Source organism: Guptibacillus hwajinpoensis, from assembly GCF_005144865.1.
GTDB classification, from domain to species: domain Bacteria; phylum Bacillota; class Bacilli; order Bacillales; family Guptibacillaceae; genus Guptibacillus; species Guptibacillus hwajinpoensis_A.
Genome location: NZ_SWFM01000006.1, coordinates 1 through 115,343 on the forward strand (window position 1 = coordinate 1; position 115,343 = coordinate 115,343).

Annotated in this window: 101 protein-coding genes, 1 rRNA gene, 1 pseudogene and 2 riboswitches (1 of these 105 running past the window's edge); of the genes and pseudogenes, 71 read left to right on the top strand and 32 right to left on the bottom strand. The window is 39.9% G+C overall.

Annotated elements, in window-relative coordinates; all coding sequences use genetic code 11:
* Window positions 1-105, top strand: a 5S ribosomal RNA gene (gene rrf, locus FBF83_RS16770); the annotation flags it as partial.
* 543 nt (window positions 106-648) lie between these two features.
* Window positions 649-1,296 (top strand): nitroreductase family protein, encoded by a 648-nt coding sequence (locus FBF83_RS16775; protein WP_136948307.1) that lies wholly within the window; start codon window positions 649-651, stop codon window positions 1,294-1,296.
* A gap of 176 nt (window positions 1,297-1,472) precedes the next feature.
* Here the strand turns inward: FBF83_RS16775 and FBF83_RS16780 are convergent, their stop codons facing one another.
* The gene (locus FBF83_RS16780) at window positions 1,473-1,913 is read right to left on the bottom strand and encodes an Hsp20/alpha crystallin family protein (RefSeq protein WP_136948308.1); all 441 of its coding nucleotides are present in this window, start codon (window positions 1,911-1,913) and stop codon (window positions 1,473-1,475) included.
* A gap of 234 nt (window positions 1,914-2,147) precedes the next feature.
* Between FBF83_RS16780 and FBF83_RS16785 the strand changes: the two genes are divergently transcribed.
* The 14 genes from FBF83_RS16785 to purD all read left to right on the top strand — a co-directional run bounded on the left by FBF83_RS16785 (window position 2,148) and on the right by purD (window position 15,836).
* Complete coding sequence (locus tag FBF83_RS16785; protein ID WP_136948309.1) at window positions 2,148-2,675, top strand: DUF2179 domain-containing protein; 528 nt, start codon at window positions 2,148-2,150, stop codon at window positions 2,673-2,675.
* A gap of 3 nt (window positions 2,676-2,678) precedes the next feature.
* On the top strand, window positions 2,679-2,873 hold the full coding sequence (locus FBF83_RS16790) for an NETI motif-containing protein (protein WP_048313445.1): 195 nt from the start codon (window positions 2,679-2,681) through the stop codon (window positions 2,871-2,873).
* A gap of 79 nt (window positions 2,874-2,952) precedes the next feature.
* A riboswitch (purine riboswitch) is annotated at window positions 2,953-3,054 on the top strand.
* Window positions 3,055-3,194: 140 nt separating this feature from the next.
* Window positions 3,195-3,680 (top strand): 5-(carboxyamino)imidazole ribonucleotide mutase, encoded by a 486-nt coding sequence (gene purE / locus FBF83_RS16795; protein WP_136948310.1) that lies wholly within the window; start codon window positions 3,195-3,197, stop codon window positions 3,678-3,680.
* Window positions 3,677-4,789: a 5-(carboxyamino)imidazole ribonucleotide synthase gene (gene purK, locus FBF83_RS16800; protein WP_136948311.1), complete on the top strand. Its 1,113-nt coding sequence runs from the start codon at window positions 3,677-3,679 to the stop codon at window positions 4,787-4,789. Before purE ends, purK begins: the two co-directional genes overlap by 4 nt.
* A 25-nt stretch (window positions 4,790-4,814) precedes the next feature.
* Window positions 4,815-6,107 (top strand): adenylosuccinate lyase, encoded by a 1,293-nt coding sequence (gene purB, locus FBF83_RS16805; RefSeq protein WP_136948312.1) that lies wholly within the window; start codon window positions 4,815-4,817, stop codon window positions 6,105-6,107.
* A gap of 22 nt (window positions 6,108-6,129) precedes the next feature.
* Window positions 6,130-6,855 (top strand): phosphoribosylaminoimidazolesuccinocarboxamide synthase, encoded by a 726-nt coding sequence (gene purC, locus FBF83_RS16810; protein WP_136948313.1) that lies wholly within the window; start codon window positions 6,130-6,132, stop codon window positions 6,853-6,855.
* On the top strand, window positions 6,843-7,094 hold the full coding sequence (gene purS, locus FBF83_RS16815) for a phosphoribosylformylglycinamidine synthase subunit PurS (RefSeq protein WP_136948314.1): 252 nt from the start codon (window positions 6,843-6,845) through the stop codon (window positions 7,092-7,094). The genes purC and purS overlap by 13 nt, the downstream gene beginning before the upstream one ends.
* On the top strand, window positions 7,091-7,774 hold the full coding sequence (gene purQ / locus FBF83_RS16820) for a phosphoribosylformylglycinamidine synthase subunit PurQ (protein WP_136948315.1): 684 nt from the start codon (window positions 7,091-7,093) through the stop codon (window positions 7,772-7,774). The genes purS and purQ overlap by 4 nt, the downstream gene beginning before the upstream one ends.
* Window positions 7,758-9,983: a phosphoribosylformylglycinamidine synthase subunit PurL gene (gene purL / locus FBF83_RS16825; protein WP_136948316.1), complete on the top strand. Its 2,226-nt coding sequence runs from the start codon at window positions 7,758-7,760 to the stop codon at window positions 9,981-9,983. Before purQ ends, purL begins: the two co-directional genes overlap by 17 nt.
* Window positions 9,959-11,371: an amidophosphoribosyltransferase gene (gene purF, locus FBF83_RS16830; protein ID WP_136948317.1), complete on the top strand. Its 1,413-nt coding sequence runs from the start codon at window positions 9,959-9,961 to the stop codon at window positions 11,369-11,371. Before purL ends, purF begins: the two co-directional genes overlap by 25 nt.
* Window positions 11,372-11,386: 15 nt before the next feature.
* Window positions 11,387-12,427 carry a phosphoribosylformylglycinamidine cyclo-ligase gene (purM, locus tag FBF83_RS16835; RefSeq protein WP_136948318.1) on the top strand — a complete coding sequence of 347 codons (1,041 nt, stop codon included), beginning with the start codon at window positions 11,387-11,389 and terminating at the stop codon, window positions 12,425-12,427.
* Entirely contained in the window at window positions 12,424-13,002 is a 579-nt protein-coding gene (gene purN, locus FBF83_RS16840) for a phosphoribosylglycinamide formyltransferase (RefSeq protein WP_136948319.1), read from the top strand. Before purM ends, purN begins: the two co-directional genes overlap by 4 nt.
* Window positions 13,003-13,016: 14 nt before the next feature.
* On the top strand, window positions 13,017-14,555 hold the full coding sequence (gene purH, locus FBF83_RS16845; protein WP_136948320.1) for a bifunctional phosphoribosylaminoimidazolecarboxamide formyltransferase/IMP cyclohydrolase: 1,539 nt from the start codon (window positions 13,017-13,019) through the stop codon (window positions 14,553-14,555).
* A 15-nt stretch (window positions 14,556-14,570) separates the two neighbouring features.
* Window positions 14,571-15,836: a phosphoribosylamine--glycine ligase gene (gene purD / locus FBF83_RS16850; RefSeq protein WP_136948321.1), complete on the top strand. Its 1,266-nt coding sequence runs from the start codon at window positions 14,571-14,573 to the stop codon at window positions 15,834-15,836.
* On the opposite strand, the gene FBF83_RS21375 is transcribed toward purD, so the two are convergent.
* Window positions 15,814-15,915, bottom strand: coding sequence for an EYxxD motif small membrane protein (locus tag FBF83_RS21375; protein WP_330218555.1), 102 nt, complete (start codon window positions 15,913-15,915; stop codon window positions 15,814-15,816). The two genes, purD and FBF83_RS21375, sit on opposite strands and share 23 nt — an antisense overlap.
* A 70-nt stretch (window positions 15,916-15,985) precedes the next feature.
* Complete coding sequence (locus FBF83_RS16855) at window positions 15,986-16,234, bottom strand: YgaP family membrane protein (protein WP_169525589.1); 249 nt, start codon at window positions 16,232-16,234, stop codon at window positions 15,986-15,988.
* A 93-nt stretch (window positions 16,235-16,327) separates the two neighbouring features.
* Here FBF83_RS16855 and FBF83_RS16860 point away from each other — a divergent pair, with 93 nt between their 5' ends.
* From FBF83_RS16860 to FBF83_RS16885, 6 genes are all read left to right on the top strand, one after another.
* On the top strand, window positions 16,328-18,067 hold the full coding sequence (locus FBF83_RS16860; RefSeq protein ID WP_136948323.1) for an adenine deaminase C-terminal domain-containing protein: 1,740 nt from the start codon (window positions 16,328-16,330) through the stop codon (window positions 18,065-18,067).
* Window positions 18,068-18,225: 158 nt separating this feature from the next.
* Complete coding sequence (locus tag FBF83_RS16865; protein WP_136948324.1) at window positions 18,226-18,522, top strand: YerC/YecD family TrpR-related protein; 297 nt, start codon at window positions 18,226-18,228, stop codon at window positions 18,520-18,522.
* A gap of 496 nt (window positions 18,523-19,018) precedes the next feature.
* Window positions 19,019-19,708: a heptaprenylglyceryl phosphate synthase gene (locus FBF83_RS16870; RefSeq protein WP_136948325.1), complete on the top strand. Its 690-nt coding sequence runs from the start codon at window positions 19,019-19,021 to the stop codon at window positions 19,706-19,708.
* A 63-nt stretch (window positions 19,709-19,771) separates the two neighbouring features.
* Window positions 19,772-21,994 carry a DNA helicase PcrA gene (pcrA, locus tag FBF83_RS16875; RefSeq protein WP_136948326.1) on the top strand — a complete coding sequence of 741 codons (2,223 nt, stop codon included), beginning with the start codon at window positions 19,772-19,774 and terminating at the stop codon, window positions 21,992-21,994.
* 25 nt (window positions 21,995-22,019) lie between these two features.
* Window positions 22,020-24,020 (top strand): NAD-dependent DNA ligase LigA, encoded by a 2,001-nt coding sequence (gene ligA, locus FBF83_RS16880; RefSeq protein WP_136948327.1) that lies wholly within the window; start codon window positions 22,020-22,022, stop codon window positions 24,018-24,020.
* A gap of 13 nt (window positions 24,021-24,033) precedes the next feature.
* Window positions 24,034-25,278 carry a CamS family sex pheromone protein gene (locus FBF83_RS16885; protein ID WP_136948328.1) on the top strand — a complete coding sequence of 415 codons (1,245 nt, stop codon included), beginning with the start codon at window positions 24,034-24,036 and terminating at the stop codon, window positions 25,276-25,278.
* A gap of 57 nt (window positions 25,279-25,335) precedes the next feature.
* Here the strand turns inward: FBF83_RS16885 and FBF83_RS16890 are convergent, their stop codons facing one another.
* Complete coding sequence (locus FBF83_RS16890; RefSeq protein WP_136948329.1) at window positions 25,336-26,289, bottom strand: metal ABC transporter solute-binding protein, Zn/Mn family; 954 nt, start codon at window positions 26,287-26,289, stop codon at window positions 25,336-25,338.
* Between the two features lie 635 nt (window positions 26,290-26,924).
* Here FBF83_RS16890 and putP point away from each other — a divergent pair.
* From putP to rlmD, 6 genes are all read left to right on the top strand, one after another.
* Window positions 26,925-28,388 (top strand): sodium/proline symporter PutP, encoded by a 1,464-nt coding sequence (gene putP / locus FBF83_RS16895; RefSeq protein ID WP_136948330.1) that lies wholly within the window; start codon window positions 26,925-26,927, stop codon window positions 28,386-28,388.
* Between the two features lie 201 nt (window positions 28,389-28,589).
* Window positions 28,590-28,880: an Asp-tRNA(Asn)/Glu-tRNA(Gln) amidotransferase subunit GatC gene (gene gatC / locus FBF83_RS16900; protein ID WP_136948331.1), complete on the top strand. Its 291-nt coding sequence runs from the start codon at window positions 28,590-28,592 to the stop codon at window positions 28,878-28,880.
* A gap of 14 nt (window positions 28,881-28,894) precedes the next feature.
* Entirely contained in the window at window positions 28,895-30,343 is a 1,449-nt protein-coding gene (gatA, locus tag FBF83_RS16905) for an Asp-tRNA(Asn)/Glu-tRNA(Gln) amidotransferase subunit GatA (protein ID WP_136948332.1), read from the top strand.
* Window positions 30,344-30,359: 16 nt separating this feature from the next.
* A complete protein-coding gene (gene gatB / locus FBF83_RS16910) occupies window positions 30,360-31,793 on the top strand; it encodes an Asp-tRNA(Asn)/Glu-tRNA(Gln) amidotransferase subunit GatB (protein WP_136948333.1) in 1,434 nt (477 codons plus the stop codon).
* A 281-nt stretch (window positions 31,794-32,074) separates the two neighbouring features.
* Window positions 32,075-33,022 carry a diacylglycerol kinase gene (locus tag FBF83_RS16915; protein ID WP_136948334.1) on the top strand — a complete coding sequence of 316 codons (948 nt, stop codon included), beginning with the start codon at window positions 32,075-32,077 and terminating at the stop codon, window positions 33,020-33,022.
* A gap of 267 nt (window positions 33,023-33,289) precedes the next feature.
* Window positions 33,290-34,660: a 23S rRNA (uracil(1939)-C(5))-methyltransferase RlmD gene (gene rlmD, locus FBF83_RS16920; protein ID WP_136948335.1), complete on the top strand. Its 1,371-nt coding sequence runs from the start codon at window positions 33,290-33,292 to the stop codon at window positions 34,658-34,660.
* Window positions 34,661-34,733: 73 nt separating this feature from the next.
* On the opposite strand, the gene katG is transcribed toward rlmD, so the two are convergent.
* On the bottom strand, window positions 34,734-36,971 hold the full coding sequence (gene katG, locus FBF83_RS16925) for a catalase/peroxidase HPI (RefSeq protein ID WP_136948336.1): 2,238 nt from the start codon (window positions 36,969-36,971) through the stop codon (window positions 34,734-34,736).
* 474 nt (window positions 36,972-37,445) lie between these two features.
* Window positions 37,446-38,270, bottom strand: coding sequence for a Cof-type HAD-IIB family hydrolase (locus tag FBF83_RS16930; RefSeq protein ID WP_136948337.1), 825 nt, complete (start codon window positions 38,268-38,270; stop codon window positions 37,446-37,448).
* Between the two features lie 344 nt (window positions 38,271-38,614).
* On the opposite strand from FBF83_RS16930, the gene FBF83_RS16935 reads away from it, so the two are divergent.
* Window positions 38,615-39,919 carry an aldehyde dehydrogenase gene (locus tag FBF83_RS16935; RefSeq protein ID WP_136948338.1) on the top strand — a complete coding sequence of 435 codons (1,305 nt, stop codon included), beginning with the start codon at window positions 38,615-38,617 and terminating at the stop codon, window positions 39,917-39,919.
* A 140-nt stretch (window positions 39,920-40,059) separates the two neighbouring features.
* A complete protein-coding gene (locus FBF83_RS16940) occupies window positions 40,060-40,710 on the top strand; it encodes an SDR family oxidoreductase (protein ID WP_136948339.1) in 651 nt (216 codons plus the stop codon).
* Window positions 40,711-40,808: 98 nt separating this feature from the next.
* On the opposite strand, the gene FBF83_RS16945 is transcribed toward FBF83_RS16940, so the two are convergent.
* The gene (locus tag FBF83_RS16945; RefSeq protein WP_136948340.1) at window positions 40,809-41,303 is read right to left on the bottom strand and encodes a hypothetical protein; all 495 of its coding nucleotides are present in this window, start codon (window positions 41,301-41,303) and stop codon (window positions 40,809-40,811) included.
* Between the two features lie 95 nt (window positions 41,304-41,398).
* On the opposite strand from FBF83_RS16945, the gene FBF83_RS16950 reads away from it, so the two are divergent.
* A complete protein-coding gene (locus FBF83_RS16950) occupies window positions 41,399-41,977 on the top strand; it encodes a vWA domain-containing protein (protein ID WP_136948341.1) in 579 nt (192 codons plus the stop codon).
* 225 nt (window positions 41,978-42,202) lie between these two features.
* On the opposite strand, the gene FBF83_RS16955 is transcribed toward FBF83_RS16950, so the two are convergent.
* From FBF83_RS16955 to FBF83_RS16980, 6 genes are all read right to left on the bottom strand, one after another.
* A complete protein-coding gene (locus tag FBF83_RS16955) occupies window positions 42,203-43,210 on the bottom strand; it encodes a DUF3231 family protein (protein WP_169525591.1) in 1,008 nt (335 codons plus the stop codon).
* A 149-nt stretch (window positions 43,211-43,359) separates the two neighbouring features.
* The gene (locus FBF83_RS16960) at window positions 43,360-43,851 is read right to left on the bottom strand and encodes a phosphatase PAP2 family protein (protein ID WP_169525593.1); all 492 of its coding nucleotides are present in this window, start codon (window positions 43,849-43,851) and stop codon (window positions 43,360-43,362) included.
* Window positions 43,852-44,170: 319 nt separating this feature from the next.
* A complete protein-coding gene (locus FBF83_RS16965; protein WP_136948344.1) occupies window positions 44,171-44,329 on the bottom strand; it encodes a YjcZ family sporulation protein in 159 nt (52 codons plus the stop codon).
* A gap of 163 nt (window positions 44,330-44,492) precedes the next feature.
* The gene (locus FBF83_RS16970; RefSeq protein WP_136948345.1) at window positions 44,493-45,092 is read right to left on the bottom strand and encodes a response regulator transcription factor; all 600 of its coding nucleotides are present in this window, start codon (window positions 45,090-45,092) and stop codon (window positions 44,493-44,495) included.
* Window positions 45,089-46,225: a sensor histidine kinase gene (locus FBF83_RS16975; protein WP_136948346.1), complete on the bottom strand. Its 1,137-nt coding sequence runs from the start codon at window positions 46,223-46,225 to the stop codon at window positions 45,089-45,091. Before FBF83_RS16975 ends, FBF83_RS16970 begins: the two co-directional genes overlap by 4 nt.
* Window positions 46,226-46,363: 138 nt before the next feature.
* A complete protein-coding gene (locus FBF83_RS16980) occupies window positions 46,364-47,419 on the bottom strand; it encodes a fatty acid desaturase (RefSeq protein WP_136948347.1) in 1,056 nt (351 codons plus the stop codon).
* A gap of 425 nt (window positions 47,420-47,844) precedes the next feature.
* A riboswitch (cyclic di-GMP riboswitch) is annotated at window positions 47,845-47,932 on the top strand.
* A 188-nt stretch (window positions 47,933-48,120) separates the two neighbouring features.
* Here FBF83_RS16980 and FBF83_RS16985 point away from each other — a divergent pair.
* The 3 genes from FBF83_RS16985 (at window position 48,121) to FBF83_RS16995 (ending at window position 51,855) form a co-directional block, all read left to right on the top strand.
* Entirely contained in the window at window positions 48,121-48,819 is a 699-nt protein-coding gene (locus tag FBF83_RS16985) for a hypothetical protein (RefSeq protein ID WP_136948348.1), read from the top strand.
* Window positions 48,820-49,053: 234 nt separating this feature from the next.
* Window positions 49,054-49,962: an HD domain-containing phosphohydrolase gene (locus FBF83_RS16990; RefSeq protein ID WP_136948349.1), complete on the top strand. Its 909-nt coding sequence runs from the start codon at window positions 49,054-49,056 to the stop codon at window positions 49,960-49,962.
* Window positions 49,963-50,007: 45 nt separating this feature from the next.
* Window positions 50,008-51,855 (top strand): diguanylate cyclase, encoded by a 1,848-nt coding sequence (locus tag FBF83_RS16995; protein ID WP_205665332.1) that lies wholly within the window; start codon window positions 50,008-50,010, stop codon window positions 51,853-51,855.
* Between the two features lie 83 nt (window positions 51,856-51,938).
* On the opposite strand, the gene hxlB is transcribed toward FBF83_RS16995, so the two are convergent.
* Window positions 51,939-52,493 (bottom strand): 6-phospho-3-hexuloisomerase, encoded by a 555-nt coding sequence (hxlB, locus tag FBF83_RS17000; protein ID WP_136948351.1) that lies wholly within the window; start codon window positions 52,491-52,493, stop codon window positions 51,939-51,941.
* A 6-nt stretch (window positions 52,494-52,499) separates the two neighbouring features.
* On the bottom strand, window positions 52,500-53,129 hold the full coding sequence (gene hxlA, locus FBF83_RS17005) for a 3-hexulose-6-phosphate synthase (protein WP_136948352.1): 630 nt from the start codon (window positions 53,127-53,129) through the stop codon (window positions 52,500-52,502).
* Window positions 53,130-53,316: 187 nt separating this feature from the next.
* On the opposite strand from hxlA, the gene FBF83_RS17010 reads away from it, so the two are divergent.
* Window positions 53,317-53,679 carry a winged helix-turn-helix transcriptional regulator gene (locus FBF83_RS17010; protein ID WP_136948353.1) on the top strand — a complete coding sequence of 121 codons (363 nt, stop codon included), beginning with the start codon at window positions 53,317-53,319 and terminating at the stop codon, window positions 53,677-53,679.
* Between the two features lie 66 nt (window positions 53,680-53,745).
* On the opposite strand, the gene FBF83_RS17015 is transcribed toward FBF83_RS17010, so the two are convergent.
* From FBF83_RS17015 to FBF83_RS17045, 7 genes are all read right to left on the bottom strand, one after another.
* The gene (locus FBF83_RS17015; protein ID WP_136948354.1) at window positions 53,746-54,546 is read right to left on the bottom strand and encodes an alpha/beta hydrolase family protein; all 801 of its coding nucleotides are present in this window, start codon (window positions 54,544-54,546) and stop codon (window positions 53,746-53,748) included.
* A 107-nt stretch (window positions 54,547-54,653) separates the two neighbouring features.
* A complete protein-coding gene (locus FBF83_RS17020; protein ID WP_169525587.1) occupies window positions 54,654-54,842 on the bottom strand; it encodes a spore germination protein in 189 nt (62 codons plus the stop codon).
* Window positions 54,843-54,972: 130 nt separating this feature from the next.
* A complete protein-coding gene (locus FBF83_RS17025) occupies window positions 54,973-55,215 on the bottom strand; it encodes a hypothetical protein (RefSeq protein WP_136948355.1) in 243 nt (80 codons plus the stop codon).
* Window positions 55,216-55,664: 449 nt separating this feature from the next.
* Window positions 55,665-57,122, bottom strand: coding sequence for a carbon starvation protein A (locus FBF83_RS17030; protein WP_136948356.1), 1,458 nt, complete (start codon window positions 57,120-57,122; stop codon window positions 55,665-55,667).
* 137 nt (window positions 57,123-57,259) lie between these two features.
* Window positions 57,260-57,991 carry a LytR/AlgR family response regulator transcription factor gene (locus FBF83_RS17035; protein WP_136948357.1) on the bottom strand — a complete coding sequence of 244 codons (732 nt, stop codon included), beginning with the start codon at window positions 57,989-57,991 and terminating at the stop codon, window positions 57,260-57,262.
* 3 nt (window positions 57,992-57,994) lie between these two features.
* Window positions 57,995-59,728: a sensor histidine kinase gene (locus FBF83_RS17040; protein WP_136948358.1), complete on the bottom strand. Its 1,734-nt coding sequence runs from the start codon at window positions 59,726-59,728 to the stop codon at window positions 57,995-57,997.
* A 291-nt stretch (window positions 59,729-60,019) separates the two neighbouring features.
* The gene (locus FBF83_RS17045; protein WP_136948359.1) at window positions 60,020-60,397 is read right to left on the bottom strand and encodes a PH domain-containing protein; all 378 of its coding nucleotides are present in this window, start codon (window positions 60,395-60,397) and stop codon (window positions 60,020-60,022) included.
* A gap of 215 nt (window positions 60,398-60,612) precedes the next feature.
* Here FBF83_RS17045 and FBF83_RS17050 point away from each other — a divergent pair, with 215 nt between their 5' ends.
* The 20 genes and pseudogenes from FBF83_RS17050 (at window position 60,613) to FBF83_RS17145 (ending at window position 83,976) form a co-directional block, all read left to right on the top strand.
* Window positions 60,613-61,422 (top strand): alpha/beta fold hydrolase, encoded by an 810-nt coding sequence (locus FBF83_RS17050; protein WP_136948360.1) that lies wholly within the window; start codon window positions 60,613-60,615, stop codon window positions 61,420-61,422.
* Window positions 61,423-61,578: 156 nt separating this feature from the next.
* Entirely contained in the window at window positions 61,579-62,592 is a 1,014-nt protein-coding gene (locus FBF83_RS17055; protein ID WP_136948361.1) for a LacI family DNA-binding transcriptional regulator, read from the top strand.
* Window positions 62,593-62,744: 152 nt separating this feature from the next.
* Entirely contained in the window at window positions 62,745-64,064 is a 1,320-nt protein-coding gene (locus FBF83_RS17060; RefSeq protein WP_136948362.1) for an ABC transporter substrate-binding protein, read from the top strand.
* A gap of 60 nt (window positions 64,065-64,124) precedes the next feature.
* Complete coding sequence (locus tag FBF83_RS17065; protein ID WP_136948363.1) at window positions 64,125-65,024, top strand: carbohydrate ABC transporter permease; 900 nt, start codon at window positions 64,125-64,127, stop codon at window positions 65,022-65,024.
* Between the two features lie 6 nt (window positions 65,025-65,030).
* Entirely contained in the window at window positions 65,031-65,939 is a 909-nt protein-coding gene (locus FBF83_RS17070; protein WP_136948470.1) for a carbohydrate ABC transporter permease, read from the top strand.
* 14 nt (window positions 65,940-65,953) lie between these two features.
* A complete protein-coding gene (locus FBF83_RS17075) occupies window positions 65,954-67,300 on the top strand; it encodes a GH1 family beta-glucosidase (protein WP_136948364.1) in 1,347 nt (448 codons plus the stop codon).
* 16 nt (window positions 67,301-67,316) lie between these two features.
* Window positions 67,317-68,657, top strand: coding sequence for a glycoside hydrolase family 30 protein (locus FBF83_RS17080; protein ID WP_136948365.1), 1,341 nt, complete (start codon window positions 67,317-67,319; stop codon window positions 68,655-68,657).
* A gap of 28 nt (window positions 68,658-68,685) precedes the next feature.
* The gene (locus FBF83_RS17085; RefSeq protein ID WP_136948366.1) at window positions 68,686-71,742 is read left to right on the top strand and encodes a carbohydrate binding domain-containing protein; all 3,057 of its coding nucleotides are present in this window, start codon (window positions 68,686-68,688) and stop codon (window positions 71,740-71,742) included.
* A 230-nt stretch (window positions 71,743-71,972) separates the two neighbouring features.
* Window positions 71,973-72,575, top strand: a pseudogene (locus FBF83_RS17090) (TerD family protein); the annotation flags it as partial.
* Between the two features lie 25 nt (window positions 72,576-72,600).
* A complete protein-coding gene (locus FBF83_RS17095) occupies window positions 72,601-73,635 on the top strand; it encodes an ATP-grasp domain-containing protein (protein WP_136948368.1) in 1,035 nt (344 codons plus the stop codon).
* Window positions 73,636-73,927: 292 nt separating this feature from the next.
* Window positions 73,928-74,536 (top strand): TerD family protein, encoded by a 609-nt coding sequence (locus FBF83_RS17100; protein ID WP_136948369.1) that lies wholly within the window; start codon window positions 73,928-73,930, stop codon window positions 74,534-74,536.
* 32 nt (window positions 74,537-74,568) lie between these two features.
* The gene (locus FBF83_RS17105) at window positions 74,569-75,150 is read left to right on the top strand and encodes a TerD family protein (RefSeq protein WP_136948370.1); all 582 of its coding nucleotides are present in this window, start codon (window positions 74,569-74,571) and stop codon (window positions 75,148-75,150) included.
* A gap of 69 nt (window positions 75,151-75,219) precedes the next feature.
* Window positions 75,220-75,798, top strand: coding sequence for a TerD family protein (locus FBF83_RS17110; protein ID WP_136948371.1), 579 nt, complete (start codon window positions 75,220-75,222; stop codon window positions 75,796-75,798).
* Between the two features lie 39 nt (window positions 75,799-75,837).
* The gene (locus FBF83_RS17115) at window positions 75,838-76,617 is read left to right on the top strand and encodes a TerC family protein (protein ID WP_136948372.1); all 780 of its coding nucleotides are present in this window, start codon (window positions 75,838-75,840) and stop codon (window positions 76,615-76,617) included.
* 91 nt (window positions 76,618-76,708) lie between these two features.
* Window positions 76,709-77,899, top strand: a complete 1,191-nt coding sequence (locus FBF83_RS17120; RefSeq protein ID WP_136948373.1) for an HpcH/HpaI aldolase/citrate lyase family protein — start codon at window positions 76,709-76,711, stop codon at window positions 77,897-77,899.
* Entirely contained in the window at window positions 77,850-79,130 is a 1,281-nt protein-coding gene (locus FBF83_RS17125) for a phosphoribosyltransferase family protein (RefSeq protein WP_136948472.1), read from the top strand. Before FBF83_RS17120 ends, FBF83_RS17125 begins: the two co-directional genes overlap by 50 nt.
* 38 nt (window positions 79,131-79,168) lie before the next feature.
* The gene (locus FBF83_RS17130) at window positions 79,169-80,254 is read left to right on the top strand and encodes a cysteine protease StiP family protein (RefSeq protein ID WP_136948471.1); all 1,086 of its coding nucleotides are present in this window, start codon (window positions 79,169-79,171) and stop codon (window positions 80,252-80,254) included.
* Window positions 80,254-81,051 carry an HAD family hydrolase gene (locus FBF83_RS17135; RefSeq protein ID WP_136948374.1) on the top strand — a complete coding sequence of 266 codons (798 nt, stop codon included), beginning with the start codon at window positions 80,254-80,256 and terminating at the stop codon, window positions 81,049-81,051. The genes FBF83_RS17130 and FBF83_RS17135 overlap by 1 nt, the downstream gene beginning before the upstream one ends.
* A gap of 201 nt (window positions 81,052-81,252) precedes the next feature.
* Complete coding sequence (locus tag FBF83_RS17140; RefSeq protein ID WP_136948375.1) at window positions 81,253-82,866, top strand: YceG family protein; 1,614 nt, start codon at window positions 81,253-81,255, stop codon at window positions 82,864-82,866.
* Between the two features lie 18 nt (window positions 82,867-82,884).
* The gene (locus tag FBF83_RS17145) at window positions 82,885-83,976 is read left to right on the top strand and encodes a toxic anion resistance protein (protein ID WP_136948376.1); all 1,092 of its coding nucleotides are present in this window, start codon (window positions 82,885-82,887) and stop codon (window positions 83,974-83,976) included.
* Window positions 83,977-84,028: 52 nt separating this feature from the next.
* Here FBF83_RS17145 and FBF83_RS17150 read toward each other — a convergent pair whose 3' ends face one another.
* Window positions 84,029-84,208 (bottom strand): CsbD family protein, encoded by a 180-nt coding sequence (locus FBF83_RS17150; RefSeq protein WP_136948377.1) that lies wholly within the window; start codon window positions 84,206-84,208, stop codon window positions 84,029-84,031.
* Between the two features lie 96 nt (window positions 84,209-84,304).
* Window positions 84,305-85,723: an alanine/glycine:cation symporter family protein gene (locus tag FBF83_RS17155; RefSeq protein WP_136948378.1), complete on the bottom strand. Its 1,419-nt coding sequence runs from the start codon at window positions 85,721-85,723 to the stop codon at window positions 84,305-84,307.
* A 404-nt stretch (window positions 85,724-86,127) separates the two neighbouring features.
* Between FBF83_RS17155 and FBF83_RS17160 the strand changes: the two genes are divergently transcribed.
* From FBF83_RS17160 to FBF83_RS17185, 6 genes are all read left to right on the top strand, one after another.
* Complete coding sequence (locus tag FBF83_RS17160) at window positions 86,128-87,510, top strand: tetratricopeptide repeat protein (protein WP_136948379.1); 1,383 nt, start codon at window positions 86,128-86,130, stop codon at window positions 87,508-87,510.
* Between the two features lie 253 nt (window positions 87,511-87,763).
* Entirely contained in the window at window positions 87,764-88,525 is a 762-nt protein-coding gene (locus FBF83_RS17165) for a threonine/serine exporter family protein (RefSeq protein WP_136948380.1), read from the top strand.
* A 15-nt stretch (window positions 88,526-88,540) separates the two neighbouring features.
* The gene (locus tag FBF83_RS17170) at window positions 88,541-88,990 is read left to right on the top strand and encodes a threonine/serine exporter family protein (protein WP_136948381.1); all 450 of its coding nucleotides are present in this window, start codon (window positions 88,541-88,543) and stop codon (window positions 88,988-88,990) included.
* A gap of 110 nt (window positions 88,991-89,100) precedes the next feature.
* Window positions 89,101-89,529, top strand: coding sequence for a DoxX family protein (locus FBF83_RS17175; RefSeq protein WP_136948382.1), 429 nt, complete (start codon window positions 89,101-89,103; stop codon window positions 89,527-89,529).
* 12 nt (window positions 89,530-89,541) lie between these two features.
* The gene (locus tag FBF83_RS17180) at window positions 89,542-90,198 is read left to right on the top strand and encodes a DsbA family protein (RefSeq protein ID WP_136948383.1); all 657 of its coding nucleotides are present in this window, start codon (window positions 89,542-89,544) and stop codon (window positions 90,196-90,198) included.
* A 200-nt stretch (window positions 90,199-90,398) separates the two neighbouring features.
* Window positions 90,399-91,469, top strand: coding sequence for an AI-2E family transporter (locus FBF83_RS17185; RefSeq protein WP_136948384.1), 1,071 nt, complete (start codon window positions 90,399-90,401; stop codon window positions 91,467-91,469).
* A gap of 57 nt (window positions 91,470-91,526) precedes the next feature.
* On the opposite strand, the gene FBF83_RS17190 is transcribed toward FBF83_RS17185, so the two are convergent.
* Window positions 91,527-92,522, bottom strand: coding sequence for an LLM class flavin-dependent oxidoreductase (locus tag FBF83_RS17190; protein WP_136948385.1), 996 nt, complete (start codon window positions 92,520-92,522; stop codon window positions 91,527-91,529).
* Between the two features lie 251 nt (window positions 92,523-92,773).
* Between FBF83_RS17190 and FBF83_RS17195 the strand changes: the two genes are divergently transcribed.
* Complete coding sequence (locus FBF83_RS17195; RefSeq protein ID WP_136948386.1) at window positions 92,774-94,099, top strand: CoA-disulfide reductase; 1,326 nt, start codon at window positions 92,774-92,776, stop codon at window positions 94,097-94,099.
* A 153-nt stretch (window positions 94,100-94,252) separates the two neighbouring features.
* The gene (locus FBF83_RS17200; RefSeq protein ID WP_136948387.1) at window positions 94,253-94,864 is read left to right on the top strand and encodes a histidine phosphatase family protein; all 612 of its coding nucleotides are present in this window, start codon (window positions 94,253-94,255) and stop codon (window positions 94,862-94,864) included.
* Window positions 94,865-94,903: 39 nt separating this feature from the next.
* On the opposite strand, the gene FBF83_RS17205 is transcribed toward FBF83_RS17200, so the two are convergent.
* The 3 genes from FBF83_RS17205 to FBF83_RS17215 form a co-directional block, all read right to left on the bottom strand.
* A complete protein-coding gene (locus FBF83_RS17205) occupies window positions 94,904-96,217 on the bottom strand; it encodes an alanine/glycine:cation symporter family protein (RefSeq protein ID WP_240688144.1) in 1,314 nt (437 codons plus the stop codon).
* A 97-nt stretch (window positions 96,218-96,314) separates the two neighbouring features.
* On the bottom strand, window positions 96,315-97,505 hold the full coding sequence (locus FBF83_RS17210; RefSeq protein WP_136948388.1) for an MFS transporter: 1,191 nt from the start codon (window positions 97,503-97,505) through the stop codon (window positions 96,315-96,317).
* Entirely contained in the window at window positions 97,495-97,926 is a 432-nt protein-coding gene (locus FBF83_RS17215) for a MarR family winged helix-turn-helix transcriptional regulator (protein ID WP_136948389.1), read from the bottom strand. The genes FBF83_RS17210 and FBF83_RS17215 overlap by 11 nt, the downstream gene beginning before the upstream one ends.
* Before the next feature lie 292 nt (window positions 97,927-98,218).
* On the opposite strand from FBF83_RS17215, the gene FBF83_RS17220 reads away from it, so the two are divergent.
* The 6 genes from FBF83_RS17220 to FBF83_RS17245 are packed head-to-tail and all read left to right on the top strand — an operon-like array spanning window position 98,219 to window position 108,873.
* On the top strand, window positions 98,219-99,814 hold the full coding sequence (locus FBF83_RS17220; RefSeq protein ID WP_136948390.1) for a diguanylate cyclase: 1,596 nt from the start codon (window positions 98,219-98,221) through the stop codon (window positions 99,812-99,814).
* Window positions 99,815-99,835: 21 nt separating this feature from the next.
* Complete coding sequence (locus tag FBF83_RS17225) at window positions 99,836-100,882, top strand: HEAT repeat domain-containing protein (protein ID WP_136948391.1); 1,047 nt, start codon at window positions 99,836-99,838, stop codon at window positions 100,880-100,882.
* Window positions 100,883-100,931: 49 nt separating this feature from the next.
* Entirely contained in the window at window positions 100,932-102,284 is a 1,353-nt protein-coding gene (locus FBF83_RS17230; RefSeq protein ID WP_136948474.1) for a glycosyltransferase family 2 protein, read from the top strand.
* On the top strand, window positions 102,285-105,572 hold the full coding sequence (locus FBF83_RS17235; RefSeq protein ID WP_169525597.1) for a hypothetical protein: 3,288 nt from the start codon (window positions 102,285-102,287) through the stop codon (window positions 105,570-105,572).
* A gap of 54 nt (window positions 105,573-105,626) precedes the next feature.
* Window positions 105,627-105,992, top strand: a complete 366-nt coding sequence (locus FBF83_RS17240) for a response regulator transcription factor (RefSeq protein ID WP_136948392.1) — start codon at window positions 105,627-105,629, stop codon at window positions 105,990-105,992.
* Entirely contained in the window at window positions 105,985-108,873 is a 2,889-nt protein-coding gene (locus tag FBF83_RS17245; protein WP_136948393.1) for an ATP-binding protein, read from the top strand. The genes FBF83_RS17240 and FBF83_RS17245 overlap by 8 nt, the downstream gene beginning before the upstream one ends.
* Before the next feature lie 51 nt (window positions 108,874-108,924).
* Here the strand turns inward: FBF83_RS17245 and FBF83_RS17250 are convergent, their stop codons facing one another.
* On the bottom strand, window positions 108,925-110,481 hold the full coding sequence (locus tag FBF83_RS17250; protein ID WP_136948394.1) for an ABC-F family ATP-binding cassette domain-containing protein: 1,557 nt from the start codon (window positions 110,479-110,481) through the stop codon (window positions 108,925-108,927).
* A 313-nt stretch (window positions 110,482-110,794) separates the two neighbouring features.
* Between FBF83_RS17250 and FBF83_RS17255 the strand changes: the two genes are divergently transcribed.
* Entirely contained in the window at window positions 110,795-111,922 is a 1,128-nt protein-coding gene (locus FBF83_RS17255; RefSeq protein WP_420875144.1) for an endonuclease, read from the top strand.
* Between the two features lie 38 nt (window positions 111,923-111,960).
* Here the strand turns inward: FBF83_RS17255 and FBF83_RS17260 are convergent, their stop codons facing one another.
* From FBF83_RS17260 to FBF83_RS17270, 3 genes are all read right to left on the bottom strand, one after another.
* Window positions 111,961-112,851: a manganese catalase family protein gene (locus FBF83_RS17260; RefSeq protein ID WP_136948395.1), complete on the bottom strand. Its 891-nt coding sequence runs from the start codon at window positions 112,849-112,851 to the stop codon at window positions 111,961-111,963.
* A gap of 19 nt (window positions 112,852-112,870) precedes the next feature.
* A complete protein-coding gene (locus tag FBF83_RS17265; RefSeq protein ID WP_136948396.1) occupies window positions 112,871-113,086 on the bottom strand; it encodes a YuzF family protein in 216 nt (71 codons plus the stop codon).
* A 369-nt stretch (window positions 113,087-113,455) separates the two neighbouring features.
* On the bottom strand, window positions 113,456-114,172 hold the full coding sequence (locus tag FBF83_RS17270) for a 3-ketoacyl-ACP reductase (RefSeq protein WP_136948397.1): 717 nt from the start codon (window positions 114,170-114,172) through the stop codon (window positions 113,456-113,458).
* Window positions 114,173-114,386: 214 nt separating this feature from the next.
* On the opposite strand from FBF83_RS17270, the gene FBF83_RS17275 reads away from it, so the two are divergent.
* Window positions 114,387-115,343: the 5' portion of a sigma-54 interaction domain-containing protein gene (locus tag FBF83_RS17275; protein ID WP_136948398.1), read on the top strand. 405 nt of this gene lie beyond the right edge of the window; only the first 957 of its 1,362 coding nucleotides appear in the window; its start codon is at window positions 114,387-114,389; its stop codon lies off the right edge, out of view.

The following is a 115,343-nucleotide window of genomic DNA, read 5'->3' on the forward strand; positions in this document are numbered from 1 at the left end:
GGCGAAGAGGTCACACCCGTTCCCATGCCGAACACGGAAGTTAAGCTCTTCAGCGCCGATGGTAGTTGGGGGATCTCCCCCTGCAAGAGTAGGACGTCGCTGGGCAATTAAGGAAGTCAGAGATCAATCGTCTCTGGCTTTTTTGTATGGTTTAAAGTTCTTCCGCTTCAAGAATAAACAAGAAAAACATCTTCGAAACCTACGTAGGGGTGGGAGAAGCAAGAAATTCGAGGAAGCAAGTGATGTCAGACCGGAGTGGATATTCGGGAGAACCATGAGGATCTGGCATCGCGCAGCTGACGAAGAAGTTCGCCGCTTATCGCGCCACGTGTGAGAACACAGAAGTTAAGCTCTCGCGCCGATGGTAGTTGAGGAATCTGCCCCTGCAAGAGTAGGACGTCGTCGCTGGGCAACTTAAGAAAAGCGAGAAACCAATTGGTTTCTCGCTTTTTGCATGGTCTAAACCAGTTGCTCTTAGCTAATTACCACTGCTTACAAATAGAGTCGTGGATAAATGGCGCATTATCACTAAAGATCTTTATCACACCGCCAATTGATCATAAATAATCAGTAAATAATAATAAAACATCCTTCAGGGGATACTAACCTCCTTAATTACAAAAAATATTGAAAAAGGTGATTACATTTATGGGAATGAAGGAAAAGATTTTTGGAAATGTTTCAACGAAAAATGAAGGTAGCAAGGCTTTCTTCGAAGCAGTGAAAGAAAGAAGGTCTATCTATGGTATTGGAAAAGAGCGAACAATCTCAGATGAGAATCTACAAGAAGTGATTCAATATGCTGTTCTCCATACACCGTCAGCATTTAATTCACAGAGCGCGAGAGTGGTAGTGCTGCTTGACTATAGTCACACTAAGCTATGGAATGAGATTACGAAAGAAACCCTTCGTGGCATTGTTCCGGCAGATCAATTTAGTTCTACAGAAGAGAAAATGAATAGCTTTGCAAATGGATATGGCACCGTGCTCTTTTTTGAAGATCAAGATGTAATAAAAGGGCTTCAAGAAAAACTTCCTACGTTTGCAGATAACTTCCCGAAATGGTCACAGCATTCTTCAGGTATGCTTCAATTTGTCATCTGGACTGCTCTTAAGAAGGAGGGTCTAGGCGCTTCCCTTCAGCATTATAACCCGCTTATTGATGCACAAGTAAAAGAAGAGTGGGATATTCCTCATAGCTGGGAGTTAATTGCCCAAATGCCTTTTGGTAATCAAACTGCTCCTCCTGGAGATAAAGAGTTTCAACCTGTTGAGGGACGAGTGAAATTTTACTAGTAAGTTACCTGAGGAAGTATGATGCTGCTTCTTTTTTTGTTTAATTTATTATATTTTTTCGTGAGAAATGAGGAGTCATGATAGTGCTATCCGTGCTTATATAAAAATGTAAAGACTACTAATTCTTAATAATAAACAAAGAAGCGATTGAATATTATCAATCACTTCTTATTCAATTATTCTCCTGATTCATCATCTTTAATCTTCAAACGCTTCCGTTCTTCCTTCGATTCGATCAGTCGATGGAGATGGATCAACAGTATACCCCGCTTGTAGCTAGCATCAATTGGTTTTTCGCGTACTGGAAATGGAAGTTCCACAATTCGTTCAAAAGGACCATGCTTGTATTCTTCCTGAACATTTCGATAGCCTTTAAGAGATAAATTTGTCTGACCTTTTACTTTGAGCGTACGATAATGAATATAGACATCCACATCATCCACTTTTTTTATACCAGGGAGATAGACGGTGCAGATCAATTCATTGCCAGCTTCGTAGAGATTGACGAGAGGGCCATTTGATACGAACATATCCTGAAAATCCGTCCAGAAATCATCTCCCATGAATTTGTTCATTTTATTTCGCCAGTCATACATTTGACTCCAGTAATCTCCCATGACTTCTCCTCCTGGGCTTTTTTCCAGTATATGCTCACAGTATATCTTTGTTAAAAAGATAAAATGCAGTTTAAAACCCTCGGTAAAGTGAATGGTATAAAAGAAGGTTCTGATTGAAATAGACTATTGAAACTTTTTAGTTAGAATCAGTAAATAACGCATGCGGTACGATGTTTGATCGTGTTATGCTAGGGAAAGTTCGAGTTTTAGCGATAAGGAAGAAGGAGGATGGACATGCTTGATAGTGGTCTTGGCATGGTTGCTACCATTTTTGCTATTAATATCGTATATGTATCATTTCTTACGATGCGTACGATTCTAACGCTTAAAGGGCAGCGATACCTTGCAGCAATTACTGGGACAATTGAAATTGCGATTTATGTTATTGGACTTGGTCTCGTCCTCGATAATCTTGGGCAGATACAGAACGTTATTGCTTATGCCCTAGGTTTTGGTGTGGGTATTATAGTAGGAATGAAGATTGAAGAGTACCTTGCACTTGGTTATATTACAGTAAATGCGATTACTACGAAGCTTGAAGATGATATTCCCAATAAATTAAGAGACGTTGGCTATGGTGTAACACATTATCTTGCCCATGGACGTCAGGGAGAACGCCTTGTGATGCAGGTTCTAACTTCACGCAAGTCTGAACGTAAGCTCTATCAGGCAATTGAAGAGCTCGATCCGAAGGCATTCGTCATCTCCTATGAACCCCGTACCTTCCAGGGAGGATTCTGGGTTAGAAAAATCCGGAGGTAATGTATGGAAAAGAAGCCTAAGAAAAAGAAGTTTGAAGTTCAAGAAAATGAATCTCTCTCAGACTGCTTAAAGCGAATGGATGATGAAGGCTATATGCCAGTCAGACGCCGTGAAGAGCCAGTGTTTAAAGAACGTAAAGGATCTAAAGAACCCGAGCATTGCGGACAGAGAATTGTTTTTGAAGGAAAGTTGAAGTAAAAACCGAACATTATCCATAATATAAAACACATCGTTCGATTTTACGTTGACAGTTGAACGTGGCTCTTGTTACTATGTAAGAAGAGTTAAAAGGATACCTCATATAATCTTGGGAATAAGGCCCATAAGTTTCTACCTGACGACCATTAATCGTCGGACTATGAGGGGGAAAGTCGTGTTTTGCATAGTGCAGGACAGGATGGATGTGTTTTCGCCCGAGGTAGAAGCTTCTTCTAGTTAATAGAAGAATTCTATCTCGGGCTTTTCTTTTATTATCGAACTATTTAGATTAATCAGCACCTTCACTGAAGGAGGAATAGCATGATAGCGGAAATTGGCATCATAATGGGTAGCACATCAGATTGGGAAACGATGAAGCATGCCTGTGACATACTAGAAGAACTTAATATATCATTTGAGAAAAAGGTTGTTTCAGCTCACAGAACACCTGAGTTAATGTTTGAGTACGCAGAGTCAGCAAGAGAGCGCGGACTTAAAGTGATTATTGCAGGTGCTGGTGGCGCCGCACATTTGCCAGGTATGGTTGCTGCTAAGACAACACTTCCAGTAATAGGGGTGCCTGTTCAATCGCGAACATTGAATGGTCTTGATTCATTGCTTTCCATTGTTCAGATGCCAGGAGGAATACCAGTCGCAACAGTGGCGATTGGAAAAGCAGGAGCGAAGAACGCAGGGCTTCTAGCAGCACAAATTCTAAGCACGAACGATAAAGGAATTGAACAGAAGCTTAGCGATTATCGAACACAGATGAAAGAAGCGGTACTCGAAAGTAGTGATACTTTATGAATAGAACCATTTTACCCGGAAGCACAATAGGAATTCTAGGTGGCGGTCAGCTTGGTAGAATGATGGCCTTGAAGGCAAGAGAGATGGGCTATCGTATCGCTGTACTTGAACCTAAGAGCGGTTCACCATGTGGTCAAGTAGCGGATCATGAAGTTGTAAGTGGGTATGATGATCTGGATGGAGCTAGAGAGCTTCGAGATGTTAGTGACGTGATTACTTTTGAATTTGAGAATATCACTCATGAAACAGCCCAATGGCTTACGGAGAATGCTTATATGCCACAGGGTGGCGAGTTACTTCGCATCACACAGGATCGTTACATTGAGAAGACAACCATTCAGAAATCAGGCCTTCAAGTTGCACCTTTTGAAGCAGTGGATTCTAAACAAGACCTTGAGAATGCTATAAAGAAGATCGGCTTACCTTCCGTACTTAAAACACGGACTGGCGGTTACGATGGAAAAGGTCAGTGGGTTTTAAGAAAGCAAGAAGACATTGAATCTCTTTCGTTTCCAAATGTACCTTGTATACTTGAAAGCTGGGTGCCGTTTCAAAAAGAACTGTCTGTTATTGTCACACGAAGCGTAACAGGAGAGACAACAACGTTCCCTGTAGGAGAGAACATTCACGTTAACAATATTCTTCATCAAACGATTGTTCCAGCGCGAGTAGACGAGACAATGAAGAACGAGGCGAGTGAGGTTGGAAAACAACTTGCCAATAATCTGAACCTTGTTGGAACACTTGCAGTTGAACTTTTCTTAAAAGATAATGAGCTATATGTAAATGAACTTGCACCAAGACCTCACAATTCAGGACATTATACGATGGAAGCATGCGAGACTTCTCAATTTGAACAACATATCCGAGCGATATGTGGCTTGCCACTTGGAAGCACGAAGCAGTTAAAGCCCGTTGTAATGGGGAATTTACTCGGTCAGCATGTATCACCTCTTATGAAAAGTGTATCGGAACTTGGTAGCGCAAAGCTTCATTTATATGGAAAAGACGAAGCGAAGCATAATCGCAAAATGGGTCATGTTAATTTTCTTGCATCATCAACTGAAGATGCGATTGAGCGGATGACGCAATGGAAATTATGGCAGTAAAGATAATAGACCAGGAGGACTTAATATGATTGAACGTTATACACGCCCAGAGATGGGAGCTATTTGGACAGAGGAAAATCGCTACAATGCGTGGCTCGAGGTAGAAATTCTTGCATGTGAAGCATGGGCAGAGTTGGGAATTATTCCTAAAGAGGACGTACAAAAAATCCGTGAGAACGCAGGATTTAACGTGGAACGCATACATGCGATTGAAGAGGAAACGCGCCATGACGTCGTTGCTTTTACTAGAGCTGTTTCAGAAACGCTAGGAGAAGAGCGTAAGTGGGTGCATTATGGTTTAACGTCAACAGATGTGGTCGACACAGCTTTGTCTTACCAGCTTAAGCAAGCGAACGATCTTTTGATTAAGGATATTGAAAAATTCATTGAGGTCCTAAAAGCAAAAGCACAGGAACATAAATACACAGTTATGATGGGTAGAACGCATGGTGTTCATGCAGAACCAACAACTTTTGGTCTTAAAATGGCTCTTTGGTATGAAGAAATGAAGCGTAACCTTGATCGCTTCAAAACAGCTTCTGAAAATGTTCGATTCGGTAAGCTATCTGGAGCCGTTGGAACATATGCGAACATTGATCCGTTTATTGAGCAGTATGTGTGTGAAAAGATTGGTCTTCAACCAGCACCAATTTCGACACAAACACTTCAGCGCGATCGTCATGCACACTATATGTCATCACTTGCGCTTGTTGCGACGTCTATCGAGAAGTTTGCAGTTGAAATCCGTGGACTACAGAAAAGTGAAACGCGTGAGGTGGAAGAATTCTTTGCGAAAGGCCAAAAAGGCTCATCCGCAATGCCGCATAAACGTAACCCAATCGGCTCTGAAAACATGACGGGTATGGCACGCGTGATTCGCGGCTACATGACAACAGCATACGAGAATGTAGCACTTTGGCACGAGCGCGATATCTCTCATTCTTCTGCAGAACGTGTGATTTTGCCAGATGCAACGATAGCACTTAATTATATGCTGAATCGTTTTGCAGGGATCGTTTCAAAGCTAACGGTTTTCCCAGAAAACATGAAGCGTAATATGACGAGAACATACGGATTAATCTACAGCCAGCGCGTTCTTCTATCTCTTATTGATAAAGGGATGTCACGAGAAGAAGCATATGATCTTGTTCAACCGAAAACAATGGATGCTTGGGAGCGCGGAATTCAATTTAGAGAGCTAGTAGAAGCCGATCCTAAAATTACCGATCAACTGAGTGAATCAGAAATTGAAGATTGCTTTGACTACAACTACCACCTGAAGCCGGTGGATATGATATTTGAACGTCTCGGACTTTAATTAAGCATCGGAGGGGATCACCATGGAAAAGCAAGGATTGTTGTACGAAGGAAAAGCGAAGAGAATTTATGCAACAAACGAAGCAGAGGTTGTTTGGGTCGAGTATAAAGACTCAGCAACAGCTTATAACGGTGAGAAGAAAGCAACAATCACAGGTAAAGGAAGACTGAACAATGAAATTACGAGTTTGCTCTTTAATTATCTGAAGAGTGCGGGTATCGAGAGTCATTTTATTGAAAAGTTGTCTTCTACAGAGCAGCTTGTGAAGCGGGTATCGATCGTGCCACTTGAAGTAGTTGTTCGGAACATCGCTGCTGGGAGCTTTTCCAAACGAACCGGTGTTGAAGAAGGTAAACTTCTAAAACAGCCGATTGTTGAATTCTATTACAAGAATGATGACCTTGGTGATCCTCTTCTTACGCTTGATCATGTGCTCGAACTTGAGCTTGCAACAGAAGATACGGTTAACGATTTGAAAGAACGGGCGTTAAGAATAAATACGCTATTACGAGAGTATTTTCTTGAGCGTGATGTGAAACTAGTGGACTTTAAGCTTGAATTCGGTATAACAGCAGATGGAATGATAATGCTTGCTGATGAAATATCGCCGGATACATGTAGATTATGGGACAGCAATACAAATGAAAAACTGGATAAAGACGTGTTTCGAAGAGATATTGGTAATCTAACAGAAGCGTACGAACAAATTCTAGCTCGTTTAGGGGGATCCGAATCATGTATAAAGTAAAAGTCTATGTAACGTTAAAAGAAAGTGTACTAGATCCACAAGGGAGTGCTGTTAAGAATTCACTCCACAGTCTTTCTTATAATGAAGTAGAAGATGTACGAATCGGGAAATACATGGAGCTTACCGTTAGGGATACGGAAAACCTTGATCAGCGTATTCAAGAAATTTGCGAGAAGCTTCTTGCTAATACAGTGATTGAAGATTACACCTATGAAATCGAGGAGGGAGTCGCACAGTGAAATTTGCAGTGATTGTGTTCCCGGGTTCTAACTGCGATGTGGATATGTATCACGCCATCAAAGATGAGCTTGGAGAAGAAGCGGTTTATGTCCGGTACGATGAGCAGAATCTAGCAAACTACGATGCGATTCTTCTACCAGGTGGGTTTTCATATGGAGATTATTTACGAAGTGGTGCGATTGCTCGCTTTGCACCAATCATGCCTGAAGTGATTAAGGCAGCTGAAGCTGGTAAGCCAGTATTAGGTGTTTGCAACGGATTCCAAATTCTCTTGGAAGCAGGTCTATTGCCAGGGGCAATGAAACGAAACAAGAACTTGAAATTTATGTGCCGTCCTGTGACATTACGAGTTCAAAACAATGAAACAATGTTTACTTCAGCATATGAGAACGGTGAAGAAATTACAGTGCCGATTGCTCATGGTGAAGGAAATTACTATTGCGATGAAGAAACGCTAGCACAGCTTAAGAAAGACAATCGTATTGCATTCAGCTATGCAGATAATCCGAATGGTTCGGTTGAAGATATTGCAGGAATCGTGAATGAAGAAGGCAATGTGCTTGGCATGATGCCACACCCTGAACGAGCAGTGGATGAGTTATTAGGAAGCGCGGATGGATTGAAGCTATTTAAATCGATACTACGCAACTGGAGGGAATCCAATGTCACACATGCATGAACCTACACCTGAGATGATCAAAGGTCAAAAGATCTATAGCCAAATGGGCTTAACAGATGACGAGTTCGGTATGGTAGAAAAGATTCTTGGCCGAACACCTAACTATACAGAGACAGGGCTTTTCTCGGTGATGTGGTCAGAGCACTGTAGCTACAAGAATTCTAAGCCTGTACTGAAGAAGTTTCCGATTACAGGTGAACGTGTTCTTCAGGGACCTGGTGAAGGAGCGGGCATCGTTGATATTGGAGATGAGCAGGCTGTTGTTTTTAAGATTGAAAGTCACAATCACCCTTCAGCTATTGAGCCCTATCAAGGCGCAGCTACTGGAGTTGGTGGCATTATCCGTGACGTTTTCTCTATGGGTGCTCGACCAATTGCGCTTCTTAATTCTCTTCGTTTCGGTGAACTTAGCAACCCGAAAGTGAAGTACCTTTTTGAAGAAGTAGTTGCAGGGATTGCTGGCTACGGTAATTGTATCGGAATTCCAACAGTGGGAGGAGAGGTACAGTTTGATGCTTCTTACGACGGTAATCCACTTGTTAATGCTATGTGTGTTGGTTTAATTGATCATAAAGATATTCAAAAGGGGATTGCATCCGGAGCTGGTAACACGGTGATGTACGTTGGTGCAAGCACAGGACGTGACGGAATTCACGGTGCAACCTTCGCATCAGAAGAATTGACAGATGCTTCTGACGAAAAGCGCCCTGCTGTTCAAGTTGGCGATCCGTTCATGGAGAAACTTCTTCTTGAAGCGTGTCTCGAGCTTGTTCACTGTGATGCACTTGTTGGTATTCAGGATATGGGAGCAGCTGGATTAACATCATCCGCTTCAGAAATGGCAAGTAAAGCTGGTATGGGAATTGAGATGAATCTTGATGAAGTTCCTCAGCGCGAAAAAGGCATGACACCTTATGAAATGATGCTTTCTGAATCACAGGAGCGAATGCTTGTGGTTGTTAAAAGGGGTCATGAAGCAGAGATCAAAGAAATTACGGATCGCTGGGGTCTCTTGTGTAAAGAAATTGGCGTAGTGACAGAAGATAAGAGGTTCAAACTTCTTCATAAAGGCGAAGTTGTAGCAGATGTACCAGTTGATGCACTCGCTGAGGAAGCACCTGTTTACCATAAACCATCCCGCATTCCAGATTACTATATTGAAAATCAGCAGATTCATAAACCGATTCCAGTTGTGGAAGATGCGAAGGAGATGCTTTATACCCTTCTTAGTCAGCCAACTATTTCAAGTAAGGAATGGGTTTTTGATCAGTATGATTACATGGTTCGTACGAATACAGTTGTTGCACCTGGATCTGACGCAGCCGTTGTTCGCGTCCGCGGTACAAGAAAAGCCCTAGCGATGACAACGGACTGTAACTCTCGCTATTTGTATCTTGATCCTGAAGTTGGCGGACAAATTGCTGTTGCAGAAGCTGCGCGTAATATTGTTTGTTCTGGTGGAGAGCCACTAGCGATTACAGATTGCTTAAACTTCGGAAACCCTGAGAAGCCTGAAATCTTCTGGCAGATTGAAAAAGCCACAGATGGTATGAGTGAAGCGTGTCGTATGCTGAACGCCCCAGTAATCGGTGGAAATGTATCTCTTTATAATGAAACGAACGGCGTCGCAGTCTATCCAACGCCGGTTGTCGGTATGGTAGGACTTGTTCATGACCTCGATCATGTAACAACACAAGCCTTCAAAGAAGAAGGAAACTTGATTTATATGCTAGGAGAAACTGGTGAGGATTTCGGTGGGAGTGAGCTTCAAAAGTATCTAGACGGGAAAATTTCTGGTCAGGCTCCTACTTTAAATCTTGAAGTGGAGAAAGAGCTTCAGAACCAATTGTTAACAGCGATTCAGGATGGATTTGTAGAATCAGCACATGACCTTGCAGAAGGTGGACTTAGTGTCGCTCTTGCAGAATCATTAATTGGAACAGATTTTGGTGCCAATGTACGCATCGATGGAGAAGTAACAACAGATCTATTTAGTGAAACACAATCTCGTTTTCTTGTAACCATCAAGGGGGAACATCAGCGGGCATTTGAGCTACGAACTGGAGCGAAACTAATCGGCGAGGTTACTGGTACTGGTATTTTAACGATTATGCATGAAGATGAAACGCATATCTTCGATGCTCCTGTTCAAGAACTTGAAGCAGCCTGGAAGGGAGCTATTCCATGTTTGGTGAAATCAAAGGCTTAAATGAAGAGTGTGGCGTATTCGGCATCTGGGGTCACCCGGATGCTGCTTCGCTTACGTATTATGGACTTCACAGTTTGCAACATCGTGGGCAAGAAGGAGCAGGTATTGTTTCGACAGATGGTGATCGTCTCTATAATCATAAGGGGCTTGGCCTAGTGAATGACGTGTTTGGACCAGGTGATCTTGATCAGCTTGAAGGCAACGGTGCTATTGGTCATGTTAGATACTCGACAGCTGGTGGCGGTGGATATGAGAATGTCCAACCGCTCGTTTTCCGCTCTCAGAACGGCGGTCTTGCACTTGCGCATAACGGAAACCTTGTGAACGCTAATGCGCTCAAGCATCAACTTGAAGGCCAGGGAAGTATTTTTCAAACGACTTCAGACACAGAAGTGCTTGCACATTTAATTAAGAGAAGCGGTTATTTAAGTCAGCGTGAAAAGGTCAAAAATGCTCTTACAATGGTTAAGGGTGCGTATGCCTTTATTATGATGACAGAAAAAGAAATGATGGTTGCTCTTGACCCACACGGTTTAAGACCTTTGTCGCTCGGAATCCTTGAAGGTGCGTACGTTGTCGCATCCGAAACATGTGCATTTGACCTTATCGGAGCTGAATATATTCGGGATGTACAGCCTGGAGAGCTTCTCATTATTAGCGAGAATGGCTTGGAGTCTGAACGCTTCTCATCATCGGTTTCTCGTGCCATTTGTTCAATGGAATATATCTATTTCTCAAGACCTGACAGTAATATTGAGAACATTAATGTGCATACAGCTCGAAAGAAGCTTGGTAAACAGCTTGCGAAAGAGGCACCAATTGAAGCGGATATCGTAACAGGTGTACCTGATTCAAGTATCTCCGCTGCGATTGGATATGCTGAAGAATCTGGCATTCCCTATGAGATGGGGCTAATCAAAAACCGCTATGTTGGAAGAACGTTTATTCAACCTTCACAGGAGCTGAGAGAACGTGGAGTGAAAATGAAGCTTTCCCCTGTTCGTGGTGTTGTTGAAGGAAAGCGAGTCGTGATTGTTGATGATTCGATTGTGCGTGGAACAACGAGTAGGAGAATTGTCACTATGCTCAGGGAAGCTGGTGCAAAGGAAGTGCACGTTCGTATCAGTGCTCCTCCAATTATTAGCCCATGTTATTACGGAATCGATACATCTAATTCAGGAGAATTGATAGCAGCGAAGATGAGTGTCGATGAAATGTGTGACGAGATCGGTGCAGACTCACTTACATTTCTCTCAACAGCAGGTATGACGACAGCAATCGGTAGAGAAGACGAAGGCTCCAATTGCGGACAGTGTCTTGGTTGCTTTACTGGAAACTATCCTACTGAAATATATCCTGATACGGTTCATCCTTACGAAAAAGTCTAACCGAAGGAGGCCATTATGGCAGAAGCATACAGGCAGGCAGGCGTAAATATTGAAGCAGGTTATGAAGCAGTAGACCGGATTAAGCCTCATGTGAAGAAGACGATGCGTCCAGGCGTTTTAGGAGGACTCGGCGGTTTTGGTGGAATGTTTGATTTATCAGAACTACCTTATGAAAAACCAGTCCTTGTTTCTGGAACAGATGGCGTAGGCACGAAGCTGATGCTTGCGATTCAAATGGATCAGCATGATACAATCGGGATTGATTGCGTAGCAATGTGTGTAAATGATGTTGTAGCACAGGGAGCAGAACCACTTTATTTTCTAGATTATATTGCAACAGGCAAGCTAGCCCCAGAGCGAATTGAAGCTATCGTTAAAGGTGTTGCTGAAGGCTGTTCACAAGCAGGATGCGCACTCATTGGTGGAGAAACAGCGGAAATGCCTGACATGTATAAAGAAAATGATTATGATCTTGCTGGATTTACGGTTGGTGCGGTCGAAAAGTCACAGTTGATTACAACTGACAATGTGAAGGAAGGCGACGTACTTGTTGGCCTTGCTTCAAATGGCATTCATAGTAATGGCTTCTCACTTGTTCGAAAAGTATTGTTAAAGGATAACGCCTTGGATCTAGAATCCTCATATGAAGCTCTTGGAACGACGCTTGGCGAAGCCTTGCTTGCTCCAACTCGCATCTATGTTAAACCTGTTCTTAACGTTCTTAAGACGCACACGGTTCATGGGATTGCACACATTACGGGTGGAGGATTTGAAGAAAACATTCCGCGTATGCTTCCTGAAGGGCTTGCGGCTCAGATTGATTATGGTTCATGGCCAATTCCGGGAATCTTTGATCTAATTGAGTCAAAAGGAAGCCTTGCTCGAAAAGAAATGTTCACAACATTTAATATGGGCATCGGTATGGTGCTAGCGGTTCCTGGGGATGAGGCTGTCAGTGTGATGAAACAGCTTGAAGCAGATGGCGAGAGAGCCTTTATGATCGGTCGTGTTATTAAAGGTGAAGGAATTGAATTCGGTGGCGGTGACTTGTCATGAAAAAGATAGCCATATTCGCATCTGGAAGCGGCTCGAACTTTGAAGCGATTGCCGCAGCAATCGAGAACGGTGAACTTGATGCGGAGATTTCGCTTGTCGTTTGTGACCGTCCTGGTGCCAAAGTAGAAAAAAGGGCAGAAGCATTCGGCATTCCTGTCCTTTCTTTCTATCCAAAATCTTATGAATCAAAAGCTGATTTCGAAACATTTATTCTTCAACAGTTGAATGAAGCAGGTATTGAGTGGATTATTCTTGCAGGCTATATGAGATTAATCGGACCGATACTCCTTCAAGGATTCGAAGGGAGAATTATAAATATTCATCCGTCACTCCTTCCGTCTTTTCCTGGAAAAGACGCGATCGGACAGGCTTTTGAAGCAGGAGTTAAACTAACGGGAGTAACCGTTCATTTCGTGGATGAGGGAATGGATACCGGACAAATCATTGAACAGGATTATGTTCGAATTGATGAGAATGACACCAAAGAGGATTTAGGACGAAAAATTCAGGCAGTTGAGCACCTCTTGTACCCTGCCGTCATTCGTTCCCTTCTTGAGGAGAAAATTAAAAGGTAATGGGAGGAAGTAGTATGGCTATTAAACGAGCATTAATTAGTGTTTCTGATAAAACGGATATTACAGCATTTGCAAAAGGACTTGCCGACAAAGGTGTAGAGGTTATCTCTACTGGCGGAACCAAGCGTGCCCTCGAAGAAGCAGGTGTGAACGTAATAGGTATTTCTGACGTAACAGGATTCCCTGAAATCCTTGATGGACGAGTAAAGACACTTCATCCGAATGTACATAGTGGTTTGCTTGCTGTTCGAGACAATGAAGATCATCAGAAGCAGCTAGATGAATTAAACATTCAGCCAATCGACCTCGTAGTCGTGAACCTTTACCCATTCCAAGAGACAATTGTTAAACCTGATGTAACGTATGAAGATGCAATTGAGAACATTGATATCGGTGGACCGACAATGCTTCGCTCTGCAGCGAAAAACCATCGTGATGTAACAGTTGTTGTTGACCCTTCAGACTACAATCGTGTGCTTCGCCAGGTTGAAGAGAACGGAGGCACCACCCAAATACTTCGTAGAGAGCTTGCAGCAAAGGTATTCCGCCATACTGCTTCATACGATGCTGTCATCTCTGAATACTTAACAGCACAATCAGGTGAAGAAGCGCCTGAATCGTTAACAGTTACGTTTGAACGAAAACAAACATTGCGATATGGTGAGAATCCTCATCAGAAAGCCGTATTCTATCGTAAGCCACTCTACAAAGGAGCGTCTCTTGCTTCAGCTGAACAATTAAATGGTAAAGAGCTTTCTTACAATAATATTAATGATGCGAATGCTGCACTGAACATTGTGAAAGAATTCGATCAGCCAGCGGTCGTTGCTGTTAAACATATGAACCCTTGTGGTGTTGGTACAGGGGAGACAATTGTTGAGGCATACCAGAAAGCATATGAAGCAGATTCGACTTCTATTTTCGGTGGAATTGTTGCAATTAATCGTGAAGTAGATGAAGCCACAGCAATGAAACTAAAAGAAATTTTCCTGGAGATTATTATGGCGCCTGCGTTCTCGGAAGAAGCTCTTACTGTCCTTACAAAGAAAAAGAATCTCCGCTTACTGAAGCTTGATGTCTCTGCCTCACCTGCTATTGAACATCAGCTTACATCAGTAAATGGTGGACTACTTCTTCAAGAACGTGATCGTTATGGATTTGAAGAAGCTGATATTTCAGTACCTACTGACCGTGAACCGACGGATGAAGAGTGGGAAGCACTGAAGCTTGCGTGGAAAGTTGTAAAGCATGTTAAATCCAATGCCATTGTTCTTACGAAAGATGATCAAACAATTGGGATTGGAGCAGGGCAAATGAACCGAGTGGGTGCTGCGAATATTGCTATTGAGCAAGCAGGTGAGAAAAGCAAGGGATCTGTAATGGGCTCCGATGCTTTCTTCCCAATGGATGACACTGTTGAAGCAGCTGGACGTGCTGGTGTTACGGCTATTATTCAGCCTGGTGGGTCAATTCGTGATGAAGATTCAATTAAGAAAGCCAACGAATATGGAATTACAATGGTCTTTACTGGTGTTCGTCATTTTAAACATTAAGAGGAGGTTTTACCTGTGAAGGTTTTGGTGATTGGGCGCGGTGGTCGGGAACATGTGATGGCTTGGAAGGCGGCACAGAGTAGTCTTGTTGATCAAGTATACGTAGCCCCAGGTAACGCAGGGATGAAAGAGGCTCAACTAGTACCGATTGAAGAGAACGACCATGAAGGACTCGTAGCCTTTGCGAAAAAGGAAAACATCGAGTTAACACTCGTTGGGCCAGAACAACCTTTACTCGATGGCATTGTGAATCGATTTCAAGAAGCAGGTCTTCGTGTATTCGGGCCCACACAGGAAGCGGCTCTAATTGAAGGAAGCAAAACCTTTGCCAAAGAGCTAATGGTAGCGAACGGAATTCCTGCTGCTTATTCAAAGTCCTTTACTAATTACAAAGAAGCGAGAGCTTATGTAGAAGAAATGGGAGCACCTATTGTCCTAAAAGCAGACGGTCTTGCTGCTGGTAAAGGTGTCGTCGTTGCAATGACCCTTGATGAAGCACTTGACAGCCTTCATGATATGATGGAGAACAATCAGTTCGGTACAGCAAGCGATAAAGTGGTAGTAGAAGAGTTTCTAGATGGAGAAGAATTTTCGTTAATGGCTCTAGTAGAAGGGGAACACGTCTACCCGCTTGTTATCTCCCAAGATCACAAACGAGCGTTTAATGGTGATCAAGGACCAAATACTGGTGGTATGGGTGCCTATTCACCGGTTCCACAAATATCCGAGGATGTTGTGGATCATGCGGTAGAGTCGATTTTGCGACCGGCTGCCAAAGGGATGAAAGCAGATGGACGTTCATTCACGGGAATTCTTTATGCAGGTTTAATACTGACGAATGAAGGACCGAAAGTCATTGAATTTAATGCCCGCTTCGGTGATCCTGAGACACAGGTAGTATTGCCAAGAATGAAATCAGATTTTGTACAAGCTGTTCTTACCATGCTGGATGGTAAAGCACCAGAGCTAACCTGGAGCGATGAAGCGGTTATTGGCGTAGTTATTGCATCTGGTGGATATCCTGGCAGTTATGAGAAGGGAAAGCCTATCACTGGGTTAGATGAGGTGAGTTCTGAAGCACTTGTTTTTCATGCTGGAACGAAATACACCGAAAGTAATTTGATAACAAACGGTGGGCGCGTGTTACTTGTAGCTTCTAAAGGGGAAGATTTGAAACAAGCAAGTCGTTCCGTTTATAAAGAATTAGAGCATGTTACCGTTGAGGATGGCTTTTACCGTACGGATATCGGATATCGAGCTATCTCGCACGTTTCTTCTTAATATAAGCGAAAGCAATCGCTACAATACTACCAATGACCATCGTATAGATTAACCAAGTATCTGTTATATACTCGAGCATATATGTACCTCCTTATGATTAGATAGATGAAACTTCCCTGGTGTCAGGGAAGTTTTTTGATTTTAAGTGTCTAGGAAGGATTGATAACTTTTTCCAGTGCAGTTTCATCGGGATCGCGGTTTTCATCCTGTGTCATAAGATCCACTACGGGGCAATACCGAGTGTGACCTTCAGCGATTTTCATAGCACCTACAGTTGCCATTAATAATGCGGTCATGCTATTGTCGTCTTTACACAGTTTAGCTGTTGACCAGGAGAGCAAAGCAAAACCTGCAGTAAGGCGAATAAAAGCGTTCATCATACTAATATTTGGTTTCATGGAAAAAACTCCTTTCATCAAATACAAATCAAAAGTAGCAACGTTTCGAAATTATGTTAAAATAAAGAAAACTTCTTGAATCGGGTGATGGTTATGGCGAAACGAAAAAATTTATGGACAAAGCAGCAATTACGACAACACGTGCAAGTAGTCTCTGGCGAGTTGCCACCATCGATCGTTTTTTATAATGCAACCTACTTAAACAACGGATTAAAAAAATGGGTTACGTCGAATATATGGGTATACGAAGATCGCATTGTCTATGTTGGTGATGATCTACCTGAAGAGCATCATTCAACAGAATGGATTGATTGCAAAGGAAAATGTCTTGTTCCAGGTTACATTGAACCACATGCTCATCCATTTCAACTTTATAATCCCCTTACGTTTGCACGCTATGCATCCGAGCGGGGAACAACGACATTGATGAATGATAACATGCTTTTCCTTCTCGGTTTACCTCATGAGAAAGCGCTTACATTAATAGAGGATCTTGATCAATTTCCTGTTTCGATGTTTTGGTGGGCACGATATGATGCACAGACAAAGCTTCTTGATGAAGACGCTATAACAAATAAACATATGAAGGAATGGCTTTCCCACCCGCTTGTTATACAAGGTGGAGAGCTTACTGCCTGGCCTGATGTATTAGGTGGAGATGATGAAATCTTAGAATGGATGCAGGAAACGAGAAGGCTCGGTAAGCCTGTTGAGGGACATCTCCCGGGTGCGTCTCTTTCAACATTAACGAAGATGGGTCTACTTGGCGTCTCATGTGACCATGAAGCGATGACTGGAGAGGAAGCGCTTCGTCGTTTAGAGATGGGAATGGTGACATCGCTTCGCTATTCATCCATCAGACCAGATCTACCAGTTATCCTTGAGTCCCTTCTTGAGAAAGGAGTTACGTCGTTTGATCGAGTTATGATGAACACTGATGGCTCAACTCCATCCTTTCTTGAACAAGGGCTGACAGACAAGTTGATTTCCATTGCTTTAGAAGCAGGCGTACCTGCTGAAGATGCTTATTCAATGGTGTCATATAATGTGGCAAACCACTACGGTATAGCCGATACACATGGTATGATAGCACCTGGTAGACTTGCTCATATTAATATTCTTGAATCAAGTGAGAAGCCGCTTCCTATATCCGTCCTTGCGCGTGGAAAATGGCTGAAGCGTGATGGAGTAGAAGTAGACCAGGACTGGTTTTTTGATTGGGAGGATCACGGACTTACTTCAATTAAAGAACAGTGGGAGCTTAAACCGAACGATTTAACGTTCTCAGGTCCAGCTGGTGTCGAAATGATAAATGCTGTCATTACAAAGCCTTACAATTTATCAATAGAAACCTCTGTCGATGAATTGCCTGCAGGTTCTGACGAATGTTTTATTATGCTTTTAAGTCGTGAAGGCAAGTGGCGCGTAAATACAATCATTAAAGGATTTGCAACGAACGTTAAAGGGTTTGCTAGCAGCTTTTCGAATACAGGGGATTTTATTATTATCGGAAAAAAGAAATCTGATATGATCGCTGCCTTTAATCGAGTGAGACAAATTGGTGGTGGGATTGCTCTTGTAGAGAACGAAGAAGTTATTGCTGAGATTCAATTGCCTCTTATGGGAAAGATGTCTGTTTTACCTCTCGAAGATTTGATGAAAGCAGAGAAACGGATCATTACAGAGCTAGAGAAAAGAGGATACGCATTTGGTGACCCTATCTATAGCCTTCTGTTTTTCTCTTCTACGCATTTACCTTTTATTCGATTGACGCAGCAAGGAATTTATGATGTAAAGCGGAAAATGGTACTTTTTCCTTCGATAATGCGTTAAACTATAACAAGGTAAACACTTAACGGAATAAAGGAATGATTATACGGCTAGATTGTTAAGGTAGCCATAAAATGATGGAAGAATGAAAGTGAAACTTTTTCACACAGAACCAACCGAATAGAATGATACATATTTTGAGTAAGGAGAGTGGACTAACAATGCAAATTGATAAACTTCGAGGTAAAACACTTGATCAGCTTTTTGAAGCTATCCTTTCATTAAAGGATCTTGAAGAATGTTATTTATTCTTTGATGATCTAGCAACAGTGAACGAAATTCAATCTCTTGCACAGCGCCTAGAAGTTGCGCGTATGCTGAGAGAAGGGTTTACTTATCATAAGATTGAGACTGAAACGGGAGCTAGTACTGCAACCATTTCCAGAGTGAAACGTAGCCTGAATTACGGAAACGATGGCTACCAAATGACACTTGATCGTGTTCATAATAAAGAGTAGAGAGAATGAGCCGGAGATCGGCTCATTTTTTTGTGGGGAATTAGTGCTTATAATCCGGCGCTTTTAACATTTCGCGGATATAACATCCATTTTCGCGGATAAAATCATACTATCGCGGTTATATTCCGAAAATCGCGGATAAGTTTTGTTTTTACTAGTTGTGCTCCAGTGCTTGTCGGGGCTGAACGATCGCTTCCGCTTTTCGTGATCTAGCTGCAGCCTCCAGACCCTTGGTCACTTCACCCTCCAACTCGAACACACAGACCGTGTTCAATTTGTAGGGCTCCAGTGCCTGCCGGGTCTAAACGGAGGCTTCCGCTTTTCGTGATCCAGCTACAGCGATCAGCCCCTCGAGGTCATAAACCAAGCCTCATTGTGACAAAGGACGTCACATTGAGGCTCGTCTTATGCTTGTCGGGGCTGAACGATCGCTTCCGCTTTTAGGGTATTCTTTGATATAATCCAACTTATGAGGAAAAGTGAGAGGAAGGTTAGGATGTTTGATTTTCGAGAGTGGAAGCATGTTTTTAAGCTTGATCCGAATAAGGAAATTGAGGACTATGATCTAGAGGCGATATGTGAGTCTGGGACGGATGCGGTGATTGTTGGGGGAAGTGATGGTGTAACGCTTGATCGGACGCTGGACTTGCTTGCGCGCATTCGCAGATACGCGGTACCATGTGCACTGGAGGTCTCCACGGTTGAGGCTGTGACGCCAGGATTTGATTTCTATTTCATTCCAACTGTATTAAATACGGAAGATAGCCGCTGGGTTACGGGATTGCATCATGAAGCGGTTAAAGAATTCGGTGAGATTATGAACTGGGATGAAATTGTGATGGAAGGGTATTGTATTCTAAACAGTGAATCAAAAGTAGCGAATCTAACGTCGGCTAATACGACAATTGAAGAAGATGATGTGCTTGCATACGCACGAATGGCAGAGAAGATGTTCAAACTGCCAATTTTTTATGTGGAATATAGTGGAACGTATGGCGATGCTGATTTGGTTCAGAAGGTTAGCAAGGTGCTTGATGAGACGATGCTTTTCTATGGCGGAGGAATCGACTCACCAGAGAAAGCAAAAGAGATGGCAGCTTATGCTGATACCATTATAGTTGGGAATAGTATATACGATAATATAAAGCAGGCGATTAAAACAGTTGCTGCTGTTAAAGGAAATTGATTCTCTCCTGTCGATCAGGTAAAATAAGAAATAAGAACATATGTTTGTGAGGAGTGCGAAAACATGCAGCGAATAGTTGATAAATTATTAAACGGATTGAACCCCGAACAGCAGGAGGCGGTCAAGCATACAGACGGACCGCTCTTAATTATGGCCGGGGCAGGAAGTGGAAAGACAAGGGTGCTAACACACCGCATTGCATACTTACTTGTTGAGAAGCAGGTTTCCCCGTGGAACATTCTTGCCATTACATTTACTAATAAAGCAGCACGAGAGATGAGAGAACGAGTAAATTCCATTACTGGTCCTGTGTCAGAGGACATATGGATCTCCACATTCCACTCCATGTGCGTACGTATTTTAAGAAGAGATGGAGATCGAATAGGGATTAACCGTAATTTTACGATTCTTGATTCGGGGGATCAGCTAACTGTCATTAAGAAAATTTTAAAGGAACAAAACGTCGATCCTAAGAAATTCGAACCTCGAGGCATTCTCGGTAGTATTAGTTCCGCAAAAAATGAATTGCAATCACCTGAAGATTACAAAGCGAATGCGAAGGGACCATATGAAAGTGTTGTATCTGATGCGTACGAGCAGTACCAGAAACAACTTCGTAAAAATCAGGCGCTTGATTTCGACGACCTAATCATGCGTACGATAACACTTTTCAAAAAAGTACCTGAGGTTCTTGAATTCTACCAGCGTAAATTTCAGTATATTCACGTTGATGAGTATCAGGATACAAACAAAGCCCAGTATGTACTGGTTAAATTGATGGCTGAGAAGTACCAGAACCTGTGTGTTGTTGGTGATTCGGATCAGTCAATTTACCGCTGGCGTGGCGCGGATATCCAGAATATCCTTTCATTTGAAAAAGATTATCCGAGTGCACGGGCAATTTTCCTTGAACAGAACTACCGTTCAACAAAGAAAATTCTTCAAGCAGCGAATGTCGTGATTGAAAATAATATGAATCGAAAACCAAAGAAGCTTTGGACGGATAACCAGGATGGGCCGCATATTACGTACTATCAGGGCAATGACGAACACGATGAAAGTCGCTTTGTAACCGGAAAAATCCTAGATATGGTGAATAGTGGAAAGCGTACAAATTCACAGATTGCGATTCTTTATCGGACAAATGCTCAGTCCCGAGTCATTGAGGAAATTCTAAATAAGTCTAACATTACGTACAACATTGTTGGCGGTACAAAGTTCTACGATCGTAAAGAAATTAAGGACGTGCTTGCTTACCTTAGATTGATTGCAAATCCAGACGATGATATTAGTTTGCTTCGTATTGTAAACGTACCAAAACGGGGCGTTGGCGCATCTACAATGGACAAGGTGGCACAGTATGCTGCAAATCAAGATATATCCATCTTCACTGCACTTCAAGAAGTAGAACAGATTGGTCTTAGCGCTCGATTTACTAAATCACTTCGAACTTTTGGGAATCAAATGGCGAATTGGACACAGATGCAAGAATATTTAGCTGTCTCTGAACTTGTTGAAGAAGTGATTGATAAATCAGGTTACCGTGATTCCTTGAGAAACGAAAATACGATTGAAGCACAGACAAGATTAGAGAATATTGATGAGTTCCTATCGGTTACGCAAGAGTTTGAGAAAGCGAGTGAAGATAAAAGCTTAATCGCATTCCTTACAGACCTTGCGCTAGTAGCTGATATCGATAAGCTTGATGAAGATGAGAACGAAGAAAAAGAAGCGGTAACCCTCATGACGCTCCACTCTGCAAAAGGTCTTGAGTTTCCTGTTGTCTTTTTGATTGGCATGGAGGAAGGCGTCTTCCCACATAGTCGTTCTCTATTTGAAGAAGAAGAAATGGAAGAAGAACGTCGTCTAGCTTATGTTGGAATAACAAGAGCTGAAGAAGAGCTTTTCTTAACAAATGCTCGTCTTCGCACGCTTTATGGTAAAACGAACTCAAACCCGGTATCTCGCTTTATTGGCGAAATTCCAGAAGAGTTACTTGAAAAAGAAGGACAGGAGAAACCTGCATCACCATTTTCCGGTGGATCAAATCCGCGTTCTTCAAGAGTAGCTACGCCTAAAACGCCACGCCGTCCTCAACTTACTTCAACGGGAGGAGACTCACTTGACTGGAAGGTTGGAGATAAAGCTAGCCACCGCAAATGGGGTGTTGGAACGGTTGTTAGCGTAAAAGGAGAAGGCGATTCTACCGAGCTAGATATTGCATTCCCAAATCCAGTTGGTATAAAGCGTCTTCTGGCGAAGTTTGCCCCTATTGAGAAGCAATAGCCACATTAGAAGGTGAGGTTTGACGATGAAAGAAGAAACGAAACGCGTCGAAGAGCTTCGTCAGCTCTTAAATCACTATAACTATGAGTATCATGTGCTCGATCAACCAACCGTTCCTGATTCAGAGTATGATCGGATGATGAATGAGCTCCTTTCTCTTGAAGAACAAAATCCAGAGCTTAAAACACAGGATTCCCCTACACAGCGTGTTGGGGGACCACCTCTTGAAGGGTTTCAAAAAGTAGAACATCGTGTTCCAATGTTAAGTTTGGGAAATGCATTTGGAGAAGAAGATTTGAAAGATTTCGACCGACGTGTACGAGATCGAATCGGCGAAAACTTTTCTTATGTATGCGAATTGAAAATAGACGGTCTTGCTGTTTCACTCATTTATGAAGATGGTGTGCTAGTTCGCGGTGCAACTCGTGGAGATGGTACAGTTGGGGAAGATATTACACAGAATTTAAAAACCATACCTGCTATTCCACTTCGATTAAGTGAGAATGTGAGTATGGAAGTGCGCGGTGAAGCGTACATGCCAAAACCATCATTCCTTAAGTTAAACGAAGCTCGTGAGAAGAATGAGCAGGATTTATTTGCTAACCCAAGGAACGCGGCAGCTGGTTCTCTTCGTCAACTAGATCCTAAAATTGCAGCAAGCCGTAACCTATCTGTTTTTGTTTATGGTGTAGGTACCGTTGAAGGTAAGGAAATTTATTCGCACTCTGATGGACTGGATTTCTTGAATGAACTTGGTTTTAAAACAAATCCAGAATGGAAGCGTTGCGAAACCATTGAAGATGTTATCAAGTTTATTGATGGATGGACCGAAAAGCGACCAGATCTCTCATATGAGATCGATGGAATCGTCGTTAAAGTAGATGCACTAGAGCATCAAGAAGAGTTAGGTTTCACAGCTAAGAGCCCTAGGTGGGCAATAGCTTTTAAATTCCCAGCTGAAGAAGTGGTAACCAAGCTTCTCTCGATTGAACTCAATGTAGGTAGAACTGGAGTAGTGACGCCAACGGCTGTTCTTGAGCCTGTTCTTGTTGCAGGGACGACAGTACAACGCGCTTCGCTTCATAATGAAGATTTAATCCGAGAGAAAGACATCAAAATTGGTGACTATGTAGTTGTTAAGAAAGCTGGAGATATCATTCCGGAAGTAGTTTCCGTCATTGAAGATCGCCGAACAGGCGATGAGGAAGCCTTCTCAATGCCTGAGAGATGCCCGGAGTGTGAGAGTGATCTAGTTAGGCTAGAAGAAGAAGTAGCTCTTAGATGTATTAATCCAAAATGCCCTGCACAGCTAAGAGAAGGTCTTATTCACTTTGTTTCACGTAACGCGATGAACATTGATGGGCTAGGTGAACGCGTGATTACACAGCTGTTTCGTGAAGAATTAATTCATGATGTAGCTGATATCTATAAGCTTACACATGAACAGCTCATTGAACTTGAAAGGATGGGCGAGAAGTCAGTCTTTAATCTTCTCGAAGCCATTCAAACCTCGAAAGAAAATTCACTTGAGAAGTTACTTTTTGGCTTGGGCATTCGCCATGTTGGTGCTAAAGCCGCAAGAACGCTTGCCCAGCAATTTGGATCGATGGACAGTATTATGGAAGCCAGTGTAGAAGATCTTGAAGCAATAAATGAAGTAGGTCAAAAGATGGCTGATTCTGTTGTGCGTTATTTTCAAAATGAAGAAGTGCATGAACTCATAGAAGAATTGAAGACCGCTGGTGTTAATATGACCTATAAAGGTCCGAAGCCAGTTTCGGTAGAAGACATCGATACTGTTTTTGCGGGTAAAACAGTGGTATTAACAGGTAAACTCGAGCAAATGAGTCGCGGAGATGCCAAAAAGATACTAGAACAGCAAGGAGCAAAGGTGACTGGAAGCGTGAGCAAAAGCACTGATCTTGTGATTGCAGGGGAAGATGCGGGATCGAAGCTTGAGAAAGCAGAATCACTAGGAATAGAAGTATGGAGCGAGAACAGATTCCTTGAAGAGTTAAACGAATGAGGAGAGAGAAGTAATGCGAAATAAGCAAACGTTCATCGTTAGCCTTATGGCCTTTTCGCTCGTATTATCCGGTTGTGTTCCTAGTTTTATGAAGAACGAGCAGGATGAAACAGTGAAGGCACCTAATTCCGAAGGTGAAAGTGAAGAAATGATTGTAAGTGATGATATTAAAACATCGGAAAGATATTATCGTTCGGTGCTTGAGAAGGATGGGGAAAAGAATTCTCTTGATACGTCTAAGGTTCGAGGACTAGTAACAGCTGGTGTAGACAACCGTCTCGACGTTGATTCCCTTGAGATGGGGCTAATTAGACTTTCGCAGGAGCACTATGACCCAGATAAATATTTCTTTAAAGAAGGACAATTGTTTGATTCTGACCAGATTCATAGTTGGTTATACCGAGATAACGGTGTTTCAAAGAAAGAAGCGGAAAAGGATAAAAAGAAAAAAGTAAACGAAGGTCTTAATCCTGTTCTTGGTGTAAAAGATGATCAGGCTAATTATGAACAGGTCATTGCAGCTGAAAAGAAAAACCCCAAATTCTTATCTTATATTCATGAACAGGATTACTATGTTCAAAATAAAGATGAAGAACTACAGCTTGGTGGTATTTCAATTGCCCTTTCGCTCTATTCTGAATACCCTTATTCCGTTCTAGATGAAAAGGGTCTGAAATATACAGGGTCCGTGAAGTTAGATAAGAAAGAAGTTATTGCGAAGGCTAAAGAGTCAATTACCCCAATTATTAAGAAGATTCGGGCTGAGCATGATGTTCCAATTATGTTCTCGCTATTTATGGAGCAACCAAGACAATCGGTCGTTCCAGGTAACTTTGTTGCTAGCGCATATGTAGAAGAAGGAAAATCTAGTCCAGGTTCTTGGAAGGACTTGAACGAGCAATATGTGGCGTTTCCGTCATCAAAGGCGGAGACTGAATATCCAGCAGAGTCAGAGAAATTCGCTGATTTTACACGTGAAATTCAGGACTTCTTCCCAAATTTTGTAGGCGTGATTGGTACAGGTTTCTATAAACAGGATAAGCTAAGCCAAATGAAGGTTGAAATTCCAATCCAGTTCTATAGTAAAGCTGAAGTGATTTCATTTACACAGTTTGTAAATGGACTAGTCAAAAAAAGAAATGATACTTTTCCTCAGGATTTACCGGTTTCTATTTATATAACAAATAACGATGAACCTGAAAGTATGATAGTAAAAGATCCTAATGAAGAAGAACCGTTTGTTCATATTTATCAATAAAGAATAAGAAAGGCCCACTCTATTTTTACTTCAGAGTGGGCCTTTCTGTATGTGTGATTAGTTAGATAATGCTTTTTTCATCGTGTGAATATTCTTTTCCATAAGGGTTAGATAAGTTTCATTGTTCTTAATGTCTTTTTCACTTAGAACGGATAAATTATGAATACGTAGCGTTTTAAGACCAAGCTCTTGTTGAACGGCTTTCGCAGGCTTAGGTGTAGCGTTCTGCTCAAAAAGCATATAAGAGATACTATGACTCTCAGCCGTATCAATAATGTCCTCTAATTGCTTTTGTGTTGGTTCTTGAGATGGAGATAGTCCAGAAACACTTAGTTGCTTAAGTCCATAACGACTCTCCCAATAACTATATGCATCATGAGAAATAAGGAATTCGTTCTTAGGTGCATTAGAAACCATATCTTTAAAAGATTCATCAAGAGCAAGGAGATCGTTTTTTAATGCTTTAAAGTTTTTTTCAAACATCTCTTTTTTTTCAGGAGCTAGATCAACTAGCGTGTCTTTAATGTTCTCTGCAAGCTGAATAGAAAGAATAGGATCAATCCATATATGGGGATTAATATCACCGTGATCATGACCATCATGGCTTTGTTCATCAGCATGAGCTTCGTGTTCTTCTTCAGTTTCATCCATATGAATTCCATCTGCAGCTTCTAAAACAGTTACATCTTCGTTCTGAAGTGTTTCTTTAACGGCTTCCGCAAAACCTTCCATACCAGCACCGTTATAGATGAAAATGTCTGACTCTGCGAGCTTGGTCATTGTTTTTGTTGTTGGTTCAAAACTATGTGCATCGCTACCTGGTGGGATAATTGACTCTGCATTTACATCATTACCACCAATGCGTTCAGCAAAATATTTAAGAGGATATATGGTTGTATAGATATCGATTATGCCATCACTTTTAAAATTAGGATCTTTGGGCGAACACGCCATGAGTAATAAAGTAGTGATGGATAGAAGCGTAACTACTTTAAAAGATGTTCTTATCATAATGATTTTCCCTTCGTTTTGCATAGTGTTAATTATTATATCGTAGTCATTACTGTTTGCAAACAGTAATGACTACGATTTATATATACGATAGAAATTGAGTCAGTTAACACTGGTTTTATAGTAAGGATTAAACCGACTCAGTTAAGAAATTTTATTAGAAGGTGAGTATGAAACATGATAAAAAGACGCAATCTATAAAAAATATTTCAATTTGACGATTAACATTACAAAATGGTGGGTAAATGTTACTAGAGTGTGTCGCTGTTTCACATAATCGTCAATTTATTTAAATAAGTTATGTTGAATACTTATGACATTAAAGTTGCCAAACGGAGGAAATAGTTAACAATGGTGAATATTTATTCACTATAAAGTTTATCTTATAATGTTTTGATTGTTCAGAAAAATATTTTGTGATATAGTAATGATTGGTTTGTAAAGGACTAATGGTCTATATCAATAATTTGTACCCACAGGAAAAATGCATACCTGTGAATAATGACTTTGGAGGGGGTGAAAGCGTGGAATATACCTTAACTACAGCAACATGGTTCTGGCTTCTTATACCAATGCCTTTATTAGTCGTATTATCAATAATAACTTTTTTTACTGAAAGGAGAGAATAGTGCTAAATGAGTATTGAGACGCCTACGCTAGTCACGTTTATTGTTTATCTTGTCGGTATGCTTGCAATCGGATTAGTTGCATACAAAATGACAAGTAACCTGTCCGATTACGTTCTTGGAGGAAGAAGATTAGGTGGATCTGTTGCTGCACTAAGTGCTGGCGCATCAGATATGAGTAGTTGGCTCTTACTAGGACTGCCTGGTGCAATGTACGCAGGCGGAATGAGTCAAATTTGGATTGGGATTGGGCTCGCAATCGGAGCATACCTGAACTGGCAGTTTGTCGCTTCGCGTCTACGCCGTTACACCGAAGTGGCGAATGACTCGATTACGGTACCGGATTATCTTGAAAACCGTTTCCGTGATAGCTCGAAAGCTCTTCGTGTTATCTCAGCGATTGTCATTCTTGTATTCTTTACGTTCTATACGTCTTCAGGTCTTGTTGGGGGCGCAATCCTGTTTGAAAGCTCGTTCGGTATGAGCTATGAAAGCGCATTGTGGATCGGTGCAATTGTAATTATTTCTTACACGTTCCTCGGTGGTTTCTTAGCAGTAAGCTGGACAGACTTCTTCCAGGGAATACTTATGTTCCTTGCTCTTGTTATCGTGCCTATTGTTGCTCTAAACGAAATGGGCGGCTGGAGCGAAACAGTTAATCAAGTAGGTGCTACAGATACTACTTATCTTGATATCTTTACTGGTATGAGCTTTATGGGTATTCTTTCCCTACTTGGTTGGGGACTAGGTTACTTTGGTCAGCCTCATATCATCACACGTTTTATGGCTGTTAAATCTTCAAAAGAGATTCCTAAAGCACGCCTTGTTGGTATGTCATGGATGGTTCTTTCCCTGTTTGGTGCAATCTTTACTGGTTTTATCGGTATTGCTTACTTTAATGCAGGACTTGAGAACTCCGAAACAGTCTTCATCGAATTTACGCAAGTACTCTTTAACCCATGGGTATCCGGCTTCTTACTTGCTGCGATCCTATCTGCAATTATGAGTACAATTGACTCTCAGCTACTTGTATCATCAAGTGCTGTAGCGGAAGATTTCTATAAAGCAATCCTTCGTAAGAACGCTAGCCAGACTGAGCTTGTATGGGTTGGCCGTATTGCAGTACTAGCTATTGCGTTGCTTGCTATCCTACTTGCATATAACCCTGATAGCAGTGTTCTTAACCTGGTAAGTTATGCCTGGGCAGGATTTGGTGCCGCATTTGGTCCAGTTATCATACTGAGTCTATTCTGGAAACGAATGACTCGTAATGGTGCAATCGGTGGTATCATCACAGGTGCGGTTGTCGTAATCCTATGGGCTCAATTGTCCGGCGGACTATTTGATCTTTATGAACTAATCCCAGGCTTTATCCTAGCTTGGATTGCTGTAATGGCATTCAGCTTTGTAGGTAAGGCTCCAGGTGAAGAGATTGAAGCAGAATTTGAAGAAGCTAAAGTTTCTAAATTCTAAGTTGATAAGTGAAAGGCTCACCCATAAGAGGGTGAGCCTTTTTTACAATATTGGAAAAAAGCTAAACAAACGTTTGATTAATGACCATTAAATAAACATTTGTTTAAAAATGGAACAGACGGCGTTCTGTTGCTTAATGAAGTCTCTTTTTGGTATCATCTATATATTGCAGGTTGTTCGAATTTTGTGGAGGTGAAAGAGATGTCCAGAATTACCAAAGAACAGGTGAAGCACGTAGCGAACCTGGCTAGATTAGAAATGGATGAGGCAGAAGTAGAAAAGTTCACAACTCAGCTTGATGACATTATTTCAATGGCAGAACAGTTGAATGAATTAGATACAGAGAACGTAGAACCAACAACCCACGTTCTTGATTTAAAGAATGTTCTTCGTGAAGACAAGGCTCAACCATGGCTTTCTCGTGAAGAAGCATTGAAGAATGCGCCGGACCATGCAAACGGTCAGGTTAAAGTCCCATCAATATTTGAGTAAAGGAGGCAACGTCCTTGTTTGATAAAAGTATTAGTGAGCTTCACAGCTTGCTTCATAAAAAAGAATTATCCGTCAGCGAAATCGTTCAATCATCGTTTGATCGCATCAACACGGTTGATGAAAAGGTAAAAGCGTTCATGACGTTAAATGAAGAAGGAGCTATGCAAGCTGCAAAAGCACTTGATGGAAAGCTCGGAACAGAAGAAGCGAGAGGACTTCTCTTTGGTCTTCCAGTCGGTGTAAAGGATAACATCGTAACAAAGGGTCTTCGCACGACAGCATCAAGTCAGCTTCTTGGAAATTTTGAACCATTACATAACGCAACAGTGGTTGAGCGCTTAAACGCAGCGGAAACGATCACAGTTGGTAAACTTAATATGGATGAGTTCGCAATGGGTTCTTCAAATGAAAACTCTGGCTTCTATGGCACGCGTAATCCATGGAATACAGACTATGTACCAGGTGGATCTAGCGGTGGCTCTGCTGCGTCTGTTGCTGCTGGAGAAGTATTCTTCTCATTAGGTTCTGATACTGGTGGTTCAATCCGTCAACCGGCTGCATTTTGTGGCGTTGTTGGATTAAAACCAACTTACGGACTTGTTTCTCGTTTTGGACTAATTGCTTTCGCATCTTCTCTTGATCAGATTGGACCAATTACGAACACAGTAGAAGACAACGCATATCTTCTTCAATCAATTGCTGGTCATGACAAGATGGATTCTACGTCTGCCAATGTTGATGTACCAGATTACCTTTCAAGCCTAACTGGTGATGTGAAAGGTCTTCGCATTGCTGTGCCGAAAGAATATCTTGCTGAAGGTGTAGACGAAGATGTGAAGAACAACGTCCTTCAGGCACTTAAAAAGCTTGAAGAGCTTGGCGCATCTTGGGAAGAAGTATCTCTTCCTCATTCGAAATACGCTGTAGCTACTTACTACCTTCTTTCTTCTTCTGAAGCATCTGCTAACCTTGCTCGCTTTGATGGAGTACGTTACGGCGTACGTGCTGAAGCAGAGAACCTTCTTGATCTTTATAAGAAAACAAGAAGTGAAGGCTTTGGTGACGAAGTAAAGCGACGCATCATGCTAGGAACGTTTGCGCTTAGCTCAGGTTACTATGACGCTTATTATAAGAAAGCACAGAAAGTACGGACGCTAATCAAGAACGATTTTGAAAAAGTGTTTGAAGACTACGATGTGATTATCGGACCAACTACGCCAACACCAGCATTTAAAGTAGGCGAGAAGATCGATAACCCGCTTACGATGTATGCAAATGACATCCTAACAATCCCAGTTAACCTTGCAGGCGTACCTGCGATTTCGGTTCCATGTGGATTATCGAATGGCCTACCTGTCGGACTTCAAATAATCGGAAAGCACTTTGATGAGAGAACTGTATACCGCGTTGCTCATGCGTTTGAGCAAGCTACAGATCATCATAAGGCTAAGCCAGAGCTGTAAGGGGTGACTACTGAAAATGAATTTTGAAACTATTATTGGTCTGGAAGTTCACTCAGAACTAAAGACAAACACGAAGATTTTCTGTAATTGTTCAACTGATTTTGGTGCACCACCTAACACGAACGTGTGCCCGATCTGTCTCGGTCACCCTGGTGTCCTTCCAGTGATGAACGAACAGGCTGTTGATTTTGCAATGCGCGCAGCAATGGCTTTGAACTGTGAAATTGCTGAAAATACGAAATTTGACCGCAAAAATTATTTCTACCCTGATAACCCGAAGGCATATCAGATTTCCCAGTATGATAAGCCGATTGGGGAGAACGGTTGGATTGATATTGAAGTAGACGGTAAAACAAAGCGAATTGGTATTACTCGTCTTCATCTTGAGGAGGACGCTGGTAAGCTAACACACGTTGATGGAGAGAACCACTCACTTGTCGACTTCAACCGTCAGGGTACACCTCTAGTTGAGATCGTATCTGAGCCGGATATTCGTACACCAGAAGAAGCTTATGCTTATCTTGAGAAGCTAAAAGCTATCCTTCAATATACAGAAGTATCAGATTGTAAAATGGAAGAAGGATCACTTCGCTGTGATGCGAACCTTTCTCTTCGTCCATATGGTCAAGAAGAGTTCGGTACGAAAACAGAACTGAAGAACTTGAACTCATTTGCGAATGTGCAAAAAGGTCTTCAATTCGAAGAAGTACGTCAGGAAAAAGAGCTCCTTACAGGAAACGTAATCGGTCAGGAAACACGTCGTTACGACGAAGCTGGCAAGAAAACGATTCTTATGCGTGTGAAAGAAGGATCTGACGACTATCGTTACTTCCCAGAACCGGACCTTGTTCGTCTAGAGATTAACAAAGAATGGATGGACCGCGTACGCGAAGATATCCCTGAACTTCCAGACGCACGTCGTGAGCGCTATGTGAAGGAATATGACCTTCCAGAATACGATGCGATGGTTCTCACTCAGTCTAAGAAAATGTCTGATTTCTTCGAAGTAGCGATTGGCCAAGGAGCTGATCCGAAACAGACATCGAACTGGCTGATGGGTGAAGTGTCTGCTTACTTGAATGCGAATTATAAAGAAATTGATGAAGTTGCCCTAACTCCAGAAGGGCTAGGCAAATTGATTTCTCTTATTGAAAAGGGAACAATTTCTTCTAAGATCGCGAAGAAAGTTTTCAAAGACCTTATCGAAAAAGGCGGCGACCCTGAGCAGATCGTTAAAGACAAAGGTCTTGTACAGATTTCTGACGAAGGCGAGCTTCGCTCAATCGTTTCAGGTATTCTAGACGAAAACGAACAGTCGATCGAAGACTACAAGAACGGTAAAGACCGTGCCCTAGGCTTCCTAGTAGGTCAGGTTATGAAAGCAACCAAAGGAAAAGCTAATCCTCCGATGGTTAACAAACTCATTGTTGAAGAAATGGATAAGCGATAAGAAGTGCCCCCTCCTGAATGGAGGGGGATTTTTAATGTGTTTGAGTGAAGTTTTGTTCACAATCCATAAATATACCTAAGCTCTTTTTTTCATTTTGCTTTTTTTAGGGGAAAAGCCTATAATCATAACAGAAGGTCACGCGGTGGAAAACGGTCACGAGAATGTGGGCGTTTTTTGTTTGCGACTATCATATAATTTACTAATGATGATGTCTTTAAAACTAATTAATAACAGATGATAAGAAGCAGAGAATCGAGATAGAGAAGATAGGATGATGAAGGATGAAACGTGCAAGACTGATCTATAATCCAACGTCCGGAAGAGAACAGGTAAAGAGGTCACTGCCTTATATTCTTGAACGTCTTGAAGTAAATGGTTACGAAACTTCAGCTCATGCGACAACGTGTGAAGGGGATGCTACAGAAGCGGCACGTATTGCAGTTGAGCGGAGATTTGATCTAGTAATTGCTGCTGGAGGAGACGGAACAATTTATGAAGTGATTAACGGTATTGCTGAGCAACCGTATCGCCCTAAAATGGGTATCATCCCAGTTGGAACAACGAATGATTTCGCGCGAGCGATTGGTGTTCCACGCACAGTTGAAGGTGCGATGGATGTCCTATGCAATGGACTTGAAATGCCAATTGATATCGGTCGAGTAAATGAACATTACTTTATCAATATTGCTGGTGGCGGACGTCTGACCGAATTAACGTATGAAGTACCAAGCAAGCTTAAAACAATGCTTGGCCAACTTGCTTACTATATGAAAGGGATTGAGATGCTTCCGTCAATTCGTCCAACCAAGACGCGCATTGAATATGATGGAAAGCTTTTTGAAGATGAGATCATGCTTTTCCTCGTTTCAAACTCGAACTCAATTGGTGGATTTGAGAAGCTAGCACCTCATGCTTCATTGAATGATGGATTATTCGATCTTATGATTTTAAAGAAGACGAATATTGCTGAGTTCATTCGGATCGCAAGTAGTGCTCTACGTGGTGATCATATTAATGATCCAAACGTTGTCTACAAGAAAGCAAGCCATATTAAAGTAGAATCTGTTGATAAAATGCAGCTCAATCTCGATGGTGAATATGGTGGGCCACTCCCAGCCGAATTCACAAACTTGTATCGTCACATCACGATGATCGTGCCTAAGGAAACAAGCGAGAAGCATACAAATGAAGAAGAAGCAGCTCACAAGCGAGCTGTATCTGATGAGTAAGGTCGTAGAGAAGCCAGAGATTTTGATCTCTGGTTTTTTCTATTCCGGTTGCTTTGGCTAATATAATGTAAATTTGGTCAATAAATCTTGGATTTGGCCAATTTATAGAGATTTTAGCATTAGAGATTCGGCCAATAAAACGATCTTCACCTCATTTTAGTGGTAAAAACTTCACCGGTTTGGAGCGTAATTGTTACATTTCGTGATCCAATCACACTGTGGTACAATTTTTGTACATGAAATCGAACGGAAAAGGACGGAAACCTAATGAGTATTCAAGATGTACCTGTTAAAAAGAACGATGTTGTGGAAGTGGAGTTTGTTGATATATCCCATGACGGAGCTGGTGTCGCTAAAGTAGACGGCTACACCTTGTTCGTGCCCTATGGTATACCAGGCGAAACAGCTGATGTAAAAGTAATTAAAACGAAAAAAGGCTTTGGTTTTGGCAAACTTATAGATGTAAAGGTGGAGAGTGAAGACCGCAACACGCCTCCGTGTCCGATCTTCTATCAGTGCGGTGGCTGCCAAACGCAGCACATTACGTATGATACCCAACTGAAATTCAAGCACAAGCAAGTTCAAGACGTGATGGAGCGTATTGCGAAGATCGATGTACCTGTTCACCCTGTCCTTGGTATGGAAGACCCATGGCGCTACCGCAACAAAGCGCAAGTTCCTGTTGGAGAACAAAACGGCAAGATCGTGGCAGGCTTCTATCAGCAGCGTAGTCACCAGATTATTGACATGGATCAGTGTCTCATTCAAGAGCAGGAAAACGATGAAGTTCTTCGCGTTGTAAAAGAGATCGCTGAAAAATACGGCATCCGCGCATACGACGAGCGCTCCCATCGTGGAACGCTAAGACACGTCGTTGCGAAATACGGAAAGCAAACAGACGATATTATGGTTGTTATTGTCACAAAGAACAAAGACTTACCAAATCGTAAAAACATCATTAATGACATCACAGAGCAACTTCCGAAAGTGAAATCGATCGTTCAGAACATAAATCCAAAACGTACAAACGTTATCTTTGGTGATGAAACAAGAGTACTTTGGGGATCTCCATATATTTACGACACAATTGGCGACATTAAATTCGCGATCTCAGCGCGCTCGTTCTATCAAGTAAACCCAGATCAAACGAAGGTGCTTTATGACCAGGCACTTGAATATGCTGGACTTACAGGTAACGAAACGGTAATCGACGCTTATTGTGGCATCGGAACGATTTCTCTTTTCCTTGCGCAAAAAGCAAAGCAGGTATATGGCGTTGAAATCGTACCTGAAGCGATTGAAGATGCGAAGCGAAACGCAGAGCTTAACGGTATTACGAACGCTGAGTTTGCCGTTGGTGAAGCAGAGAACGTCATCCCAGCGTGGAAAAAGCAGGGCATCAAGCCAGACGTCATCGTCGTTGACCCGCCGCGTAAAGGCTGTGACGAAGCCCTACTACAAACAATTATTGATATGAAGCCAGAGAAAGTTGTTTATGTATCATGTAACCCTGCGACACTTGCAAGGGATCTACGGATTTTAGAAGACGGTGGGTTTGAAACGAAGGAAGTTCAGCCGGTTGATATGTTCCCGCATACGACGCATGTAGAGTGCGTAACCTGGCTAGAAAAGAAATAAATCATATAATGCTATATAAAAAAGCACCTTACCAGACGCCCTTGAAGCGAATGGTAAAGTGCTTTTTTCATTATTACGCGTTAGACGCCATCTTATCCTTACTCGTTTTAAGATCAAAACGGTCAGCGTTCATGATCTTAACCCATGCGGATACAAAGTCGCGGACAAATTTCTCTTTGTTGTCCTCTTGTGCATATACTTCTGCATAAGAACGGAGGATCGAGTTTGAACCGAAGACAAGGTCAACGCGTGATGCAGTGCGTACAAGTTCTCCAGTTTTGCGGTCACGTCCTTCGTATTCATTGAAGTCAGCAGGCTTCCATTCAATGCCCATGTCGAGTAGATTCACAAAGAAGTCATTCGTAAGTGTACCAACACGATTAGTAAACACCCCATGCTTCGTACCGTTATGGTTTGTCCCAAGCACGCGCATGCCGCCAACAAGAACGGTCATTTCAGGTGCAGAAAGGCCAAGAAGTTGTGATTTGTCTACTAGTAGTTCCTCAGGGCTAAGCGTGTATTCCTTCTTCTGGTAGTTACGGAATCCATCTGCCATTGGCTCTAATACATCAAAGCTTTCTACATCTGTTTGCTCTTGTGTCGCATCACCACGTCCAGGTGCAAATGGAACGGTAATCTCAACACCAGCATCTTTGGCCGCTTTCTCTACAGCTGCGCTACCGCCAAGAACAATCAAATCAGCTAGGCTAACTGTTTTATCAAGTTCATTTTGAATCTTTTCATAAACAGAAAGCACTCTTTGAAGCTGCTCAGGCTCATTTGATTGCCAATTCTTCTGCGGCGCAAGGCGAATGCGTCCACCATTGGCACCACCGCGATGATCAGATCCACGGTAAGTGCTCGCAGAAGCCCATGCCGTTTTGACGAGCTCGCTAACGCTTAATCCAGAATTAAGGATTTTCGCTTTAAGGTTTTCTACTTCAGCAGCAGTTAATTCATAGTCTACATTAGGGATTGGATCCTGCCAGATCAATTCTTCCTGTGGCACCTCAGGTCCAAGGTATCTTTCTTTCGGGCCCATGTCACGGTGAAGTAATTTAAACCATGCACGAGCAAATGTATCAGCGAAATATTCGATGTCCTCGTGGAAACGGCGTGAAATTTTCTCGTAGATTTCATCTTCACGAAGAGCCATATCAGCTGTTGTCATCATCGTATTTACTTTGATGGAAACATCTTCAGCATCTGGTGCAAGATCTTCTTCTTTAGGATTAACAGGCTTCCATTGGTGAGCACCTGCAGGACTCTTTGTTAGTTCCCATTCATAACCGAATAGCAAATCATAATAACCGTTATCCCACTTAGTTGGCTCGGAAGTCCAAGCACCTTCTACACCACTTGTAATCGTGTCACGGCCTTTACCGCTTCCGTGCGTATTTTTCCAGCCCAATCCTTGCTCTTCAATATCAGCGGCTTCTGGTGCAGCACCAACATGTGCTTCAGCATCTCCAGCGCCGTGTGCTTTCCCAAACGTGTGACCGCCAGCGATAAGGGCAACCGTTTCTTCATCGTTCATTCCCATGCGAGCAAATGTTTCACGAATATCTCGTGCACTGCCTAGCGGATCTGGTTCTCCATTTGGTCCTTCTGGATTAACATAGATAAGTCCCATTTGAACGGCAGCAAGCGGACTTTCAAGCTCGCGGTCGCCTGAGTAACGGTTGTCGCCTAGCCATTCTTTCTCAGTACCCCAGTAGATATCTTCTTCTGGATGCCAAACATCTTCGCGTCCTCCGCCAAAACCAAATGTCTTTAAGCCCATTGATTCCAGTGCGACATTACCAGTGATAACAAGTAAGTCAGCCCAAGAAATCTTATTCCCATGCTTTTGCTTAATTGGCCATAGGAGACGACGCGCTTTATCAAGACTTGCGTTATCTGGCCAGCTGTTAAGTGGAGCAAAGCGTTGCGATCCAGTTGCACCGCCGCCGCGTCCGTCACCAGTACGATATGTACCAGCCGCGTGCCATGACATACGGATGAAGAGTGGACCATAGTGTCCGTAATCAGCAGGCCACCAGTCCTGGCTATCTGTCATTAGTGTACGAAGATCCTGCTTTAATTCGTAATAATCTAGTTTTTTAAATTCTTCTGCGTAGTTAAAGTCTTCACCCATTGGATTGCTTTTTCTATCGTGCTGTTGAAGAAGATTCAAATTTAACTGGTTTGGCCACCAGTCTTTATTTGTTGTGCCAACTTTAGTAGTGGTGATAGCACTCTCTTCTTTCGTTTTTCCATGAGAGACAGGGCACTTTCCAGCTTGGCTATCGTGCATTTCGTTTTTATCCATATTTAAAATCTCCTTTCGAATGTAAGAAAATTAATTATAACCTCTATTAGATTATAATTATAATAAATTAATAATCATTTTGGAAGAGTTATGCACTAATTTTCAATAAATAATTTCGAAACCTCGTTGGATAGGGGTGTTACAATTAATAAAATGTAACTCTTCTAAATAAAGGCTCTTCTCGTAGGTATTTTTGTTATTAGATTAGTAGTTAATACCCGCTCCAATTTGATTAGTGTTGCTTTTAAAACTGCTTTAATAACAATACTCTTTTAGAGGTGAGCCTAAACGATAGACTAATAATGAATATGGGTAGAACTCGACAGGAAGACGCGCAAACGCTTCAGGTTCATTCAACCTACTATAATACTTTCGATTCCATTACGAGTTTACCTCTTTCAAAAAACAGATAAGAGCACATCCATTAACAGAAAAGAGAGGCGGTGTTTAAACACCGCCTCTCTTTTATCAAAATTATTTTGTTATGAGCTGATCCTTTAATAGAAACTTTTCAACTACTTTTGCAACACCATCATTCTCGTTCGTATCTGCAATGTAATCAGAAATCTTTTTGATGTCATCTGGAGCATTACCCATCGCAACGCCAAGTCCAGCAAATTCAATCATTTCTTGATCATTGTAGCTGTCTCCAACTGCAATAACTTCTTCTCGTTTAATTTCACATTCATTAATAAGCTTCTCAAGGCTTGTCGCTTTTGTAATGCCTTTATCTGTGAATTCAAGGAAGTAAGGCTTGGAGCGCATTACGCTGAATTCTTCTCCTAACTCCTTTTGAAGCTTCTTTTCCACTTTTTTAAGGTGCTCTGGTTCACCAACCATTAAGACTTTAACAACGGGGGCTGTTACACCATCCATAAACGAATCGACGACCTTAATTGGTAGTCCTGTTAGTTCTGATTCAATCGTCGTGTATGGATTCTCTTCTGCAGTTATAATCTCATCTCCAATGTATGTGTGAATATACACATCTTCGTGAAGACTAATCTCGTATAGTCTTTGAACAGCTTCTATCGTTAATGTTTGACTGAAGAATTCTTCATTCGAATGACAGTTGATGATCTTCCCGCCATTAAAGGAAAGAATGAAGCTCTCGTAGTCAGCAAGTGAAAGTTCCTCTGCAAATGGAATCATTCCAAATGTAGGTCTTCCAGAAGCTAAAACAACTTTCAAGCCTGCTTCTTGTGCCTTCATTAACGCTTCTTTATTTCGAACAGAAATCATTTGTTTGGTATTGAGCAATGTATCGTCTAAATCTAATACAATCATTTTGTATGTCATGGTGAATAATCCTCTCTATTCCTATATTCTTTTATCATTCTACTAGATTTTACAACAAATGGGGCATATGTTTGAAATGTTAGAGTAAAAGGGAAAAAGTACCTTGAGAGATTGTTGGATTCATAAATAGAAAAAGAAACTATGAGATTCGGTGACTCCTATTGATTGAATGTTTACGAAGCAAAATGATTGACCATCTTCGTTTAGGGGAGTATCTTGGAACCTATCATTTAACTATATTTATTTTAGTTACAGTTAACTCACACTTATAACCTACTGGAGCATAGGTATTGTTTCATCGTTACTATATTTTAAGTGAATTAAACAAATAAGGAGAATGTAAGATGGAGAACTATCAAGAACTTACAGCAAAACAAAAGTCATTTTTCCTTAGCGGGAAAACGAAAGATGTACAATTTCGTATTGATACATTAAATAAATTGAAAGAGCTTATGACGTCACATGAACAAGAAATTATTGACGCTCTTAAAGCTGATCTTAATAAACCTGAAGTCGAAACAAAGCGTGCAGAGATCGGTCTTGTATTAGGCGAAATTAATTTTATGATTGAGAATTTATCTACTTGGTCAACTCCAAAAGAAGTGGAAACACCATCAACCCATGCAGGTGCGACAAGCTTTATTGTCCCTGAACCATATGGATCAACACTTGTTATTGCACCATGGAACTATCCCTTTCAACTTGCGGTCGCTCCACTAGTAGGAGCAGTTGCAGCTGGTAACAGTGTTGTATTAAAACCTTCTGAATTAACACCTCACACTTCTAGCCTTTTAGCTAAAATGATTAATGAGAATTTCCCTGAAGAACTCTTGTGTGTCGTTGAAGGGGAAGTTGAAACAAGCACAGCTCTATTAAAAGAGAAATTTGATTACATCTTCTTCACTGGTAGTACTGGAGTAGGTAAAATTGTTGCAGAAGCAGCAGCGAAGCATTTAACGCCTACAACCTTAGAGCTAGGCGGTAAGAGTCCTGCGATTGTACATGAGGATGCTGATCTGGATGAAACCGCAGCACGTATTGCGCGAGGTAAATTTGCAAATGCTGGTCAAACGTGTGTGGCACCGGATTATGTCCTTGCACACCGTAGTGTAAAAGATCAACTAATTTCTAAGCTTAATGATGCTATCACAAACACATATGGAGAGAATATTTCAGAAAATCCTGATTTCCCACATGTGGTGAGTGAAAGACATTTTGATCGTTTACATCAATTCTTAAAGGACAGGGATTTAGTAGTTGGAGGTCAATCAGACAGATCGAACTTATTGATTGAACCTACGATTTTAGACAATATTTCTTGGGAAGATTCCGTTATGCAAGATGAAATCTTTGGGCCGATCTTACCTGTGCTAGTATACGATGAAACATCAGAAGCGGTTGATGCAATCGTTCAACGTCCAAAGCCACTAGCTCTTTATCTTTTCTCTGATGATGAAAAGGTACAGGATGACGTTCTAAATAACATTTCATTTGGTGGTGGCGCGATTAACGATACGATCAATCATATGACCACTCACTACCTTCCATTCGGTGGTGTGGGAAATAGTGGAATGGGAGCTTATCATGGTAAAGCAAGCTTTGACACATTCTCACACTTCAAAAGCATTCTTAAACGCTCAAATAAATAAGAACTAAAGAAGCAGTAGTGTCACCATAATGGGTATAGTACCAATGAGTAGCAGTCATTATTAATTCCACTTAGAAAATGTGGATGGTATTTGGCTGCAGATCATCGGTATATCTCAATTACTTAGAAAGGGTGTAGGAAATGAAAGTTCTAATTGTTGGAGCAAACGGTCAAGTTGGGAAGCATCTTGTTTCTTTTATCCAAGATCATAAAGAATTAGAAGCGAAAGTCATGATTCGAAAAGAGGAGCAAGCTTCCTACTTTAATGATTTAGGTGCTGAAACCGTTGTAGTTGATTTAGAAGAAGACATTAACGCTATAGCAAAAGCAGCTGAAGGAGTAGATGCGATCGTCTTTACAGCAGGTTCTGGACCAAACACTGGGGCAGACAAAACCGTGCTAGTTGATTTAGATGGTGCTGTTAAAACAATGAAGGCGGCAGAAGAGGCTGGGGTGAAACGCTTCGTTATGGTTAGTTCCTTCGATACAACGCGTGAAGCCATCCAATCAGCACCGTCATCTTTTGCACCTTACGTAGCGGCAAAGCATTATGCAGATGAATGGTTGAAGACAACCGATTTAGATTACACGATCATCCACCCGGGTGCACTAACAAATGACGAGGGTATTGGAAAAGTGAATGCCGCATCTAAAGTAGAAAGAAATGAAATTTCTAGAGAAGATGTGGCAAGTGTAATCTTAGCTACTCTAGAAAATGACGCTACGATTGGTAAGGAATTCCAGGTAGTAAAAGGAACAAAATCGATTAAAGATGAAATCAATTCGATCTAATTGATTGAAAACGGCCCCTTGTATCCTTGATACAAGGGGCTTTTATTTTGGCGTTATAAGTTGTACGTACCTGTTTAGCACACCAAGCCTTTTCCGAATTACAGAAACGTCCTAACCCCTACACTTTCCAAAGCCTCATTCACATCATCCAAATCATAAATTTTCTTATCAATACAAAACTGTATGACTAAATCAAACGGGTCACTTTCAGATAAAGAGAAACCAGCCGAACTCAACAGTTGATCGGTTTCTTCTAGATCGAGCTGAAGGGCAAGGGCGAGTGCAATGGCGGGTTTTTTCCCAATTCGATAGCTAGGATTAGACCGTATTTTAGAAAAGTGCTTACGATCGATACCTGCTTTTTTATAGATTTCGATATCAGTGAATCCTCTGTGATCAATCATCTGCAAAAGTTCGTACCGAAAAGGTGGTTTTGAATGGGTTGTTATATAAGTTGTTAGTTCATCTTCAAATGTGTGTTCAACTTGTTCCTGATCAAAATGAGGAGCAGATTCATAACTATTCATGAGTGGTGGCTCTAGGAAATTATTAATATATATTTTTAATTCTAGTAACGTCTTATTACTTAGCATAAACGACTCCTCCAAAATGTCGCTTCGTAGGCGACCAGATGATGGACTAAATTAGCTACTATTATATCATCAACACATTGGAGGAGATGAAGACTATGAAAAAAGGATTAACAGAAGTCGTATTTTTACTTGATCGAAGCGGCTCAATGGCAGGGTTAGAGTCGGATACAATAGGTGGGTTTAATGGATTTGTAAGAAAGCAGTGTGAAGAAGAAGGGGAAACGCTTTTAACAACAGTTCTATTTGATGATCAATATGAAGTTCTGTGGGATGGTGTTGATGCAACTAAAGCCATGCTTACAGATCAAGATTATTATGTGAGAGGGATGACGGCACTTCTTGATGCCGTTGGTCGTACGGTAGTCACTGTAGGCAATAGGCTATCTGAAACGCCTGAACATCGAAAGCCAGAGAGAATTATTGTAGTCATTACAACGGATGGGAGGGAAAATGCGAGCAGTGAATACACTCATGAAAAAGTAAAAGAGTTAATTAAGCATCAGAGAGATACCTATAACTGGGAGTTTATTTTCATGGGAGCAAATATAGACGCTACTAAAGAGGCAGCGAATATTGGGATTATTGAGGAAGATGCGTATCAGTTTGAAGCTTCAGAAAAAGGTGTTGAGAGTATGTATATGCAGGTTTGTAAGGCAGTTTCAGATAAAAGATAAACATAAATAAAGCATCTGCTCTTATGCAGATGCTTTATTAATAAGGCTCTTTTCTAAAAGATTGTTGCTTTTCAATGATTCTTCTATAGAGACCCCACAGGCGTAATGTTCTTGCGCGCCGAGGAGGCTCAGCGCCCGTCCCGAGGAAAGCGAGCATCCTGAGCGGAAATCAACCACTACCTTTATAGCAACAATGTTTACGAAAAGAGCCATTAATAAAGAAGATTACTTCGCTAATTCATCGCGATCAGCTGCCATTGGCGGTTGTTCTAACCATTTTCGATCGATAAGCATCTTAACACCATCATTCGAGAACTTAGCGATTTCCGTGACTAACCTTGCAATATCAACCGAGATATCATATCTGAATGTTGATGTTAGGCTTATCCCGTAGTTAAACAGACTCCCTGCATTAGCTAATGCCACGTGATAGAGCATAAGTTTTTCAGAGAAAGGCGGAACTTTAGACTCAAGTACTTCAGGATCCCATAACTGAGGAGCTGGTAAGTGATCCTTTGTGAGAAGATCTTGAAGAATGACGATATTCTTATGTGAGATATCTCTTCCTCGTAACATATATTTTTTGATATCTTCAGATTGCACTACCTGACTAAATGCCATCATAAGTGACTTTCCCAATTGATTTGAATCAAGGTTCACGTACATGCCTGTTATTTCTGTCGAAGCCATTGGTCTTTGCTGGCCAATTAATTTATGTAAAAAGTCTTTCGATTCAACGAACTTTACTTCGGTAGGGACTGGTATAAATGGAGCTCTTATAATTAAACCTTTTGCTAACATTGCATTCATCGTTTCTTGGAACAAATCACTCATGTCATTAACACATTCAGAAAAGTATTCTCTAACATCGGCTCTGAAAGAAACAGTTAATGCATTAGAGAACTGAAGTAAATTAATTCTAGATGTTTCCTTTAAGTAAAAGAGATAAAATTTATCAGTAAAAACAGCGGGCGCCTGGTCATTAATATCGTTTTTCCCAAATCCAGTTGGAATTGCAAAACTTTCTTTATTGAATAGTTCCTCTAACTTCATCATGTGCTGTTTTGTAATATTACTTGCTTTTTCAAGTGTTGCTCTAATTCGATCATCATCTACATTTGAAAGGTAATGTGTGTATACACAGTTTAACAACGATTCACCTATATAATTTTTCCACAACTCACCCAATTCAGTGGAAGTAAGAGTAATATGTCTACCATCTTGATTAGTCAAAAAATCACGCTCCCGGTATGTATTCCATATTAGCCTTACCATAAGATGGGCGATTATTCGCTTAGAGAAATATGAGGTTTTAGGTGTAAACCCCATACAGAATTTATAGGAAACGACGAGTTTATTTGGTTGTGAATAAGACTCTGTAGTTATACTGATTTATGAAATCGCCTAAACAAATAACGGTAAACTATGATTCCCATCATGAGCATCAATCCACCTAAGCAATAACCTGCTAGCACGTCTGTTAAGAAATGTTCGAGCATAATGATGCGGCTGAATCCTATTACAGTCATTAATAGAATTGCTAGTGATAGTGTTATTATTTTAATGAATGCATTGTGTGTATAGTGGAATATATAATATACGATTAAGCCATACATAATAAGTCCAACCATAACATGACCACTTGGAAAGCTATATCCTTCGACAATGTGCCCTTCTATAAGAGGCCTTTCTCTTTGTATTAAATTCTTTAAGAGTTTGTTAGTTAAATTCCCAACGAATACGAATACAAATAGTGTGATCATACCTACATAATCTTTCTTCCATAGCCATAATACCACCATGGACAATAAGGTAATCAGAATAATTGCTGGTTTTGAAGCAAGCTCCGAAATTAATTGGATAACCTCAATCAAATTACTCCCTATCCAATCTGAAAGAATATATCCTAATCTTTTGTCAGAGGAGAAGGAATCATAATGCTGAATATAGATGAGCAAAAACATTGTACACGATAGTAGAAAAATAAATAATGCCGTGTAATATCTTTTGTGTTTGCGATTGTATACCTTGTTCGGTTCTATTAAAATCACTCCTTTACTGTATAAGCAATTACTTATTATAGTGCATTTTTGGCATTGTAGTATAGATGATAGAAGGAAAAAGTATCTTCTTTAAACTACGCACCTAAAAACAAACACCGGGAGGCTCCCGGTGTTTGTCGTATCTTCGAAATTAGCAATCGTTTCCTTTAACAAATGAAGCGCCAATAATGATAAGAAGGATAAACAAAACAACGATCAATGCAAACCCATTACCGTAACGAGCGCCACCAACCGGGTAACCACAGTTAGCTGGTCCAACCTGGTTTCCGCATCCGTAACCATAACCCATGAAATCATCTCCTCTCATTGAATCTTCTTTAATATATGAAGGAGAATGACGTAGTGAATAGGTGAAGAACTAGTTATATAGAAGATAGGTCGGTTTCGAATGAACTAAAAAAGGACTATTATGGGTAAAAAGTAGTCCTTTTCGTAGCTTATTCATTTGATAGTCACTTGAACCAACCTTTTTCTTTAAAACGCGAAATAGCTTCAATGCGGTTCGTAACCTCTAACTTATCAAGTATGACGGAAATATAATTTCGAACAGTACCAGGTGTGATGTAGAGCTCACTCGAAATATCTTTCGTGTTTTTCCCATCAGCCATCAGTTGAATAACTTGTTTCTCACGTTCAGTTAATGGATTTTCATTGCCAAAAGCTAGATCAACTAACTCCGGTGAAAAAATACGCTGACCTTCCATGATTTTACGGATAGAGGTGGCAAGTTCATCACTTGGACTATCTTTAAGAAGGTAGCCACTAACACCTGCCTTACGTGCTCGCTCAAAGTATCCAGCCCGAGCAAATGTGGTTAGTATTATAATTTTACATGACTCGTTGCTTAATTCTTCAGCAGCATCAAGTCCGCTCTTTAAAGGCATTTCAATGTCCATGATGCAGACATCGGGCTTCAATTCTTTAACAAGGGAACAAGCTTCTTCTCCATTTGTTGCCTGGCCGACAACCTCCATTCCTTCTTCAAGATCCAGTAAGGAGCCAAGGGCCCCAAGCAGCATACGTTGATCCTCCGCAAGCACAATGCGAATCACACCGATCCCTCCTGTTTGTTTTGTTGGATGATATTAGGTACACGAATGTTTAATACCGTACCATTGATTGATTGGATTTCTAGAGAGCCATTAACGAATTCTAGACGTTCTCTCATGCCTTGTAGTCCATTTCCTTTGAATGAGTTGGCCCCTTTAGGTACGCCTATTCCGTTATCTTCAACCTGAATGAATACTTCGTTTGGAGACTGTTTAATGAGAACTCTACACCATGAGGCATTGCTATGTTTCACAATATTGGTTACTGCTTCTTTAAGGCACATGCTAAGAACGTTTTCTACTAGTAATGGCGTATTATCAAGAGTTTGTTTCCCTTCAAGATGGAATTCCATCTCTGCAGCACTTAGTAGTTGCTGAACACGAAGTAATTCGTCTTCAAGCTTTGCTCCTCTCATATTTGAAACCATTTCTCTTACTTCTTTCAGAGCGGTTCGAGCTGTTTGTCTAATGTCATGAATCTCATTAATTGCGGCTTCAGGCTTTACTGGAATTAGTTTTCTAGCAAGATCACTTTTTAAACCAATCATAGATAGCTTTTGCCCGAGAGTGTCATGTAAGTCACGTGCAATTCGTTCCCGTTCTTCAATCACCATTAATTGCGATATTTTCTCATTCGCGTTTTCGAGCTGCTCTTCTAATCGGTGCTGTTTATTACGATAGCGAATGGTGAAAGGTAATAGCGCTACGCCCAGGACACAAACGAATACAAATGGAAGTTGCGGAAATAGAGCGTCATTATGAGTGAAGAAAATAATGACCGTTGCTACGATTGTAGTTGTGAGGTGAACAATGTATAACGAAAGGAATCCTGCTTTGTTCTCTATGTTACCTATGAAAAAGGCTAAGAAGAGAGAAAAGTAAACGTAGCCAAACAAAATTGTCATAACAATGCTGATGGCCATTTCGATACTCACCCATAGATACACGAGTTTACTATTTGAAATAAACGATAGTCGGTAGGATAAGAAAAATAATAAAATGACGAAGATGCCAACTGTAATTTCTATAATCGATGATGATCTGAATATAAAGAAGAAGGGAAGTAGACAAAAAATAATCCAAACGTAAGAACTAATACCCGTGTTCTTAGGGATAATATGATACCAATTCTGCATGGTCATCTCCTTTCTGATATAAGACTGTGATTACAGGATATACCATTAAATATAGGCTGTCACTTGTATAGTATTAGTATAAACCTAGCTTGGACATTGAAAAACCCATTCATAGCTGAATGGGTTTTTCAGGTTATGTTATTTTTCCTGAAGACTTGGTCTTTTCGTCATCATCGCTAGCGCTGATGGATTCTTCAAAAGTGGCTTCACTTCTTTAAAGCTAACAAACGTTTTGTTCTTCGTATCGTAAAGTCGAAAACGAATCGACTCCAAACTTGATAGTAGCGTAATGGTTGTTGCTTTATGCAATGGGGGCGTTGATTCATGTGCCTTTTCAAGATTGTAATTCGGTACTCTTGGGCTTAGGTGGTGAACATGGTGATAGCCGATGCTTCCTGATACCCATTGAAGAATTTTAGGAAGTTTGTAATATGAACTACCATCTACAGCTGCTTTTACAAAATCCCATTCTGTTTCATCTTCGAAATAAGAATCTTCAAATTGGTGCTGAACATAGAACAACCAGATGCCGAGTGAGCCTGCGACATAAAGAATCGGAAGTTGAATAATTAGGAAAGCTTCCCAACCAATCGCAAGAATTAATAAAGAATATATTACTATGATTGATGCGTTCGTAATATATGTGCTCATGCGTTCTTTCCGTTTTGCATCTTTTCGATTAAAGCGATTAGTAATAAGGAACAGATAAATTGGACCGAGTCCAAACATGACAATTGGATTTCTGTATAAGCGATAAGCAAGGCGGCCCCATATTGAAGCTGCTGCATATTCTTCCACAGTCATTACCCAGATATCACCGGTACCGCGCTTATCTAAGTTACCGCTCGTTGCATGGTGGATATTATGCTCGCGTTTCCACTTTTCAAATGGAAACATCGTAATAATTCCTGTAATGGTGCCAACAATCCGATTGGCTTTCTGACTTTTGAAAAATGACCCGTGCGTGCAGTCGTGAAAAATAATAAAGATCCGAACAACAAATCCTCCAGCAATCATAGCTAGTGGAACAGCTAACCACGCAGACAAGCTTAAGCTTTGGTATGCAAGAAACCATAGCAATAAGAAAGGAAGAAGGGTGTTCAATAACTGTCGTACCCCTGCGACCGTGTCGGGCTTTGCGAAAGGTGATACACTTTTTTTCAATTCTTTTTGTTTTTGTTTGTTTTCATTCATATGGTTACCCCTTTGGTTAGGCTTAGTTGAATAACTCTAATCCTAATAATAGTGGAAGGGGTGTCTAGGTGTAAGACATAAACGTCAGGAAAGATACATGATACTTGTCATGGTTTTGTTGTGGTAATTTGGAAATGAAGTCCTGCTCGTATTAAATAATTTAAAATAAATTATGAGATTGATGCCTTATGCAAAAAAGGTCATACGAATTATCGTTCAATCGATACATGACAAAAGACCCCAAGATCTCTCTTTACAATAGGATGTTAGGCGCGTAAAAACGTCGGAATATAAGTTAATGTAGCGCTTTCATTGTTTTTCGGTAATATCCAACAAATTTCAACAGTATATTTAGTTGCAGGAAAATAGTCCCTGTTTTATAATAAAATTGTAACCTGTTTAAAAAATTCCAAAATTAAAAAAGTCTACGATAAAGGCAAACTTGCTGGAAGGCAGGGACGCAAAATCACAGGCCTAACATTCCTGTTGGAATCAGGCGGCTGGATTACCGAATAGCACTTGGGGCTATTCAATATTCATATTGAGTAGTCTCTTTTTTTCCTTACAACTTAGAAATTAGCGAATATGAAATACTAGCAAACTATAAGGGGTGAGAACTGAAAGAGAAAACTACTGGATACTTACAAATTTACTAGTCAATCCTTACTTTAAAACAAACTATTATACGGAGGAGAATCCTTATGAAGAAATTATTATCAACTCTATTTGCGCTCATATTATGTTTCGGTTTTGGCACAGGTGCTCTTGCAGATGTTCATAGCCCTAATCACCAAAAAGTCCTTGAAGATATCGAAAAGACGAATCTGGATATCAACAAAAAGATTGAAAAAGCTGTAGAAGATGCTGATGAACTACAAGCAGAATACCTTCAAGATGTTCGCGAAATTGAAGAAGGTAAAGAAATCGTCAAGTTAAAAGAAGAAAAAGTGAAGGTTCTTAAAGAAGTTAATGAAGCTGGAAAAGATGAAAAGAAAAGGGAAAAAGCGTTAGAAAAACTAGAAAAACTCAATGCTAAAATGGCTGAGGAAACTAGTAAGCTAGAAGGAAAGATAGAATCTATTGAAGGGGAGTTAAATGAACTAACAATGCAACTTGCTAGTCCTGAAGGCAAAGACAAAAAGAAGATTGATAAGAAAGTAGCGAAATTAAGAGAAAAAATGAATAAGTCTAGAACTGAATTGGAAGAACTCACGAACAAGTACACTGAAGATTTAGATGAAATCATTACAAAAGTCTACGATGAAACACTTGAAATGTCTACAAAAACAATTGCAAAAGCAGCTGAAGAAGGAGTTCAAGCTGAATGTAGCTGGACACTTGTAAGGTTTGCCCATAAATCAGTTTGGATTGATCCAATTAAAGTGGTTGGTGGCTACTAATTCTTTCAAAATAGGTGAGTTAATAGAGCGCGTTGTGAATATCAACGCGTTTTATTTTATTGAAATTTTTCACTTGATGCAATAATTATTTTTACAAAATCCTGTATTAAATTCAATATACTACAAAATTCTGCAGGTTAAGAACCCACTCATGTCGTATATTGTAGGGATAAGAGCGATAGAAACGATTTTCCAATTGGGGTTTGTTCTTAATAGGATTTTGAGGTGATATTAATGGAAGGTTTTACAATAGGAAGAAAAGGAAGCTCTTTGGAGACGACACTATATGAAGAGAGTAACATAAGTCTACTTTCTCATGGCGGTGGAGTAGAAGTATTGCTTCATCAAATTAACAAGGGGAAATTGTTCTATCTATACCCGAGTGAAGATCCAGATGTTATGGAGTTTTTCTATATTCTTTCAGGTCAATTAGTATGTGAAGTGGATAATGAAAAGATAGAATTATCCGCTAATGACTACTATTCCGCTAAAAATCTAAAAGCCCCCATTCACTTTACAGCTTTAACAGATTTGACCTTTATTTGGGTTGTAACTGAACAAACCTTTATTCATCTTAGTAATCACATTTCATCACTAATGGAAATTGTTAGGAAGGTTGAAAGAAAAGATCGTTATACATATCTCCATAGTGAACGTGTGGCTGAGTATGCTGTTAAAATTGCAAAAAAACTAGAGTTAAAAAAGGTACAACTTAATAACTTAACAAATGCTTCTTTCATACACGACATCGGCAAAATTAATGTACCAGAAGAAATTTTGAATAAGCCAGGACACTTAACAAACGAAGAATTTGCAGAGATAAAGAAGCATCCGAAAGATGGCGCGGAAATGGTGAAAGGCACTTATTATGAAGAGCTGGCTCCAATTATTGAACAACATCATGAACGGTTGAATGGCACCGGCTATCCTAATGGATTAAAAGAAGATGAGATTCTTCTAGAAGCTCGCATTATAGCGGTTAGCGACACGTTTGATGCAATGACAGAAGATCGGGCGTATCGTAAAGCGATGAGTGCTGAGATTGCTATTGATGAGCTAAGAAGGTTATCTGGTAGTCATTATGATAGTGATGTCGTAAATGCCTTTGAACAGGTATTAAGAGAAGAAGGACGTATCAAATAACTTGTGTGTCTTCTCATTAATATGAATAGTGAATGGGGAACGAAGATGTATAGAGGGTTTTATTGTTTTCTCTTTATTGTCATTTTGGGTTTATTATCTGGTTGCAGTCTTCTTCAGACTGAATCTCAGACTGGAGTAAGTGTTAAGCAAGGTTACCTTAATCTCAATGATTGGGATGGTGAGAAGAACGGGGTCGTTCGACTAGACGGAGACTGGGAATTCTATTGGAAAAAGACAAGGGATTTTCAAGAAAACGAGAAGCAGTATATTTCAGTACCATCCACTTGGAGTAACGAAAAAGGTGTTCCGGGGCATGGGTACGCCGCTTATCGTGTTGTTATTAATCATGTGAATAAAGACACTGAATATGCTTTGGATATGCCTTCCATTTCTACTGCATACAATCTTTGGATAGATGGGGATTTAGTTGGTTCTAATGGTACACCTGGAATAGATAAGAAGACGACCATGCCAGCTTATCATCCACAAGAAGTTTATTTTTCCAGTGAAGATTCAACAATCGAAATTGTATTACAAATTTCTAATTACCATTATCGTGATGGTGGAATTTGGGAGAGCATTACGTTCGGAACAGCGGACCAAATAAAAGATATAGCTTTTAAAGCAGATGCACTTGAAATGGTTATCTTTGGTTGTTTGCTGTTGTCAGGTTTATATCATACAGTTCTTTTCATTCAACGAAGACAGAATCATTCTGCTTTGTTTTTTAGTATTGTTTGCTTTTTGGTTTGCATTAGAATCGCAGCAACTGAGGATATTCTTATCGTGGATTTCTTCCCAAACATTCCATGGAGCCTCATCGTTAAGTTAGAATACTTAAGTTTCTTTCTATCTGTTCCAATGTTTTTATGGGTTTTATATACATTGTATCCTAATCATATAGCAAAGAAATTTTGTCAGGTACATATGTACGTAAGTGTAATTTTTTCTATGATAGTCATATTCACATCCCCTAATACGTTTACTCACACCAACATTGCTTATCAATTGATGACAATTATATCAATCGTATATGTATCTATTGCGTTACTTAAAGCTTTGAAAGATAAGCAAGAAGGAGCATTGATTGTAAATCTATGTGCTGGTTTCTTATCGCTAACAGTTATTAACGATATTCTTTCAGTTAATAGTATTATTCATAACTATCGCTTATCATCCTTTGGATTATTCGTTTTTATTTTCTCGCAGTCCTACATTATTGCCAACCGCTCTGCGAAGGCTTTTAATGAAATGGAAAGAGTTACTCATGAGCTAGCTGTGCTAAATCAAACGCTAGAGGAAAAGGTAAGAGAGAGAACGCTATCTCTTGAAGATTCGAGGGATGAATTGAGAAAGGCGAATGTTAAGCTAGAAAATCTTTCTTATAAAGATCAACTTACACAAATACCGAATAGACGATATTTTGACGAAAAGTTTCATATAGAATGGAGTAGAGCACTAGAAATACAATCGACTATAGCTGTCATGTATATTGATATCGACTACTTTAAGCTTTATAACGATACATACGGACATGAAGCAGGGGATGACTGCTTAAAGCAGGTTGCTAAAGTGTTGGAAGAGACTTTGAAACCTTACAATGGTCATATTGCTCGTATTGGTGGGGAAGAGTTTATAGTCATTGTAAGTGATGTAACGGCGGAGGACCTTAACAAGGTTTGTGAAGCATGCAGAAAGTCTATTGAGTTATTAAAAATCACTCATGTAAAATCCGTGCTGTCTAAAATCGTAACAGTTAGTATTGGAGCCGCGTTGGTTCTTCCACATACAAGGATGAGTAGCAGGGATCTAATCAATGCTGCTGATCATTCTCTATACGTAGCCAAGGAAAAAGGGAGAAATCAAGTTTGTATCGACTTTCGGAAAAAATAATTTCGTAGATTTTATAAGAATATCTAAATGTTAAAGACCGCAAAGTATGGTAATGAATACTTTGCGGTCTTTAAGTCTTTTTCCTATTCTAAATTAGCATGCTTACCGTACATCTTATCCGTATCCAAGCCTTTCTTCTCCATGAACCTTAGAATGATTGCATCATAGAAAAGCAAAAGAGTCTGTTCGAATAGGGATCCCATTGGCTGAATGGTTTCGTAATCACCAGACTGATCCTTTGGTGATCCGGGTAGCGTAACAACGATATCTGCTAGCTCGCCAATTGTGGAGTCAGGATTAATCGTAACAGCAGCGATCTTTCCGCCGATATTAGCGGCTTTATTCGCTATGGAAACGAGCTGTTTTGTTTCACCAGAACCTGATCCGATGATGATCAGATCACCTTCTTCAAAGTTTGGTGTGACCGTTTCGCCAACAACGTAAGCATCAATTCCCATATGCATCATGCGCATGGCAAAGGACTTTGCCATAAAGCCAGATCGGCCACCGCCAGCAACGAAAACTTTGTTCGCTTCGAGAATTTCGTTCGCTAACTGTTCAGCTTCTTCGTCAGCAATGAGATCTACTGAACGATTTAGCTCATCAATGATTTCAGCTAAATAGTGAGTAGTCTGCATGGTTTGTTATCCTTTAATAAGCTCTTGCATTTTTGATGCAACGGCTTTTTTGTCGTCTTCACCAGTAATACCGCCACCTACGATGACAAGGTCTGGTTGTACTTTCACAACTTCTTCAAGAGAATCAAGCTTAATGCCACCAGCGATTGCTGTTTTCGCATTCTTTACAACACCTTTAATTGTTTCAAGGTCTTCAAAAGAATTCTGGCCTTTTGCTTGAAGATCGTATCCAGTGTGGACACAAATATAGTCAACGCCAAGTGCATCTACTTCTTTCGCACGAGTTGCGAGATCTTTCACTGCCATCATATCAACAAGGATTTGCTTCCCTTGTTTCTTCGCTTCTTCAACTGCACCTTTGATTGATTCATCTTCAGCAGCACCAAGAATTGTGATGATATCTGCGTTAGATTCAGATGCTTTCATAACTTCATATCCTGCAGCATCCATAATTTTAAGGTCAGCAAGAACTTCAAGGTTAGGGAATGCGGCTTTCATTTCTTTGACAGAACGAAGACCCTCATTGATAACGATCGGCGTACCAATCTCAACGATATCAATATGTTCCTGAACTTCTTTCACTAGTTCAATACCTTCTTCTGTGGTTACCAAGTCTAATGCTAGCTGTAATTTCATAATGCTTTCACTCCTAATCCATTTTTTCCTTTATTTCTCTCTGTTATTAGACACCAATATTATCCTGTGTTTGATGTAGTAGCAAGTATACTGCTTACAACAAATAAATGTAAGTACGCACATTTATCATACATAGTGTCAAAAAGTATACTGTGAGTTATAATGGGCTTAGATGGAGGTGATGAGTATGTCTCGTACCCAGGATAAAACATTTAACTGTGAAAAAGAATTAACTCTTGCTGTTATCGGAGGAAAATGGAAAATGCTCATTTTGTGGCATTTAGGTAAACAGGGGACAAAGCGATTTGGTGAGCTAAAGTCTCTTATGCCTGGTATCACCCAACGTATGTTAGTGAACCAGCTCAGAGAATTAGAAGACGACCAGATCGTGAATCGCAAAGTATACCCAGTTGTTCCTCCGAAGGTAGAGTATTCTCTCACAGAACAGGGTGAAACATTGATGCCTATTCTCGATTCGATGTATGAATGGGGTAAGAACTATAATAAGAACGTGATTCAGAAGACAACAGAAAACAAAGAGTCCGTTTAATAAGCATTATGCAAAAAAAGCAGCCTCAACCTTTTAAACTATGGTTGGGGCTGCTTTTCTATCTTCTTAATGTTGGACTAGTAAGAGGATTTCTTCTTTTATTGTTTCCCATGCAAAGGAGTTAACATCAGTTAGCATGAAATGTTCTGCTGCAGGAAGCTCAATAAACTTTACGAAGTCACCTGCACCTTCCGCTTCTCGATGATAGTGATCGCTAATTCCTATAGGCACATGGACATCAAGTGAACCATGTACAAGGACCTGCTGAACGCCTAGCGGAAGTAGTTCAACTGGGGAAGCATTTTTATATCGTTCAGGCATGTCTTCAGGTGATCCACCCATTAGCTCAGCTGTAGGGTTATTTGGCTCTAGTGAAAGAACCTTATCCCGATAATGGTGTACGCCGTGCATCATCTCTAAATCATTTACACCAGCGAGGCTGATGACGCCATGAATAAGAAGTGGATGTTCAGTAATGTAGAGCTCACTATTACGGTCAATGCGGTGGCGAGCAGCTAACCACGTTGCGAGATGGCCACCAGCAGAATGTCCGATGGTGACAACCTTCTCTAAATTAAGGGGATATGTTTCTGCAAGAGTATTAAGGTAGTCGCTAGCTTTAGCTACGTCTGTAAGTGTTCCAGACCAGCCTCCACCTTCTTGACCGGTGCGTCGGTATTCAATGTTCCACGTGGCAAAACCGCTCTCTGTTAGATCTTCAGCAACTTCGCTCATTAACTCAAGCGTAAACGGGTTACGCCAGAAACCACCGTGAATCACGATTGCTACAGGATGAGGTCCATCTCCTTTAGGGAGTCGAAGTTCTCCGAATTGATTTTCATTTTCTCCGTAAAAAATTTTCTCCATGCTTTCACCTCAAATGATCTCAATTTCATTCTTATTTATTATCGCATAGATTGAAAAAACCAATCGCCTAAACGATTGGTTTTACTTCGTAAAAAGTATAATGAGGCCTATTTCCCAATTCTAATCCCTTTTGCAATGCTATAAAAGTTGTTTACGATCATAAACGAACCTGTATTGCCGCCGCCTGAACCAGTTACTGTGTTACTAACGGATATAGGCGATATAGTATGAGCGCACTGTACGACTGTGCCACTATTATTCGTGATGATAACCGGTCCTCTGATAAAACATCCCACTTGTGATCACTCCTCTGATGCCAACATCTCCTTACAGTATATGGACAAACAGCAAAAGTGCTTGGACATGGTTCAAGAAAAGCACATACTAAAAGAAAAAACGCTCATTTCTGAGCAAACTGTTTGTTTATCAAAGAAAGAAAGGTGAATAGCTGTAAGCTGCAATTGATGCAAGTCCAACAGCAATTAAGGCTGCCCCTAAAAAGAAGTAGCTTCCAAAGCCAGATCCATCATCACCTTCTCCATTCATGGGGCGGAGGTAAACATGATCATTATCGCAGTGATCGATGTACCCGTAATGTGTAGTCCCGCCAAGACAGCGAATCGCAACACATCTGCCAATATTGTTTGTAAACTCGTCGTGATAAGACATTATTCTTCCTCACTTTCTTTATTGTCCTAGAGTTAATATACTCCTTTAGCTTGGACACATTATTAAACTATGAAATCAATGCTAGATACGTTTGGACAGGAATGGAGAGGGAGGGAATTGTACTTTTGAGTTAGGGAAGCATTTTCAAAATTTAATAAATGTGTGAATAGTAATAAAGAAACAAAAAAGACTGAGATCAAGGAGAGGATCTCAGTCTTTCTACTATAAAAATACAATTAGCGCGATTCCACATATGAATAAACAGCTAAGAATGAGTTTTCCGTACAAAGGGAGTTGCTCTTTCCCTTTCTCGTTTATCCGTTCTTCCTCTTCATCAAGGGTATCTTTGTATTTATTGTTACAGCAGCCCATCAAAACTCCCCTTTTAAAATGAATTTAATCAAGTCCTTTAGGGGGATAACTGCTCCTAAAGGTTCGATTGTTTCACTTTACGCCACGCTGTCCTTGTTCAATCCAGAGATGTCTTCTTCAAGTGGCGTATTGGCAGCACGCTGTTTTCTTGCCGAGAAGAAAAAGGCAACGATAACGGCAATTGTAATGATTGTGGCTCCTATATAGGCAACGTTCATTGGTAACCTAAATCCAATTGGAGCGTTTAGAATGTAAGTTGTTGTCGCCATTGTGATGAAAATCGCTGGAATCACTGCAATCCAATAGTTCTTTTTCGCAATGAAGAGATACATTGCACCAACCCATAGTGCAATCATAGCTGTTGATTGGTTAGCCCATGAGAAGTAGCGCCAAAGTAGAGTAAAATCAATTTTTGTTAGACCGAATGCAACCACAAAAAGTGGAAGGGCGATCCAGAGACGGCTAGATACTTTACGTTGTGAGTAGTTGAAATAATCAGCAATGATCATACGTGCACTTCGGAATGCCGTATCGCCTGATGTAATTGGAAGTACGATAACACCAAGAATAGCTAGCGTTCCACCGATTGCTCCAAGCATTAATGTAGAAGCTTCACTTACGATCGCAGCAGGTCCGCCATTAGCAAGTAGTTCATTCAACCCTACAGGACCATTGAATAGGCTCATTGCTGCAGCAGCCCAAATCATTGCGATGACACCCTCTGCAATCATCATACCGTAGAAAATTTTACGTCCTTGTTTTTCGTTTTGTGTTGTGCGCGAAATAATCGGTGTTTGTGTTGCGTGAAACCCAGAGAGTGCCCCACAAGAAATCGTTAAGAATAAGAGTGGGAATACTGGTGCACTATCAGGGTGAAGATTACTTAGCGTAATTTCTGGAATAGGTGCACCTGTGAACACAAGACCCACACCAACACCAATTGCACTGATAAGAAGCAGTGCACCGAAAATAGGATAAAAGCGTCCAATGATTTTATCAATTGGTAGTAATGTCGCAAGAATGTAGTAAAGAAAAATTGCGCCAAGAATAAGGCCCATTGTTGCCCAGCCATTCATTAAGTTATTTAAAAGACCAGCAGGCGCAGTAACGAACACAGTTCCTGTAAGAAGAAGTAACAACACAGCGAAAGCGTTCACAACATGTTTCATGACTTTACCAAGAAATCTCCCTGCAAGTTCAGGCAGGTGAGCGCCTCGGTTACGGATGGAAATCATTCCAGTTAAATAATCATGCACAGCACCGGCGAAGATACAGCCAAATACGATCCACAGAAAAGCAACCGGACCATAAAGAGCGCCTAGAATTGGTCCGAAAATAGGACCTACACCTGCTATATTTAAGAGTTGGATTAATGAGTTCTTTTTTGTGTTCATCGGTAGGTAGTCGACACCATCTTGATGTGTGTAAGCTGGTGTTTGGCGTGCTTCATTCACCCCAAAAATTTTCTCAACAAATTTTCCATATGTGAAATAACCAATAATAAGAAGTGCAACACCTGCTAGAAATGTATACATAAAATCATCCCTTCTCGTTCTTTGTATGCGTTTACATATAGTATAAGAGAGAAAGGGGATGAGTGGGGTGATTGGATGTTAACATGCAATAATGAGGGTTCAAGATGCACATTCTAGAGACTGAAATGCACATTTGGTTACAGTTCTAGCTTCGAACGTAGCGGTTTAACGTAATTGCGGCTTACTGAGAGTTTATCTTTCACACCTTCTAACTCGAGTTGATAAGCCCCATTAAACCATGGTGTAAGTCGTGTTACATACTGAAGGTTTACAACATATCCTTTATGAATTCTAAAAAAAGAATGAGAAGAGAGGCGACTTTCTAACTCCTTCAAAGTGGATTTCACTTCATAATCACTATTTCGTGTGATAATCCGTGAAATTTTGTCATCGCGGAAAATATATAGGATATCACTTGGATCAAGATAGTGAATATCTCCTTCAATCTCAATTGAAAGTTTGCTTTTCTTCAACGGCTCTTGTTCTTCTTTTTTTGGAGGTTGAACAAACTTCTCAAGCCGTTGTACCGTTTGTTTTAGCTGGTCTTCATCATAAGGTTTGAGTAAATAATCTACAGCTTCATAACGAAAAGCCTCAGCAGCGAATTCAGGATAGGCGGTAGCAAAAACAATGAGCGGTGGTTTCTTAAGCTCAAGTAATGCTTTAGCTGCTTCCATACCATTCATGCGGGGCATTTCTACATCGAGAAACACAACGTCCGGTTGAAGCTGTAGTGCTTTAATAATAGCAGCTTCACCAGAGTCTGCTTCGCCTAAAACGTCGATCTGTTGGAATTGTCCAAGAAGATGGACTAGCTCCTGGCGGCTGTACCGTTCATCATCAACGATTAATATTTTAATCTTGTTCATATCTTAGTCCTCCGTAGTTGGAATCAGAAAGCAAATGGTAGTGCCCTTGTTCTGTTCGCTTTTAATCTGTATGCTTGCGTCGTTTCCAAATAACATTGTTAAGCGTCGGTTCACATTGTATAAACCAAGTCCTGTCCCACTTTGAGAGTGGACATGCGATACGCCAAGCTCATTGACTCGATCAGGCGTCATTCCTTCTCCGTTGTCTGTAACGCAGACGAGAATACCATGTGATTGACTATTGATGCTGATTTCAACAATACAATCGATGTCTTTATTTTTTATACCGTGCTTAATTGCGTTTTCTACAATTGGCTGCAAAGTGAGTGGTGGGAGCTGAACAGAAAGTGCAGATTCTTCAATATTGTATTGCACGGTGAGTCGGTCTACGAAACGGGCTTCTTCAACTTCCAAGTAAGCTCTGACGTGCTTCAATTCTTGGTTAAGAGAGGTCATATTGGCTGTTGTGCCAGATAAATTCTGTCTAAGAAAGTGCGACAGTGAGACTAATAATTTACGTGCCTTGTCTGGTTCAATACGAATTAATGAAATGATTGTATTTAGTGAATTAAATAGAAAATGTGGACTAATTTGCGCTTGCAGGGCTTTAATTTCTGCTTCCTTTGCAAGCTGATAAGCTTTGTCCGCTTCAGCAATTTCTAGCTGGTTGCTTAGAAGATTACTAAGCCCCGAGACAAGTTCTGTAATAATATGTGTGATTTCTTTCTCGGACTTAAAATAAAACTTCAGCGTTCCGATCGTTTTTCCACGCTGCTTTAATGGCGCAATGATAGCTGCACCGAGCGGACAGTGTTCTTCGGCACAATGAATGGCCCTGTCATTTGCGATAACGACCTCACCTTTGTCGATTACTTTTCTAGTTATGGTGGTCTGTATTGTATGTCCTGACTGATGATGATCGTCTCCGAGGCCAACGTGACTTAAAATATGTGATCTGTCTGTAATGGCGACAGCACTACCTTCGATTTCTTCGTGAAGAATAAGACATACTTCCTTCGCTGAATCAGGAGTAAGTCCTTTCCGTAAATAGCCAAGCGTTTGATCTGCAATACGAAGCGTTTTCTGGGCCTGAATAGCTCCGGCTTTTTCTTCCTCATTTACTACGTTTTTAATTACAAGAAGAAAGAGGGCGCATCCTATTCCGTTAGCAAGTATCATTGGGATACCAATGATTTCAACGAGTGCCAGGGCATTTTCCATTGGCTTTGATAACAGAAGAATAATAAGCATTTGAACCGTCTCAGCGCCTGCTCCAATAAGAAAAGCGGAGTGGAGCTTTACATGACGATTCCGTTTGTGAAGGGAACCTGCAATAAGTCCAGCAATGATTGAAGCTAGTCCACAAGCAAGAGCAGTGAAGCCCCCCAGCAAATAACGGTGGAGCCCAGCAATTAGTCCTGCTCCTAGTCCAACTCTTTTTCCTCCAAGAAGTCCAGCAAGTACAACACCAATTACTCGGGAGTTCGCGATCGCTTCCTCTGATGAGAGCTCAAGCGGCCACGAATTAAATTGAAGGGATTCCGTACTGAATGTTAGACCTGTATACGTGCCGATAATTCCAAAGAAGCCGAAGAAACCAATCGCAACATACTGTTGCTTACGTGCAAGCTGATCGCTATGTATCATATCTCGAAAGAAGCGAAAGCGAGTTAGCACAAATGCAATCGTTACAATGATGCCAAGTCGCTCAAGCATCGTAAGCAAGAGTTCAAACATGAGAGAAAGCTCCTTTCGTGGTTCGTGGTGCCTGTCACCACCCGATATACGTCATATTCTGTCGAATAGTGAAGCGGTTTCTTCTTATTATAACGGTTTTGGATGAGGGATAAAATGGGGGGATGAGCATGTCTAATCTTTATTTAATAATGGGCGTATCCTAAAGGAGAATTAAATGGACATCTTATGCATGAAGTGTTTTGTTACTGAATGGAAGAAAAGCGATTAAAAAGATATAATACATAAAAGAAAGAAGCAGACAAGGTCTGCTTCTTTCTATCGTAAATCACCTCATCCACAAAGTTCAGCAAGAATCTTTTGAACTGAATAGATACTATCGTCTTTCTTAAACTGCTTTGAAAAAGTGGGAGCCTGTGAACTAGAAACCCAGATCTTAAGCTCAGCATCAAGGTCAAAGTGTCCGGCTGTTTCGATGCTATAGTGTGAGATATTTTTGTAAGGAACTGAATGATACTCGATTTTTTTACCTGTCATTCCTTGCTTATCCACAAAGAGTAGACGCTTGTCAGTGAATACAATTAAATCACGCACAAGCTTAAATGCTGCATTCACTTCTTCCGTGTCAGCAAGAATATTGGAAAGTTCCTTCTTAACATCTTCCTTATCCATGGTAGATGCGTTTCCCATAAAGCCGCTTAGAATACCCATTATTATTCCTCCTCTGCATGTTAACTGCTATCTTACTAGTATTCTATCATAGGTGGTGCCTGTCACCACCCGATTTAGCTCGACTAGTGTCGAACGATTTCTAGAATGTAATGCCAGAATAAGCATACGTTTCCAATGATGCCAATGATAAAATAAATTCAGTAAATCGCATCATAATAGAGAGCGCATTACTCTCACATTTAGGAGGGAATCACATGCCAATTGTGAACCTAAATCACGATGTAGAGCTTTATTATGAAGATGTAGGAATGGGTTCGCCAGTTATCTTTATTCATGGAGTATGGATGAGTAGTCGCTTTTTTAAGAAGCAATTACCTTACTTCAGGCAAAAGTACCGAGCTATTTCATTAGATCTAAGAGGTCACGGTCAATCTTCCCATGTTCAGTCAGGACATACCGTTGCCAATTACGCTCGAGATCTAAAGCATTTTATTGAGAAGCTCCAGCTTAGGGATGTAACTCTTGTGGGCTGGTCGATGGGCGCGTTTGTCATCTGGGAATACTTACATCAGTTCGGTGAAGAGAATGTAAAAGGAACCGTCATTGTTGACGAGCTTGCATCTGATTTCAAATGGCCTGATTTTGAAATCGGTGCATTTGATCTTCCCACACTTACAGGTATGATGCGTGATATTCAAACCGATCATGCCGGACTTCTTAAAGGATTCATTCCTCTGATGTTTAAAGAAGATTTGCCTCAAGCTGACCTCGATTGGATGCTTGAAGAGACGACAAAACTTCCTTCTTCTATAGCAAGTGCAATCCTATTCGATCAGTCGATTGTAGATTGTCGCCCTTATTTGAATGGCATCACCACTCCAACATTACTGTGTTTCGGAAGAGAAGAGAAACTCATTCCTGTAGCGGCAGGCGAGCACTTGTGTAGAGAAATTCCTAATGCAAAATTGGAAGTGTTTGAAGAAAGCTGTCACTGCCCATTTCTAGAAGAACCAGATCAATTTAACCGAGTGGTTGATGAATTTTTAAAGTCTCTTTATAAATAAATAATGAGTTAAAATAGTAGGCAAGTGCACGCTTGTACTTGCCTTATTTTTATCGAAAAAAATATTTTGAAAATTATCAAAAATAGTATTGATTATCCCAAAATCGTGGGCTATAATAACATCAACGAAAGCGCTTTCGATCCAGAGGAGACCACGATGATCACAATCTATGATTTAGCCAAAAAAACTGGATTTTCGAGTACTACCGTTTCTAAAGCACTCAATGATTATCCCGATGTTAGTAAGAAAACAAAGCAGGCAATTATTGATACAGCTGCTGAAATGGGTTACTTGCCAAATGCTCATGCACAATCTCTTTCAACTAAGAAGTCATGGACAATAGGCGTAATGTTTTCTGAATCTAATGGGGTAGGAATGAGGCATCCATTCTTTAGTGGTGTTATCGAAAGTTTTCGTAAGCATGCTGAGAAGGAAGGTTATGATTTAATTCTAGCATCCCGAAATCTTCGGAACAGAGGTACAAGCTACCTTGAGCATTTCCTATATCGTGGAGTTGACGGGATCATGGTCATTTGCTCAGACCCAAAAGATCCACAGGTTCAAGAAATGATCAATAGTAGCATTCCTATCGTTGTTATTGACATGAGTAATCAAGACTGTAGCGTTGTTTTTTCAGACAATCTTTCTGGTGGAGAACTTGCAATTAACTATCTCTATTCTCTAGGGCATACCAAAATTGCCCATATCGCAGGAGATCACACCATTTATGCTGGGAAGGTTCGAATTAAAGGATACATTGACGCTATGAAAAAAAGAAATTTGCCAGTGCCAGAGAGCTACCTTGTTAATGGCGGATTATTCTCCATTCAAGAAGGCGCATTAGCAATGGAGAAGTTGCTAGACTTAGCAGATCCTCCAACCGCAGTCTTTGTTGCTGGAGATCATATGGCAATTGGAGCTATGGAAACTGCTAAGACAAAAGGTTTAAGCATACCTGAAGATCTTTCGATTATCGGCTATGACGATATTGAAATGGCAAGTTACGTAACACCTAAGCTAACGACGATCAAGCAAGATACCGATCAAATTGGTGTTCGAGCAACCCAGCTTCTAATGAAGCAAATTATACAAAAGAAGAAAATCGTTACTGAGGAAATTATTCCAGTTACTCTAATGGAAAGAGAATCTTGTAAACGCTTAGAAAAATAAATTTTTTTAAGTAATCAGGAAACCGCTTTCTTATGACTTATTCTATATTTTTTTGGCTTAATCGAAACCGCTTTCGATTATATTTTTATCGCAAATTCGAAACCGGTTTCGTTAACAATATTATTTTTTCTAATTTGGAAAGGGGCTCACCCATGAAGAAAGTTGTAGGTCTTATAATGTCACTCGTTCTATTGTTTGGTGTTCTTGCAGGTTGTTCAAACACAGAGACTTCAGGAGATGCGAAAAGTGATAAGAAAAAGGATGTAGATCTAAAGGTTTGGTCATTCACAGATGAGTTGAAGAAACCAATTACAACATTTGAAGAAAAAAATGGTGTCAAAGTTGAACTGACAATTGTACCAATCGCTGACTATCCAACTAAGCTTAAGCCAGTACTTGAAAGTGGCGTAGGTGCACCAGATGTATTTACTGGAGAAATTGCTTTCTTGAAGCAATGGGTAAATGCTGGATACTGGGAGAACCTTTCCAAAGAACCATATAACGTAAATGAAATTGCTGATAACTATGTACCATATGTGTTCGATTTAGGTAAAGACGAGCAAGGCGATGTTAGAGCACTATCTTGGCAGACAACACCTGGTGGTCTTTTCTACAAGCGTAGCATTGCGAAAGAAGTACTAGGTACTGATGATCCAAAAGAAATCGGTGAAATGCTTACTTCTATGGATAAAGTATTTGAAGTATCAGAGAAAATGAAAGAAAAAGGCTATCGTATGTTCCCTGATGAAGGTTCAATCCGCTGGTTCTCTCAAGGCGACGATCCACAACCATGGGTTAACGAAAACGATGAGTTAAAGCTAACAGATCAGAAGATTGAATTCCTTGATTATGCTAAGCAACTACGTGAAAACAGCTATACAGCACTAGCGCCTGAATGGTCTCCATCTTGGTTTGAAGCAATGGATAAGCCAATTAAAGTTAAAGAAAAAGGTAAAGAAACAGAAACGGAAGTATTCTCATATGTTCTTCCTACATGGGGACTTCATAGCGTCTTGAAGACAAACGTTAAAGAATCTGATGGTGACTGGGCTGTAACAAGCGGACCAAGCCCGTATTTCTGGGGTGGAACATGGTTGGGTGTCTACAACAAGTCTGAGAATAAAGAGCTTGCTTATGATTTCGTGAAAATGATGACACAAGATGACGAGTTCCTAACTGACTGGGCAAAAGAAACAGGAGATGTTCTTTCTTACCTTCCTGTTACAAACGAAATCAAAGACGATTTCAGTGATGAATTCCTAGGTGGTCAAAATAACTATCAATTCTTCCTTGATCAAGCGAAGAGTATTGAGCCAGGTATCGTAACAAAGTACGACCAGCAGCTTGATACGTTCTACGGAAATGCGGTTCAAGAGTACGTAGATGGTAAGAAATCGAAAGATGAAGCAATTGCTGAATTCTACAAAAAAGCTCAGAATGCTTACCCTGAATTGAAAGTACCAAAGAAGTAACAAGTGTAAGCGGTGTAAGTTTTCTTATGCCGCTTATCTTATTTTGAGAGGAGCGATGAGATGAAGAACCTCAACAACTATGGCTATGCCTTTATAGCTCCGTTTTGGATCATCTTTCTCATATTTAATATCTATCCGGTAGCACTAACTTTCTATTATAGCTTTACGAACTACAGCGGAAGTGGAACTGCTGAAGTCGTTGGATTAGCCAATTATCAGCGTTTGATTGCAGACTCTTACTTTGTTGAAGCGTTTTTTAACACCTGGAAGATCTGGGGCGTTAACTTTGCGCTACAAATTGTTATTGCACTTATTCTTGCTGCCATATTCTCTGATATGCGGGTGAAAATGAAGGGGCTTTCCTTCTTCCGATCTATTTTCTATCTTCCGAACTTAATTACAGTAAGCTCCGTTGCGCTACTGTTTGGTATTCTACTAGATTGGCAACACGGATCTTTAAATATGGTATTGATGAACATTGGTCTTATCTCAGAGCCGATCAACTGGCTGAATGAACCAGCTTCTGCTCAGCTATCAGTTTCACTTATCCTCACATGGATGTGGTTTGGACATTCATTCATTGTTGTGATGGCAGGTGTTTCTGGAATTTCAACTGACTTCTATGAGGCGGCACTGATTGATGGTGCGAATCGCTGGCAAACATTTACGAAGATTACTCTTCCATTGTTAAAGCCAATTCTTCTCTATATTATGATTACTTCTTTAATTGGTGGTCTTCAGCTATTCGATCTTCCAATGCTATTAACAGATGGAATCGGTTCCCCAGATGGTTCACTAAATACAATGGTACTTTATTTGTACAATCAGGCATTTAAGTACAATAACTACGGTTATGCTGCTGCTGTTGCATATGGTTTGTTCATCATTACGATTATCTTCTCAGCTATCGTATTCAAATCAATGTATGGTAACGAGCGTAAACAAGCGAGGCGGGTGTAAATCATGATGGACAGAACTGAGATCGAAAATAACGTAACGCCTGAGCAACTTAGTAAAAGAACGTTGGTGCCTCAAGCACCAAAACCAAAAAAGCGTCGATCCATTATCAAGGGAGTTATTTATGCACTCCTTATCCTTACAGCGATCATCTGTTTTATCCCTTTCCTTATGATGCTTGTGAATGCGACTCGTTCAAATGATGCAATTCTAACCGGTTTCACGTTAATTCCAGGTACAGCACTATTAGAGAACTACCGTACGATGATGGAATACGTGAACATTTGGAACGGTTTTAAAAATAGCTTGATTATTTCCGTTCTTGTAACACTTCTGACTGGTTATTTCTCGGCTTTGACAGCTTATGGATTTGCTTTCTATAACTTTAAAGGCAAGAACTTTCTCTTTGTTTTCATGCTTGTCATGATGATGGTTCCTGGTCAACTAGGACTAATTGGATTCTATGAACTTTGTAAAAATCTTGGCATTCTGGATACTTTCATTCCTTTGATTATTCCAGCTATCGCTAGTCCGTTTGTTGTATTTTTCTTACGTCAATACATTCAAACTACGCTCCATCCAAGCTTAATTGAAGCAGCTAGAATTGACGGTGCTAGTGAATTGCGCATTTTCCATACTGTAGCCATTCCAATCATGATGCCGGCTGTTGCAACTATGTCGATCTTTACATTTATCGGTTCATGGAACAACTACATTGTGCCGTTAGTCGTTCTATTCTCGCCTGAGAAATATACTTTGCCTGTACTAATGGGCTTCTTAAAAGGTTCACAGGTAGCACAAAATCTAGGATCTATGTATCTTGGTATCGCAATATCTGTTGTTCCTATCATGATTGCATTTCTATTTTTGTCTAAGTACATCGTTAATAGTATCTCAGCTGGAGCTGTTAAAGAGTAGGGGAGTGGAAGTATATGAAATTTAATAAGGATTTTACGTTCGGAACAGCAACATCTTCGTATCAAATTGAAGGCGCTTATAATGAGGGTGGAAGAACCCCTTCAATCTGGGATATGTTCTGTGATATTCCAGGGAAAGTACATGAACAACATAATGGAGATGTTGCTTGTGATCACTACCATCGCTATGAAGAAGATATTCAAATTATTAAAGAACTTGGAGTAGACACCTATCGTTTCTCCATTGCCTGGCCACGTATCTTCCCTGCAAAAGGGCAGTATAACGAAGAAGGAATGGCGTTCTATCAAACATTAGCAAAACGATTGCGTGAAGAAGGAATTAAACCTGCTGTTACACTCTATCACTGGGATCTTCCAATGTGGGCACATGAAGAAGGCGGTTGGGTAAACCGTGATTCAGTCCAGTGGTTCTTGGATTATGCAAGAGTTTGCTTCCACGAGCTAGATGGATTAGTAGATTCATGGATTACTCACAATGAACCATGGTGTGCAGGTTTTCTTGGTTACCATATGGGCGTTCATGCACCAGGACACACAAACTTAGATGAAGCAGTACGTGCTGTTCACCACATGCTCCTATCCCACGGGGAAGCAGTAAACATGTTGAAAAATGAATTTGCTTCTGAGACATCAATTGGTATTACGTTAAATCTATCTCCGGTTTATCCAAAAACGGATTCGGTCAATGATCGTCTTGCAGCAAACAACTCAGATGGTTACTCAAATCGCTGGTTCTTAGATCCTGTCTTTAAAGGAAGCTATCCAGTTGACATGATGAACTTGTTTTCCAAATATGTTCATAACTATGATTTCATTCAAGAAGGGGATTTGCAGACAATATCAACACCGTGCGATTTCTTTGGTATTAACTACTATAGCCGTGGATTAGTTGAATTTAATGCTGCGAACGATTTTCTAACTCAAGGCGCACATTCTGATTATGAGAAAACAGGAATGGGCTGGGATATAGCACCAAATGAATTTAAAGATCTAATTAGAAGATTAAGAAACGAATATACAGACCTTCCAATCTATATTACGGAAAATGGTGCAGCTTATGATGATAAGCTGGAAGATGGCCGTGTACATGATCAACTAAGAATTGATTATGTAGAAAAACATCTTCAAGCGGTATCTGATTTAAATGAAGAAGGTATGAACATTCAAGGCTACTATCTCTGGTCGTTGCTTGATAACTTCGAGTGGAGCTTCGGTTATGATAAACGTTTTGGCATTATTCACGTGAATTATGAAACGCAGGAACGAATCTGGAAAGACAGTGCGTTGTGGTATGCGGACATTGTGAAGAATAGAGGATCCGTTCAACCACTTAATGCATGACGGGAAGGAGAAATCGATGAAAACAAAAACAATTACTCATATTCAATCGGCGAGAGATAACGGAGACCTTCTTAAAGTTAAGGAACCACTTCAGGTCTCACCTCTTTCAAATGCAGATGCTACTCAGATTAAGCTCGATCCAAAACAAACATATCAAACAATACTAGGGTTTGGCGGTGCCTTCACAGAGGCATCTGCCTATACCCTTTCTCTTATTAGTGAAGAGAAAAGAAATGAAATTATCCATCGCTATTTTCATCCTGAAGAGGGCCTCGGGTATCGTTTCGGTCGTACTCATATTAATAGCTGTGATTTTTCGCTGGGGAATTATACGTATGTTGAAGAAAATGATACATCCTTATCAACTTTTTCGATTGAGAGGGAGCAAGAACTTGTCATTCCTTTAATAAAAGATGCAACTAAGGTAGCGGGGGACAACTTGTCCATCGTTTCTTCACCATGGAGTCCTCCGCCCTGGATGAAAAGCAACAATGAAATGAATCATGGAGGAAAGCTTCTTCCTGAGTACAATTCAGTATGGGCTGACTATTACATCAAGTATGTTGACGCAATGGAAGCGGAAGGAATTCCGATTTGGGGACTAACCATCCAAAACGAACCTGAAGCGAAGCAAGTATGGGACTCCTGTCTTTATACGGCAGAAGAAGAGCGTGACTTTATTAAAAACCATCTTGGACCAGCAATCCGTAAGAACGGAAGAGACGATCTTAAAGTGATCATCTGGGACCACAATCGGGATGTCGTTTATGAACGAGCAAGTAAAGTGTTGTCTGATCCAGAAGCAGCTCAGTATGTGTGGGGAACTGGACTTCACTGGTACGTCTCAGAAGAATTTGAGAATCTATCAAAAGTTCACAATGCGTTCCCTGATAAGCATCTTATTTTCACGGAAGGGTGTATTGAAGGCGGCGTACAACTCGGTGCGTGGCATACTGGTGAGCGTTATGCACGAAATATCATGGGTGATTTGAACAACTACTTAGAAGCGTGGATTGATTGGAATATCGTGTTGAATGAAGAAGGTGGCCCTAATCATGTGGGGAATTATTGTGATGCCCCGGTCATAGTTGATACGAAGTCAGGAGAGGTCTATTACAATAGTTCTTTCTATTACATTGGTCACTTTAGTAAGTATGTGAAGCCTGGTGCTGTTCGAATAGGCTGTACTTCTGTAAAAGAAGATATTCAATCAACTTCTTTTAGAAATGAGTCTGGCGAAATTGTTGTGATTCTAATGAATGAAAATGATGAAGAGCGTGCTGTTAACCTTGAGATTGAAGGACAGAATGTAGCTGTTACGATGCCTGCTCATTCAATCTCTACGGTTCTCATATAAAAGGAAAACTTGAGGAGGACAATTAATAATGCGAAGTGTCATACCCGTTCTACTTGCCGGTGTTCTTGCTTTAAGTCCTGCGATTCCAACCGCTGCCTCTAGTCATGAAAAAGGAAAAGAAAATAAAAAGAGTGAACATGTTGTTGAGCGATCATTTCATCCTGCTGTAACGAAGGGAAAAGTTCACGGAACAACGAAAATTAAAGCATCTGTTCAAGACAATCTTCATCTTGCTGTGAAAATCTCTAATGAAGCAATCCAAGCTAAAGTAGGAGAAGATGTACCAGGTGATCGGACTGTTACGAATCCTTATGTATCTGGCACAGATTTATCTGGTGTCGATGAAGAAATTAATAAGTTCGTGATGGTCTATGTCCTTGATGAAGATGATGAAATCGTCGACTTTAAGCAAATTGAGTTAAAGAAAAGCGACATTCAAAAAGAAGAATGGAATTTAGTTTGGGAAGACGAATTTAATGGAAAAACCATTAATGAAGAGAAGTGGAATTTTGTTCAGGGTGGCGGCGGCTACGGAAACAATGAGTGGCAGAACTACACGAATCGGGAGAAAAATGCTCGTGTTGAAGATGGCGCTTTAGTAATAGAGGCCCATGAGGAGCAATTCGGAGGAAATGAATACACTTCTGCGAAGTTAACAACCCAGAATAAAGGTGATTGGACCTATGGGCGTTATGAAATTAAAGCCAAACTTCCTAAGGGGCAAGGAATGTGGCCTGCTATCTGGATGATGCCAACGGATTATGAGCTTTACTCAGGTTGGCCAGCAACTGGAGAAATCGATATTATGGAGCTCCTAGGTCATGATCCTGATACAGTTTATGGCACACTTCATTATGGGAAACCGTGGAAAAACACAGGTGAATCTTATGATCTTCCAGTAGGAGATTTTTCAGATGATTATCATACGTTTACGTTGGACTGGGAACCAGGAGAGTTTCGCTGGTATGTAGATGGTATTCTCTATGCAAAACAAAACGACTGGTTCACAAAAAACGAGAACGAAGCGGCTGCCTATACATATCCAGCTCCATTCGATCGCGACTTCTTCTTGCAGCTTAACTTGGCTGTAGGGGGAAACTGGCCAGGTTATCCAGATGATTCAACCACATTTCCAAACCAGATGCTTGTTGATTATGTAAAGGTTTATGAGCTTGATGGTGAATACCGCGAAGCGGGTGAGCGTCCTGTATCAAAAGAAACCAATGAAGATTTAAGAGAGCCGGTAAATGGCGACTACGTCTATAACGGTCTTTTTGATACAGACCTCGAGTATTGGGATTTTCAACCCTTTGAACCATCTGATTTATTTGGTGGAGAGGGGGAAGTGACTGTAGTGGATGGAGTAGCAAAAGTGACGATTTCTGATCCAGGCGATCAACCATATGCTATTCAATTTGTGCAACCAAATATTCCACTAGAGAATGGAGAGCGCTATAAGCTTTCATTTGATGCACGTTCTAGCGATGATCGTGGAATGGTCGTCAACATTTCTGGTCCTGAGCAGGGGTTTGCTAGATATTTGTCTGATAAAAGCATTGCGCTTACATCAGATTATCAGAGTTATTCGTTTGAATTCGATATGGAGAATGGAACAGATCCACATTCTCGTATTGAGTTCAACATGGGGGAGAGTTCAGACCTGCCAGTCTGGATTGATAATGTAAGTCTCGTTAAGCTTCCGAAAGATCCGAATGCTTCCAAAAAAGTTCTTCCAACTGGGAACTATATTTACAATGGAACGTTCGATCAAGGTAGCGATCGAATGGTGTTCTGGGAGCTTGGTCAAGTTGGAAAGGCAAAAGCTACTGCTTCTGTAGGTGAAGCTATTCCAGATCGAGAGATAACTATTGATATTAAAAAATCCTCTAAGCAAGATGATGTACGCCTCAGTCAGAATAACTTAAATATAGAAGAAGGGGTTTATGTTCTTACGTTTGATGCAAAAGCAGATAACGCTAGACAAATCGGATTACGACTAACAGATGATAAACGTTTAGAAGATTATGTTGTCAATGAGAACATTTCCATTACAGAAGAGATGAGCTCTTATCAAGTTATGCTCGATATGAAAGAAACAGATCCTAAAACAGTATTTGAATTTTTACTAGGTGGTAGTAAGCGCTCTAACGTCACGATTGATAATGTGGAGATGAAACGAGTAGCACCACCTGTTACGATTGAAGGCGTAACGAAATTAGAAGCCGAAGATTTTCAATCAATGTCTGGTGTTCAGCTTGGAGAAGATGGTAAGAGCGTTGGTTGGATTGATGAAGGCGATTGGATGCAATACGCTGTCGATGTTAAAGAAGAAGGAAATTACACGATTCGCTATCAAGTAGCTTCAGGAAGAGATGGAGGCAACATCACGTTATTAAATAAAGCGGGTAACGTGTTCGATGGCACGCTTGGAATGGGTGAAATTTTCGTTGATCAGGCAGATGAAGTAACTTCTATTGCTGTTGCTCAAACCGGTGGTTGGGGAAACTGGAAGACAGTGTCTTACACGATTTATTTGAACAAAGGTATTCAAACACTTCAAATTAATGCTGCAAATGTTAATTTAGATTGGTTCGTTCTTGCACCTGAACAGCCAGAGAATGAATCTGTTGTGAGAAATGGTGATTTTTCCAATGGTCTAACAAATTGGGGATCATGGTGGGGAGATCAGTGGAGTGGCGCCGCTGAAGGTGAAGTTGTAACGGAAGATGGTCAAATGAAAATTGTAGTATCGAAAACAGGTGATCAATCTTACAGCCCACAAGTCTTTCAAGAAAATCTTTTCTTTGAAAATGGCCGTACGTACACTGTATCCTTTGATGCTAAATCCTCGGTTGCAAGGGAAATTAACCTTGTTATCGGTGAACCATTATCACAAGATCCATGGTTCATTCCGTTTATGGATACGAAGCAAATTTCAATAGGTACAGATATGACTACGCATTCGTTTACATTCGAGATGCAAAATGCTACGAACTTGAATGGGAAACTCGTTTTTGAAGTTGGGAAAGTTAACGGTGCTTCTGTGCCCTCTACAATAACAGTGGACAATGTAACGATTAAGTAAAGAGTAGCGATAAAAAAATAAAAAGATCTCAATTCAAAAGCAGATAGGTCATAATTCCTAGCTGCTTTTTCTTTGTGAAACCATGCTAAAAACTTTGTGTAATAGTGTTTATACAAGTTACATTTTGTGAATAAAAATAATAAATTTTTGTTGAATAAAGGAGTATTTTGAAACTCGTCGAATGTTTATTATTGGAATATAAACATGACTTAAGTAGGAGTGGTGTAATGATAGAATTAAAGAAAAAAGGCGAGTCTATTAATCTTTCTAAATCAAACAAACCTATTGGTGAGATTCTAGTGAATTTAAACTGGAGCCTGGCTAAACAACAAGTGGGTTTTTTCTCAACGCTTTTCAAAAGTCAGCCTCAGAATACGGATCTTGACCTAGGATGTCTTTATGAACTCAAAAGTGGAGAGAAAGGGTGCGTCCAAGCACTAGGAAATGTGTTTGGCTCATTCGAATATTATCCTTACATGCAATTAGATGCAGATGATCGAACAGGTGCGATATCTGGTGGAGAGAACTTAAGAATAAATGGTAGTCGCATTTCAGAGATTAACAGAATTGTAATTTATGCTTTTATTTACGAAGGTGCAGCGAATTGGTCTGAAGCAGATGGTGTTGTTACACTTACATACCAGAATGGGGAAGGTATCACAGTAAAGCTGGATGAGCACCGAAATGGGCAGAATATGTGCGCGATTGCAATGGTGGAGAATGTAGACAATAGGACGTTTAAGGTGGAAAGGCTCGTAGAGTACTTTAATGGTCATAAGCAAATGGACCGTGCCTACAACTGGGGAATGAACTGGGTAGCTGGCACTAAGTAGATTCACAGCAAAAAAGGAGCAAACTATGTCGAAAATTTGGTTTAACAGATGGTTTACAACCGTCGCGCATTATATTGAATTGATTCGAAATAATGAAGATGGAGCAGCGTTTGAAATTTACGGCTCACATCCAAATGAAGATGCCCTGTATTTACAGTATTGTGATCATGCTTTTGTCGAACCTGACATTAGTGGTGAGGCTTACATCGACTATTGTCTAAGCGTGTGTAAGGAGAAGAAAATTGATCTATTCATTCCAAGGAAAGAAAACGTCCTCATCTCACAAAACCTCTCGAAATTCCACGAAATTGGTGTTAAAGTGCTTGTTTGTAACGCAGAATTGATGGCACTGATGGACAATAAAGCTGCTATGTACCATTCGATTATTGAACGAGAAAAAGAAAAAGGCATCCCTCTTGTCCCGATTCCTGACTATGCTGTAGTTACCAATGTACATGATTTTAGAAAAGCCTATTCTGATCTCACTAAAAAAGGTCACACGGTTTGTTTTAAACCTGTAATAGGTGAAGGAGCAAATGGTTTTCGTGTTATTAAAGAGGGGCAGGAGACGATTGAAGAACTGTTGACAGAAGGAGTTTCACGAAGAATATCATTTGAATATGCCTGTTCCATTTTAAGTCAGAAGGATACGTTTCCTGACTTAATGGTTCTTGAGTATTTGGACGGGTATGAGTATAGCATTGATTGTCTTGCCTATGACGGTGAGTTGCACCTTGCTATTCCCAGAAAGAAGGCTGGAGGGCGAATAAGAGAATTGGAAGAGAATCAAGAACTTCTCGATATCGCACGTGCCCTTCATCGAGAGTACAGCATTGATTACATATCCAATATTCAGGTGAAGTTCAGTAAAGGTGTACCAAAGCTTCTTGAAATTAATCCTAGGATGGCAGGTGGGCTAAATATTAGTTGCTTATCCGGTGTGAATATTCCTTATGAGGCAATCAAACTATTATTGCATGGTAATAGTCAGATAGAAGAGTTTAAACCAACTATGGGAATTCGTGCGAGCCACATTGAGAAGGAAATAGTTCTTACGTAAAATTCACGTTGTGTTTCTTATAGAAAAGAAGAAAAACGTGGTAAATAATTGACGAAATCGACAATATGTTGCGTAAGCCTATCAATTCTTAAGTGTTAAAGGATTCATTTTATCTGAAAATATGTTAATTTTAAATAGAAAGAAAAGGTTTCTTGTTCAAAAACGTATTTATTTTGTTGAAACTTGAAACTTTTGAAATCTAGGCACGTATAACAAAATAGGCACTATAAAATTAAGATTACTAGTTATTACATCATACTTGTTTTTAATCTATTAATAGGAGTGATACGATTTGACGATTTCATTGCAGAAAGGTCAACGAATCGACTTAACAAAAGGAAATGCAGGCTTATCGAAGATCATGGTTGGCCTTGGCTGGGATCCTGTTCAGCAAAAGAAAGGTGGCGGCCTTCTAGGCGGTCTATTCGGAGGCGGCGGTGGCGGAGCTGACGTTGACTGCGATGCTTCCCTTCTAATGCTTGAGGATGACAAGCTAACTTCGAAGAAAGATTTGATTTACTTCGGTAACCTGAAAAGCGCATGTGGAAGTATTAACCACACAGGTGATAATTTAACAGGTGCTGGAGACGGCGATGATGAGCAAATTTTGGTTGATCTAAGCAAAGTCCCACAGCGTATTACGAAGTTAGTCTTTGTTGTTAACATCTATGATGCAGTGAAACGCAAACAGGACTTTGGCATGATTGAGAATGCATTTATCCGTGTAGTGAATCAATCGAATCAAGAAGAGCTAATTAAGTTCAATCTCACAGACAACTACTCTGGTAAAACGAGCCTATTTGTAGCAGAAATTTATCGTCACGGTTCTGAATGGAAGTTCGCGGCGATTGGTAATGGAACGAATGACGCTGGCTTAAGCGACATTGCAAAGAAATACTAAACTACTTAAAAATCTAAAAGGGGCTGAATAGCATGGCTGTATCATTATCAAAAGGACAAAAAGTAGATTTAACAAAAACGAATCCTGGTCTATCAAAGGTTATTGTAGGACTTGGCTGGGACACAAACAAATACGATGGTGGAAATGACTTTGACCTTGATGCAAGTGTATTCCTATTAGATAGCAATGGTAAATGCGCATCTGATAAAGATTTTGTTTTCTATAACCAGACTGAAGGTGGCGGCGGCTCAGTCGTTCATACTGGCGATAATCGTACAGGAGAAGGCGCTGGCGACGACGAACAAGTGAAGGTTCACCTTCAAGACGTTCCTTCTACAGTTGAAAAAGTCTCATTTGTTATTACAATTCACGATGCGGAAGCTCGTAACCAGAACTTTGGACAAGTATCCAATGCATTTGTGCGAATTGTTAATGAAGATTCTAATGAAGAGCTCATTCGTTATGACCTTGGAGAAGATTTCTCGATTGAAACAGCTATTATTGTTGGAGAATTATATCGCCATAACGGCGAATGGAAATTCTCTGCAGTAGGATCAGGCTATGAAGGCGGTCTTGCAAGAATCGCTTCTGATTTTGGTTTGCAAGTCGGATAAACTCTTCTTTGTGGCAAGAGGGCTAAGCCCTCTTGCCATTCCAATATAAACGCGAATTGGGGGATGACATTGGGTATTCAATTATCAAAAGGACAGAGAATTGATTTAACGAAAACAAATCCTGGACTCGTTAAAGGACTCATAGGACTTGGGTGGGATACGAATAAATATCAGGGCGGATCAGATTTTGATCTTGATGCATCTGCGTTTTTAGTTGATGCTAATAATCGATGTCAGGATGACCTAGATTTTATTTTCTATAACAATTTGGAGCATCCGAGCAAATCGGTCATTCATACCGGAGATAACCGTACTGGTGAAGGTGATGGAGATGACGAACAACTTATCGTAGATTTCTTCAAAATTCCATCTCACGTAGATAAAATTGGTATTACGGTAACCATTCATGATGCTGAGACGCGTCACCAGAACTTTGGACAAGTATCGAATGCATTTGTTCGTCTTGCAGATGAATCAACTGGAGAAGAGCTGTTGCGATTTGATCTTGGCGAAGATTTCTCAATAGAAACGGCTGTTGTCGTTTGTGAACTTTATCGCCACGGTAACGAATGGAAATTCAACGCAATCGGTAGTGGGTTCTCTGGCGGACTTGCTTCCCTTTGTAGAAATTATGGCCTAGACGTTTAACGTAAGGCTTAGCTAGTTGACATTAGGAGGAAACATCAAGTGGAAATCTTACAAGAAATTCTTAACACATATGCCTCATTCTTTGATTGGGAAATGTGGGGAGAAGTTTTAACTGACCCTGTTGCGTGGGGATTGATTGGTACGCTAATTCTTTTAGAAGGTTTACTTTCAGCCGATAACGCACTGGTTCTTGCCGTTATGGTTAAACACCTACCACCAGAAAAAAGAAGAAAAGCTCTAACTTATGGACTAATTGGAGCTTATTTCTTCCGTTTCTTATTTATCGGAATAGGAATGTACTTGATTAAATTCTGGTGGATTAAGGTCTTTGGTGCAGCTTACCTTGCATTTATTGTTATTCAACACTTTAGAAGTAAAGGTGAAGAAGAAGGCACAAATGGCATGAAGAAAGACAGCTGGCTTGTTCGTACGTTCGGTATGTTCTGGGCAACTGTTATTTCAGTAGAACTAATGGATATTGCATTCTCAGCTGATAGTATTCTGGCTGCACTTGCGATATCTGAACAGGTATGGGTTCTAATACTTGGAGGTATGATTGGTATTCTCCTTATGAGAACAGTAGCAGGCGTATTCCTTAAGCTAATTGAAAAAGTACCTGAGATGGAGAATACAGCATTCGTTTTGATTGCAATTATTTCTCTAAAAATGTTCTTAAGTGTGTTTCATATCGAAATACCACACGTTGCATTCTTTGGCATTATCGTCATTGCGTTCCTTGGAACTTTCGTTGTTCATTACTTTAACAACAGAAATCGTCCGTATGCGGAAGAAACGGCATCAGCTAAAGAGAATGAATAGCAAGATTAGGAGGAGACATAAGTGTTCTCCTTCTTTTTTTACGATAAAATACAACTATTTGAACAAAGATGATGGGTAGGGGGTGACGATAATGGAATATTTTCAATACCTTTCGGCTTCTGAGAAACAAAAAGTTTTCTTTAAAGAGCCTTCTCCAATAACGAAATACGATGCAAAAGAAAAACTCTCCTATGCTGTTGGCGCTGCTCTTTATATGCCTGCTATCAGGAGAGACATATCTGGATTGATTATTAATCAGAAATACAAAGAGGTTAGTACCATTGTTCTCGATCTTGAAGATGCAGTGGGAGATAACCGCCTTGCAGAAGCAGTCGATCAGACTATTGCACATTTTGAGGAAATAGAACGAGCGGTTATGCAAGGTGTCGTAACCATAGGAGAGTTACCACTTATCTTTATTCGCGTTCGTTCAGCTAATCAATTGCGTGAAGTATCTGAGAGGCTCGGAACTTCTATAGAGTATTTAACAGGCTTTGTATTCCCGAAAATTTCATCATCTAACGCTGAATTATATTTCTCTGCTCTTGAAGAAGCTTCTAATAAATGTGGTGTACGACTGTACAGTATGCCAATTCTAGAATCGCCTGAGCTTATGTATAAAGAAACCAGGTTTAAGGAATTTCAGTACCTGTCTTCGCTGTTTCAAAAATACGAGTCTTCTATTCTTAATGTGCGAATAGGTGCAACAGACCTTTGTGGGCTGTACGGTATTCGACGAAATGCTCAAACGCCTATTTATGACATATCAATAATGAGAGATTTCATCTCTGATGTAGTGAATTACTTCGGAAGGGACTTTATTGTATCTGGTCCTGTGTGGGAGTATTTCGATAGTAAAAAAGACGGTTTAAACCATGCTCTATCAGAAGTTAACGAATATAATGCGGGGCTTCTTAATGAAACTCTGCTTGATTTATCAAATGGACTAACTGGAAAAACGGTCATTCACCCCTCCCACATTAAGGTGGTACAAAGCGTGAATGTCGTTACTAAAGAGGAATATCATGATGCATTGAGCATTATTGAGAACGCTAGTGGAGAAGTTGGCGTATTGAAGAGCGCTTCCTATAATAAAATGAATGAAATTAAACCGCACTACAAATGGGCGATGAAGATCATAACTAAATCTGACATATACGGGGTGTATCATGAACAGTACAATTTCCTCAAAATGCTTACCGACACAATACCATTTTCCAATCTTGTCGGAGATGAGCGTGAATCTGAACGTTACTCAAAACAGGCTAACTATCCCGGTTGATGAATTTTTTAACATGGCTGCAAGAATAAATAAAAAGAGAGGTTTCTTGTTTGTTAGCAAGATGCTCGGGAAGCATATCCCAGTAGATCCTTATAAACCTCTGCTTGCGTCTGGGTTACTTGCCTTATCTTACTATGAGAGTGTGATGAACACGCCTTTAGAGCACATACAAGATGTGAGGAATGGCTTTCTTTCTAATGAGAGGGAAGAGCTTAGAAAAACATATGACTTATTAAAGAGTAAGCCTCTGAAACTTCAAGATGCACCTATTGTAATCGGATTTGCGGAGACAGCAACAGCACTTGGACACGCTGTGTTTGATTGCTTTGATCAAGCTTACTATATCCACACCACTAGGGAAGCAGTTGACGAGCTAACACCGGAATTTAATTTTAAAGAAGAGCACTCGCACGCAGTGGACCAACGGTGTTATGCTGATGAATCAATATTGCGAAAAGCTCATCCTATTCTTTTAGTAGATGATGAAATTACAACAGGGAAAACGTGCTTGAATATTATTAAAGAGCTCCACGCCAAATATCCTCGCAATCATTATTCCGTACTCTCTCTTTTAGACTGGCGTTCCGAAGAGCACATTAATCAGTATAGGGCTTTGGAAAAAGAAATAGACATTACCATCACCGTTCATTCTCTCTTAAAGGGGACGATCTCTTTTGAGGGGAAACCTCTTGAGGAGCCTATTAACGAGTTTCATTCTAGTATATCAAAACTGAATGGAGCAGTGGTAAAGCGGCATGATCTTTCTGCTCACTTCCGTCATTTATCAGGTTCTAGCTATCTAGCAGACAGCGGTCGCTTTGGTATTGATGATTCCGTTAAAGAAAAGATAGAGGAATCCTGTCAGAATGCATCGAATCAATTAAACAGAGAAATTCAGGGCGGAAAAACCTTATGTCTCGGAACTGGAGAGTTTATGTATATACCGATGAAGATCGCTTCCTACCTGCACGGGGACATCTATTATCATTCAACAACACGAAGTCCTGTCCAGCCTGTTGATTCAGAAGGATATGCTATTCGAAGTGGATTTACTTTTCCTAATCCTGAAGATCAGTCCGTTCAGCATTATGTATATAACATTCCGGTTGGGAAATACGACCGCGCTGTTATCATGTTTGAGAAAGAGGTATCAGAAGAAGAAGCGCAAAGTCTTACTTCTTTATTAGCTGAAAGAAAGATTAACAAAATTCATATCGTGACGTGTTCGTGAAGAAAGAGGTGGAAGAATTGCATACACAGGTAAAGAAAATGGGGAGTTATCCTGACGAGGACGTAACGTTCCTGCTTAAAGATTTATCTGAGATCAGCATGGAAAAAAGCACAACGGAACGGGAACAGGCGATTCAGCAGGGAACGCATTATTCCGAAATGCTTCCAATTGAATACAAACCGACTGACGAATACATGTCGTTATTCTATCATTCTCTAGAAGATACGAAGCATAAAGTGGCTGTGGCTGTAGGTATTGTAGCTGAGCAAATTATAGCAGAGAGAGGCTTTCAAGTAGCTCTCGTATCGCTTGCCCGTGCAGGAACACCAATTGGCGTATTAATTAAACGCTATATATCCTTTAAATATAATAGAGAACTTCCTCATTATAGTATCTCTATTATTCGCGATAGAGGAATCGATGATCAAGCGCTCACTTATATTCGTAAACAACACCCTGACCATGAAATCACGTTTGTTGATGGATGGACTGGAAAAGGAGCTATCACGAACGAGTTAACGAAATCTGTTGCTCATTACAATGAATCAAATGGAACGAATTTATCAAGTAAACTCGCAGTACTTGCAGATCCTGGGGACTGCTCGGAATTGTATGGAACAAGAGAGGATTTTCTAATTCCAAGTGCTTGTTTGAATTCTACTGTTTCAGGCCTTGTGAGTCGAACGGTTCTTAATTCGAAGTGGATTAACGAAGGTGATTTTCATGGAGGGAAATACTACTCTGAGCTTCTAGAAGAAGATGTATCCAATCTATATGTCGATACGATATGCACACAGTTTCCACTAATTGCGAGCGAAGTCGATAAAGGATTGTCAGAAATCATGAACGAATCTCAAAAGCCTCAGTGGAAAGGTCTTACATCTATAGAAAACATTCAGCGTGATTATGGTATGGCAAATACGAATTTTATTAAGCCTGGTGTTGGAGAAACGACGCGTGTACTATTGCGTCGCGTCCCATGGAAAATTCTTGTGCACCCAGATGCTGAGATGAACCTTGAGCATATTTTAGTTCTTGCAAGAGACCGTGGGGTTCCAATTGAGGAATACACAGGCATGTCATACTCGTGTTGTGGTTTGATTAAACCATTGGAGCAAGAATAATGAGGGCATTCGCAAGCGATTTAGATCGCACGTTAATATATTCTAATAAATTGATGAAACAGTTCAGTGAAGAAGACTTTCAATTGATTGAAACGCTCGAAGGAAAAGAAATCTCCTATATATCGAACAAAACAAAAGGATTACTGCACACCATAAATAAGGAAATGCATTTCATTCCTGTTACAACGAGGACGATTGAGCAATATCGTCGTATTTCACTTTTTCAAGATGAGATTGTACCAGAATACGTGGTAACAAGTAATGGTGGTCATATTCTAAGAAATGGAGAAATACTTCAAGATTGGTCTGATCATATTAAAAGTTGTTTAGAGAAATGTTTACCTCTAGATGACTTTGTGAATAAACTCGAATCCCTTGTGAAAGGAAACTGGATTGAGCGAATAAGGGATGCAGATCACCTTTTTGTGTATTTAATCATTAAGCGAGACGAAGTACCTTCAGAAGAACTTACTCGTTTGTTCGACTGGGCAAGAGAGCAGGGGTGGCAACCTAGTTTACAAGGAAGAAAGTTGTATTTCGTTCCAGCCCCTGTGAACAAATGGAATGCAGTAGACTATTTAAAGAAAGAGTTATCTTTAACATACATTCACACAGCAGGCGATTCTTTACTTGATTACGACCTGATTCAAAATGGTGATGATGGCTATGCACCAGCACATGGTGAGGTTTTAGAGACTTATCCGGATTTACGCCGAACAAAACAAAGTGGCATGAAGGCTTCAGAAGAAATAATAGAGTCTATTCTAGGTCAACTTGCATCACATTCAACATTATAACTAAAGTAAATTTGTTAATGATGGAAGAAATAGTATGTTATTCTGTTTTATAGAAGATGTTATATTGGAATGAATAATAGTTTAATAGATAACCATTCTGAAGAACATGACTGTTTCATATTCGATCCTATAAAGACAGTTATTGAGGGCTTTAAAGCCACACTGGTCGCCGGAAAGGAATGAGAAAGCGGGGAGAACATCATGAGTCACTATGAACGGATTCTTATCAAGAATGCTTCATTAGATGATGAGAATTTAAATAATTTACTATTCAAGCCGTTTCCAGAACGTAATCCTTATGAAAACGGCAAGGAGTTAATCATAAATCAGATAGCTGGAAGATTTCTGGGGAGCTATTATGATGAGAATGAATACTTTCTTCATTTACATGAATTTTATAAATCAGAGAAATTTCACGTTTTAAGTGAAGAATTGAATAAGGTGATCACGCCAGAACGTCTTCAGGCTATCCAATCGATCCACTCGATCAATCAGAAAGAAAATGGGTTGTCTGCTAATCGATTCGTAGCATTTCTAGAAGGTGCGACGCTTATTCCATCTCATCCAGATCAAACAATGCACCGCCACATACGAAAGTCCTTAATTACAATTCTTGAGTTGTTTGAACAACATCATAAAGATGGATTTAATCATCCTGATTTTCGTAGGGTACTGGTTGATTTAATGAAATGGACGTGGAATCATCTTGATCCTTGGCTTAAGGAATCGGATATCCAAATTGAAATGCCCGGGATTGTCTGGTACGGAGAAGCATCTAAAAGTCAGCAATACTTCCTTCTTTATTCAATAGTACTTGGATGTGATGTGCTCTATTTTCATCCAGAAGGTATTGATTCTTTTGCTACTATCGATCCAGAAGAACGTTTCATCAAAAAGAAAACTCTGCCATCAACCGTTGGGCTCGAACCTTTCCCAATGGAGAAACCAGAAAGACGTTCTACGGTAGCCTATAGGGCTACAAAAGAAATGGATACCGTACTACACCATGAAGGATCACAGCTATTTAAGCCGTGGCAGCTTAGAAACTACTCACCTAAATCAATTACGCTTAAGACAACTTACGATGAACTATTCTTGATTGCAAAAGAGAAGGCGTTCATTCGCCCAAATTTTAAGGCTGAAAAAGGGACAGTTCATATCCCTTCTTTGTTTGCAAAAATCATGGGAGTTTCTGAGAATAGAAAAGAATACTGGAATCGGCTTCAGGATTTAAGTGAATCAAAATCCACTGTAATGATTCGAGAGTTTCCATTTACAACTGAAACGAGGGCTAATCAGAAATTCCATTACCAACATTCATTAAATCGGGATGGAGTACTTGATCCTGAGCTTATGATGCAAGGGAACTGGTGGCAGTATAAGCATTTGCCAATTGAAACACAAAAAGCGATTGGACATGCTATCTCCAGAATGTGCGCAGCACCAAAGTTGCTCCCAGAAGGGTCAGAGAGGGAAGAGGATACGAAACTGTATCTATTCTCGCAGACGACAACTTTACCTGAAGAGTTCGTGAATTTAATGCAAACGTTTGATTATTCACAGGAAATTCCAAAGGTTGTGCTCTATAATACAGAAATGAATGGTACCCTGTCACGTTCAGACGCGGTTGTTTTGAACTTATTAAATGAGTTTGGACTTGATATCATTCTCTATAATCCACCAGGACATCAGTGTATTGAACGATACATTGATTCCTCTCATTTTGATATTCACTGGCTTGAAGAAATGGCTTTTCGACAGGATTTTAAGGAACCATCGGTGTTTAGAAAGTTATTTAAATCCATTAAACTATAATCAGGGGAGTGAACGGCCATGACGAATGATACAGGAATAACAACATTAGACAAAAATGAAGAAATAACGGAAGCGAAGGCGGATGATATACGTCTGAAGCTTCGCGGAGAGCAAGAGGTTCAAAAACTTGCAGGAGAAATTGATGTTAAAGACCAAATGGCATTACTAGAATTCGGTAAAGAACCAGCGGTCGAAATTTCTCAGTTCTCAGATAAAATTCTATCGATGATGCGTACGACTAGTGTAACCGATTCTGGGAACATGCTTAAGCAGCTTGGTAAAATCATGGATCGTTTCGATAAGAAAGATTTTGAGGAGCCGAAGAATGGTTTTCTTTCGAAATTCTTCAAAAAAGGTAATGATGTGGTCGAAAAGATCTTTGGTAAATACCAGACGCTTGGTGGAGAGATCGAGAAGGTACACGTTGAGATTTCCAAGTATAAAGATGAGATGTCTCGATCTACCGTTACCTTAGATGAAATGTATCAGCATAATTTAAATTATTATGTTGAACTTGAAAAGTATGTCGTCGCAGGACAAATGAAACTTGAAGAACTTCAAGAAAAGGTTCCGGCTATTCAACAAAAAGTTAGCGCTGGAGATCAGATGGCGCAAATGGAGCTCGACACGCTCAATAATGCAATTCAAACTCTCGAAGAAAGAATTTATGATCTAGAGATGGCGAGAATGGTTTCCATTCAAACAGCACCACAAATTAGACTGTTGCAACGAGGAAATACGAAGTTAATCGGTAAGATTAATTCGGCCTTTATTATTACCATTCCTGTTTTTAAAAATGGCGTTATTCAGGCTGTTACAGCTAAACGTCAGAAGCTTGTTGCAGACTCAATGAATGAGCTTGATCGCCGTACTAATGAAATGTTGAAAAATAATGCACAGAACATTTCCAATCAAAGTGTGGAAATTGCGAAGTTATCTGGTAGACCGAGTGTAAAAATTGAAACAATTGAAGAATCGTGGAACACAATTGTGAAGGGAATGGAAGAAACCAGAGCAATTGAGGACGAAAACAAGCGTCTTCGCGATGAAGGTACAAAGCGTATATTAGAGCTTCAAGATAACATGAAGAAGCTAGGGAATAGATCGTAAAAATAATAAGCATAGAAAAAGGATAGCGGTTCTCGCTATCCTTTTTCTATGCTTATTTATCTTCGTTAAGGTTTCCCTTACGTTCCTGGTATTCACCTTTTGATTTATCGCGCTTTCCTTCCTCTTGAAGGCGGCTATCATTCTTTGCATTGCCAACCTGGTCTTTCACTTCGCCCTTCGTTTTGGAAACGGCGCCTTTCACTTTGTCACTTAAGCCTTTATTATCACTCATTTGTTAAAACGCTCCTTTCCTGTGTCTAGTATAGAAAATACCCCTTGAAGCATGATGCCAAACGGCGATCTTGTTCAAGGGGTGATAAATGGTAAATTAGTTTGATTTATCTTTAACAGGTCGATCTGTCCATATGTCTGATTTCAATCCTTTGATTGTATCTGCATAGAACTGAGGGTCCTTACCAGCTTTTCGCTGATCTCGGTAATCTTTCAGAGCTACAAATGCTACCTTACCAATAATGGCAATAACAATTAAGTTAAGGAGTGCCATGAGTCCCATGGAAAGATCAGCCATGCTCCATACAATTCCAAATCCTGCTTTAGCACCGAACATAACCATTCCCAGAACGGCAAGTCGATAGATGAAAAGAGCTGTTTTGCTGGATTTAATGAATTCTATATTGGTTTCTCCATAATAATAGTTACCGATAATTGAACTAAATGCGAAGAGAAGAACGGCAATAGCTACAAAAATACCTGCTCCACTTCCCAAGTGTTGATTCATTGCTTCCTGTGTTAGCTGAACGCCGTCAAGTTTTGAATCAACATAACCGTTTGACATCATAACCATAAAAGCAGTAGCTGTAGCAATTAAGAGCGTATCTACGAACACGCCTAGAGCCTGAATAAGTCCTTGCTTAACAGGGTGAGAAACATCTGCTGTGGCAGCAGCGTTTGGCGCACTACCCATACCAGCTTCGTTAGAGAAAAGACCACGTTTAATTCCAAGTAGCATCGCAGCTCCGACACCACCACCAGTTACTTCTTTCAACCCGAAAGCATGCTGGAAGATAAGAGCAAACATTGCTGGGATTTCAGTGAAATTAACGATAAGTACGTAAGCTGCAACAAGTAAGTAGATACCAGCCATAATTGGAACGATGATTTGAGACACAACGGCAATTCGACGAACACCACCGAAAATGATAATGGCGGTAGCAACAGTAAGAATGGCACCGAGTACCCATCGATTAACATCGAATGAATTTTCGAATGCAAGGGCGATCGTATTTGATTGTACAGAGTTAAACACAAGTCCGAAACTAAATGTGATTAAGACAGCAAAAATAATACCAAGCCATCTTGCATTTAAAGCACGCTGCATGTAATATGCAGGGCCACCTCTGAAATCATCTCCATCACGTACTTTGTAAATCTGAGCAAGCGTACTTTCTACAAATCCACTTGCAGCACCTAGAAGTGCAATGACCCACATCCAGAATACAGCACCAGGACCACCAATGCTGACAGCTGAAGCTACACCAGCAAGGTTCCCTGTACCAACGCGGGACGCGGTACTAATGAAGAAAGCCTGTAAGCTAGATACAGATTTCTTTCTTCCTTTCATTGTGTCCTTTTCAGTAAGAACATGGAACATTTCACCGAATAGGCGAAATTGAACGAATCGAGATCGAATTGTAAAGTACAGCCCAACACCAATCAGGATAAAAATAAGCACATTAGACCAGATTAAATCATTACCAAATGAAACGATTTTTTCTAAAATATCCATATGTAGGTCCTTTCTATAATGGTTTAGTATTAATTAAGAAGGTTAGTAGTTACCTTCCCTCTACTGCACACAATCTAACTTAAAAACGACTATGGGTTATAAAAAAATGCAAATAATAATCGCATTTAGACTCTGAGGATACACTTTTCATCACAATAGCCAATTATACATTGTTTTTATTAAAAGGCAGAAAGGTTATGTCAGAAAATCTGACATTGTAAAAATAGCCAATTATCCCTTCTACTTCGAATTCTTTCAAGAGTGGAAGAGATTAGTAAATGAATACAAACCGATTATAACTACCTTCTCGAGTATATCATATATTGTTTTCTTTCTTCATCAGGTACAGAGTGGTAAAATAAAGGTGGAAGCATCAAAATCAGCTCTGCCCGGGAGGGATATCAATGATCGAGCAACAGCAAAACGTTACAGTTATCTCGAATCAAAGACCTGTCCAATTACGTGTCGAGCGGCTTGCGATACATCATAGAATGAAAATTCTTGAGGCCGTAAAATCAAATGGTAGTAAATTTTATCTTTTCTTTTATAAAGATGATTTTATAACTGGAAAGACGGTAGACGTGAAGAATGGTTCACTTATTGAAAAAGCTTTTCAAAAAGGAATTGTGCTGCAAGCTCCACACCCACTAATTAATCATTTTCTAGCTGATAGAACTCTGCTTTTAAAATCCACAAAACAGGTCTTTCAATCTGTTCAAAAGCATTATACTCCCCAAGAAACATCTTTTATTTTCTCTTACTTTGATTCTTTTCTCTCCACTGATACTCTTATTAAACTCATGCGAAAACACTTTTATGAATATCGAAGAAATGGGCAACTGCGTAAAGCGTTCCAGATTCTTGCCATACTCCTTCATTTTGATCCGACTAATAAATGGGCCCAAGAACTGACTCGTAAATTGGAATATCAAAAAATGAGAAGTTTTTATGATGTAGAAGATACTGAACTACGCGAAGTTGATCCGCTCTATTCTGAAATTCTTGCTTATAATGAACTTGAGAAAAACCATATGTATCTCGAATCATTGTTTCAAAAGGATAAGCGAACCACAGATCTATCCGCATTGCGCCTTCATCTATACCTCCATTCATCCAACCAGGATGAACGAGATCCGCTCACGATCATCGAAGATTCGTTAACTGAATCGGAATCCGCCCTTCTTCTATGGAACATGTATGACGAAGCACCTCAACATAAAATCCTCCGAGAAAAAGCATTTCAAGCTCTTATGTATTTAAAAAAGACAAGTGAAGCCATTAATTTACTTACCGCCCGTAAAGCTGCTTTTACAGCTAGTGAAAGTGAATTATTGATGAAAGCATTTCATGAAGAAGAAACAGATTTCACCAAAATTAACCTCCTTTTACTTCAAGACTGCCTACGTATCAAAGAAAACCGTGTTCTCCTTGAAGGGTTACTTCATACCTTAATACCAAGAATGCTAAACGAATATGGACTAACCTACGTATATAACTGGCTTAAGCCTCTATATGAAGGGAATCAGAATCTCGCCATCTTATCAACTATACAAACCATGGTAGAAATTCAGGATAATCCCGATAAGCAGTTTCAGCTCGGCAAGCTTTATCATAAGCTGAAACAGTATGATGAGGCAATTACATGCTTCGATTGGGAAATGGAGCTCCATCCAACAGACCCTACTCCAGTTCAATGGTTAACAAAGGTCTACCGCGAGATGGGGAAGCTTGAGGAGTCGAATACCTATATGTCTATCTATTCAAAAATGCAAAGAATATCTCATTAGGAGAAGCGCAGGCTCTGACCTGCGCTTTTCTTATGCAATTTCAGTAAAACCCCACCTAAAAATGTAAGTCACTCAAGACGTTTAGGTGGGGGAAACTGCCCCTAAAGGTCCGATTGGTTCAACTAACCATCAGGGGGAATGAACCCCTCTGATGGAAGTTTCACTCTATATTTCTATTTGATATTAGATATACCATTCATATAAACTAAGAAGCAGTAAGCATTAACAGGTAAGGTTTGTCAGGAGCGAGTAAATGGAAAATCAATCGAGTTATACTTATGACGTTATCCAAGTATGTCTGTTAGCTGGCAAAGTAATGTTGCAGAATGGCGGAGAGACGTATCGAGTGGAGGATACGATGACAAGGATTGCGGACGCTTGTGGAGCTACCAATTCGAATAGTTATGTAACTCCAACTGGAATTTTTTTCTCGCTTGAAGGTCCTGAACCTTCAAAAACACAGCTCATACGCATATCAGAACGGACAACAGATCTTGATAAAGTGACAAAAGTTAATAGTATTTCAAGAAGGATTAGTAGTGGTGATCTTTCGATTCAGAATGCTCACATTGAGCTTGATCGACTTGATAAAATGACCGAGCGCTATACTTTTTCGAAGCAGCTTATTGCTGCTGCAATAGCTAGCGGATGCTTCCTCATCATGTTTCAAGGGTCATGGAATGATTTTGTTCCAGCTGTGCTAGCTGGCGGTGGAGGCTTTTTTAGTGTGAATTTCTTTAATCGACTCGTACCGATTAAGTTCTTCTCTGAATTTCTTGCATCATTTGTTATTGGACTACTAGCAGTCTTCTTTGTTTCTACAGGTTTAGGTGAACAACTTGATAAAATTATTATCGGCTCTGTTATGCCGCTTGTTCCAGGCTTATTAATTACAAATGCAGTTCGAGATCTAATGGCTGGTCATTTGATATCTGGCCTCTCCAAAGGAGCAGAGGCATTTCTAACCGCTTTTGCAATCGGAGCTGGTATTGCTATTGTTGTATCATTTTTGTAGAAAGGAAGATAGAAAATGGCGATCATCGCTCAAGTTATTACAAGTTTCATTGCTAGTGCAGCATTTGGATTAATGTTTAATGCACCCAAATCTTCTCTTATTAAAGGTGGATTTGTAGGGATGTGCGGCTGGATGATTTACTATTGTATGGAGGCTTCAGGCGTAGATCCAGTTGTATCAACCGTTACTGCGTCATTTTTTATAGCTGTCATTAGTCAAGTGTTCGCTAAAATGTACCGTACGCCTGTCATCATATTTAGTGTAGCTGGTATTATTCCGCTAGTCCCTGGAGGGCTTGCCTATGATGCGATGAGGAATTTTGTGCAAAATGATTACAATAGTGCTATTAATCTTGCTGCAAGAGCATTCATGATATCAGGATCTATTGCAGTTGGCTTAGTGTTCTCGGAAGTTATCAATCAAATTATTCGTCATTCTACTTTGACTAGAAGACAGAAACAGTGAACATGTAGGTCCAAGTCCTTTTGCAAGCGTCCCTATTTCTATGATAACTTTTAATTGGATCACTGTGTCGAACGGTGTCATATAATGTTTGTGACTGGGGAGGAACAACGATGAAAACCTATCCCTATTTAGGGTTGTTAACGATTCGAATAATAGTAGGAATGCTTTTTTTCGCTCATGGTTTTTTCAAATTCTCAGAAGGTATTGCCAATACGGTTGCATTTTTTGAAACGATCGGTTTATCTGGATTTTTGGCATATGTGGTTGGGTTAATTGAGTTAGTAGGTGGGATTCTCATGATCGTGGGATTAGGGACACGAGTCGTAAGCGTTTTGTTCTCTTCAATACTAATTGGAGCGCTAATTTTAGTAAAGCGTTCAACAGGTATGCTAGGAGGGTATGAACTTGATATTGCTCTTCTAGCGATGTCTTTGTCACTCTTTTTAAGTGGGGGAGGTCCATATAGTCTTCGTCACTACTTAATTAATAAAGGATGGACGCTGAAGTTCCAACAAAACACCGTAATGAAAGATAAATGAGGAAGTGAATGAATGGCTAAGAAGAAATTAAAGAGAAGTGTTAAATGGTCAATAATAATCTTTGGGCTCACTATTCCTCTAATCTTTCTCTTTCTACTTAATCAATCTTCTGACATCAACGAGTCAATGATGAAAAATCAACCCTATTTAGGTGACGAAATAGCACCAGTTGAGATTATTGAGTTTGGTGATTATAAGTGTCCATCTTGTAAATCTTTTAATCAATCTTTCTTCCCTCTTATTCAGGAGAAGCTAATAGCTACAGGTAAAGTTAAATTCTACTTCATCAATTATCCTTTTATTAACGTGGATTCAAAGCGTACCGCTGAATTTGCTGAAGTTGTGTACGAAGAGCTTGGTAATGATGTTTTCTGGCAGTTTCATCATGTGCTTTATGATCAGCAACCAAAGAACTCAGAACAGAAGGATGTTTTTACTATAGCGTTTTTGAAAGAAACACTTGGTGGTCTAGTGAGCGAAGAAGAGACCGCACATGTGATGAATGCTTATGAAAAAGGTCTTGGAGAAAAAGCAGTTAAATCAGATCTCGCTTATGCTGAGGAGTTCGGTGTAACTTCAACACCATCTTTATATGTTGATGGCAAACGTTTTGAAGGTAGCACGATTTCAGATTTAGAAAAAATGGTTGAAGAATCAACAGATGAATGAGAAAGGGCACCTAGATAGGTGTCTTTTTTACTGTTTAAATAAACGTTTGTTTAAGAATAACTCCCTTAAACAAACGTTTATTTAACTACAAAAATCTTCTTATAAAACTTAATTCTACTATTTTCTTTATAGTAGTTAAGAATAGAGAGATGTGTGGTATATGAATGGAGTGGTAATTATTTTAGTAGAGGAGACAAGCTATGTGGATTAAACACGATTTCTTTAAATATATAACTGGTATTATTTTGGTTCTTATTTGTTTTTTCTTCTTAACAGAGCTTAATCTATTGAAGCCTGTCAAAACCATCATTGGGACTTTGTTTTATCCAGTTTTAATAGCTGGATTTTTGTATTATGCAATTAAGCCTATTGTAAGGTTTGTGAAAAGACTGCCTTATGTAACAGATATTGTTGCAATTATACTTGTATTTGCTAGTATTACTGGGTTACTATATGGGGCATTTACTTTTCTTGCAAATCCAATTCAGAAGCAAGTATCTGAGATCTCAAAACAGCTACCTGAGAAATTGAAAAAATCGGCAGACGAAGCTGAAAAAGCAATTGAAAAAAATGATATGGGCATGCTTTCAATGGAGAACATTAGGCAAAAAGCAACCGGCTACCTTGGCGATTTAACACAGAATCTTGGAGACCATATTACACAGGTCGTTGGGGCACTTACAAGTGCTACAACTGTTCTCATCATCGTGCCTTTTGTTCTATTCTACTTCCTTAAAGATGATCACAAACTTAGACCGTTCCTATTAAACTTTATTCCAACGAACCATAAAGATGAGGGAAAGAAGATTCTGCACAATATTAATCAAACACTTTCTGCCTACATTATCGGTCAAATTATTGTTGCTATCGTTGATGGAAGCCTTATGTATATTGGCTATTTGATTATCGGACTTCCATATGCTTTAATCCTTGCACTATTCGTAACAGTAACGGCAGTAGTACCGTTCTTTGGACCAATTATTGGGGTGATCCCTGCTCTTGTTGTTGCATTGACACAGGATCCCATTATGGCATTCTATGTCCTTATTATTATGGTTGTCGTGCAACAGCTTGAAGGTAACCTTGTGGCGCCAGTTGTATTAGGAAGTCGACTTAATATTCATCCATTAACAATCATTTTGCTACTCATCGTAGCGGCAGCACTTTATGGATTCATTGGAATGTTAATTGCGATTCCATTGTATTCAGTTGTTAAGGTAACTATTAAAAATTTATATAATTTTTATAAGCTTCGTCATTCTCAAGTATAATAAGAATAAAAACAAATTCCTCCCTGATTTCTAACCAGGGGGGTTATTTATTTGTAATTAAAGGTAGATGCGAGCAAGACGTTCATAGGATTTTTTCCGTTCTTCAAAGCTGTGTATATTCGTAAGCACCATGAATTCTTCTGTTTGATAACGGTTTGAAAGTTCGTGCAGTTGTTGTTTAACGGTCTGGGGTGAGCCGATAACCATTCTTCTCCTGTTATTCTGTATACGTTCCAATTCTGTTTTGGTATAGGAGTGATTTTTGGCTTCTTCTACTGAAGGAACGCGACTATCGAGACCTTTCTCAACCCTAAGAAGCCAAAGGTCTTGACTTCGCGCAAGCTCCTCAGCATGCTCATCTGTTTCACCACATATTACAAAAATCGCAATAATTGCTTGAGGTTTGGGATGATAATAAGTGTATTGAAACCTTTCATAGTAGGTGTTTAATGTATTTTTACCTCGAGTAGGCTTAATGAAATGCCCGAACACATACCCAATTCCAAGATCAGCAGCTTGCTCAGCACTATTTTCACCCATACCTAATAGCCAAAGTGCTGGAGGAGTTTCCGTATGAGGCGCTGCTTTAATTCCAGTAAAGTCATGCCCACTTGGAATGGAGTCTGTAAGATAATGAGATAGCTCAGTTAATTGGCGGGGGAACTCATTTAGACTTTTATTGATGCCATCAGTAAGGGCGAGTCTTGTTTTAGCTGTTCCACCTGGTGAACGACCTACGCCAAGATCGATCCGATTAGGATGAAGCGCTTCAAGCTGCCGGAAATTTTCTGCAACTTTAAAAGGGCTATATTGTGGTAGCAGTACGCCTCCTGAACCTACTTTAATACGAGAGGTTGAAGCAGCTATGTGCGCCATCATGATTTCCGGAGCAGTGCTTGCTAGACCCTTTGTGCTATGATGTTCAGCAAACCAATAACGATGATAGCCAAGCTGTTCAGCTAGAAGTGCCAGTTCACGCGTTTGTTCTAGTGCCGTATATGAATTACTTCCTTTTGGTATTGGAACTTGATCAAGAATGCTTAATGTTATCAAGGCAAGAGCAACTCCTTTTTCTTATCTCTAATCGTTAGTATAAGCTTCTAGTTTCTATCCTAACGCGACCAAATAGAAGGGGACAGTATTTTGCTTCAACCTATTCTTGAACGTTATGTGAAATGGTGAGCAAAGTTGTTGCGAAGTATTAACTCAAGCTATATACTAAAAATATAGAAATTGTGAAATACATCACATTCTCATTTACTATTATGTGAAATAATTCACAATTGTATTAGGAGGAATGAGAAATGAAAGTAGCAGTTGTAGGTTGTACTCATGCTGGAACAGCAGCAGTTTCAAATATAGCAAATCTTCACCCAGAAGCGGAAATTACTGTATACGAACGAAATGATAATGTTTCTTTTCTATCATGCGGCATTGCCCTTTACGTTGGAGGGGTTGTGAAAGATCCACAGGGTCTGTTCTATTCATCTCCTGAGAAGTTAGAGGAGATGGGTGTTACGATGAAGATGAGACATGAAGTACTTGATATTGATACAGACAATCGGCGTATTCGAGTGAAAAACTTAGAAACAGAGGAGGAACTTGATGACACTTACGATAAGCTTGTGATGGCTACTGGTTCTTGGCCGATTGTCCCTCCAATTGAAGGTATTAAGCTTAATAATATACTCTTATCTAAGAACTATAATCAAGCTAATACGATTATCGAGCGAGCAAAAGACGCAAAGCGAGTAACTGTTATTGGAGCAGGATACATTGGGGTAGAACTAGTTGAAGCTTTTCAGAAGTATGGTAAGGAAGTAACGTTGATAGATGGTGAGGATCGTATCCTAAGCAAGTATCTAGACCCTGAATTTACAGAGGTTATTGAAGAAGACTTTAGGAATCGAGGTATCCGTCTCGCACTGAATGAAACAGTAACACGCTTTGAAGGAGATACAAACGTATCAAAAGTTGTCACTTCCAAAGGAGAATATGAATCAGATCTTGTTATTCTTTGTGTAGGTTTTCGTCCAAATACTCAACTTGTTAAAGGTCAGGTCGATATGTTACCAAATGGAGCAATCATAGTGGACGAGTATATGAGAACCAGCAAAAAAGATATATACGCTGCAGGTGATAGTTGCGCGATCCGCTACAACCCAACTGGTGAGCATGCCTATATCCCTCTTGCTACAAATGCTGTACGAATGGGAACGCTTGTAGGACGTAATATTGTTAAACCGACGACTAAATATATGGGTACACAGGGAACATCAGGATTGCACCTATTTGATCTTAGCATGGCTTCCACAGGCTTAACTGAAAAAGCCGCATTTTCTGCGGGTATGAATGTGAAAACAATCACAATAGAAGAAAACAACAGGCCTGAATTTATGCCAGACTATGAAGTGATTACGCTTAAGGTAGTTTATGATGATGAAAGTCGAAGAATTCTAGGTGCACAGGTCATCTCTAAAGCAGATGTAACACAATCAATTAATACACTGTCAGTCTGTATCCAAAACAACATGACTGTCGATGAGTTAGGGTTCATTGATTTCTTCTTCCAACCTCACTTTAATAAGCCATGGAACTTTCTTAACCAAGCAGGTTTACAAGTCATTTAGTAGAATCTAATCCGCTAGCATATGTGCTGGCGGATTTCTTATAGTGAGCAGTACTTGCATACATCATTTGTGACAGACATAATGAAGGGAATGATGTATGTAAGAGAGATTGCTTGTGATAAATAGAGATAATAACACCTTGGGGGAATCATTATGACACGAGTGTACCTTATAAGACACGGTGAGAGTGAGTGGAACGCTGCGGGAGATCTTTACTGTGGAAGGACCGATATAGGTCTATCATCAATTGGCCGTAAGCAGGCAGAAGATGCTGGAATCTTTCTGAACAGTGTTCGATTCGATTTCGCATATGCTTCGCCATTAATTCGAGCGCGTGATACAGCTCAAATTATTCTAGGAGATGCTGGGCTCTCTATTCAAACTGATGAAAGAATCTATGAAGGTGACTTTGGAGAGTGGGAAGGAAGATCAAAGAAAGAATTTATTGCGCAGGATCCTGAATCATGGGAGAACTGGATGGCAAACCCGTGGGAGACGAGAGCAGGTAGAACAGGTGAAACGGCACGTGAAATGTATGAGCGAGCGTCCTCCTTTTTTAAAGAAATAGGAGAAAAACATCCCGAAGATACAGTCCTGGTTGTCGCTCATAATAATACCATCCGCTTCTTTCTTGCGGGTATACTTGGAATGCCTTTTTCAAACTACCGCAAAATTTTTCAGGATAATACGGGTATTAATGTCCTCGATGTTAGTAACGAATCGATCTTGATTAGGAGTTTAAATATCAACACACACCTTCGTTAAATAGAATAAAAAACGATGCACCCGAGGGTGCATCGTTTTTTAGGTGGTGAATTCATTATATGTCTTTTTTACAACGCTACTTAGAGCAATTAAGGCTATGACGTTAGGTAATACCATAAATGCGTTAAAAGTATCCGCTAGCTGCCAAACAAATGGAACGTTTAGAACTGTACCACCAATAATGAAGAAAAGAACAGCTGCACGATAATAAGGAACACCTTTTTCACCAAATAAATAATTTACGTTTGTTTCACCGAAATAAGCCCAACCAAGTATTGTTGTGAAACTAAAGAACAAAAGACTGAACGCAATGAAGTACACACCAAAGCTTCCTAGTCCACTCGTGAAACTAGCTTGTGTAAGCTCAATGCCTGTCAGGTTCGAATTCGCACCATCTGTAACGAGAATGACAAGGGCTGTCGCCGTACAGATGATGACTGTGTCAATCAGAACGCCAACCATTGCAACAAATCCTTGCTGTGCTGGATGTCTCACCTCGGCAACAGCATGTGCATGTGGAGTAGACCCCATACCTGCTTCATTTGAGAATAATCCTCTTGCAACACCGTATCGTATTGCTTCTTTAATTGATGCACCTAGTACACCGCCCCCAGCAGATTCAGGGGTGAAGGCCGATTCAACAATGAGTGAGAGTGCAGGAAGCACCTGGTCATATTGAAGAATAAGAATGATAAAAGCCCCGACAATATAGAGAAGTGCCATTACAGGGACAACGTTACCAGCAAATTTGGCAATTCGATTAATACCACCAAACAAAATTAAACTGATCAGAAACGCTACTGCAATTCCAATAACTAATGGTGGAATTTGAAATGCAGTATTGAACGCTTCTGCAATAGAATTGGACTGAACCATGTTGCCTACAAATCCAAGAGCAGCAATGATGGCGACTGCGAAAAAGGCTGCCATCTTTTTGCTTCCTAGACCATCACGGATGTAATAAGCGGGACCACCTTTTACAGTTCCATTTTCTTTCACTCGATATTTCTGAGCAAGGACGGCTTCAGCAAAAATAGTGGCCATTCCAAGAAATGAAGAAATCCACATCCAGAAGATGGCTCCTGGACCACCAGCAGCGATGGCTGTAGCGACACCAGCTAAGTTTCCTGTCCCCACTTGCGCTGCAATAGCTGTTGAAAGAGCTTGGTAAGATGATATACCGTCCTGTTTCTTTTTAGAGAAAAGAGGACCGAACGTTTGACGAAAACCTTCTTTTAGCCCTGTAAACTGGATTAATCCAAGACGAATTGTGAAAAAGAGTCCAGTTCCTAGAAGGAGAGTAATCATGATTGGTCCCCAAAGAATAGCATTAATTGCTTCAATTACTTGCACTGTTGTCAACTCGCTCTCATGAAAAATAAGATTCTCCAATGATAGCTCATTATTCCACCATACTTCAACCCATTAAATCGCTATGGTAAGCATTTCCTTAGTAATTCGTTTGAGATTGCAGTTGTTTCCTTGTTCGGTTTTGTTTTCGTACCCATTGATAGAAGAAAAGAATACCAATCACGAAAATCGAGAGACTCATATACAAATTGGCGTAACCCATCGTTGTTACAATAATTCCAAGGACATAGGATCCTGTAGCAATTCCAGTATCGAAAAAGGTGAAGAACGTAGCTGTCGCATGAGCACTTCGTGATTCAGGTGCAGCCTGAATGGCTAAAGTTTGGAAGCTTGGTACGATTGATCCATACCCTAGCCCAATGAAAGCTCCAGCCAGAAGGAGCATCCATGCAACGTTTGTGAAGCTCAGAGTCATAAGACCAATCGCAAATAAAACAAAAGCAGGGAGGATCACAGTATTTGGCCCCCTCGTATCAAACAATCGTCCAGTAAATGGTCTTGAAACGAGCATAGCGACTGCGAATACTGCGAAAAAGAATCCTGCTGCATCAAGTAGACCGAGTGATTTAGCGTATAGTGAAATAAATGAAATGACGCTCGCATACGAGAAAGCGACAAAAAGTCCGACGATTGCGATGGGAAATGACTTTTTCTCAAACAAATCTTCAAATGCTAGTTTGGAAGTTTTAACAGGTGCACTATTTTCAATCGTTTTGATTCCAAGTGTACATAGGACCCCTACGATCATAATGGCGCTAAGGATAAGGAAGATCGTCACATAAGAAACGAATTGAAGAAGAGTAAGAGCGATAAATGGCCCTGTCACAACTGCTAGATTCATAGACATCGCAAAGTATCCTAGGCCCTCCCCACGACGTTCTCTAGGGATAGAGTCGGCAGCAATAGCTCCTGCAGCTGTTGTTACGATACTAAACCAAACACCATGGAAGAAGCGAAGTAGCAACAAAGCAAAATAGTGATCTACTAGTGGATAGATAAATGATGTGATAGCAAAGAATCCTGCACTTGTCACAAGCATTTTCTTTTTGCCAAAACGATCAATTAATCTGCCAGAAAAAGGACGGACAATAATAGCAGACAGCAAGAAGATCGTAATAATTAACCCCGCTTGTGATTCACTACCTCCAATTGCATCTGTTACGTAAATTGGGAGTAACGTTAAGAGTGCATAGAAAACAATAAATACAAACAAATTACTAACAAATATATTGATGAAGCTCTTCGTCCAAATTGGTCGTTTAGTAGACATTTACGTCAACCCCTTTATAACCGATTTTCTTTAAGAGAGTATGAAACTGCTGTATTTCATTAGAATCTAAGTTTTTAAGGAGCGATTGTTCCATTTGATGAATGGACTCTTTGATTTCTGGTATTAGAAGCTTTGCATTGTCAGTTAATTGAACGATTCGCTCACGCTTATCTTTTCCTTCTAATCGAACAACCCAATTGTTTTTTTCCATTCGAGCGAGCGTTCGTGTCGTAGTAGGTGCCTCGACATTTAAATACTGCCAGATATCTGTTTGTTTCATTGGACCGAATTGGTCAAGGCAGTAGAGGATGGACCATTGCGAACTATAGAGATTATAAGCTTTAAGCTTCTCATTCATTTCTTTTGTAATATAGCGAACTTGTTGATGAAGTGTGTGAAAGATGTCATTTGTCGAAACCATATTTTCCTCCATTCGAAAGTTTACCTAGGTAAATAAAACCATAAAGAGTAGTCTACAGTCGAATGGAGTGAAAGTAAAGAATAAGGTCTTTCTGTCTTCCTTCATTATTATTGCTACTATTTTCACCGTAGATAGAGGTGTGTGAAGTTCGTGCCGCTCCTATTTACCTGTTTACTAGATTAGCTGGAAAACTTACACAATAAATCTTGTACGAGGTCTTAATCTAAACTATGATGAAAGTATTTAGTGATTCGACAATTTTCACTCTTTGCATCAATAGGGGGCTTTTTAATTGGAAAAATACAGGAAGAAATTCGTCTCGAATATGAAAGATAAATACGAGGAAATCAAAGCTAGAAACGAGAGCATATCAGAGAAAGAATTATATCAGTTCTTACATACGTTTAAAGGGACTGCTGGAACAGTGGGATATGGACAGGCTGCTGAAAAGGCAGAAGCTCTACTTACACAATTTGAAGTAGAAAGTGAGCGTTCATTCAGCAATGAAGAAACGATTAAGCTTCTAGAAAATGTTATGGATGAAATACTCGAGCAAGCAGCATTATATAATGGTGAAGATAAAGAGTCTGAAGTAAAAAGAATGATTATGTTAATTCATCCAAACCCAATGAATTTAATTGAGATGAAAGCCAATTTAGAAAAAGAAGGTTATCTCGTGTTTGCGGCTATGGATCTCTCAAAAGCTCACACAGCTTTATACGACATGCATCCAGATTGCATCATAGTAGATTTTCAATTGGTTGAGGCAGATGAATTTGGAATTGCAAAAGAAATGAGAGAGAAGGCAGAATTGCAATTTATTCCATTAATTTTGACAGATTCCGAGAGCTCAATATCAAATCGAATAGAAGGTTACAATTTTGGGGCGGATGATTTTCTTGGTCATGATGTATCAATTGAAGAGTACTTATTACGGGTGAATCTTAAAATTAAGAAGCGTAAAACGGTCGTTCATTCTGTATTAACAGATGAATTGACTGGGGCCTACAATCGCAAGTTCCTAGAAACACAACTGAATTATATGCGCTATGACCTTGTACGAAATGGTGATAAAGCTTCTCTTGCAATGTTTGATATTGACCATTTTAAATCGGTTAATGATCGTTTTGGTCACTTGATTGGAGATCAGGTACTGAAAAAACTCTCTCATTATATTATGAATGAGAAAAGACGTACAGATACACTTATTCGCTATGGTGGTGAAGAATTTGTCCTTATTTTACCGGATACAACTGCTACTCAGGCAGAAAAGTTTCTTAGTCGTCTTCTTAGTGGATTTCGATCCAAAACGTTTCGTGTTAAGAAGGAGACCTTTTCAGTTACATTCTCTGGAGGCGTTGTAGATATTGATTCCGTATCTTCAAATAAAGAACTACTAAATCAAGCAGATGAAGCATTGTATCGAGCAAAAGCGAATGGCCGAAATCAAATCATCGTTTATGAGAGTAATCTCGTTAATTCGAAACCAATGAAAACGATTCGTATTGCAGTGGTAGATGATGATGAAATCATGAGGACATTATTAACATCTCAACTTCAACAGTTTCAATCTGACGGAAGATATGAAATAGAGGTAAGAAGTTATCGAGAAGGCGAAAGTTTCTTTGAAGATAGCTGGCATCAAGGAAATTCTTCATGCCTTGTATTGCTAGATGGCATCATGCCCCGTATGGATGGAATTGAAGTACTTCGCAAACTGCGCAATGAAAGCGGTGGTCGCTATACGGTCATGATGCTGACTGGAAGGAAATCCGAGAAAGATATAGTTAAAGCTTTGGAGCTAGGTGCCGATGATTATATTACGAAGCCTTTTAGTATGGTGGAACTAGAAGCGAGAATTCGAAGGCTTATACAGAAAATGATTTAAGAGAAAGAGTGAGTCGGCTATATGAATGGAATATTTATAATTTTCCAAATTTCACTAATGCTTTTTATAGTCTTAAATGTGCTTTTTATTTTTCTGGTTATCCGAAAGATTCACTCTAATAAATTCGAAAGACAAAAGGAACATTGGAAGAAATACTATCTTAAACATATTGATTCAGCAATTCGCGGGAAGGAAAACCTTGTCGTCCCGGATCAGCCGTCCATGATGGATGCATTTGAAGAGGTACTTGCAAAATACTATTCTTTGATGAAAGGAAATACAGACACTTCAATTAGGATTGAGGAGTTAGCTGAACAAGTCTTCCATAATTATTATAAAAAAAGGCTCAGACATGGTAGATGGAGTATTCGAATGAATACACTTCATCGGATTGAAAAGTTTCGAATGGTCTCTCTAATAGAAGACTGCGTAACCATTTACAATGAGAAACGCACTAGTGACATAGAATCTATACAAATATTAAGGATCCTCGCCAATCTTCAAGATGATCGAATATATTCCATTCTTTTAAAAGAAGAGAGAGAATTCCCAAGTTTTTATTACTTAGATCTATTTACGAGACTAGATGAACGATTGTTTAATAAGTTCACGAAAGTCATTGAAAATTTCCCTTTAACGATTCAGTTTTCTTTAATTGAGGCAATGGGTGATCGAGGTGATTATACCTACATTCCCACTATTGAATTCTATTTACTGTCTGAGAATGCAGAATCAAGGATTAGGGCATTAAAATCTCTAGTTAAGGTTGGTTATTTAACAGATGTTGAGAAAATAAAACCTTCTCTGCATGGGGAAACGTGGCAAGAGAGAATGATGGCTGCAAGATTAATCAAACCTCTGAGAGATAAGCGATTTATTGACGATTTGTTGCTTCTCCTTACTGATGAAAACTGGTGGGTGAGAACGACTGCAGCAGAGTCTATTATTGCTCAGCAAAACGGCCAGGAGATTTTAGAAGATGTAGCTAATACACATGTTGATCGTTTTGCCAGGGATATAGCTACTGAATGGCTTTTTAGGAAGGGGAAAAAGAGTGTCGTTCGCTAGTATTTTTTCAACACTACTAATTGTTTTTACATTTTTTGTAGCTATTTATATGGTTGGTATCATCGTATTTTATTTCATATTATTTATTATTTCAGCTCTGCAGCTTCGAAAAGAGTATAATTTGGATCAATATGAGCCGTATGAGGAAGTAGCCCAGTCATCTTTTACAAGGCCAGTATCGATTCTTGTTCCTGCTTATAACGAAGAAGCTGGAATAGTTCCTAGTGTTCGTTCGCTTCTTAGCATTAATTATCCAGAATATGAAGTGATTGTGATTAATGATGGCTCAAAAGATAATACATTGAAGGAAATGATAGCAAACTTCGAAATGGTTAAGGTGGAGAAGGCTATTCGAAAGCAAGTAAGTTCTAATGAGATCGTACAGGTCTACCAATCGCCTATCTATGAGAATTTATATGTGATCGACAAACTAAATGGTGGTAAGGCAGACGCTCTTAATGCAGGCATTAATGTCGCCCAATATCCTTATTTCTGTTCATTGGATGGCGACTCGATTATTGAACGTGATGCATTTGCTAAAGTAATGAAGCCGATCATTGATTCTAAAGAAGATATTGTAGCGGTTGGTGGAAGTGTCAGGATAGCAAATGGCTGTACAATTGAACGTGGAGAAGTGATGAAGGTTGAACTTTCGAAAAGTCCTCTTGTCATTATGCAAGTTATTGAGTATTTTAGAGCTTTCCTAATGGGGAGAATTGGTCTATCACGACACAACCTTCTATTAATTATTTCTGGTGCCTTTGGTGTATTCCATCGAGAAAGTGTTATCAAAGTAAATGGTTATAGAACGAATACAGTTGGGGAAGATATGGATCTCGTGGTCCGATTACATAAATTAATTAAAGAAGAGAAGTCGGGAAAACGAATTGTTTATGTACCTGATCCGGTTTGTTGGACGGAAGCCCCTGAGTCTTCCAAAATTCTAAGAAGACAACGAAGTCGGTGGCATCGAGGGTTGTTTGAAAGTCTTTGGCATAATAGGAAGATGTTGTTCAATCCGAAGTATGGTCTTGTTGGTATGATATCGATGCCATATTTCTTCATTGTAGAATTCCTAGGTCCTGTTATTGAACTGATTGGATATATCATCATGATTTTATCTCCATTTGTTGGTGGAATCTATACTTCGTTCGCACTTCTATTGTTTATGTTAGCGATTATCTATGGCTCACTTCTCTCAATGAGCGCAGTACTTCTGGAAGAATGGAGCTTAAGACGTTATCCGAAAGTAATTGACCTCGTTAGGTTGTATGTTTACTCGCTTTCCGAAGCTTTTTGGTTTAGACCATTAACAGTGTTCTGGCGAGTTGAGGGAATTATCCAGCTTATTAAAGGTAACAACAGTTGGGGAGAAATGAGTAGAAAAGGAGTTTCTAAATAAGTGCGTAGATGGATAAACCGTTCAACTAGTATTGGTTTCGCTGCAGGCTTGATTGTTCTTGTATTGATCTTATGTATTCCAATCATTGTATGGAGCACTCAGGAAGAAAAGACGAGGAATGTTTTTATCATTGATAAAACAGTTCCAGACAATACGTACCGCGAGCACAAAGGCTTGACCTGGATCCTTAATTATAAGAAGTGGATAGGAGAAGATGGTTCTCCTTATTTACCAAAAGAGGATTACGCAGGGTTCCATCCCGGGGCAGGAAAAAGTTATGACATTACTGAATTCCCTGAATCATTAGTAGGTAAGGATTTAATTTATTTAGCAGATTCTTATGGTGTATATGAGGAAGATTTCTATGGTGCAAATTTTGACGGAGACCGTTCAGATCTCATTTACGGTGGAATGAAAGAAGAAGAAGTTAGTGTCATCTCAGAGGCTGTTCAAAAAGGTTCGACATTTATAGCTGAATTCAATGCTTTCGGTAGTCCAACAGAGAAACGAGCAAGACAGGATCTTTCTTCTCTTTTGAACCTTGAATGGTCAGGTTGGATTGGTCGATATTTTGAAAACCTATCCAAAGGTGGAGAAGTTCCTTCTTGGGCAATAAGTAACTATGAAAAACAAACCGATGAAAAATGGAACTTCACTAAAGCGGGTCTCATTTTCGTTAATGAAGATGATTCCATTGTTGTAGTTGAAGAAGAGGACATCGGAGAAAATACGGTGCAATTTACTTTCAATGAAGAGGGAAGAACATTGTTTCAAAACGATCTTGCAAAGGAGTCAATGTCCTATCACTATTGGTTCGATATTGTTGAACCATTGAATAGTAATGAAGTGCTTGTTGATTATACTCTTGATGTAAACAAAGAAACAGAAAAAAAGCTAGAGGATAAGGGGATTCCGCTTACTTTTCCAGCTGTCATTCATCATAATCAAACGTATTACTTTGCGGGAGATTATGCTGATCATGACTCAGACTTTGATTTCTATCAGTATAAGGGGCTACCGACTATTAATCGTCTCCTGTTGACGGGAGATAATGAAGCGCTCGAAGCATTTTATTGGAAAATGTATATGCCATTGATGGAAGCAATTCTCCGTAACGTCAAATCTCCAGAAGAGCAACAAGTAAAGCCATCTATTGAGGTTTATTCTGTAGACGGAGTTCAAGTTGCTGGGCATGTTGGTGAGGACAAGCTTCAGGTGTATAAAGACGGAGAATGGGAGGATCTCCTAATTAAAGGGGTGAACATGGGCATTGCCAAGCCCGGTTACTTCCCAGGAGAGACAGCGATTACAAAATCTGAGTATTTGAGATGGTTTGAACATATAGGTGAGATGAATGCGAATGCAATACGAATCTATACCATTCACCCACCAGCCTTCTATGAAGCTTTACTGGAATATAACAGTAAAGCAGAGGAATCTTTGTATCTCTTCCATGGTGTATGGGTAGAAGAAGAGCCATTGCTTGAATCAGAGGATTCTTTTGAAGAGAAAAATATGAAACTATTAGAAAAGGCTATTAAAGACACAGTCGATATCATTCATGGCAATGCGTCAATTAAGGAAAAGCCAGGACACGCGAGTGGAAGGTATACAGCAGACGTTTCTCCATATGTGATCGGTTGGGTACTTGGTATTGAGTGGGATCCAGAATTAGTTGTCTCGACCAACGAGAAACATGAAGGGATTGCTCAATACAAAGGCAATTATTTGAATACAAATAGTGCGAGTCCATTTGAAATTTGGGTTGCAGAAATGATGGACGATACATTGAGTTATGAAATGGATCAATATAATTGGCAAAGACCAGTAAGCTTCTCCAATTGGGTTACAACGGACTTACTTGAGCATCCGGCAGAGCCTTCAAAAGAGGAAGACCTTGTTTCTGTTGATCCAAATGTCATTGAACTAAATGATAATTATTACGCTGGTCAATTTGCTTCTTATCATATTTATCCTTATTATCCTGATTTCCTAAACTACGAAGAAGAGTATGTGAACTATGTTGATGAGAATGGTGAGAAGAACAATTATGCTGGCTATCTGAATTCACTTAGGAAGGTTCATAGGATGCCAGTTCTTGTTGCTGAATTTGGTGTACCCGCTTCAAGAGGAATGACGCATAGGAATGTGTACGGGATGAATCAGGGAGGTAACTCTGAAGTAGAGCAGGGACATACAGATGCAAAGCTATTTGAAAACATTGTCTCAGAGGATTATGCGGGTGGACTTGTGTTTTCCTGGCAGGATGAATGGTTTAAGCGAACCTGGAATACGATGGATTACGATAATTCCGATCGCCGTCCATTCTGGTCAAACGATCAAACGAATGAACAGCAGTTTGGTCTGTTAAGTTTTGATCCAGGTAAAGAACTTACGATCAAGGTTGATGGGAATTTAGAGGATTGGAAAGAGGCTGAAATTAAGCCGCTTTATCAGTCAGACAGTAATGATGAGAACTTTAAGAGTTTATCTATGACAAGTGATGAGAAATATATATACTTCCGTCTGGATTATGAAAATATGTCAAAAGAACGTTTGGAAAAAGAAAAAACGATGTTGCTCTTTGATACGATTAGCGGCCAGGGAAGTAAACAATTGTCTAAAAACCCTGAATTAACAACATCTTCTGGTATTGATTTTATTTTGAACCTTGCAGGAGAAAATCAATCAAGGCTCACAGTGCAAAGTCACTATGATTCGTTTTATTACCAGTACGGTGAAGATCTTGGATTAATAAGTAAACAGGAGTATGCCAAAGAAAAGGATAATAATATTTTTCATCCAATTCGTTTGGCCCTGAATAAAGAATTAACAATACCGAATCAGGATAAGACGCTTCCTTTTGATTCTTATGAAACAGGTCTTCTCAAATATGGTAACGCTAATCCTGAGAGTGAAGAATATAATTCTCTTTCAGACTTTATTATCAAAGATAATTCAATCGAAATTCGACTACCGTGGGCTCTTTTCAATGTGAAGGATCCGAGTACAAAAGAAATAATGGGTGATATGTGGAACGGTGGAATAAAAACTTCTAAGAAAGCAGAAGTGTTTAAAGTAGGGGTCGTCAATTATGAAGGTGATGTTAAAGAGCCTGACGTATCCATTTCATCAATTAGTGATACAGCTCCAGAGATGAAAGACAATCTTCTTTCTATGAACCAGTTCTACGAGTTTAATTGGAAAAAGTGGACTGAACCAGATTACCACGAAAGGTTAAAACAATCGTACTATATTATGCAAGATGAGTTTGGTCGATATAAATAGTAGAGGGGATATCCCCTCTATCATTTTTATTATCAAAAGGAATGGGTGAACAGCATGGCTCCAAAACTATTAGTTGCAGATGATGAAGAAATTCTACGTATGTTAATTGTAGATACGTTAGAAGATGATGGGTACGAGATTGACGAAGCGTCTGATGGTGGGGAAGCGTACAATCTTATTCAATCAAACGATTATGATCTTGTACTCCTTGATTATATGATGCCTGAAATGACAGGACTGGAAGTAATTAAGAAGGTTCGTGATGAGGGAAAAGAAGAAGTTAAAATAATGATGTTAACAGCGAAGGCGCAGAAGAAGGATGAAGAAGTTGCGCGACAAGCTGGTGCTAACTATTATATATCTAAACCTTTCAGTCCTGTTGAGCTTGCTGAAGTAGTAGAAGGTATTCTTAGTGAATAAGCGATGGAAAACGAGCTTATCACGGCAGTTTATCTGGTTTATGAGTGGCTTCCTTATTCTTATCCTTCTTTCAGCTATTGCATTAGGAGTGTATAGCCATTCAATTGAACAGAAATACCGAACAAAGGTTAATGAACTCAGGACTGAGCAGCAATATGCAGTTCAACTTGAGGACAGTCTAAATCATATGTTTTTTGAAGCAAGGGGCTACTTAGCATTTCGTTTAGAATCTCCTTTTTTGAATGAGTATCGTAAAGAACAGAAAACCATTGATCAAAAAATCGATGATCTTGACGAGCGAATTACGAACAGTGATCAGAGTGCTTTTATCGAAGATTTAAGAAACTACTTGATTAGATATGATGCGCTATTAAATCAAGCAATAACATATGTTGAGAACGATAATACGAGTGGACTTAGAAACCTCTCTCAAGCTGGCGGTGGAAGCGACTTGGTGTACACGATGCAAGATCGCATGAGAGAACTCGTTACGATAATTGAAGATGAAATTTATGCCACTGAAGAGGAACTCATTGAACGTTTGGCAAATATACAGTTTCTCTTTGTTGTTTTTGTCATTTTTCTATTAATAGTCGCAACCATTTTAGCTGGAATTATGGCGCGACGAATCGGTAAGCCTTTGCAGGAATTGGCGGTTGCTTCAAGTCAGGTATCTTCAGGAGAAAGCGTAGAGATGCCTCATGTTCGAAGAGCAGATGAGCTTGGTGAGCTAGCTAGAGCTTTTAATTTAATGGTAACCAACATACAGCAAAATGAGAGAGCACTAATATCAACAAATGAAGCACTAGTTAAGCAAAGTGAAGAATTAAAAGGTAGTAAGGGTGAACTTGAACAAAATGTACGAGAAATGAATGTACAAAAACTTGTTCTTGAACATCGTAATGAGTTAAATCGATCACTTGCATCTACTCTGAATAAGAATGAGCTGCTTCAAAGTATCATAACCAATATGATTCATATTCTTAATTCTGACAAAGGGTTAATCGTGATGCTGAATCAAAGTAAAGATTATGCTTCGCTGGGAATTAACCAAGACAAAGTTCATCAATGGATTGATCGAATGATAGATGGTCCAGCCGTTAAAGTGATAGAGCAGAAAAGATACCATATTGTAAGAAGAAAGATGACTGAAGGCGAACAAGGCTATCATGAGGGAGAAGCGAACTCAAGTGATCTTTATCTTCCAATTCTTTCAGATGATACCGTTGTTGCTATCCTATGTATTACGCGAATAGGAAAGGATTTTATAGAGCAGGAATTACAGGAATTATCAGGCCTTACTCGTCAAATCTCTCTTGCACTTGATAAGTTAAGATTATACGAAACAACTGAGAATGAGCGTATGGTAAACATGGAAATATTAAATACCATTCGAGAAGGCATTCAACTTGTTGACAGAGAAGGCACAACACGAGCGGTGAATGATCAAATGTGTACAATGCTTGATGCTTGCTTCCCTGATGATGAACAAGAAAAGTCGTATAATGAGTGGAGCACAAAGTTTCTTCAACAGGTCGATTCAGAGGATCGTGACGCTGTTCAGGAATACATTCGTGACGTAATTGCTGGAGTGAAACCTAAAGAAAGTGAGCTTATTTATCAAACTAATACTGAGTCGTCTTTGTTCATTCAAATGTACTATGAGCATATCTATAATGCTGATAAGTTTATTGGATCCATTTTTGTTCATAGAGATATTACCCGTGAACACCAGGTTGATGAAATGAAAAACGAGTTTGTAAGCACAGTTAGTCATGAACTTCGTACTCCGCTTTCAAGTGTGCTAGGTTTTACAGAACTAATGCTTGCGAAGGAATTAAAGCCAGAGAAGCAGAAAAAATATTTAAATACTATTTATAAAGAAGCTAAACGATTAACATCGTTAATTAATGATTTTCTAGATATACAGCGAATGGAAGCTGGTAAACAGAATTACGAGAAAGTGCACATTAATCTAAAAGAAATCGTAGAAGAAGTACTTGATAGTTATCGAGTTAATACTACAAAACATTCCTTTATCATTGAGGATTCAGCGGATAAGCACGAAGTTACAGGAGACGCTGATAAAGTTAAGCAGGTATTCAATAACTTTATAAGTAATGCGGTTAAATATTCTCCACATGGCGGTTCCATTGTCATTCGATTCTATGAGAAGCATGAAGGATTGTTTGTTGATATTAAAGATGAAGGCCTTGGAATTCCTGAGGACGCACTTTCCAAATTATTCACCAAATTTTATCGAGTTGATAATTCTGATAGACGCCAGATTGGAGGAACGGGACTTGGTCTCGCGATATCAAAAGAGATTATGGCCGCACATAAAGGAGATGTAACTGTAACTTCTGTTTTAGGCATAGGCAGTACATTTACACTTTTCTTCCCAATCGCAAGAAAAAAACCTTTACTTTTTGAGAAGTCAGGTGATGAGCGAGATGCAGCTGTTCTTATTGTTGAAGACGATGATAGTTTAGCTCTTTTGCTGATGGAGGAAATTACTGAAAATGGTTGGTCCGTTCATCATTGTAGGAGCGGTGAAACAGCCATTAAACTACTTGAAACAATGAATCCACAAGGTATTGTTCTTGATATCATGTTAGATGGTAGAATGAACGGCTGGGATGTTTTGAAAGCCGTGAAAGAAAAGGAACATACGAAAGATATACCTATTTTTGTATCGACAGTAAGCGAAGAAAAACAACGAGGTTTTGATTTAGGGGCAAGTGACTATCTCATAAAGCCATATCCACCGAAAAAGTTAACGAAGTCACTTGTGAAATCACTTGCGAATAAGACGAATAATGGAAAGATTTTAGTACCTGATTACTCAATAGAAGACACAGATGAAGCCATATCAGATTAATTAAATTAAATACAAAGAACCTCTATGGATTCTCCATAGAGGTTCTAATCATTACACTAATTTCGTTGTCCAATCTTCACAGTTCCACACGTCTGTTGCAATATCTTGATAGAATTCAGGTTCGTGGGAAATGAGGATGACGCTTCCCTTATATTCGTTCAGAGCACGTTTCAATTCCGCTTTTGCTTCCACATCAAGGTGGTTTGTCGGCTCATCAAACACAAGTAGATTCGATTCAGTGTTCATTAGTTTACATAGTCTGAGCTTCGCTTTTTCTCCACCACTTAATACATCCACTTTGCTTTCAATGTGTTTCGTGGTTAACCCACATTTGGAAAGTGCCGCCCGTATTTGTGCTTGGCTATAATGAGGGAATTCTCTCCACAGTTCTTCAATACACGTGTTAGATGTTCTCGTTTTAATCTCCTGTTCAAAGTAACCGGTATATAGATAGTCACCAAGTTCAACTGAACCGCTAATTGGTTGGATTTCGCCAAGAATACTGCGAAGAAGAGTTGTTTTACCAATACCGTTCGCTCCCATTAGAGCGACTTTTTGTCCTCTTTCCATTGAGAGGTTCAGTGGTCGAGAAAGAGGCTCATCATAGCCGATAACAAGATCTTTTGTTTCAAAAATGAGTTTGCCTGAAGCGCGAGCTTGCTTAAAGTGGAACTCTGGCTTCGGTTTTTCTTTAGCCATTTCGATAACATCCATTTTATCGAGTTTCTTTTGTCTAGACATGGCCATATTTCGTGTTGCTACACGAGCTTTATTTCTTGCAACAAAGTCTTTTAGTTGTGAGATTTCCTGTTGCTGCTTTTTGAATGCAGCTTCAACTTGCTGTTTCTTCACTTCATAAACAGAAAGGAAGTTATCATAGTCTCCAACATATCTCGTTAATTCTTGATTCTCCATATGGTAAATCAAGTTAATAACGCTATTTAGGAATGGAATATCATGCGAAATTAGGATAAAGGCATTTTCATATTCCTGTAGATAGCGTCTAAGCCAAACGATATGTTGCTCATCAAGATAGTTTGTAGGCTCATCGAGAAGTAGAATATCAGGTTTTTCAAGAAGAAGCTTAGCAAGAAGCACTTTTGTTCTTTGGCCACCACTTAAATCTTGCACATCTTTTTCGAGACCGATCTCGTCTAGTCCAAGACCTCGTGCAATTTCCTCGACCTTTGCATCAATCACATAGAAATCATTGTTTGCTAGCATATCTTGCATTGTGCCGGTTTCTTCCAAAAGTTTCTCAAGCTCTTCTGGAGAAGCCTCGCCCATTTTAGCAAATAGTTCATTCATTTCAGATTCGTAATCAAACAGGTACTGAAATGCACCTTTTAGTGCATCGCGTATCGTCATTCCACGTTCAAGAACAGTGTGCTGATCTAGATAACCTACCCTCACATTTTTTGACCATTCAACAGAACCTTCATCAGGTTCTAGCTTACCTGTAATGATATTCATGAAGGTAGATTTTCCTTCACCATTGGCTCCAACTAGTCCAATATGCTCGCCTTTTAGAAGGCGAAATGATACATCGTCAAATATGGCACGGTCACCGAATCCGTGCGTAAGGTTTTTCACGGTTAATATACTCATAGGAAAACACCCTTTGTTTGTTGTTTAGCAATCCTCATTGATTATATCTGACTACAGAGCTTGATGAAAGTCACGGAGAGTGGAAAACACTGAGAATTTCATTTTTGTAGTAAAAAAGACACGAATTAATGATTGATAAGCCAATAGTACTAAGGAAAATAGAGGAACAATTACATCGTGTTTCCAAGCACTTAATAGTGTACGTTTAAGCTAGAAGGAGCCTTATAATAATTTGGCTATAAACAAGGGGAGGGAAATAACAATTAACACCACAAGAAAACGCATTTATGGAACAGTTTGTCTAATGCTTGTTATGTCACTTGTTGTTATGTATTTTTCGATTACGCCATCTTTTGCTGATGGATCAGGGACAGCAGCATCGCCTTACTCAGTTGATCAAGCCATTGCCAATCAAGGAAGTTCTGGAGTTGCAGTGGAAGGCTATATTGTCGGTAAGCCAGAGTCCTCATCTTCTATTCAAACTAGTAATTTCTCAGATGATTATGCAATAGCTATTGCAGATCATGCAAATGAGACAAATGTGAGTAATATGTTATTTGTTCAAGTACCATCTTCTTTCAGATCATCGTATGGATTAAAGAGCAATCCAGAATTACTTGGTAAAATGATTAAAATAAGTGGCTCCCTTACAGATTATTTTGCACACCCTGGGATGAAAAGCGTTTCCGCAATGGATTTGAATGGAAGTGGAAGCGGAGATGACGGTAGTTCAGGGAATGATGGAACTTCTCCTTATGATAATACTTATTACCAATCAGCAATGGGCAAGACTGGGAGCTCTCTTAAAGCTGAGTTGCATATGATTATTGATGATCACACTGAGCTTTCCTATAGTAATGTTTGGGACGCATTACGTGTAACTGATGAAGATCCATCAAATCCTAATAATGTTATTCTTCTTTATAGTGGTAGGTCTCAGAGTAAATACGAAAACGGTGGGAATGTTGACGACTGGAATCGCGAGCATGTTTGGGCGAAGTCTCATGGTGATTTTGGTACAGCGATGGGTCCAGGGACAGATGTACATCATTTACGACCAACTGATGTGTCAGTGAATGGCACTCGTGGAAATCTTGATTTCGACAACGGTGGATCTCCTCAACCTGAAGCACCTGGTAACTATTATGATAGTGATTCATGGGAACCACGTGATAGCGTAAAAGGTGATGTAGCGAGAATGATCTTCTACATGGCAGTTCGTTACGAAGGCGACAGTGGTGAAGTAGATCTTGAAGTGAATGATCTTGTGAATAATGGATCAGCACCTTATATAGGCAAAGTATCAGTTCTGAAAGCATGGAATGAAATGGACCCTGTTGATTCCTTTGAAGAAAACCGAAACAATGTTATTTACGATCAATATCAGCACAATCGCAATCCGTTTATCGATCACCCTGAATGGGTTGAAGCGATCTGGTAATCAAAAGCACCTGTCTCCAATTGGGACAGGTGCTTTTTCTATAAATCTCTCATTAACCGTTTGGCAATTTGTTCATAGTGGTCTTTCGTGATACCAGGTGCAAATTCTTCAGGGAGATCATCAAGGTCAGGAATGGCAGCGCCTTTAGGTACCCCATCAATCACACGCAGCCTCTCTCCATTTTCTGGATTAGTTCCTTTCCATATTTGTTTTATTCCTTGATAATCTTCATTGCTCCACGTATACAGGACATTGTTTAACCCACGCTCCTCAAATTTGCGAGCATAATCAAAGCTTGAATTATCAAGACTTGGGATGGGCAGCATTTTAGTTAAGTCAGTACCTGTTGCAATTTCAATGGCTTTTGCATATGCAAGAACATGGGTGCCACCACGAACGAGTAAATACCCGATCATTTCACGTGCAGTAGGGTGGTCGGTCATTTCGTAGACTCTCATTTTGTGAGTTCTAGCTCCAACTTCAAGGAAGAAGTTATGAAGCAGGTCTAAAACGAGATTACCACTGCTGAAAATATAATCACCACGCCAAGAATTTCCCATTGAATCAGCGCCCAGGGCAGTTTGAGCTGTTGCAACAAACTGCGCTGTATTCCTCATGTCCTTACCGTTTTGAAGAGGAGTTAAATCAGGCGGGGCAGGAAAAGAACTCTCTTTGGTTAATAGGTTAATTGCAGTTGTAACAAGTTCAACATGACCAAACTCTTCCGCTGTAATGCTTGTGACTAAATCGTAGAACGGTTTCAGCTTCTTTTTCTCCCTAAAGCTAAATGATTGAAACATATAGTTGTTTAAGGTCGACATTTCCCCGAAACGTCCTCCGAGAAGATCCTGAACGGCAGCTGCCGCATTTGCATCTCCATATTCAGGAATTGGGAGTTCGATTAACTGTTTATTGATTCTCTTAAACATAATTATCCTCCCGTCTGAACTAGTTAGGAAACACCCAGACGATTTGTTGGATTCGAACAAAGAATGGTGTTTCGTTAATTTGAATAACAATATGATCTGGCATAACCGTTTGCAATTTTCCACGGAGCGAGCCTTTCGTTGTTTCGACTGTAATCATTTCTCCCTCGATTGATTTTAGTGTCTTATACACATAGGGATCAACTGAACTAATCAGCTGAGGCTGTTGTTCATTCACCTCATCGCACTCCTTTCCTTACTAAATCGTTCACTTTATCAAAATACGCTTATGAGAGGTTGTCATAGTCCATAAGAATAATGTGGCAAAGATATTTAATAGGAAGACTATATCGTAAACATTGTTTCTATAAGAGTAGAGGTTGATTTGCGCTCCAGGATGCTCGCTTTCCGCGGGGCGGGCGGTGAGCCTCCTCGTTGCTAACGCTCCTGTGGGGTCTCACCTGTCCCTCTAGTCCCGCAGGAGTCGAGCACCTTCCGCTCCAATCAACTTACATAGCCTTAAGAAAAGAGCCTATAAGAAAGAAGTGAATGTGCTGTTGCGATAACGAAAAAATAGCCAGCCTTATATAAGGCTGGCTAGTATCTCTTATGGGTTTGTTGTCCAAAGTCCTGCTGATTTAATAAAGACGCGTTTATTTAACTTAAGCTGTGCTACGATAAATTCTGCCATATCTTCTGGCTGAAGCATATTGTCCTGATTGCCATCAGTTAGGTTGTTCTCGACAGCTAAATCAGTAGACACCGTGCTAGGAGTTAACGCACTAACACGGATATCGTGCTTTCTTACTTCCTGAGCCAATGATTCTGTTAAACCAAGTAAACCGAACTTGGAAGCACTGTAGGCACTTGTGACTGGAGCACCCTTTTGACCAGCTGTGGATGAGACATTAATAATATCTCCTGCTTTACGTTCAATCATGTCAGGAAGAACTGCTCGGGTGACATAGTAAGCTCCAAGCAAGTTCACTTGAATAATTTTCTCCCACTCGGAAACATCAAGATCCATGAATCCACCGAATTTTGCAATGCCAGCATTATTAATTAATATGTCTGTTTCCCCAAGCTCTTCCTTAATACGTGCGACTGCGGTTGTTACTTCTTCATTAGAAGAAATATCTGCTACAGCATATGAAACTTTAACACCTTCTGCTTCGATTTCTTTTGCAACGTTTTGAAGCGTTTCTTCTGTACGTGCAATCATGCCAATGTTTACGCCTTCTTTTGCAAGGGCAATGGCTGCAGCTCGACCAATACCTCGAGCTGCACCTGTGATGAGAGCATTTTTACCTTTAAGAGCGACCATGTTGTTGCCTCCTTTGTTAGCGATCAATTCCACTATCCATTTTAGCGAGATGTTATTAAACAGAAAAGTAATATGCCTCACTGTCCTCCTAGGTATGATAAAATAAAACCGTCTGATTATTCAAAAATGAATAGAATTTTGTAACTATATCCATTGTGTTTTCTAATTTCGAGTAAATATTATTCATAATTGAATAAGTAAACGAGGTGGTTAAATGTCAGAGTGGAACGAGTATAAGGCCATTTTCCATTCGCTTCAGGAAGATATTCTCGTCACGGATATTGAAGGAACCATTGTAAAAGTAAGTGAAGGTACAGGCATGGTATATGGCGTTAAAGCAGATGATTTAATAGGAAGATCCGTCTATGAACTGGAGAAAGAAGGACTGTTTACCCCCTTGGCTACTCCGATGGTGCTGAAATCTAGTAAGCGAGTTACCTTTGTCCAAACAGGGCCTGCAGGAAAAAAATTGCTTGTGACAGGGTTGCCTGTGTTTGAAGAAGGGGGTCAGTTGGTTAGAATTGTAAGCTATTCACATGATATTACGGAATTAATGGAAATCAAATCAGGTATGGAAGAGATGTCACTTGAGATGGAGCGGGTAAGAAGTGAGCTAGAGAGACTGAAGCTGCAACAGGAGGACACTGGAATTATTGCCAAAAGCGAAGCGATGAGAAAAGTGATGGCAACAGCCAAACAAGTAGCGGGTGTGGATGTTAACGTTTTACTACTTGGTGAATCAGGAGTAGGAAAGACAGAAATGGCAAGGTACATCCATCGCAAAAGTGATCGTAGAGATGGACCATTTATTGAAGTGAATTGTGGAGCGATTCCTGAGGCGCTTTTTGAAGCTGAATTGTTTGGATATGAAGAGGGGTCATTCACGGGTGCCAGAAAAGGTGGTCGGATGGGTCTTGCAGAGATGGCGTCTTCAGGCACGTTGTTCTTAGATGAAGTTGGTGAGCTTTCTTTGCAAAATCAAGTAAAAGTACTAAAGCTCATTCAAGAAAAGCGCTTCTATCGACTTGGAGGCGGGAAAGAAATCCAGTCAGATTTTCGGTTACTCAGCGCGACCAATCGAAACCTAGATCAAGCAGTTTTTGACAAAACTTTTCGAGAGGATTTGTTTTTTAGACTGAATGTCGTACCTTTGAACATTCCACCACTGAAC

What these genes read in the sequence shown, in the direction of transcription:
- FBF83_RS16940 (WP_136948339.1), top strand. Translation starts at nt 40,060, where the DNA reads ATGAAAGTTCTAATTGTTGGAGCAAACGGTCAAGTTGGGAAGCATCTT.
- FBF83_RS16950 (WP_136948341.1), top strand. Translation starts at nt 41,399, where the DNA reads ATGAAAAAAGGATTAACAGAAGTCGTATTTTTACTTGATCGAAGCGGC.
- FBF83_RS17095 (WP_136948368.1), top strand. Translation starts at nt 72,601, where the DNA reads ATGTCGAAAATTTGGTTTAACAGATGGTTTACAACCGTCGCGCATTAT.
- FBF83_RS17230 (WP_136948474.1), top strand. Translation starts at nt 100,932, where the DNA reads ATGGTTGGTATCATCGTATTTTATTTCATATTATTTATTATTTCAGCT.
- FBF83_RS16885 (WP_136948328.1), top strand. Translation starts at nt 24,034, where the DNA reads ATGCGAAATAAGCAAACGTTCATCGTTAGCCTTATGGCCTTTTCGCTC.
- FBF83_RS17210 (WP_136948388.1), bottom strand. Translation starts at nt 97,505, where the DNA reads ATGTCTACTAAACGACCAATTTGGACGAAGAGCTTCATCAATATATTT.
- rlmD (WP_136948335.1), top strand. Translation starts at nt 33,290, where the DNA reads ATGAGTATTCAAGATGTACCTGTTAAAAAGAACGATGTTGTGGAAGTG.
- purL (WP_136948316.1), top strand. Translation starts at nt 7,758, where the DNA reads ATGTCACACATGCATGAACCTACACCTGAGATGATCAAAGGTCAAAAG.
- FBF83_RS16985 (WP_136948348.1), top strand. Translation starts at nt 48,121, where the DNA reads ATGAAGAAATTATTATCAACTCTATTTGCGCTCATATTATGTTTCGGT.
- purN (WP_136948319.1), top strand. Translation starts at nt 12,424, where the DNA reads ATGAAAAAGATAGCCATATTCGCATCTGGAAGCGGCTCGAACTTTGAA.
- FBF83_RS17085 (WP_136948366.1), top strand. Translation starts at nt 68,686, where the DNA reads ATGCGAAGTGTCATACCCGTTCTACTTGCCGGTGTTCTTGCTTTAAGT.
- FBF83_RS16915 (WP_136948334.1), top strand. Translation starts at nt 32,075, where the DNA reads ATGAAACGTGCAAGACTGATCTATAATCCAACGTCCGGAAGAGAACAG.
- FBF83_RS17170 (WP_136948381.1), top strand. Translation starts at nt 88,541, where the DNA reads ATGGCGATCATCGCTCAAGTTATTACAAGTTTCATTGCTAGTGCAGCA.
- FBF83_RS16980 (WP_136948347.1), bottom strand. Translation starts at nt 47,419, where the DNA reads ATGAATGAAAACAAACAAAAACAAAAAGAATTGAAAAAAAGTGTATCA.
- FBF83_RS16930 (WP_136948337.1), bottom strand. Translation starts at nt 38,270, where the DNA reads ATGACATACAAAATGATTGTATTAGATTTAGACGATACATTGCTCAAT.
- purS (WP_136948314.1), top strand. Translation starts at nt 6,843, where the DNA reads ATGTATAAAGTAAAAGTCTATGTAACGTTAAAAGAAAGTGTACTAGAT.
- FBF83_RS17035 (WP_136948357.1), bottom strand. Translation starts at nt 57,991, where the DNA reads ATGAACAAGATTAAAATATTAATCGTTGATGATGAACGGTACAGCCGC.
- FBF83_RS16775 (WP_136948307.1), top strand. Translation starts at nt 649, where the DNA reads ATGGGAATGAAGGAAAAGATTTTTGGAAATGTTTCAACGAAAAATGAA.
- FBF83_RS17080 (WP_136948365.1), top strand. Translation starts at nt 67,317, where the DNA reads ATGAAAACAAAAACAATTACTCATATTCAATCGGCGAGAGATAACGGA.
- FBF83_RS17070 (WP_136948470.1), top strand. Translation starts at nt 65,031, where the DNA reads ATGGACAGAACTGAGATCGAAAATAACGTAACGCCTGAGCAACTTAGT.
- FBF83_RS21375 (WP_330218555.1), bottom strand. Translation starts at nt 15,915, where the DNA reads ATGCTCGAGTATATAACAGATACTTGGTTAATCTATACGATGGTCATT.
- gatB (WP_136948333.1), top strand. Translation starts at nt 30,360, where the DNA reads ATGAATTTTGAAACTATTATTGGTCTGGAAGTTCACTCAGAACTAAAG.
- FBF83_RS17255 (WP_420875144.1), top strand. Translation starts at nt 110,795, where the DNA reads ATGTCACTTGTTGTTATGTATTTTTCGATTACGCCATCTTTTGCTGAT.
- FBF83_RS17130 (WP_136948471.1), top strand. Translation starts at nt 79,169, where the DNA reads ATGGGGAGTTATCCTGACGAGGACGTAACGTTCCTGCTTAAAGATTTA.
- FBF83_RS17120 (WP_136948373.1), top strand. Translation starts at nt 76,709, where the DNA reads ATGGAATATTTTCAATACCTTTCGGCTTCTGAGAAACAAAAAGTTTTC.
- FBF83_RS17250 (WP_136948394.1), bottom strand. Translation starts at nt 110,481, where the DNA reads ATGAGTATATTAACCGTGAAAAACCTTACGCACGGATTCGGTGACCGT.
- FBF83_RS17055 (WP_136948361.1), top strand. Translation starts at nt 61,579, where the DNA reads ATGATCACAATCTATGATTTAGCCAAAAAAACTGGATTTTCGAGTACT.
- FBF83_RS17215 (WP_136948389.1), bottom strand. Translation starts at nt 97,926, where the DNA reads ATGGTTTCGACAAATGACATCTTTCACACACTTCATCAACAAGTTCGC.
- FBF83_RS17145 (WP_136948376.1), top strand. Translation starts at nt 82,885, where the DNA reads ATGACGAATGATACAGGAATAACAACATTAGACAAAAATGAAGAAATA.
- FBF83_RS16945 (WP_136948340.1), bottom strand. Translation starts at nt 41,303, where the DNA reads ATGCTAAGTAATAAGACGTTACTAGAATTAAAAATATATATTAATAAT.
- FBF83_RS16865 (WP_136948324.1), top strand. Translation starts at nt 18,226, where the DNA reads ATGCAAATTGATAAACTTCGAGGTAAAACACTTGATCAGCTTTTTGAA.
- FBF83_RS16890 (WP_136948329.1), bottom strand. Translation starts at nt 26,289, where the DNA reads ATGATAAGAACATCTTTTAAAGTAGTTACGCTTCTATCCATCACTACT.
- FBF83_RS17045 (WP_136948359.1), bottom strand. Translation starts at nt 60,397, where the DNA reads ATGGGTATTCTAAGCGGCTTTATGGGAAACGCATCTACCATGGATAAG.
- purB (WP_136948312.1), top strand. Translation starts at nt 4,815, where the DNA reads ATGATTGAACGTTATACACGCCCAGAGATGGGAGCTATTTGGACAGAG.
- FBF83_RS17185 (WP_136948384.1), top strand. Translation starts at nt 90,399, where the DNA reads ATGTGGATTAAACACGATTTCTTTAAATATATAACTGGTATTATTTTG.
- FBF83_RS17010 (WP_136948353.1), top strand. Translation starts at nt 53,317, where the DNA reads ATGTCTCGTACCCAGGATAAAACATTTAACTGTGAAAAAGAATTAACT.
- FBF83_RS16990 (WP_136948349.1), top strand. Translation starts at nt 49,054, where the DNA reads ATGGAAGGTTTTACAATAGGAAGAAAAGGAAGCTCTTTGGAGACGACA.
- FBF83_RS17030 (WP_136948356.1), bottom strand. Translation starts at nt 57,122, where the DNA reads ATGTATACATTTCTAGCAGGTGTTGCACTTCTTATTATTGGTTATTTC.
- FBF83_RS17175 (WP_136948382.1), top strand. Translation starts at nt 89,101, where the DNA reads ATGAAAACCTATCCCTATTTAGGGTTGTTAACGATTCGAATAATAGTA.
- FBF83_RS16870 (WP_136948325.1), top strand. Translation starts at nt 19,019, where the DNA reads ATGTTTGATTTTCGAGAGTGGAAGCATGTTTTTAAGCTTGATCCGAAT.
- FBF83_RS16965 (WP_136948344.1), bottom strand. Translation starts at nt 44,329, where the DNA reads ATGGGTTATGGTTACGGATGCGGAAACCAGGTTGGACCAGCTAACTGT.
- FBF83_RS16935 (WP_136948338.1), top strand. Translation starts at nt 38,615, where the DNA reads ATGGAGAACTATCAAGAACTTACAGCAAAACAAAAGTCATTTTTCCTT.
- FBF83_RS17260 (WP_136948395.1), bottom strand. Translation starts at nt 112,851, where the DNA reads ATGTTTAAGAGAATCAATAAACAGTTAATCGAACTCCCAATTCCTGAA.
- pcrA (WP_136948326.1), top strand. Translation starts at nt 19,772, where the DNA reads ATGCAGCGAATAGTTGATAAATTATTAAACGGATTGAACCCCGAACAG.
- FBF83_RS17140 (WP_136948375.1), top strand. Translation starts at nt 81,253, where the DNA reads ATGAGTCACTATGAACGGATTCTTATCAAGAATGCTTCATTAGATGAT.
- FBF83_RS17050 (WP_136948360.1), top strand. Translation starts at nt 60,613, where the DNA reads ATGCCAATTGTGAACCTAAATCACGATGTAGAGCTTTATTATGAAGAT.
- FBF83_RS17060 (WP_136948362.1), top strand. Translation starts at nt 62,745, where the DNA reads ATGAAGAAAGTTGTAGGTCTTATAATGTCACTCGTTCTATTGTTTGGT.
- FBF83_RS16995 (WP_205665332.1), top strand. Translation starts at nt 50,008, where the DNA reads ATGTATAGAGGGTTTTATTGTTTTCTCTTTATTGTCATTTTGGGTTTA.
- purM (WP_136948318.1), top strand. Translation starts at nt 11,387, where the DNA reads ATGGCAGAAGCATACAGGCAGGCAGGCGTAAATATTGAAGCAGGTTAT.
- FBF83_RS17225 (WP_136948391.1), top strand. Translation starts at nt 99,836, where the DNA reads ATGAATGGAATATTTATAATTTTCCAAATTTCACTAATGCTTTTTATA.
- FBF83_RS17075 (WP_136948364.1), top strand. Translation starts at nt 65,954, where the DNA reads ATGAAATTTAATAAGGATTTTACGTTCGGAACAGCAACATCTTCGTAT.
- putP (WP_136948330.1), top strand. Translation starts at nt 26,925, where the DNA reads ATGAGTATTGAGACGCCTACGCTAGTCACGTTTATTGTTTATCTTGTC.
- gatC (WP_136948331.1), top strand. Translation starts at nt 28,590, where the DNA reads ATGTCCAGAATTACCAAAGAACAGGTGAAGCACGTAGCGAACCTGGCT.
- ligA (WP_136948327.1), top strand. Translation starts at nt 22,020, where the DNA reads ATGAAAGAAGAAACGAAACGCGTCGAAGAGCTTCGTCAGCTCTTAAAT.
- katG (WP_136948336.1), bottom strand. Translation starts at nt 36,971, where the DNA reads ATGGATAAAAACGAAATGCACGATAGCCAAGCTGGAAAGTGCCCTGTC.
- FBF83_RS17200 (WP_136948387.1), top strand. Translation starts at nt 94,253, where the DNA reads ATGACACGAGTGTACCTTATAAGACACGGTGAGAGTGAGTGGAACGCT.
- FBF83_RS17160 (WP_136948379.1), top strand. Translation starts at nt 86,128, where the DNA reads ATGATCGAGCAACAGCAAAACGTTACAGTTATCTCGAATCAAAGACCT.
- FBF83_RS17065 (WP_136948363.1), top strand. Translation starts at nt 64,125, where the DNA reads ATGAAGAACCTCAACAACTATGGCTATGCCTTTATAGCTCCGTTTTGG.
- hxlB (WP_136948351.1), bottom strand. Translation starts at nt 52,493, where the DNA reads ATGCAGACTACTCACTATTTAGCTGAAATCATTGATGAGCTAAATCGT.
- FBF83_RS17165 (WP_136948380.1), top strand. Translation starts at nt 87,764, where the DNA reads ATGGAAAATCAATCGAGTTATACTTATGACGTTATCCAAGTATGTCTG.
- hxlA (WP_136948352.1), bottom strand. Translation starts at nt 53,129, where the DNA reads ATGAAATTACAGCTAGCATTAGACTTGGTAACCACAGAAGAAGGTATT.
- FBF83_RS17270 (WP_136948397.1), bottom strand. Translation starts at nt 114,172, where the DNA reads ATGGTCGCTCTTAAAGGTAAAAATGCTCTCATCACAGGTGCAGCTCGA.
- purC (WP_136948313.1), top strand. Translation starts at nt 6,130, where the DNA reads ATGGAAAAGCAAGGATTGTTGTACGAAGGAAAAGCGAAGAGAATTTAT.
- purH (WP_136948320.1), top strand. Translation starts at nt 13,017, where the DNA reads ATGGCTATTAAACGAGCATTAATTAGTGTTTCTGATAAAACGGATATT.
- FBF83_RS16860 (WP_136948323.1), top strand. Translation starts at nt 16,328, where the DNA reads ATGGCGAAACGAAAAAATTTATGGACAAAGCAGCAATTACGACAACAC.
- FBF83_RS17155 (WP_136948378.1), bottom strand. Translation starts at nt 85,723, where the DNA reads ATGGATATTTTAGAAAAAATCGTTTCATTTGGTAATGATTTAATCTGG.
- FBF83_RS17025 (WP_136948355.1), bottom strand. Translation starts at nt 55,215, where the DNA reads ATGTCTTATCACGACGAGTTTACAAACAATATTGGCAGATGTGTTGCG.
- FBF83_RS17015 (WP_136948354.1), bottom strand. Translation starts at nt 54,546, where the DNA reads ATGGAGAAAATTTTTTACGGAGAAAATGAAAATCAATTCGGAGAACTT.
- FBF83_RS16780 (WP_136948308.1), bottom strand. Translation starts at nt 1,913, where the DNA reads ATGGGAGATTACTGGAGTCAAATGTATGACTGGCGAAATAAAATGAAC.
- FBF83_RS16785 (WP_136948309.1), top strand. Translation starts at nt 2,148, where the DNA reads ATGCTTGATAGTGGTCTTGGCATGGTTGCTACCATTTTTGCTATTAAT.
- FBF83_RS17240 (WP_136948392.1), top strand. Translation starts at nt 105,627, where the DNA reads ATGGCTCCAAAACTATTAGTTGCAGATGATGAAGAAATTCTACGTATG.
- FBF83_RS17135 (WP_136948374.1), top strand. Translation starts at nt 80,254, where the DNA reads ATGAGGGCATTCGCAAGCGATTTAGATCGCACGTTAATATATTCTAAT.
- purK (WP_136948311.1), top strand. Translation starts at nt 3,677, where the DNA reads ATGAATAGAACCATTTTACCCGGAAGCACAATAGGAATTCTAGGTGGC.
- FBF83_RS17040 (WP_136948358.1), bottom strand. Translation starts at nt 59,728, where the DNA reads ATGTTTGAACTCTTGCTTACGATGCTTGAGCGACTTGGCATCATTGTA.
- FBF83_RS16790 (WP_048313445.1), top strand. Translation starts at nt 2,679, where the DNA reads ATGGAAAAGAAGCCTAAGAAAAAGAAGTTTGAAGTTCAAGAAAATGAA.
- purF (WP_136948317.1), top strand. Translation starts at nt 9,959, where the DNA reads ATGTTTGGTGAAATCAAAGGCTTAAATGAAGAGTGTGGCGTATTCGGC.
- FBF83_RS17125 (WP_136948472.1), top strand. Translation starts at nt 77,850, where the DNA reads ATGAGCGTGAATCTGAACGTTACTCAAAACAGGCTAACTATCCCGGTT.
- FBF83_RS16855 (WP_169525589.1), bottom strand. Translation starts at nt 16,234, where the DNA reads ATGAAACCAAATATTAGTATGATGAACGCTTTTATTCGCCTTACTGCA.
- purE (WP_136948310.1), top strand. Translation starts at nt 3,195, where the DNA reads ATGATAGCGGAAATTGGCATCATAATGGGTAGCACATCAGATTGGGAA.
- FBF83_RS17180 (WP_136948383.1), top strand. Translation starts at nt 89,542, where the DNA reads ATGGCTAAGAAGAAATTAAAGAGAAGTGTTAAATGGTCAATAATAATC.
- FBF83_RS17195 (WP_136948386.1), top strand. Translation starts at nt 92,774, where the DNA reads ATGAAAGTAGCAGTTGTAGGTTGTACTCATGCTGGAACAGCAGCAGTT.
- FBF83_RS16975 (WP_136948346.1), bottom strand. Translation starts at nt 46,225, where the DNA reads ATGCAGAATTGGTATCATATTATCCCTAAGAACACGGGTATTAGTTCT.
- FBF83_RS17105 (WP_136948370.1), top strand. Translation starts at nt 74,569, where the DNA reads ATGGCTGTATCATTATCAAAAGGACAAAAAGTAGATTTAACAAAAACG.
- FBF83_RS17150 (WP_136948377.1), bottom strand. Translation starts at nt 84,208, where the DNA reads ATGAGTGATAATAAAGGCTTAAGTGACAAAGTGAAAGGCGCCGTTTCC.